We start from the raw sequence: 113,550 nt of genomic DNA, 5'->3' as shown, positions 1-113,550 counted from the left end.
TCCGGCAAGTCGGAAGAGGTGGTCGCGCTCGCCGAGCGTCAGATGCAGCCCCTGTGCGATCGCGGCGAGCATCTGCTCCGACGGGCGGGGCCCGTTGCCGCGCTCGAGACGGGCGTAGTAGTCCGTCGACATGTTGCAGAGGGCGGCGACCTCCTCGCGGCGCAGCCCCGGAGTCCGGCGGCGCTCGCCCCGCTGCAGCCCGACATCCGAGGGCTGCAGCGCCTCTCGCCGCATCCTCAGGAATGCGGCGAGCGTGTCTCGATCGATCATGTGTCCTTCGCCTTCCCGGTCACGCGGTGCGGCCTCTGTTCTACCGGTCGGGGGGCCTCGCAGCCAGGACCTGCTGCTCCACCCCTCGCCGCCCGTCGGCGGTGCTGCGTACGCCTTCGCTCAGGTGGTGCTCGCCGTCACCGACTGATCGCGGATCTCCTCCTCGGGAATGACATCCGCTGGCGCGGCTACATCGCAGTGGCGATGTGCCGAGGCTGAGAGATCGAGACGATCGGTGGGTGCCACGGTCGAGAAACATGACAGCAGCAGGTCCGGAGCGGAAGAGCCGCCGTCGTCGGCGGCGTCTGGTCGGCGCGACCGTCGCGGTGGGTGCGCTCGCGGCGGTGACAGTCGTCGGCGTCTTCGCACTCGACGTCTACGGCCCCCGGTTCGGCGTCTACCTGGTTCCTCCGTCGGTGCAGAAGTACGCGGAGATCGCCGTCGAGCGGCTCGACCGCGGCTATCACACCGACAGCGCCGAGTGGCCGCCGGTTCGCGCCGCGCTCCTCGAGGCCGCGGCGCATGCTTCAACGTACGCCGAGCTGTATCCCGCTCTCGGGGAGGCGGTCGCGGTCGCCGGCGGGCCGCACTCGCGCTTCATCCCCTCGGGCGAGGAGCGATCCGCCGAGGCGACCGCGTCCGTGCCGGCGCCGACGGTGAGTTCCGAGGGCGGCATCACCACGGTCGTGCTGCCGGAGATGCTCTCCACGGATGCGGACGACCAGGACGCGTACGCGATCACCGTCGCAGACGGGATCGACCGGGCTGCGGCGGGCACGTGCGGTTGGCTCGTGGACCTTCGCGGCAACGTCGGCGGCAACATGTATCCGATGCTCTCGGGGGTGACGGCGCTGCTTCCTGACGGGCCGGCGCTGTCGTTCCGCGACCGGCACGGCAGTGACGCCGTCGTGACGGTGCGGCCGAACGGGGTGGCACTGGGCGAGAACGTCTTCGTGGACGTCGGCGACCGAGCGAAGGCGACCGGAGTGCCCGTCGCGGTGCTGCAGGACGACAGAACGGCATCGAGCGGCGAGTCCGTGCTCGCATCCTTCCGCGGAGTCGACGGTGTCCGCACGTTCGGCACGCCCAGCGCAGGCTACACGTCGGCGAATGCGAGCACGACGCTCTACGACGGGGCCACGCTCGTGCTCACGGAGAGTGCTTACGTCGACCGGACCGGTCGCAACCACGACGAGCAGAGCATCGACCCGGACCAGCCGGCGACGGCATCCGCGTCAGAAGACGAAGCGCGCGCGTGGCTTCGCGAGCAAGGATGCGGTGGATGATCCGCGCCTTTCGCTGACGCTTACTGGCGCTGGCGCTGGCTCACCGGAAGCCACAGCATCGTCTGCTCGTGGATGATGAACCCGCCGGGAGGAGTGTCCGGCTCGTCAGCCTCCATCGCTCCGCCGCGTGAGCGGAGTTCGTCGATCGCGGCGCTGCGCCGCCTGACCAACTCGGCCACATCCGTGCGCCCGTCGAGATCGCGCATCAGCTCGGCCGTCATCCGATCGCGCTCGACGGCGATCTCGGCTGCCACGTCCAAGTGCGCCAACTCGACCCCGTTGTCGATGTCTGTGGTCATCGAGCCACCGCGTGCCCTCATGAGCCGGACGACGATCGCTGCGATCGCTGCGATCACAGCGCCCAGAAGATAGAGCATCCGGATGCCCCCGTCGGTTACCACCCAGGCCACGGCCGCGGCGGCGATCACGAGGACTGCGAGCAACGTGCTCTGCAGAGCGACCGGTCGCCCGAGCGGTCGGCCACCGGCAGCCGCCACGGCCGCCAGAGCCCCGATCCCCACGACGACGCTGACGATCCCGCCGGGAACCACCGTGTTCTCGATTCCGAGGCGGATGCCGTTGAGCATGCCGATCGGCAGCACCGAGAGCAGCAGCAAGACGAACACGACGCGCAGGATCACTCCGCTGTGCGGGTCACGTGCGCCGAAGCGCTCACGAAGATGTGCTGTGACGCTGCGCCGTGCGGCGTTGCTGGCCGCGGCACCCTCGTGCCAGAGCCGGTCGACCAGGTCGCCCAGGCCCGCCGAGCGCAGAACCGCGGCGTCGACGTCCGCCCGAGTGAGGCGCTGGTGGGGCCGTGCGCCGAAGTCCAGGCCGGCCAGGCCGTTGGGAGACGAATCGGGACGAGATTCAGGCATCTGCCACCTCGATGCTCGCGAGCAGCTCTTCGGCCAATGGCATCGCGAGAGCCGATGCAGCAGGCGGGAGGGGCGACATCTGCGCGACGGCGAGCCTCCCGCCGAGCGCGAAGATGTACATCGCCCGGACGGTCTGGATGACGCGTGGTGCGCCCTCGTTGGGTCCATCGTCGATGACAATCGTCAACCGCCAGGCAGGCATCCCATGGAGCTCGAAGGGAACCGCCACGGGCTCCCACGCCGAGGGGGTGGCGGCCAGAGCGATTCGAACCGCGTCGGACTCGTGCGTGACGGCGGGCAGTCCCGGGACCAGCAGGGTGAGCGCGGCGTAGAGGCCGGCATCGGGTTCGCACAGCAGCAGGACGGAGCCGGACTGGGCAGCCTCGCGAGTGAGGACGGCCAGCTCGGCCGCCGTGAGGATGTCGCGGATGACCGACTCGTCGCGCCCCTCGCACAGATCGTTGAGCCATGGCAGAGCATGCTCGCGATCAGGTACAGCCGACCAGATCCTGCTGTCGGCCGACAGCGACAGCTCAGGCACGTCGTTCCCAACGCACGGTCGAGACGATCGCATGACTCAAGGCCGTCATAGCGGAGATCCCCTCCTCGTCGACTGCAGCTGAATCTGCCGCCGCCAGCATCTCCGCACGCAGGAGCAGACCGTGCGCCGGCTGGTCGGGGACGGGTAGCAGGTAATTCAGGGCGGTCGTGGATATCTGACCGTTCGTCACCGTCACGTTCTCGTTACTACGCCAATGCAGGATTCCGGCGATGTCTCCGAGCGGGGCGGCCCCGCGAGCTGCGATCAGCTGTGCGCCGACCTCCATGATGGACCGGCCGAGCGGCGCGTCCATCCGTGACGCGGTGATCGATAGCGGCAGATAGTCATCGGGAGTGACGTCGACCTGCGCGAACACGCGGATGACGTTCCCCTTGGCCGCAGACGACGTCATGGTCTCGAACAGCTCCTCGAGCTGCGGCGCCAGCACGGCTCGCTGCGCCCCCGGGAGGGCCCGCAGTGAGCGCGTGGCCCGCTCGCGCAGCTCTTCCCCACTGGGCGCGAATGAGCCCCACCCGCCCGGGAGCACCAATGCGAAGCCCGGAACCTGTGGCGACGCGCCGACAAGTTCGGCTCGGAGCGACATCTATGACCTTTCTGGCGGAGGTACGCGGTCGAGCCTATCGAGCCTGCGGGGCCGGGCCCGCCAGCACCGACTTGGCATTCTGTCCGAGGCCAGCGAATTGCTGGATAGCCTGCATCGAGCCCCAGAAGCCCTCGGCAAGGGTCGACGGCATCGTCCCCGGCGCGAAACCCCCGAGATTGCGGAGGCTGTTACCCCAGTTGCCGGTCCACTCGATGGTCTGCCACGCCGCCTTCGGACCGAGAAACAGCCGGAACATGTTGCGGGTGTTCATGCCGTGGTTTGCGAATGCATCCGGCAAACGGGTGCGAAACAGGAGGTCGTCGATCTGTGCGAAGCCGGCGCGGGCATCGATGAACTCCGAGAACGTGAGGCGCATCGTCCGGGTGAACCGAGAGACGTCTCCGGCCGCATCGAACAGGGTCGTCACTTTCGCGAGCTTCCCGAACGGGAGGACCCCGAAGATCGCGAGCCCCACTTCACCCCACGAGCCGCGCCCGGTGTGCAGCCGCGCAAGCTCGCCGAGGAGCGAGATCACGCCGATGATGGCCGCCGCTGCTGCCGCGATCGCCGCCAACGGTCCCGTGACGACCAGTGCGACGACGAAGAGGATGACGCCGACGATCGCCAGGACGAACAGCATCCCCTCGATGAATGGCATGGCGTTGTCCCAGAACCCGTCGGAGACGCCGTCCTCGTTCACGCGCTCCAGACGATCGACGGCGCGGTCATACGCCGCTTCCCACGACTCGACGGGTGCGTCGTAACGCGACCAGTAGCTCTCGAAAGTATCGAGCGCGTTGTCGAAGGCAGCCTGCTCGCCTGCCGTGGACGGGCGCGGACCGAGTTGCTCGACGTCGTTGCGCTCGTCGCGTTCGTAGTCGCGAACCTCGCCTTCGGCGCTCTCCAGCGACCGCGAGGCGGCGTTGACCTCCGCCCATGCCGCGGCGGCGTTGTCGACCAGCGTGTCGGTGCTGGACTGCACCTCCTCGAGGGCGCCGGCGTACCAGACCAGCGCTTGCCCGCTGGGACGGTAGCGGGACGCCGCCGTGGAGAGATCTGCGTGCACCTCTTTCGCCTGATCGCGGATCGAGGTGAACGAGTCGCCGCGGCCAACCGTGCCGTCTGCGAACAGCTCGAGCGTGCGAGCGGCCGACGCCATCTTGTCGCCGAGCTCCTGGATCGCTTCGCCGCGTGTCTTGATGCTTCCCGGGGCGCCTGCGATTTTCTCGAGTCGGCGGCCTCCGGGAGTCGCCGGCATCGATTCGGACTGGTAGCGGTAGTCGTCGTGGCTCATCATTCGCTCGATTCCAGGGACGCCGCGAGCTCGAGGTCGACCTCAGCCCATGCCTCGCGGCTGTCGTCGATTCGCTTCTTCATCTCTTCCAGGTGACGACGCTGCGTCTCCCGCTTGTCGTTCCATTCGGACTCGAAGGCGCTGGCCGCCGCGGCGAGCGTGCCGTCCCCCCGCGGCCGGTCGATCGCCTGTTCGAGAAGGTTCGTCTCGGACCCGGCGTCCGCGTACTCGGCGATGATCAGCGCGAGTGCCGTGCTGAGCTCTTCCATCGATGCAAGCGGAATCTCTACCCCGTCGCCTGCCATGTCGTCCCCCTGTTGTCCGTGAACATCGTCCTGCGCGCCGCCTAGCGTATGCGTGGTCGTGGCTTCGGTGCCATGGGGAGTTCTCCCCATGACTCCGGCGATGCCGCGCGGGGAGGAGACTGATGGCATGGTCCGTCAGCTCAGCGCGCGTCGTCTCGCCGTCGCGGTCGCTCTCGCCTCGCTCGCGGGGTACCTCGACGGCTGCGGCTTCATCCTGCTGGGCGGCTACTTCGTCTCGTTCATGACCGGCAACACCACCCGCCTGGCGGTCGACCTCGCGCACGTCGATTGGTCGGCCGCGGGCCTCGCGGCTGCGCTCATCACAGCGTTCGTCATGGGCGTCATGGCGGGCACCGCGCTCACCTCGCCGGCATCCGACCGCACCGTGCACATCCTCGGCGTCATCACCGCCTCCGCGGCGCTCGCGGCCGCGCTGGCTCCCACGACCGCGCCCGCCGCCGCCGGGTCGCTGCTGGCGTTCGGGATGGGGGCGGCCAACACCGTGCTGGCGCAACGACAGGATGTCGCGTTCGGGGTCACCTACATGACTGGAGCGCTGGTCAAGGTCGGCCAGGGCGTCGTGCGGGCGCTGCGCGGCGGGGACCGCTGGGGCTGGTCCCGTCACCTGCTCATGTGGGCGGCCGTCGCCGCGGGGGCGGTGGCGGGAGGCCTCGCCTCGTCGCTTCTCGCGTCGAGCGCGTTGTGGATCGCCACGGGTGCTGCCGGCGTGCTCACGGCGGCTGCGGCCGTGTTCCGGATGCGGCGCGGTCGGGCGCGGACCCCATAATGCTTCGCCCGCTCGGGCACCAGCCCTTTCCGCCGGATCCGCGCCGCCCCTAGCGTTGAGGCATGGCGCGCGACGACGAACAGCCGGAGGACCTCTACACCGCCCCGATCACCCTCCCGGGTGCGGCAGGCGCCGACGGCGAAGACACTGATCTCGAAGTTCCCGAGATCAGCTACGACGAACAGCGCTACCCGGCACGCCCGCGACGACTGCGGCCGCGCGACCAGTTCCGCGGCGGCAGCGTCCGCCGCAACATGACCGACCCGCGGACCGCGAACGGAAGCAACCCCTCGTACGTCGAGTGGCTCGTGCGGCAGTCGATGCTCAAGGATGCCGACGTGCTGGCGCGTCAGCTGTCGGGGCAGCCCGCCATGTGGCGGAATCCGTACGCCCGCCCCGACGCACGGCGCGCGATCTCGACGACGGACGTGTGGTTCACCGCCTATCCGATCTCGCTCATCACCCGCCCGGGGCAGTCGTTCCTCGCCGCCCTCGGCGACGACGCGCTGTGGTCGGTGTTCGAGCGCATCGGCATCACCGCGATCCACACGGGCCCGGTGAAGCGGGCCGGCGGTATCACCGACTGGCGAGAGACGCCCAGCGTCGACGGTCACTTCGACCGCATCAGCACGTCGATCGATCCCACATTCGGCACCGAGGAGGAGTTCCGGACCCTCTGCGACGTCGCCGACGCGCACGGCGGCAGCGTGATCGACGACATCGTGCCGGGTCACACCGGCAAGGGTGCGGACTTCCGCCTAGCCGAGATGGGCTTCAAGGACTACCCCGGGATCTACCACATGGTCGAGATCCCGCCGGAGGACTGGCACCTGCTGCCCGACGTCCCCGAGGGATACGACAGCGTCAACCTCGACCCCGCGAACGAGCACGAGCTCGCCGAACGCGGTTACATCATCGGAGCGATGCAGCGGGTCATCTTCTACACCCCGGGGGTGAAGGAGACGAACTGGAGCGCCACGGCGCCCGTCATCGGCCCCGACGGCGCGACCCGGCGCTGGGTCTACCTGCACTACTTCAAGCAGGGTCAGCCGTCGATCAACTGGCTCGACCCGACCTTCGCCGGCATGCGGCTGGTCATCGGCGACGCGCTCCACTCGCTCGGAGAGCTCGGCACCAGCGCGCTGCGCCTCGACGCCAACGGCTTCCTCGGTGTCGAGAAGAGCGCGGAGGGCCTTCCCGCCTGGTCGGAGGGGCACCCCCTCTCGCACGCGGCGAACCACATCATCGCGGGCATGGTCCGCAAGGTCGGCGGCTTCACCTTCCAGGAGCTGAACCTGACGATCGAGGACATCCGCGACACCGGAGCGGTGGGCGCCGATCTCTCGTACGACTTCATCGGACGCCCGGGCTACCACCACGCCCTGGCGACCGGTCAGACGGAGTTCCTCCGTCTCGCGCTGACCTCGTCGCTCGAGCTCGGCGTCGCGCCGGTGCAGCTCGTGCACGGCATGCAGAACCACGACGAGCTCACCTACGAGCTCGTGCACTGGGCGACGCGGCACGGCGACGACGAGTACCGCTTCCGCGGACGCGACATCACGGGCGGCGAGCTCGCGGAGGAGATCCGCGCAGACCTCACCGAGCACCTCACGGGCACGGCCGACTACAACCGCGTGTTCACGCAGAACGGCATCGCGTGCACGACGACGTCGCTCATCGCGGCATCCCGCGGCATCGCGCGCCTCGACGACATCACCGACGCCGACGTTCCCGGCATCCGCGACGCCCACCTGCTGCTGTGCGCGTACAACGCCTGGCAGCCCGGGGTCTTCGCCCTGTCGGGCTGGGATCTCGTCGGCATGCTGACGGTGCCCGCCGACGAGGTCGCCGACCTGCTGGGCGCGGGGGACACCCGCTGGATCGAACGGGGCGCGCACGACCTGCTCGACGCCGACCCGACCGCCACGCGCTCGGCATCGGGGATGCCGCGCGGCCGCGCCCTCTACGGAGCGCTGCCCGCGCAGCTCGACGATCCGGACTCGTTCGCGTCGCGGCTGTCGGGCATCCTCGACCTGCGCCGCGAGCACGGCATCGCGACCGCGTCACAGGTCGACATCCCCGAGGTCGCCCATGCCGGGATGCTCGTGCTCGTGCACCGGCTCGACGAGGGCGATCCTTACGCGGACGCCGCGATGCAGGTGACGGTGCTGAACTTCTCGCCCGAGCCGACGGAGGGCACCGTGCGCTCCGAGCAGCTTGTACCCCGCAGCGAGGTCTACGACGCCGCGTCGGGCGAGACCATCGGGCGCGTCGACGACCTGCAGAGCTTCAGCGTCTCGCTGCCCGGCTACGGCGCGAAGTTCCTGGTGCTCCGCGCTCCCGAGCCCGTCGAGGACTGAGTCCGCGATACATCCGTCGGATCGGTGGTGCTGGTGTCGCCCCGGCGGGCCGTTCGGTAGACACGGGCACCGTCGGACCGACGAACGTATCGGCGCATCCGCCGGGGGCGGCGCCGCAGCCCGGCTCAGGCCAGGGCGGCGTCGATCCCGGCCAGCGGCACGGGCAGCCAGTCCGGTCGGTTCCGCGCCTCGTATATGGACTCGTACACGGCCTTGTCGAGCACGAGAGCGCGCAGCAGCACCGGGTCGAGGTCGATCGCGCCGGGTGCGGCGCCATAGGCCTCGATGAAGGCTGCGCGGCAGGCCGACGCCCATCCGATCGGGTCGGGGCCGTCGCCGACCGCGCCGGCGTAGTCGAACGACCGCAGCATCCCGGCGACATCTCGCGGCGGCAGATCAGGGATGGCGCGCTCGGCCATGGGCCGCAGCGGCTCGCCCTCGAAATCGACGATGCGCCAGCCCCCGGCCGGAACTGCCAGCACCTGCCCGAGGTGGAGGTCGCCGTGGATGCGCTGGAGCCGCGGCCACGGGCGTGCGAGAGCCGCGTCGTACACGGCTCCGATCGCGTCCACGCGATCGGCCACGGCCGGAACCTCGTTGGCGGCGATCGACAGCCGTCGGCGCCATGCGGCTCCGGTCGCCGTAACCTGCTCCGCCGCGGCCTCCGTCGAATCGAGGGCTGCGCCGAGCGCGCCGTGCACGCCGGCGACCGCGATGCCGAGATCACGGGCCGCGTCGGTGAAATCGCGATCCTCGCGGGCGGCCTCGAGAGCTACGGCCCAGCCGTCGCGGACGCCGCGGAGGAACTCCTGGGCGAACCCGAGCGTGCCGCGAGCTGCGCCCGAGTCGCGCCCGATGTCGGGCCATTCGGCGTCGAGGCTCCCGAAGAAACGCGGGACGAAGGGCGAGCCGGCGTCGCTCAGCACACGCTGCACGGTCACGTCGGGGTTCTCGCCGTGGTGGAGGGTCCGGAAGAGCTTGAGGATGATCGTCGGCTCGCCGTCGACGTCGTAGACGATCGAGGTGTTCGACTGCTCGCCCGTCAGCACGCGGGAGTCGGTCACGCGCGAGACGTCCACGCCCATCTCGGCCAGCGTCCCGATGGTGAACCCGGTGTGCTTCGCGGCGTCGACGAGGTAGTCGTCGCCGTCACGGGCGACCACGTCGTCGCCGTCCGCCGGAGCCGACACGCGGGCGAGCGGCACGTTGTAGAGCGTCGGCAGTGCGCCGGCGTCGTCCATGAGGAGGTAGCGCGTCGCCCCGCCGGGGGCGGGTTGCGCGTCGAGGATGCGGAATCGCGGTTCGTGACTCTTGCCGGCATACCACCGCTGTCGCGCCGCCCAGGCGCCGAGCTCGTCTGTCAATCGCACGGTCCCACACTGTCGGTTCGGAATCTCCGGGCAAAAGGGCTGGACGCGCGCGGGGGAGAGGCGTAATGCTCTGTTCCAACGCCGGCCCGCACATTCGCAGCGACGCGACCGATAGTGACCGGTGGAGCGGGGCACCCGAGAACCCCGCCCGCGGAGAGAGTATGTCCCTGCATGGCACGGTGAGCACGCGGATGCGGCGCGCCCGCCGCATCCGCGTCATGGTCGGTCTCGGGTTGATCGCCGTGATCGCGACCCTCGTCTTCGTTCAGGTGGCCACGGGGTGGCATCTGCGGCAGTTGCGGGTTCTCGCCTTCGCCGGGATCGTGGTGGTCGTCCTGCTCGCCGCGTTCGTCGCCGTGACGTTCGCGAACGGACGCCGCACGTCCGCACGCGCGGACGACGCCGACGGGATGCCGCACCCGCGTCTCGACGTCTAGGGGCGCGCCCCGGTCCCGAGGCCGGCCGGATCATCGATGAGGGGCGCGGGGCGGTTCGTCGCCGCATCGACGATGGGCGCGCGCATCACGGTGGCCGCGGCAATGGCCATGAGCACGGCGCCGAGAGCGTAGGGCGCCGCGTGTGCGACGACGGCGTAGAGCACGCCCGCGAGGATCGGGGCGATCGTGCCCATCGCCGCGGTGAGCGACTGGGTGACTCCGCCGAGCCAGCCCTGCTCGTGCGGACCGACCGCGTTCGACATGACACCGTCGAGCGCGGCCTGCGATGCCCCTTGCCCGGCGGCGAGCGCGAGGGCGCCGAGGACGAAGAGCCAGGGCTGCGCGATGAGTGAGGCGACGACGGCGAGGGCGACGAGCCCGGCTGCCTGGGCGGCGATGCCGGCGACGATGACGCCGCGTTCACCCATCCGGGGCAGCAGGAAGCCGAGAAGGACGCCCTGGACGACGATGTCGATCACACCGACGACGGCGATCAAGAGCCCGATGGCCGTCGGACCCCATCTGATCGAGTCGAGCGCGAGCACGCTGAAATTGTTGACGAAGAAGCCGAAGGGGAGGGCGAGGAGCGCGAACGCGATGAGCAGTCCGCGGAGCTCCGGGCGGACGAAGGCGCGGCGGAACACCGCGAACGGGTTGAGGTCCGATGCCGCGATCGCGGGGATGCGATTTCTGCGTTCGAGGCTCTCGGGCAGGAGGAAGACGCTGAGGGTCGCGATGAGGAACGAGATCCCGGCGGTCACGAAGACGGGCAGGGCGAGGTCGACCGCAGCGAGAAGACCGCCCAGGGCGGGGCCGACCATGGTGCCGATCCCGGAGAGGGCGCCCAGGAGGCCGAATCGCTGCGCGCGCTTCTCGGGTGGGGTGATGTCGGCGAGGTAGGCGAACAGCGCGGGCAGGTCTCCGGCCGTCGCCCCCTGGATGACGCGCGCGAGCAGCAGAACCCAGATCGCGCCGCCGATGCCGAAGAGAAGCATGCTCACCGCGGCCCCGAACGACGCGACGATGATCACCGGGCGGCGACCGAACCGATCGGACAGGCGACCGAGGAAGGGGGCCGCGATGAAGGCGCACAGCCCGTTGACGGCTTCGAGCGCGCCCACCCAGAGCGCGAGGTCTCCCTCGCCGGAGACGTAGCGCAGCACGACGAACGGGAGCACGGGGAGGACGACGGTCATGCCTGCCGTCGTGAGCGTCGTGAGCAGGATGAGCATCACCCATCGGCGGTCGGCGCCGGCGGGCTGCGGGCGCGAGAAAACTGAAGTCATACCGAAACTGTATCGATACCAGGTTTGGTGTCAATACAGTTTTTCGTGCTCGCCGCCTAGGATCGACCTCATGAACGACACTGCGCCGCCGGGACGCCGCGAGCGCAAGAAGGCGGCCACGCGCAAACGGATCTCGGACGTCGCGACGATGATGTTCCTCGAGCGGGGTTTCGACGACGTCAGCATCCGTGAGATCGCCGACGCGGCCGATGTCTCTCCGACGACCGTCTTCGCGCACTTCAGTCAGAAGGAGGCGCTGGTCTTCGACGAAGACGACGAACAGCGCGAGCGCCTCGTCGCGGCCGTCCGGGACCGCCCCCCGGGAACGTCGATCTCCCGATCGATCCGTGACTACTACGCCCGTGAGATCCGCGCCGGGGCCGCCGAGCACGGCGATGACGTGGCGCGCGTGTTCATGGACTTCCTCAACGCCACGCCCGCGCTGCGCGATTACGCCGCGCGCATGTGGCTGCGCCACGAGGAGGCGCTCGCCGAGGCGGTCGCCGCAGAGCTCGGCGAGGCGCAGCCCGACCCCTACATCCGTGCGTTCGCGCGGTTCGTGCTCCAGATCCAGACGATGGTGAACGAGAGCGACGATCCCGAGGCGACGCTCGATGCCGGGTTCGCTGTGCTCGAGAACGGCTGGGCGGGTTTCGAACGGCGAGGTGAGGGGCGGTGAGCCGTCGCAAGTCGCTCGTGAACACCGTCGCCGACGATCTGCTCGACCGGATCATCGGGGGACGCTTCGCCCCGGGCGATGCCCTGCCGACCGAGGCGGAGATCGGCGACGAGTTCGACGTCAGCCGCGTGACCGTGCGCGAAGCGCTCCGCACCCTGTCGGCGCGGGGCATCGTGCGGGTGGTGTCGGGGGTGGGGTCCCGCGTGGCTCCGGTCGAAGAGTGGAGCTCGGTGTCCGACGCTCTCCGGTTTCGGGCCGCACACGGTGATGACGCCCTGGTGGCGGAACAGCTCATCTCGACGCGCCGGATCATCGAATGCGAGGCAGCGGCTCTCGCTGCGCCGCTCATCGACGGCGCCGCCCTGGCGGAGTGCGCGGCGTGCATCGACGAGATGGTCGCGGGAGCGACCGCGGCCGATGTCGATCGCTTCGTGGACGCCGATCTGCGCTTCCACGCCGTGATCCTCCGCGCCTCGGGCAACCTGTTCCTCGCCGTGCTGCTCGCGCCCCTGACCGAAGTGCTCGCCGAGCGCCGGACGCAGACGTCGCGGGTGCCGGAGATCCAGCAGCACGCGATCGCTGAGCATCGCGGAGTCCTCGAGGCGTTGCGGACGGGCGACCCGGATGCCGCGAGGGCGGCGATGGGCCAGCACCTGCAGCAGACGCTCGACGACTTCCGCCGCTACGTCGCAGGGTGAGCGCGCCTCACTCCGATTCCGGTTCGTCGTCGTCCACCGGCACCTCGTGACGCTGCTCCCACACGTCGGCCGCGTCGGCCTCCGTGCTCGGGGCGGGAATCTCGGGGGCCGCGCTGTCGTCGGCCGTGGCCGGCAGCTGCTGTTCCTCGGCGTCGGCGACAGGAACCTCGGTGCCGTGCTTTCGCTCGATGTCGGGCATGTCTGACTCCTCGCGTTCGTGGTACCGGGTGACCAGTGATGCCAGCGTGCGATCCGCGAGGGGGTTGGCGCAAGCCCCGGGGCGATCTCGTCTCCGATGTTGACGGCGATGCCCGGCTGCTGCATGCTGTCATACAGCTGACAGCAGCCGTCATCGGCTGACCTCACTCGACGACGAGGAGAACACGTGGCCCCCACGGTGCCCCTGCCCGATCTGCCGGCCGTCTCGCGCCCCGACCTCGATCTCCTGGCGGAGCGCATGGCCGACGGTCGTCGTGTGTTCGTCGTCCTCGACGACGATCCGACCGGGACGCAGTCAGTCGCCGACCTGCCGGTGCTCGGCGCGTGGGACGTGGCCGATTTCGCGTGGGCGTTCTCGTCCGGCGCTCCCGCGGTGTACGTCCTGACCAACTCGCGCAGCCTCGCGCCGGCGGAGGCCGAGCGCATCAACCGTGAGGTCGTGCGGGCGGCACTCGCGGCCGCGGAGACAGCGCGCGTGCGCGTCGACTTCGTCAGCCGCAGCGATTCGACGCTCCGCGGGCATTTCCCGCTCGAGCCCGACACCATCGCCGACGAGATCGGTCGCTCCGGGGCGCTCGCTCCGACGAACGTCGTCGTCGTGCCCGCCTTCCCGGATGCTGGTCGCGTGACGGTCCGCGGCGTCCACGGCATCCTGTCGGACGAGGGCTTCACTCCCATCGGCGAGACGGAGTTCGCCCGCGACTCGACCTTCGGCTTCCGTGCATCGCGGCTGGCGGACTGGGTGGCGGAGAAGACGGGCGGCGCCATCCCGGCTGCGGACGTCGTCGAGGTCACGGTCGATGACCTCCGCGCGGGGACGGCAGCCGTGGCGGCGGTGCTGCGCGCCGCCCCGGCGGGGGCTCCCATCGTGGCCGATGCGGTCGTGGAGGAGGACCTCGTCGAGCTGGCGCTCGGTCTCGAGGCGGTGGAGGCCGAAGGCCGATCGTTCGTCTACCGGGTGGGACCGCCCTTCGTCCGAGCCCGCATCGGCCAGCGCCGCCAGCCGCCCGTCGACGCCGCCGAGCTGAGCGTCGACCATGCGACCCGCGGGGGACTGGTCGTCGTCGGCTCGCACGTCGGTCTCACCAGCCGCCAGCTCGCCGACCTCGTGCGTCGCCGCCCGCTCGAGGCGGTCGTGGAGCTCGACGTCCCGCGACTGCTCGATCCCTCCGAACGGCGAGCCGAACTCGACCGCGCCTGCGCGACCATCGCCACCGCGCTGCTGCGCGGCGATGTCGTGCTGCACACCAGCCGCACGCTCGTCCGCACCGACGACCCCGACGAGAGCCTCGACATCTCCCGTCAGGTCTCGGGAGCCGTCGTCGAGGTCGTCCGAACGGTCGTCGCACGGGTCACGCCCCGTTTCGTGATCGCGAAGGGCGGCATCACCTCGAGCGACGTCGCCACGCGCGGGCTCGAGATCCGGCGCGCGCGGGTCCGCGGTTCGCTCTTCCCCGGCATCGTGTCCGTCTGGGAAGCAGCCGACGGGCCAGCATCCGGAATCCCCTACATCGTGTTTGCCGGCAACGTCGGCGACGACGGGTCGCTCACCGCCGCTGTCGAGCGGCTCTCGCTGACGCTCGCACATTCCGCCTGAGACGAAGGAGCACGGTCGAAATGAACGACAACACCACGGTTGCGGTACTGGGGCTCGGCGCTATGGGCCTGCCGATGGCCGCCCGCCTGGCGGAGACTTTCCGTGTCCGCGGCTTCGACATCGCCCCCACCCGGCTCGCACTGGCCGCTGAAGCGAACGTGACCCCGGCTGCTTCCGCCGCGGAGGCTGCGGCGGGTGCGCAGGTCGTCCTGGTGGCGGTGCGCGACTCCGCTCAGCTCGCGGATGTCCTGTTCGGGGATGCCGGCATCGTCGACGCCCTCGCCGAGGGAGCGGTCGTCGTTCTCACGAGCACCGTCGGAACCGACGGGGTCGCCGACGTCGCGGCCTCGCTCGCGCAGCGGGGCATCGGCCTCGTCGACGCCCCGCTGAGCGGTGGCCCGGTCCGGGCGCGAGAGGGCGATCTGCTGATCGTCGTCGGGGCCGACCCCCGAGCCCTCGCGGTCGCGAGGCCCGTCCTGGAGGCGCTCGCGTCGACGCTCACCATCGTGGGCGAGCGCGCCGGCGACGGTCAGGCGCTGAAGACCGTCAACCAGCTGCTGTGCGGTGTGCACATCGCTGCAGCCGCCGAGGCGCTCGCGCTCGCCGACCGCCTGGGGCTCGACCTCGAACGCACACTCGAGGCGCTGCAGGTCGGGGCCGCCGCGTCGTTCATGCTCGGAAACCGCGGCCCGCGCATGCTGCAGGCCTGGGACGACGAGGGCGCCGAGGTGCTCAGTCGCCTCGACATCTTCGTCAAGGACATGGGCATCGTCGGCGCCGCCGCGCGGCGGGCGGGACTCCCGGCGCCGCTCGCCGCTGCGGCCGAGCAGAGCTACCTCCTCGCACAGGCTCAGGGCCTCGGTGAGGCGGACGATTCCGCCGTGATCCGGCTCTCCGCCCCTGCGCGCCGCGGCTGAGGCCGATCTTGCGGATTTCTTGCGGTTGCTCGGTGTGCGCGTTGCGTATTCCTTGCGGTCGATCGCCGAACATCGAAGAACACCCGGTCACGGGGACGTTGCCCGAACGACGTCCCCGGGCCGGGTTCTCTCGTTGAGTGCTTTTCGCGGAACGCGCAAGTGCCTCGGCTTCTGGGGCCCGTCGGCCTAGCGTCGAGGAATGAGCGATCAGAGCATCCCCACACCCGACGAGCCGACCTTCCCCGCCCCCGCCGAGCCGACCGTTCCCGTTCCCGCCGAGCCGACGGCGCCGGCGCCCGTCGAGCCGTCGGCCCCGACTCCGCCGGCGTCGCCGGAGCCCGCGGCCGAGACGCCGGGTGCGACCGACACGCTGGGCGGCACCGAGGGCGGCGGCGAGGGCTCGCCGGTCAAGGATCCCGACACGTGGGTCACCGGCGATGAGCCCATGACGGGCCCGCAGCGGAGTTACCTCGACACGCTGGCGCGCGAGGCGGGCGAAGAGTTGCCGGGCACCCTCACCAAGGCCGAGGCATCCGAGCAGATCGACCGCCTGCAGGACGCCACGGGGCGCGGCGCGTAACTACGACCCGGCGTCCGCGTTCCCCTGCGGACGAGCCGACCGCACACGGAACCACAGGCTCAGCTCCCGGGCGGCGCGCAGCGTCGCGCTCGGGTCGTCCGAGCCCTCGAGGTCGTCGAAGGTGTCGCGGAACCCCGTCGGGGCGTCGCCCGTCGTCTCGGCGATCGGCTGATAGCCCATCGTCCACTCGCGGAACTCGCGGTGGGCGATGGGCTGCTCGATGAGGACCCGCATGTCGGAGTGGCGGGAGTCCTGCCGGATGGTCGCGAGCAGATCGCGGACGGCGGGCTCGGGTCCCTCGAGCACCTGCACGAACCGGCCGCCGCGGTACAGCAGCATCCCGGTCAGGTCTCGCGCCGCGTTGGACGCCCGGCTCTGCGCGAGGAGCGCCGCCAGGTCGTCGTCGCCGAAGGGCGCGCGGGCGTTGCTCGTGTAGAGGATCGAGAGCAGGCCCTCGGAGGTCGAGGTCATCGGATCTCCCGGAGTTCGATGGGCGGTTCTTCGGCCGCGATGCCGGGCGTCGCTCGCAACGCGAGCGTGCGCATCGCCGCGGTCAGGTCGGAGAACGATCCGGCGCAGGCCGACCGTGAGTCGTAGGCGAGGTACCGGCCGTCGGGCTGCCGGTCGATGTAACCCACGAACTCGCCGGTGCGGCTTCCGACGTGGAACCCGTCCTCGACGCGAGCCCAGACGATCCCGGTTCCGGTCACCGGGCGGCCTCGGGCCGGGGCACCCACACGAGGGCTCCCGCTGCAATGAAGGTCGCCGCGCCGGCGACGTGCGCGGCCAGCCAGACCGGCTGGTCGAGCGAGAAGGGGTACACCGGGTTCCACAGCACCGCGATAGCCGCCATCGGCAGCGCCCACCACCACTGCCGCGCCTGGATCGCGAACCACGCGATGATGAGCGCGAGGATCGCGACGACGAACGTGATGACCATCGCGAACTCGCCACCGATGAGCGGGATTCCGGCCACGAGCGCAGCGGCCCCGAGGATGCCGGGGGCGAGCGCGTTGCGCTGGCGCAGCGGCGGGTCGGCGGGGCGGGCGGATCTCGAAGCCATGCGGACGTTTCTCTCGGGACGGATAACGCGAGGTCGCGCGTCTTCTCGATCGTACGAGTTCAGCGCGCGGGCCGACCGGCGCTTGACGCCACGCCGGAATCCGTCATGGCGGCGTCGGCGCCGGTCATGACGGGGACCGGATCCGACAGCAGCGCGGCGAACGCGGTCTCGGCGGCGCCGACGAGCAGGCGGTCGTCTCCCAGCTCGGCGGTGCGCACGAGCGGCGCCGAGCCGGAGATCGTCTGACGGGCGACCGCGTCGGCGAAGCCGTCGACGTCGGTCTCGACGAGCGGCGCGAGGAAGCCGCCGAGGACGACGACAGCGGGATCGAGGACGTTGACCGCGCTTGCCACGGCGGACGCGAGGATGCGGCGCTGCCGATGCACCTCGGCGCGCGCCGCCGGATTCGCGGCGCCGTGGACCGCTGCCCGCAGCTCGGCGTCGTCCGCGCCGGGCAGCCCGAGCGAGGCGATCAGGCGGTGCCGGCTCACTTCGTCTTCGAGGGCGGCGCGTTCACCGGATCGCCGGTCCGCGGCATCCTCGAAGATCGCCGGATTGTGCCCGAACTCCCCCGCGAGGCCTCGCGCGCCGCCGACGAGTCCGCCGCCGACGACGAGCCCGCCGCCGATGCCGCTCGCTCCGCCGTTGAGGTAGATCACGTCGGCGACGCCGCGCGCGGCGCCGAAGAGGTACTCGGCGTGCGCGCCGTACGAGGCATCGTTGCCCACGGTCGTCGGGGTGCCCGTCGCGGCGCTGACGAGATCGGCGAGCGGGGCGTCCGTCCACCGCAGGTGCGGCGCGTGCACGACCAGGCCGGCAGCCGGGTCGACGAGCCCGGGGACGGCGATACCGACCCCGATGACCCTGGTCGTGGCGAGCGGCCCGCTGCGCCATTCCTCGATCGTCGCGGCGATCAGCGACGCCAGCGCGTGCGGCGTGATGAGGGTCGTCGTGAGCGCGCGGCGGCGCGCGTGGATCCGGCGGTCGAGGCCGACGGCGGCGAGTGTCACCGCATCGACCTCGGGGTTCACGGCGACGGCGACCACATCGGGGCGGGCCGTGATGACGGGGGACGGGCGCCCGATGCGACCCTCGGCAGCGCCGGCGGTCTCGGTGACGAGGCCCAGGCGCGCGAGCTCGGCGGTCAGCGCTCCGATGGTCGAGCGGTTGAGGCCGAGGTCCGCGGTGAGCGCGGCCCGCGAGATCGGACCGTCGCGGTGCACGGTGACGAGCATCCGGGCGAGGTTCACTCGCCGGACGAGTTCGGCGGTTCCGGGCGCGACACTCACGGCATCAGCCTACGAGAACACAGTTTGTTGACGTAATAGACAAACCGACCTACGCTGAGGTCGCAGCAATCGAAGCGAAGGAGCACGCATGCGCACCCCGACCCCGGCCGACAAGTTCACGTTCGGCCTCTGGACCATCGGCTACAACGGAACCGACCCGTTCGGCGGACCGACCCGGCCGCCCCTCGACGTCGTCCACGCCGTCGAGAAGCTCGCCGAGCTCGGGGCCGCGGGGCTGACGTTCCACGACGACGACCTGTTCGCCTTCGGGTCGAGCGAGAGCGAGCGGCAGACGCAGATCGATCGCCTCAAGGGCGCGCTCGCCGACACCGGCCTGACCGTGCCCATGGTGACCACCAACCTCTTCAGCGCCCCGGTCTTCAAGGACGGCGGCTTCACCTCGAACGACCGCGCGGTGCGGCGCTTCGCGATCCGCAAGGTGCTGCGTCAGATCGACCTCGGCGCCGAACTCGGCGCCGAGACCTTCGTCATGTGGGGCGGCCGCGAGGGTGCCGAGTACGACTCGGCGAAGGATGTCCGACAGGCGCTGGAGCGCTACCGCGAGGCCGTGAACTTCCTCGGCGATTACGTCGTCGAGAAGGGCTACAACCTGCGTTTCGCGATCGAGCCCAAGCCGAACGAGCCGCGCGGCGACATCCTGCTTCCGACCGTGGGTCACGCCCTCGCCTTCATCGAGTCGCTCGAGCGTCCCGAGCTCGTCGGCCTGAACCCCGAGGTTGGACACGAGCAGATGGCGGGCCTGAACTTCGCGGCCGGCATCGCGCAGGCGCTGTACCACGGCAAGCTCTTCCACATCGACCTCAACGGTCAGCGCGGCATCAAGTACGACCAGGACCTCGTCTTCGGTCACGGCGACCTGCACAATGCGTTCGCGCTCGTCGACCTGCTCGAGAACGGCGGCCCGAACGGCGGCCCCGCGTACGACGGACCCCGCCACTTCGACTACAAGCCGAGCCGCACCGAGGACGAGACCGGCGTCTGGGACTCCGCCGCCGCGAACATGCGCACCTACCTGCTGCTCAAGGAGCGGGCTGCGGCGTTCCGCGCCGACCCGGAGGTGCAGGAGGCGCTCGAAGCGGCGCGCGTTCCGGAGCTCGCCCAGCCGACCTTCGGCGAGGGTGAGACCTACGACGACTTCGTCGGTGACCGCTCGGCCTACGAGGACTTCGACGCCGACGCGTACCTCGGCGGCAAGGGCTTCGGCTTCGTCCGCCTGCAGCAGCTCGCGACCGAGCACCTGCTCGGCGCACGCTGACGCCGGCGCCGCGAGAGTCCCCTAACCCGAGAGAAGAGGATGCCGGCATGACGCTGGTCATGGGTGTCGACTCGTCGACCCAATCGTGCAAGGTCGTGATCGTCGACGCCGAGACCGGTCGGGTCGTCCGGGAGGGGCGTGCGCCCCACCCGGACGGCACGAGCGTCGACCCCGAGTCGTGGTGGACCGCCCTGCAGGAGGCGATCGAGCTCGCGGGCGGGATGGCGGACGTTCAGGCCTGGTCGATCGGCGGCCAGCAGCACGGCCTCGTCGCGCTCGACCAGCGGGGCGCCGTCGTGCGCGACGCGCTGCTGTGGAACGACACCCGTTCGGCGCAGGCGGCATCCGATCTCGTGGCCGAATACGGCGCCGACCGGCTCGCCGAGCGCACCGGACTCGTTCCGGTCGCCTCGTTCACCATCAGCAAGCTGCGGTGGTTGCGCGAGCACGAGCCGGAGAACGCCGCGCGGACCGCGGCGGTGGCCCTTCCGCACGACTGGCTGACCTGGCGCCTGCGCGGCTTCGGCCCGGTTTCCGACGGCACGGGCGGGGCCGCCGCGCTGGCCGAGCTCGTCACGGATCGTTCCGACGCCTCGGGAACCGGCTACTGGAGTGCGGTCACGGGCGAGTACGACCGGGAGCTGCTCGTAGCCGCTCTCGGGCACGACGCCGTGGTTCCGCGGGTCCTCGCCGCGGACGAGTGGGTCGAGGATCAGGGCGGACGCCGGGTCGCCGCGGGCGCCGGCGACAACGCGGCATCCGCTCTCGGTGTCGGCGCGGGCGTCGGCGACGTCGTCGTCTCGATAGGCACGTCCGGCACGGTCTTCGCCGTGAGCGAGACGCCCGCGGTCGATGCCACCGGGACCGTCGCGGGCTTCGCCTCGGCGGACGGGCACCACCTGCCGCTCGTATGCACGCTCAACGCCGCTCGCGTGCTCGACGTCGTCGCCGCCCTGCTGGGGGTCGACCACGACGGCCTGTCGCGCCTCGCGCTGTCGGCCGAGCCCGGGGCGGGAGGGCTGACGCTCGTGCCGTACTTCGAGGGCGAGCGCACGCCGAATCTGCCGGATGCGACGGCCTCGCTGACCGGGATGACGCTCGCCTCGACCACGCGGGAGAACCTCGCCCGTGCAGCGGTCGAGGGGATGCTGGCAGGCCTCGGCGCCGGACTGGACGCGCTGCGCGACCAGGGCGTGCCGCTGCGGCGCGTGCTGCTGGTCGGCGGGGGAGCGCGGTCGGCAGCCGTGCAGCAGATCGCCCCCGCGGTCTTCGGACTCGACGTCGAGGTGCCCGCGCCAGGCGAGTACGTCGCGCTCGGCGCGGCCGAGCAGGCCCGCCGCGTCGCCGCGGCGGGTGCCCGTTAGATCGCCTCAGACATGGTCGCGCCAGGAGTGCTTCGGCTCGTAGCCCAGAAGCCGCCGGGCTTTCTCGGTCGAGAAGAGCGACTCGTTCGTTCCGAGGTCGCCGCGGATCTCGACGCCGGGGAACACCTCGGCCACGAGCTCCGCGTTCGGGCGTGACATGACGGTGTCGGCGGCGGCGATGAGGAACCGATCGAAGCCGGCCGGTGCGTTCTCGAGCGCGCGCAGCACGGCCTGGGCGCCGTCGCGCGCGTCGATGTAGCTCCACACGTTCCACTTGCGACGCATCGGGTCGGCGTCGAACGACGGGAACTCGGCGTAGTCCTCGGGCACCATGACGTTCGAGAAGCGCAGTGCGGTGATCGAGAGGCCCGGGTGCCAGCGCACGAGCTCGATCGCGAGCTGCTCCTCGAGGTGCTTCACGAGCGAGTACACCGACTCGGGGCGCGCGGGATACTCCTCGTCGACGGGGATGTACGGCGGCGGCACGTCGAACGGCAGCCCCTGCACCGTCTCGCTCGAGGCGTAGACGACGCGGTCGATGCCGAGTCGCGTCGCGGCGTGGAAGACGTTGAAGGTCGCCGCCATGTTGTTGTGGAACGTCGCGATGTCGGGACGGATCCCGGGAGCGGGCACCGCGCCGAGATGCACGATCGCGTCGACGCCGTCGTGGCGATCGCCGACCGAGCCGAAAGCGTCGACGACCTGGCCGTAGTCGGTCAGATCGATCTGCACGAACGCGGGCCCGCGTGTGCCGATCACGTCGAAGCCGATGACCTCGTGCCCCGCCGCCGTGAGTTCACGAGCGACGACCGTGCCGAGTTTTCCCGATGATCCCGTCAGTGCGATCCGCATGGGAACAGCGTCGCACACGGATGCCCACCCCGGGGCGGCTAGGCTCGATCCTCATGGCTGCCGGGGCGACGATCCACACGTTCGATGCGACGCTCGCCGACGTCGACCGAGGCGTGTACGAGTCGTTCGCGCTGCGCGTCGCGCGGCATCCTTCCGAGACCGACGCCTTCATGCTGACCCGGTTGCTGGCGTACTGCCTCGAGTACGAGGAGGGCATCGACTTCACCGAGGGGATCGCCGCGAAGGACGAACCCGCCGTGCTCGTGCGCGACCTGACCGGATCGATCGTCGCTTGGATCGAGGTGGGGGCGCCGGATGCCTCGCGGCTGCACCTCGGGAGCAAGCAGGCCGACCGCGTCGCGGTCTACACCCAGCGCAACCCCGGCCCCATCGTGGCCGCGTGGGCGGGGAAGAAGATCCACCGCGTCTCGGAGATCGCCCTTCACAGCTTCGAGCCGGGCTTCATCGACACGCTCGTCTCGGCGCTCGACCGCCGCAACACCGTGACGGTCTCGGTCACCGAGCGCCACCTCTACGTCGAACTCAACGGCGTCACCGCCGAGTCCGACGTCATCACTCAGCCCGCGGGCTGAATGCCTGCCTCACCGGGAGCCTCCGGCGCAGCGGAGGAGGTTGGGGCCTCGGACACGAAGACGTCGACTCCGGCATCGGTGAGGACGAACTGCAGCGCCGTGCCGACGGGATAGCGCTCGAGGAGCTCCTCGGGCTGATCGTCCCAGACGATGAAGGAGACGGCCGCGGGGAACGCGCCGGCCGAGCAGCCCTGATACGACGATCCGCTGACGGAGCCGTCGCCCTGGTCGTCGTCGATGCGCGCGACCGACAGGCAGATGTTGTCCCCTCCCCGCCAGATGTCCGTGGTGCGGAATACCGACAGGCCGAGAAACTTCTCGAACGACCCCGCATCGACCCCGTCGCCATACGGGCGCATGAAATCGGGGATCTCCTCGCCCGTCGGCAGCAGCGTCGTGACGTGCGAGACTCCCGCGTCCGGCGGCAGCGCGGTCGCGGTCGAGGCGCTGCGGGCCGTGGCGAACGCGGTGATCCCGACCGAGACGACCGCCACCGCGACGAGCGAACCGGCCCAGATGAGCAGCGGGCGCAGCCGTCGCGCGCGGGGAGCCGTCGGCCCCGCGTCGTCATCCCGGGACTCGTCGGTCTGCGACTCGTCAGCCCGCGGATCGTCGGATCGGGGCGTAGCCAGGTCGGGGATCCCGTCGATGATCGGCGGACGCACGGGCTCCGGATCGGGTTCAGGCGCGTGCGCGTGCGGCAGCCGGTCTTCGCGTTCGCGCGCCTCCAGCTCCGCCAGCCGAGCCAGGGCGGCGGGATCGTCGGCGATGTCGCCGCCCGGCGCGTAGGCGCGGACGCGGAGGGCCCGGAGCTCCGCGGCAACTCCCTCGTCCATCCCTGCATCGTGACATATTCCGCGGGTCGTGGGGGCGGCGAACCTCACCGGTTTCGTCGACTGACGCGCCGCGCTCCGTTAGCATTCCAGCCATGGCACCCCTGCGCGCCCCGGTGCGCCTGGATCGCCCACGTCTCCTCTCGGCGCTCGCATCGCCGGCGCCCCTGGTTGCCCTGCTCGGGCCGGACGGGGCGGGGGCGAGCACTCTGCTCCGGCAGTTCGCGGAGGGGCGTCGCGACGTCACGTGGGCCGGAGACGGGCGGATACCGGACGAGGTCTCACGCACGCTCATCATCGATGACGGCGACTCCCTCTCTCCCGGCGCATGGGAACGACTGCGACAGCTGCGAGCTACCAGGCCCGACCTGATCGTGCGTCTCGCCGTGAGGAGCGCCCGCGCTGTGCCCCTGGCCTGGGACGTGGAGTGGGTGCGCGATCTCGCGTTCACCCTCGACGAGACGATCGCCTACGTCGCCGCGCGCGGCTCCCACCTGGATCCTCGCGCGGTGCAGGCGGCGACGGGTGGGCTGCCGGCGGCCGTCGTCGCGGTCGTCGAGGCGAACGTCACCGACCCCGCGGCGGTCCAGCTCGTGCTGGCGCGGCTGGCGCCGCATCCGCTTCCTGCCACGTCGGCGGCGCTGGCCGTGCCCGAGTTCCTCACCCCCCGGCTGGCTGCACAGCTCGGCGGAGGCGACGACGTCATCGAACGGGCCGAACGGACGGGGCACGGCGAATGGCGCACCGACGACGGGACGCTGATCTTCGCCCTCACGGCGCCGATACGAGCCGCCACGCTCGCCGCCGCGCCCATCGCAGCGGAGGACCAGCGCGCCATCCGTCATCGGGCCGCCCGTGCGCTCCTTCAGGAGGGGGCGGGGCTGGGGGCGGTCGTCGAAGGCGCGGCGGCCGACGCGCTCGACATCGTCGATGCTGCGCTGCGCCGCGACGGGCTCAAGCTGCTCTGGGGAAACGGCGCGCGCATCGCAGCAGCCCTCCGTCCGATCCCGTTGCTGCAGCTGCGTCGCTGGCCCGTCATCGCCCTCGCCCAGGCACTCATCCTCAACGCCCGCCGGGAGCACCGGGTACGCGCGGCCGAGCTGCTCGGCGTCGCGCTGCTCGGTGTGCAGACGGGGCAGAGCGAACCGGCCGACCGTGCGCTGCTGCGGATCATCGAGTCGGTCGCCCGCCGCCTCACCGGGGTCGGAGACCGTGGTGTTCGAGCCGCACGTCTGGCCGCGCAGACCCTCGACGAACTGCCTCCCGACGACCTCGAGCAGCTGCGCGGACTGCGGGGCGACCTCCACGCGCACGCGGCGATCAGCCTGCTGTACGGGGGGGACGACCGAGCCGCGGGCGATCAGTTCGAGCAGGCGCTCGCCACGGCGACCCGGCCCAGCGTCGAACTCCTCGCTTACGGCGGGTTGGCCCTCATCCAGGCGAGCGCCGGTGAGCTCCCGGCCGCGCAGAGCTGGGTCGAGCAAACGCTCGCGCGCCCCTGGCCTGACGACATCCTCGACGAGTATCAGGGCAGTCTGCTGCGGATCGCCGAGAGCCGGCTGGCGCTCGAACGCGGCGATGCCGCCGCAGCAGAGGCCGCCGTCGCGACCATCTGGCCGATCATCGACACCATCGAGCACTGGCCGGCGCTCGGCGCCGCGCGCGCATGGGCCGACATCTCGGCGGGGCGCCCCGTCGAAGGCCTCGAGCGGCTGCGGTCGCTGCGGTCGCGACGTGGCAGGAGGATGTCGGCGAGCTCGCCGGCCGCACGCATGCTCGACGCCACCGAGAGCATGCTCGCTCTCGCCGCGGCGGATCTCGCGTCAGCGCGACGCCTCGCGTCACGCCCGTCGGACCGCGCCGAGGTCGTGCTCGCCGCGGCGCGGGTCGCGGTCTTCGATCGGCAGCACGAGCGCGCTCTCAAGCTTCTCAACGCTGTCATGACGCGCACACCTCGGCAGCGGACCGAGGCAGCCGCGCTGGAGGCGATCCTGCTCCACCGTCTCGGTCGCGTCGACGAGGCTCGAGCGCTCGCCGGCCGCGCGGGAGCCCTCGCCCGCACCTACGGGTTGCGCACCCCGTTCCTCATCCTTCCCGCCGCCGAGCACGACCTGTTCCAGGGTGACGTCGACGACCTGCCCGCTCCGGTCACGATCGCGGGCGTCGCCCCGCAGCTCACGACGCGAGAGAGCATCGTCGCTCGTCACCTCGTCGACACGGCGAACATGGAAGAGATCGCCGCGCGCCTTCACGTCTCCATCAACACCGTGAAGTCGCAGCGACGCTCCCTCTATCGCAAGCTCGGCGCCTCGTCGCGTGAGGAGGCCATCGCCGCCGCCCTCGCTTACGGCCTTCTGGCGGGGGCCGATCCGACCCGGGCGATGATCGCGGTCGATGACAGCGCGGCCAGCGCCGCGAGGACGAAGAGGACACCGTAGGAGCCCGAGCCGAGGATCAGCACGAGCCCGGCCAGGGCGGGGGCGAGCGTCTGCGGCACGATGGTCGCCAGACCCAGCAGACCGAGGTCTCGTCCCGAATCGTCCCGTGACGGCAGGACGTCGATCATCAGGGCCAGGTCAGCGGCCAGATACACGCCGCGTGCCGCACCGCCCACCACGGCGAACGCCACGAGCCCTGCGACGTTCGGGGCGGCGACGGGGATCAGCAGGGATGCCGCAAGGACGGCGCTCGCCGCCACGACCCAGGGGACCCGGCGCCGGATCCAGAGTGCCCCGGCGAGCGAGCCGCAGATCAGGCTGACGATGTGGAGACCGATGACGAGGCTCGCGGTCCGGCCGGCTTCCTCGACCGACGCGCCCGTGAAGTCCATCACGATATAGAGCAGATACCCCATCACCAGCTGGTGACCCAGCACCAGGGCGAATCGGGCTGAGAAGACGAGCCGGAGGTCGCGCGACGCCCAGGCCTCACGGGCCGGGACGCGTGTCGTGGTCCCTGCGCTGGACCGGTCGGGGTTGGCCACCACGAACCCGACCGACGCGACGAGCAGTCCGGCCGCCAGGGCCAGGTACACCGCGTGCGGCGCCGCGACTCCCAGCCCGGCACCCGCCGCGCCGGCAGCGAGTCCGCCGGCGGCCCCCATCCCGAAGAACGCCGCCGCTCGGGGCCGCCGCGAAGGCTCCACCCGATCCGCGAGCACAGCATCGAGCGGAGCCTCCACGACGTTGAGCAGCGGTTGCAGCACGAGCCACCCGAGCACCACGGCCCCTGCCGACTCGGCGTATCCCAGCGCCACCATGACGGCGGCGCTGCCCGCTGCCCCCGCGACGATCCACGGCGCTCGTCGGCCCCGCCATGAGCGTGTGCGGTCGGAGGCCGCTCCCGCCAGCGGATGGACGACGAGCGTGAGCAGCGACGACGCGGTGAGCGCGACGGCGAGGATGGCGTCCTTGTTCGCGGCATCCGCTCTCGCGATCTGGGCCGGGACGAGCACGCCCGCCACAGCTCCGTAGACGGCGTTCAGCGCGAGCGCGGCCAGGAGCAGCGACCAGAGGAGCCGGGTGTGCACCAGAGCATTCTGGTGCGCGACGGCGGGTCACGGCGAAGCGGGGATGAAATCCGAGGTGAAGTTCGCCGTCATCGCGCGTCGCCAGCGCGCCGGGGCCGCCAGGGTCGAGCGCGATGCGCGTTCGCTGCGCTCGCACAGTCGCTGCCCGAGCAGCTGTGCCCCCGACCCGAAGGATGACCGTGAAAGACCTGCGTCCAGATTCACCGCCGCCGCGACGACGTCGCGCCCGTCACGCTGCGAGAGGCCTGCTCGCCGCGGCCCTGTCGTCGGCCCTCGCTCTCGGCGGATCCGTCGCCGCTCAGGCCGTCGAGTCGGACGTGCCGCCGTCGACGAATCCGCCGCTGAGCGAACGCTGCGACATGAGCATCGCGATCAGCGTCGACCTGTCCAACTCCGTGATGGACGCGCAGCTCGCGCAGACCCGCTCCGAGCTCGCCGGGCTGGCGCAGGCCCTGGAGGGGTACCCGCTCGCGCTCGCCGTTCACAACTTCGCCTCGAACGCGCCGGCGACCACGGGCGCCGCGAACGCGCCGCTGCCCCTGACCTCGCTCGCCGATGAGGCCGGAGTCGCCGCCGTCAGCACGTACGTCAACGGCATCCAGCGTCCGGCCAGCGCTCAGGGCGGCACGAACTGGGACCGCGGATTCGCCGCCGTCACCGCGTCGCCGGAAGACTATGACGCGCTCATCTTCCTCACGGACGGCAACCCGACTCAGTACGGCAGCCCGGCGCGCGGACCCGGCAACAGCACCGACCGCGCCGTCATGGACGCCTCGGTCCGCAGCGCGAACGACCTGAAGGCGACGGGCACCCGGATCGTGCCGATCGGTGTGAGCGACAACCTCTCCGGCCAGGCGCTCGCCGACTTCCGCGAGCACATCCGCCAGGTCTCCGGGCCGGCGGAGGGCTCCGATTACTACATCGCCGGCTTCTCCGCGCTGCAGCGCACGCTGATCGACATCGTCAACGAGAACTGCGTCTCGATCGCGCTGGAGAAGACCGGTGTGCTCGCAGACGGCGATCGCGGAGTCGCCGGAGACACGGTCGACTACGCCTTCACAATCACGAACGACGGCGGCGTGACGCTGACCGATGTGACGCTCACCGACCCCAAGCCGGGCTTGTCGTCGATCCGCTTCGGCGCATGGCCGGGCGCCCCCGGCGTGCTCGACCCCGGCCAGTCGGTGCCGGCGACCGCGACGTACACGGTGACGGATGCCGATGTCGCCGCGGGCAGCATCGAGAACGTCGCGACCGCGACCGGGACGCCACCCGCCGGTGCCCCCGTGTCGGATGAGGCGCCCGCGCTGGTCGCACTGCCCGACCCGGTTCCCGCGATCTCGCTCGAGAAGACCGGTGCCCTGGTCGGCGACGCGATCGCATACACCTTCACCGCGACCAACACCGGCGACGTGACGCTGACGGACGTGTCGATCACCGACGCCCTGCCGGGCCTGTCCGGCATCTCGTACGGTGCGTGGCCGGGGGCCTCGGGCGTGCTTGCTCCGGGTCAGTCGGTCATCGCGACCGCGACGTACGCGCTGACGCAGGCCGACCGTGACGCGGGTCTCGTCGAGAACACGGCTACCGTGGTCGGCACGCCGCCGACGGGCGATGCCGTGACCGACGAGGACGAGTTCGACCTGCCTCTCCCGCCGAACGCCGGCATCTCGCTGGTGAAGACGGGAGTCCTCGACGGCGACGCGATTTCGTACGAGTTCCGTGCCACGAACACCGGCGACGTGACGCTCTCCGGTGTGTCGATCACCGACGCCCTGCCGGGCCTGTCCGGCATCTCGTACGGTGCGTGGCCGGGGGCCTCGGGCGTGCTGGCCCCGGGCCAGTCGGTCATCGCGACCGCGACGTACGCGCTGACGCAGGCCGACCGTGACGCGGGCATCGTCGAGAACACGGCCACCGTGGTCGGCACGCCGCCGACGGGCGGCCCCGTCACCGACGAGGACGAGTTCGATGCGCCCGTGCCGCAGGCACCCGGCATCCTGCTCGAGAAGACCGGCGCGCTCGAGGGCGACATCGCGACCTACACCTTCGTCGTCCGAAACGCCGGCGATGTCACCCTCCGCGACGTGTCCGTCACCGATGCCCTCCCGGGTCTGTCAGCCGTCGCCTACGGTTCCTGGCCGGACACCGCGGGCGTGCTGGCCCCGGGCCAGTCGGTCACCGCGACGGCGACGTACACGCTGACGCAGGCCGACCGTGACGCGGGGCTCGTCGACAACACCGCCACCGCGACGGGCACCCCGCCGACCGGTGACCCGGTCACCCACGAGGACGAGTTCGAGTTGCCGGTTCCGCAGGCTCCCGGCATCGCCCTCGTCAAGACGGGTGTCCTGGAGGGAGGCGAGCTGACCTACTCGTTCACCGCGACCAACACCGGCGACGTGACGCTGACGGACGTCGCGATCGTCGACGAGCTGCCGGGTCTCTCCGAGCTCTCGTACGGTGACTGGCCTGCTTCGGCCGGTGTGCTCGCCCCGGGCGAGTCGGTGACGGCGACAGCGACCTACACGCCGACGCAGGCCGACCGCGATGCCGGCCTCGTCGAGAACACCGCATCCGTCACCGGCACGCCGCCGGCCGGCGATCCGGTGACCGACGAGGACGAGTTCGACCAGCCGCTCCCGCAGGGGCCCGCCATCGAGCTGACGAAGAGCGGGGAGCTCGACGGCGACCGCATCCGCTACACCTTCACGGTGACGAACACCGGTGACGTGACGCTGCGCGACGTCGCGATCCAGGACGGGCTCCGCGGCCTGTCGGAGATCGCGTTCGGCGCCTGGCCCGGAGCGCAGTACGTGCTCGCGCCCGGAGAGTCGGTGACGGCGACCGCCGTGTACACGGTGACCGCGAGCGATCGCGTGGCCGGTGAAGTGATCAACACCGCCACCGTCACGGCGACCCCGCCGGCCGGCGACCCGGTGACCGATGACGACACCGTGCGCACCGCGGTGGGCGCGCTCGCCGCGACCGGTGCCGGGAGCGAGCAGCTGATGCGGCTCGCCCTCTTCGGCGGTCTGACGATCGCTCTCGGCGCGGCAGCCGTGATGCTGCGACGCCGGACGCGGGCCTGACAGCCGCCGAGGCCCCCGCGACGCACCCGACGTCGTGGGGGCCTCGGCCTGTGTCAAGCGTTCAGCGCATCCCGAGCGGATGCCGCTATTTTTATGCGATGACGCATCGAGCCTCGAAGGCCTCCGATTCCGACAGTCCCGGCGCCCGGGTGACCCCGGGCGCGCCACGTCCCGCGAGCGAGGCCCGCCGGTGAACGGCGACCTGCTCCTCAACATCGTCCTCGTCGTCGTCTTCGTGCTCATCGGTGGCGTGTTCGCCGCCACCGAGATGGCGCTCGTCACGCTGCGCGAGAGCCAGGTCAACGCGCTCGCCCTGCGCGGCAAGCGGGGTGAGAAGGTCGCCGCGCTGGCGCGGAACCCCAACACCTTCCTGTCGGCCGTCCAGATCGGTGTGACGGTCGCGGGCTTCGCTTCGGCGGCGTACGGCGCCTCGTCGATCGCGCCCTCGCTCGCTCCGCTGCTGGTCTCGTGGGGGCTGTCCGAGGCGGCTGCGATGACGGTGGCGACCATCGTCCTGACGCTGATCATCGCCTACCTCTCGCTCGTGCTGGGCGAGCTGGTGCCCAAGCGCCTCGCCATCCAGCGCAACGCCGCCTTCGCCTACGGCGTCGCGCCGGTGCTCAACGGATTCGCGAAGCTCATGCGCCCGGTGATCTGGCTGCTCTCGCTCTCGACCAACCTTCTCGTGCGGCTGTTGGGCGGTGACCCGAACAAGACCGGCGAGGAGCTGAGCGACGAGGAGCTCCGCGACATCGTGTCGAGCCACGAGGGGCTCCCCGAGGACGAGCGGCGCATCCTCGACGACGTGCTGTCGCTGCGCGACCGTCAGCTGAGCGAGGTGATGCGTCCGCGCCCTGAGGTGGTGTCATTGCCGGGCGGCGAGACCGTGGGTGCCGCGGCCGCGCTCGTGCGCGATCTGCCCTACTCGCGCTACCCGATCATCGATCAGACGATCGACGATGTTGCCGGGTTCGTGCACGTGCGCGACGTGCTGGATGCCGCGGGCACTGACGACGCGCAGCCGCTCCAGTCCATCGTGCGGCCGATCCGGTACTTCCCCTCGACCGCACGCCTCCTGCCGACACTCACCTCGATGCGGGCGGAGGGCAGCCAGATCGCGGTCGTCGTCGACGAGTACGGCGGCACCGACGGCATCGTGACGCTCGAGGATCTCGTCGAGGAGGTCGTCGGCGAGATCGTCGACGAGTACGACACCGAGGTCATGCCGCATCCGCTTTCGGGCGACGGCGGACCCGTCGACGGGCGGCTGAACCTGCAGGACTTCGAGGAGGCCACCGGCATCTCGATCCCGCGCGGGACGTCCGACACCGTCGCCGGGTTCGTGATCGAGCAGCTCGGGCGCCTCGCGAGGGTCGGCGACCGCATCGAGGTCGACGGCGCGACGATCGAGGTGACGCGGTTGGACCGTCGTCGCATCGCCGAGCTCCATGTTGCGCGCGCGTCGACGGAGGGTCCCGCGGTCGAACCTGCCGAAGGGTAAACTGGGGGTCGGTGCGTCGGGAAGTCTGGTCGACATGTCCGTCGGCGACTGCCGACGGAGGATCGAAAGGCTCCTCGCATGTACGACGCTCTTCCCCGCCGAGCCCGGCTGCGCCGCTGGCTGTCCCGTGAAACGACGGGCGGAGCACTTCTGCTCGGTGCTGCAGCGCTCGCCCTGATCTGGGCCAATTCGCCGCTCGCTGCCTCGTATGCGGCGCTGTCGGAGTTCACGATCGGGCCCGAGGTTCTGCACCTGAACCTCTCGCTGTCGACCTGGGCCGCGGACGGTCTGCTCGCGCTGTTCTTCTTCGTCGTCGGTGTCGAGCTGAAGCACGAGTTCGTCGCGGGCAGTCTGCGCCGCCCGCGCGAGGCCGCGGTGCCGGTGCTCGCGGCCGTCGGGGGGATGCTGCTCCCCGCGATCCTCTTCACCGTCGTGATCCTCGTCTCGGGCGACACCGACGCGCTGCGCGGGTGGGCGATCCCGACCGCGACCGACATCGCCTTCGCGCTGGCGGTGCTGGCGATCTTCGGCCGGGGGCTCCCGCCGGGGCTGCGCACGTTCCTGGTGACGCTCGCCGTCGTCGATGATCTGCTCGCGATCCTGATCATCGCGATCTTCTACACCGCGACGATCCACATCGTGGCACTCGTGGTGGCGCTCGCGACCGCGGCGGTGTTCGCCGTCGTCGTCCGGCAGCGGTGGGCCCGGTGGTGGGTACTGCTGCCGCTCGGACTCGTCGTGTGGGGCTTCCTCCACGCGTCCGGGGTCCACGCAACGATGGCCGGGGTGCTGCTCGGGTTCGCCGTCCCGGCCCGCCCGGTGCACGGCGAGAGCGTGGCGCGCACCGACACGTACGACGACCTGGTGCGCCCCTTCTCCTCGGGTATCGCGCTCCCGGTCTTCGCGTTCTTCGCCGCCGGGGTGAGCGTGGTCGGAACCAGCGACCCCCTGGCGGTCGTCGCGCAGCCCGTCGTCCTCGCCATCGTCGTCGGTCTGGTCTTTGGCAAGGCTGCGGGGGTGCTCGGGACGACCGCGCTCGTCACGCGCGTCACGCCGCTGCGCCTGCCCGGCGGTGTCGGGATGCGTGACCTCCTGCCCATCGGTCTGCTGTGCGGCATCGGGTTCACGGTGTCGCTGCTCATCACCGGCCTGTCGTTCGCCGACGGCGTCCACACCGACGGCGCTCGCCTCGGCGTGCTCCTCGGAACGCTGCTGTCGGCCGCGGGGGCCGCCGTGCTGCTCAGCAGGAGCGCTCGTCGGGCCCGGGCAGAGGCCGGCGCGCCCGCCGCGCACACGATCGACGGCGAAGGCCCCGCGCTCGGCTACGACCGGGACGAGTGAGCGGTGGCGGCCAGTGACCGGCCGCGTCGTGCGTGTTTCGGATCATCCCGTCTCACGGATGGGCCATCGAGTCAATCCCTGCGCGCGCCACGTGCACACACCCCTGAGCACGTTTTAGGATGCCGAAGTGCCCGAAGTCCCGACGCCCACGCATTACTGGTATCCGTCGGACTCTGATGATCCCGGCACTCCCCGCGAGCGCGGCATCGCCGTTCTGCAGGCTTTCCGCCTCTACCGCGCCGCCGAAGCCGCCATGCGGCGGCGGACCCGCGACTCGATGTCGATGGGTGAGAACGAGCTGCTCGTCCTCCGCTACCTCATCAAGGCGCAGGGCGAGGGCCGTCTCGTCGGGCCGACCGAACTCGCCCGCTACCTCGGTATCTCGACCGCTTCGACGACGGCCCTGATCGATCGGCTGCAGAAGTCGGGCCACGTCGTCCGCCAGGCGCATCCGAGCGATCGGCGCAGTGTCCACGTCGTGGCCACCGAGAAGTCGGACGACGAGGTGCGGGCGACGCTCGGGAGGATGCACGAGCGCATGATCGCCGCTGTCGACGGAATGACCGTCGACGAGGCGCGAGCCGTGATCGCGTGCCTCGGACGCCTCCAGCAGGCCGTCGACGAGGTCGACGCTCACGCCCATGACCCACGGGCAGAGCAGGCGCGCAGCGACCGCTCCTGACAGGTAGCTAGTCAGCGGAGAAAGCCCGCGAATTGACATTCGTCAGGCGGGGAACCGCATGACACGATGGGAACATGTGTTCCCTCCCGGTGACCCCGATCGAGGAGCGTTTCACCATCGAAGGGCAGGTGGTGACGTCGTTCTCGGGCGTCGTCTCGCGCCTGGCCGCCGCGCACCCGTCGCTCGCCGTCGTGGACGTCGAGCGCGTGGTCCTGCGGGAGTGGGAGGCCTTCAGCGCCAGCCGCCCCGTGGTCGTCCCCATCGGCGTCGAAGAGGGTGCGGCCGAGATGCTCGCGGTCGAGACCTCGGCTCAGATCGACGGTTAGCGGATCACGCGCCCGCGGTCCGTCGTTTATCGGACCGTCCGTTGCGCGTTAGGCTCACTGCGTGGGCCGATTCATCTACGACACGCTGGGGAACTCCGTCGAGATCGACGACCGTACTCTGGCACACCTGCGCATCGTCATCATGAACAAGCTGCGCCGTTCCGAGCCGTTCATGTTCGACATCGATCTGCCCCGCGGGGGTGAGCGTCGCAGCTACTGGATCCACCCGTCCGTGCCGCTGCAGTTCCATTTCTCGGGCAGCAGGCAGCCGCGGATCAACCGGCATTGGGTCGAGGAGCTCATGCAGGTGGCGAGCGGCCCGGCGGGACTCTCCATCGTTCCCGAGCCCGTGGACGACGGCGCACCCGAAGTCGGCTGACGTCGCCTGAGGCAGACCGCTCAGGCAGACCGCCGGCGGCACACAGCCCGTCAGGCAGTCGTGTCGCTTCCGGACGGTGCGACCGTGTCGGGGTCGTCCAGATGCTCGGCGACGATCATGATGCCGCCGGACGAGTTGGCCGAGTTCGCCATCTCCTCGACCCACTCGCGGCTGAGCGTCGTCGGCTCGGGGTCGTCGAAAGCGAATCGGAGCGGGATCGAGGGGTGCAGCCAGATCGTGCTTCGCCCGGTGGGCTCGCCGTCGGGGTGTCGCCACGAGAGCGTGAAGCTCTCTCCGCGCCGCAGCTTCGTGGCGATGACCACCTTGAGGTGCGCCAGCGTGCGGTCTTCGATGTGGATCGGCGATGCGCCGTCTCCGTAGTAGATGGTGCCCACGACACCACATTAAACCGCCGCGAGACGAACCCCAATCTTGTTGTCAAGGCCTCGACGCTCCGTGGATAGCGGAGAAAAGTTGAAGTCGATGACGATCGATCCCCGCCCCGATGACGAGCTCGAGCCGAGAGGTGCCGGCCCGCTCGACGACGATGTGTTCGCGGATCTCCCGGCCTTCGATGTCGTCGACGGCGAGCTGATGCCGCGCGCTCCGAAGCGCCGTCAGTGACAATGGCGGGATGACGGCGAACGGCGCGCGGACCGGCGGCAGCGGGGATGACGGGTTCGACGCGGTGGCCGCGGAGCTGCTCGTCGTGCCGCCGGGAGACTTCGTCGCGGCCCGTAACGCTCGTGCGGCCGAGGCTTCCGGGGCGCTCGGCTCCCGCATCCGGGGTCTGCGCAAGCCGACGGTGGCAGCGTGGGCGGTCAATCTGCTGGCCCACGACCCCTCGTTCCGTGAGGCGCTCGAACTGTCCACCGCGTTGCGCGAAGCTCAGGACGACCTCGACGCGGCGGAACTCGCCCGGCTCGGCAAACAACGGCGTGCCCTCGTCGCGGCGCTCGCGCGGCGGTCCGCCGACCTGGCTGACGACGCCGGGGTCTCGCTGTCAGCGGCGGCCCGTGACGAGGTGGAGCGGACCGTCAACTCGGCGATCGTCGATGCTGCGGCGGGGGCCGTGGTGGCGGCCGGCCGGCTGGTGCGTACGCTCGAACCGGGCGCGCTCGACTCGGACGCGCTGACGGACCGCGTCGCCGGTTCGATACCCGGCGTTCCCGACGCGCCCGACAGGCCGCGTGACGACCTCGCCGAGCGCCGCGCTCGACGCGAGGCCGAGAAGCGGAGGCGTGAGGCGCAGCGCGAGGCGAGCGAGGCCGGTCGCGTGCTGGCACGAGCGGAGGAGCGTCGCTCGAGCGCCCGGGAACGGGCTGACAGGCTGCACGAGCGGGCCGACGAGCTCCGGCGAGACCTCGCGCGGGTGTCCGAGGATGCCGAGCGGGCCGACGCCGCCGTCGACGAGCTCGACGACGTGGTCGCGTCGGCGCGGGAGGCGCTGGCGGCGGCGGAGCGCAAGGTGCGCGCGGCCGACGACGACGGTCAATAGCATCGAAGGATGCCGGATGCTGCGACCGAACTGATCTCCGACGCCCGCCGTCGGCTGGTCGGTGTTCCCCGCGAGCGTCTCGGCGTCCGGAGTGAGGGGCGCCGCCTGCTCGGTTTCGGCCGCGCCGCCCGCATCCTGCCGGTCGGGGATGCGTGGCATCTCGGTGTTCTGCTCATCACCGACGACGAGGTGTTCGCGACCGGCGAGCTGCTGCGAGCCCGGGCCGAGGCGATCCGCGGGTACACCGCCGAGGCGCAGCGTGCCCGCTCCGAGCGCGCAGCGGCGGCGTTCCGCGGTGGCTTCGCCGAAGGCGAGCCGGTGCATCTGGACTGGTCGCCGATCGATCTCGACGTCGTCGATGCGGGCGGGGCTTCGGGTCCGCTCGCGCGCAGCGACGACGGTGTCGTGACCGTCGCGTTCGCGGCGGGCGCCCGGATGCCGCTGGCCGCCTACCTCGACGACCGGATCGCGCTGCTGCCCTGAGGCGTTCTCGGGGCCCCCGGGCAGCAGCGCGGCACAGCCTCAGTCGTCCGACTTGCCTCCCGTCGCGCGCAGGCGCCGCGCTTCCGCGCGCTCCTCGGCCTCTTGCTTCGCGGTCTTCTCGATCCGGGTGGTGTCGCGCGGCGGCAGCTGAATCGTCTCCTCCGCCGGCATCCCGGCCTGCAGTTCGCGTCCGCGCTCGAGCTCGGCGTCGAACTCGGCGCCGAACAGCAGTGCGAGGTTCGTGATCCACAGCCACAGCAGGAAGATGATCACGCCCGCGAACGACCCGTAGGTGCGCTCGTAGTTGGAGAAGTTCGCGACGTAGATGCCGAAGCCCGCGGTCGCGATGGCGAGCACGACGATGGCGATGACGGCGCCCGCGCTGATCCAGCGGAAACGCGGCTGCTTGGCGTTGGGCCCGAAGTAGTAGAGCACGGCGACGAGCAGGATGACGATGAAGGCGAGCACGGGCCATTTGGCGATCTGCCAGATGAGCACGGCGGTGCTGCCCAGGCCGATCGCGTCGCCGATGGCCTCGGCCACGGGGCCGGAGACGACGAGAAGGACGAGCGCGACGACGACGAGCGCGACCGCGAGAAGCGTCACGCCGAGCTGCTGCGGCTTGAGCTTGAGGAACGGTCGGCCCTCGTCGATCTCCCAGATGCGGTTCATGGCGCGGCTGAACGCCCCGACGTAACCCGAGGCCGACCACAGCGCCAGAACGATGCCGGAGACGAGGGCGAAGCCCGCTGCAGGGGAGCCCGCGATCTCCTCGATCGGCCCGCGCAGAGTCTCGGCGGCGCCTCCGGGCGCGATCTGTCCGACGATGTCGAGCACCGCATCGGCGGCCTGCTGTCCCTGTCCGATGACGCCGAGGAGCGAGAACACGGCGAGGAGTGCGGGGAACGCCGAAAGCACGGCGTAGTAGGTCAGGCCGGCCGCGAGGTCGGGGCACTGGTCACGGCTGAACTCGCGGATAGTCCGCTTGAGCACGTGTTTCCACGAGGGCTTCTCGACATCGGTGATGGAGTCCGGCTTCGCGGGGTGCTCGGGGTCGGGTCCGTCGGTTCTCTGATTGCTCATGTCTCTCCTGGGGGATCGTGCACGCGGGGGTGATCGGCGCCGCGGGGGGAACGCGACCGTGCACCGGGCCGACGACGACGGCCGCCCCGGTGCACGGTTCGTGCAGCGCTCGCGCTGCGGGGGATGTCAGCTGCCGCTGACGTTGTCGCGAGCCTCCTGGGCGCGATCGGTGACGGTGCCGACCCCGTCCTGGGCGTCGCTCTTGACGTGGGAGACCGCCTCGGAAGCCGTCTCCTTCACCGCTGCCGCGGCATCCCGCACCGGCTCCTTCAGGTCGGAGCCGACCTGCTGGGCGACGCTCTTGGCTTCCTCGACGAGGGGCTGCGCCTGCTCCTTGACGTCGGCCGCGATGCCCTTCTCCTTGCTGGATGCGGGGATGAGCGAGGCGACGAGCAGACCGCCGGCGAAGGCCATCAGCCCGACGGCGAGAGGGTTGCCCTCCGCCTTCGCGCCTACCTTGTGGGCAGCTCCGGACACGCCACCGGCGACGGAGGACCCGGCGTCGTGCAGCGACGAGCCGGCGTCATCGGCCGCGCCCATCACCCGGTCACGGACGGATCCGAGAGCGCCTTTGATTTTGTCGGTCTGACGATGGGCGATCTTCGAGGGCGTCACCTTGTCGACGAGGGCGTCGGTGTCTTGGCTCAGCTCGCGACGCTTGCGCTCGATGTCGGCGCGGATCGCTTCCGGTGAATCGGTCATCGGTTCTCCTCATTTCTCTTCAATGCGTCGGGGATCTTGCCCAGGGTCTCGGCTGTCTGCGGGGCGCCCTGGACCTGCGCGAGCTGCTTGCGCCCGAGGGCGTAGAGCACGGCCGCGATGACGCCCCAGATGACGGCGACGATGACGGCCGACCAGCCGAGCCCGACCAGGTGGCCGAGGGCCCACCAGAGCGCGATCGACAGGAAGAAGATCGCCATGAGCGCCGCGTATCCCGCGCCGCCCAGCATTCCGGCGCCCTTGCCCGCGCGCGTTCCCGACTGCTTCAGCTCGGCTTTGGCCAGGTTGATCTCCTGGCGCATCAGCTCCGACAGGTCGCGCGTGACCTCGCCCAGCAGGTCGCCGAGCGACGTGTTCGCCGCCTGCTGCTCGGAGGGCGTGGGGTTATCGGTCATCTCGGCGCTCCCCGATGCCCTCGGTGTACGGCTCGTCGGCGGTCCGGCCGACGGAGCTGTCGTACAGCGGGGTGGGCTCGACAGCGTCCGGAGCGATCGGCTCGTCGAGCGGAGCTCCGACGGGAGCGTTCGACGGGGCCGACGGCGCTGCGGGGATGTCGGTGGCTGCGAATCCCGGCGTGCCGATCGGCGCGTCGAGCGGAGCGTTCACCGGCGCGGGGGACGGTGCCGACGGCGCCGAGGGCACTCCGCCGACAGTCGTTCCGGTCGCCCCGGAGGCGGGGGCGGAGTCATGCTCCTCCTTCGCGCTCTCGGTGAGGGCGCGGGTGAGGCGACCAGCGACGACGCCCGCGATCAACGCTCCCGCGATGAACACGCCAGGCTTGCGTCGGGCGAAGCTCTTCACTTCGCTCACTAGCGAGCCCGGGTCGCGCTGCGACAGCCAGTCCGACGCGCCGCTCACGCGGGTCGACACCTGGCGCACCAGGTCGGTGGCGATGCCGGGGTTCTCGGAGTTCTGCGCCAGAGAATCCAGTTCGTCGCCGATGGACCGCAGCCCGTCGGCGACACGCTGCTGCTGAGACGCCGCCTGCTCGGTGAGCTGCTGCTTCGTCTGCGCATAGACCTGCTTCGCCTGAGACTTCGCCTCCGACGCGACACCCGCTGCTTCCTGCTTGGCCGTCTCGACGACGTGCCCGGCCTCGGCCTTTGCGGCGCCCGCGACCTCTCCGGCTTCGTGCTTCGCCGTCTCCGCCGTTCCCGACCCTGATCCTGCCTGCGAGCCGGACGTCGGCTCACCATAGTTCTGCGACATCGGTTCTCCTCTCGGTACCGCTTGCGTTCGTGGGGTGCCGATGTAACGCCTCTTCCCCTCGTCTTGCCCCGGGGCTTGACGACGGCGAAGCGCTGTGGGATGGTCGCGCCTTCTGTACCGGCGCTGCGCGAAACGGATCCGAATCCGGGCCCCGGGGCAGGCTCGGGCGCACCTTCTGGCGCGCGGGCGCGCGTTTCGGCGCGCGCTGGATCAGAACGGTGGGCGCCCCGGATCGGGTGGGTCTGTGATCGTGGTGGCGACGGTGAAGGCGACGAGTGGTGGTGGTGCGTCTTCGCGGTAGATCCGTCCGGTCGGTGAGGTCCAGATCAGCCTTCCGCCGGGGAGTTGTCGTACTCGCCATCGGGTGTGGTGTTTGACGTCGTGGTGTCTCTTGCAGAGGTTGGCGAGGTTGCACACGTGCGTGGCGCCGCCGTCGGATGCGGCGATGGTGTGGTCGAGTTCGCAGCGGATGGCGGGTTGGCGGCATCCGGGGAACCGGCAGTGCCGATCGCGGGCTCGCAGCAGCCGCACCATCCCTGCGGTGGGCCGGTAGGTGTCGCACTCGAGGACGGTTCCGGTGACGGGGTGGGTGAGCAGCCGATCCCACGAGGTCGCGTTGCCGGCGAGTTCGCGTGCGGTGGCGGCGTCGATGGGCGAGCGTCCGGCCAGGTCAGCCGGCCCCTCGTCCTGACCCATCAGCGTGAGGGCCGATACGGCGACCTGCACGTGAGCGCGGATCGCTCCCAGAGTCCCGTTGCCGTCACCGGTGCCGGTGGGATCGAGGGCGGGCGTCCCCGCCAGCAAGAGGTCGGAGAACACATCGGCACGGACCTGATCGATCGTGCGGGCATCGTCGACGAACGACGACCCGTCGCCCTCCGCGCTCTCAGCTTCGCTATCCACCTCGGAGCCCGCCGCACTCTCGCCAGCCGCGTCAGCCTGGGCCCGGGCGTTGATAATCTCCCGGGCCTGCCGGGTCAGCCGGTCCACGATCCCGTCGGCGATCACGGTGGGCAGTGTCGCGATGAGATCCGACATTCCGTCTGGCCCGGCCTGCACCCACACGCACCGCCCCGCGGCGGCGTCTTCGTGCCGCTCGGTGAACGTCCGCGGGTGCATCCGCTCGGCGATCATCCGCAGCGCCTCGCGCACCCGGTTGGGCGTCTCGCCCTCGCACCGCTCGACCGCAACCCGCTCGAACTCCGCCCGCTCCGCCACGGGCACGATGCACCCGACCTCCTGAATGGCCCGCACATGCCCGCGCACGATGCGCCCCGCCTCCCACGCGGCCATCGTCACCGGGTAGTTCTCGACCAGATCGCGCGCCTCGTCGATGCGCCGCTGCAGGGTCCGGTCGGTCGCGACGAACACTCCGGCAAGTTCCGCGGCGATGCCCCGCAACGCCATCTCGCGCGCCTTGACCTTCTCCGATGCCCCAGCAGCCTGCTTCTCCGCGAGCACGCCAGCTGCCGCGAGCACCCGAACCTCACGGATCTGCGCCGCCCGCGCAGCATCCGCCGCCCCCTCCGCATCCGCGACGAGCTGAGCGAGGGTGTCGACATCGCCGTCGCTGCCCATCCCGCCGCCAAGCCCGTCATTCGAATACATGTTCTAATGTTGCCACGGACCCCCGACATCGGCCCGCGACTTTCCACAGGCGCCGCAACGCCGCAAGCGGCGCCTCCGCCACAAGACGCTGATGTGCGATCGGAGCAGGGTGGGGAGTTCTCCCCATCGACCTGGCGTGATCGGTGCCGATAGGTTTTGGGTGTCGGCTCCGGAGGGGGGTCGGGACATCTACTTTCAGGAGGGCCGTCATGGCTGATTTCGGTGCGTCTTATGGCGAGATGGAGCAGGTTGCGAGCTCGCTGGCGCAGGCTCGTGATGACATTCAGGGTCAGCTGGACACCCTGAAGACGCAGGTCGACACGCTTCTGGGCGATGACTTCAAGACGCAGCACGCGTCGGGCAAGTTCGGTGAGGGCTACTCGGAGCTGACGACGGGTCTGAAGAACGCGGTCGATGGCATCAACGACATGTCCGAGTCGCTGCTGGGCATGATGCGCGCGATCCAGGACCTCGACCAGCAGCTCGCCGGCAGCTGATCGGTTCGCGACATCGATTCGGTGCGGACCGGGCTGCATCCTGGTCCGCACCGAACTGAGGCGGTGTTGCGTTCGATGATCGTCGACGATGTGATCGAGCGGCGACGGGCACCAGGCTTCATCCCCGCAGACCTGATCACGGCGAACGCGAAGGAGCAACCCGGGTGGCGCGAGTGACGGCGGAGACGCCGCAGGAACTGGCGCAGCACGCGACCGGCTGGGATCGAGTGTCGTGGTGGAAGCTCGAGGCCACCGCGTTCCGCGCGCACCCCGAGGTGCAGTTGGCGCTGGCCCGGTTGGCGCCGCGTGAGGCCTGGAGCTCGCTCATGCCCGATCGTCCCGCTTTCGTGCAGCCGCTGCTCGCTTTCGCGCAGATCGCCTCCCTCGTGATCCCCGCCGTCGCCGCTTTCGCCTCGTTGCGAGCGGTGCTCATCGAGGGCGATCAACTGGATCTCGCGGTGGCGGGCACGGCGATGGGCGTCGCCGCCCTCATCGCGTTGTTCGGGGTGCTGTCGCAGCGAGGCCGCCCTGAGAGCGTGCACCCGCGCACCATGCGCACGATCGGCATCGTCCATCTGATCTCCGCGTTGGCGGTGGCGGTCGTCGCGGTGCAGGCACTCCTCGATGATCGACTCCTCGGTGCCTGGGGCATCGCCGGCGTGCTGGTCGACCTCGCGCTCGGCGCCTTTCTGACGATCCGCCACCGCCGGATGCCGACGGATGAGAACCGCGACAACATCGAGCGTGCCGGTGCAGGCTTGAACCGTCGGATCGACGCGCTGCCACCCGCAGCGGCGGCGGCGACCCTCACGACGATCGGGGAGGCCGTCGACATCCTCGCCTCGCGTGGGCTGATCAGTGCTACCGATGCTGCGCGCGCGCGCCGCGCACCGTTGGGTCTGCTCGCGGCCACGATGACCGCCGTGGCGGGCATCGTCCTGACGGGATGTGGAGCGACGGTGGCGCAACCGACGGGAGACGAGCTGTACCAGGAGGCGGAGAGCCTGTACCTCGACTTCCGCGAGACGACGAATGGCGTGCTGGCCGTCATCAACGAGGGGCCGTGGGAGGTGCGGACGTACGGGATGACCCCATCCGGTGTCGGGTGCGACGACGGCTGGAAGTTCGACCTGACACGCACGACCACGATCGATCCGGCAGAGGTGGCTGGCAGGCGCGACGCTGTCGCGCAGCACCTGGTGTCTGAAGGCTTCGATGTCGACGGCATGGATCTTGCGTCGGGCGAGGTCGCGTCTAGCGACGTGATCGTCCGTGAGCAGGGCGTCTACTCCCTGCTCACGGTGACGCTGGTCGACAACGGGAACGTCGTCGTCACCGCCACGTCGCCGTGCAAGCCCGGCGACAAGTTCGAGCTCAGCCGGATGCTGTTCGGCAAGGGCCCCCTGCCTGAGGGGTATCTCCCCGACCGGGAATCTCCCTCCGACCCCGTGTTCTTCGGCACCGACCGCGGCGAGCGCTGACTCTCATCGCGACGAGCCGACGAGATGTCGACGGTTCGTCGACGGCTGTCGAGTGCACCGGGTCGTACGGATCAGTCTGAGTGATGTGAAACTCACGAACAGGGGAGATCATGTCGAGCATGGCCGCCATCGGCAAGGGTCGTTCGGAGCAGGCGACATGACGTCGGGGCCCGCCGCGCGTTTCGCGGCATCGCGCCGCACGTGGGAGCCCATCGACTGGTGGCGTCTCGAAGCGCGTGCCTGGCAGGAAGCGCCCGAGGTGCGTCGGGTCATGGCCTTCTCAGCGCCCACCTCGGTGTTCCGGGAGTTGGCTGCCCACTCGGGTCGGCACCCCGTGATGACGATCCTGCTTCTGATCTGGAATCTCGTCGGGATGGCGGCGCCGGTGGTTGGTGCTGCGCTGCTTCTCGGGTGGGTGTTCGGCCGAGCGGATATCGCCGCGGTCGGCGCTGCTGGTGTCGTCTTCGCCGCGGGTGCCGTGGTCGCCGGTGCCGGGCTGCTCACGAGCGGGAGTGATGGGGGCCGCGTCGACGCGGGATCCGCTCACGCCGTCGGCTGGATACACGCTCCGGCAGCGGCCGTCGCGCTGGTCGTATCAATACTCGCAGCGACCCAGGATCAGGCCGAGGGCATGTGGGGCATCGCGCCGATCGCGGCAGATCTCATCGTGGGCGCGTTGTACTTCGTGGTCTTCCGGCGCAAGCCGACGGACGGCTCCGCACGCTGGAAGGGGACGGTGGATCGGCTCGCCGCGGCCATCGCCGCTCTCGATGAGGACACACGCGCCCGCATCCTGGCGGATGTCGGCGACGCCATCGATGAGCTCGAGACCGCGGGCCGCATCACGGAGTCCATCGCGACGGACGCGCGGCAGACGCCGCCCGGTATGCTCGGCGCGCGCTTCGCGCCCCGCCGCGCTCGACCGGGCGCTGACGCCCGCCCGAGCGACGAGCCTCATTGAGAACGGACTCCCGCCGCGCGCTTGTCAAGGGCACCGGGTCGCGTGATTCGGCCTGAGTAGTGTGAGCCTCACGAACAGGGGAGATCACATGCAGGCATGGCCGGGTTCCGCGTATCCGCTCGGAGCGACCTACGACGGCAACGGGACGAACTTCGCCCTCTTCAGCGAAGGCGCCGAGAAAGTCGAGCTCTGCCTCTTCGATGAGGACGGCACCGAGACGTGCGTCGAGTTGCGCGACGTCGACGCCTTCGTCTGGCACGCCTACCTGCCGAACGTGCAGCCGGGGCAGCGTTACGGCTACCGCGTGCACGGTCCGAACGACCCGGCCGACGGCAAGCGGTTCAACCCGAGCAAGCTGCTGCTCGACCCGTACGCCAAGGCCGTCGAGGGTCAGATCGACTGGGGACAGCCGGTGTTCGGCTACAACTTCGGCGAGCCGGACTCGTTCAACGACGAGGACTCGGCCGCTCACATGATGAAGGGTGTCGTCGTCAACCCGTTCTTCGACTGGGCGGGCGACCGTCAGCCGAAGATCCCGTACGCCGAGAGCGTCATCTACGAGGCTCACGTGAAGGGCCTGACGCAGCTGCACCCCGACATCCCCGAGGACATCCGCGGGACCTACGCCGGGCTCGCGCATCCCGCCGTGATCGACCACCTCAAGAAGATCGGCATCACGGCGATCGAGCTGATGCCGGTGCACCAGTTCGTCAACGACTCCACGCTGCAGGAGAAGGGCCTGTCGAACTACTGGGGCTACAACACGATCGCGTTCTTCGCGCCCCAGAACACCTACTCGGCCACGGGCGACCACGGCCAGCAGGTGCAGGAGTTCAAGGCGATGGTCAAGGCGCTGCACGCCGCCGGCATCGAGGTCATCCTCGACGTCGTCTATAACCACACCGCCGAGGGCAACCACATGGGCCCGACCCTCTCGATGCGCGGCATCGACAATGAGGCCTATTACCGGCTCGAGGACGACGACAAGCGCTACTACACCGACTACACCGGCACCGGGAACAGCCTCAACGTCGGCAACCCGCACGCACTGCAGCTGATCATGGACTCGCTGCGCTACTGGGTGACCGAGATGCACGTCGACGGCTTCCGCTTCGACCTCGCGGCGACGCTGGCGCGCGAGTTCTACGACGTCGACCGGCTGTCGGCGTTCTTCGAGCTCGTGCAGCAGGACCCGATCGTCTCGCAGGTCAAGCTCATCGCCGAGCCGTGGGACATCGGCCCCGGCGGTTACCAGGTCGGCAACTTCCCGCCGCAGTGGACCGAGTGGAACGGCAAGTACCGCGACACCGTCCGTGACTTCTGGCGCGGCGAGGCTTCGACGCTCGGCGAGTTCGCCTCTCGGCTCACCGGCTCGGCCGACCTCTACGAGCACGACGGCCGGTGGCCGGTGGCATCCATCAACTTCGTCACCGCGCACGACGGCTTCACGCTGCGCGACCTCGTGTCGTACAACGAGAAGCACAACGACGCCAACGGCGAGGACGGCAACGACGGCGAGTCGCACAACCGCTCATACAACATGGGCGTCGAGGGACCCACCGACGACCCGCACGTGCTGACCATGCGCGCCCGCCAGCAGCGGAACTTCCTCGCGACGCTGCTCCTCAGCCAGGGCGTGCCGATGATCTGCCACGGCGACGAGCTCGGCCGCACGCAGCAGGGCAACAACAACGGCTACGCGCAGGACAACGAGCTGACCTGGATCCACTGGGACCAGGTCGACCAGCCGCTCATCGAGTTCACCGCGGCCCTCGCGCGCCTGCGCCGCCTGCACCCGACGTTCCGGCGCAGCCGGTTCTTCGACGGGCGCCCGGTGCGTCGCGAAGAGGGCGCCCCGGTGCCCGACATCATGTGGCTGCGCCCTGACGGCACCGCTATGCAGCCCGAGGACTGGGACTCCGGGTTCGGGCGGGCGGTCGGCGTCTTCCTCAACGGCGACGGCATCCGCGAGCGCGACCGTCGCGGCGAGGACATCTCCGACGACCACTTCTTCGTGCTGTTCAACGCCGGTGACGACGAGGTGGAGTTCACCGTGCCCTCCGACCAGTACGCGGACCGATGGGAGGTGCTGATCGACACGAGCGGCGAGCTCGTCGGCACCGACCCGCTCGAGGGCGGCAACGCGCTGCAGGTCCGTGCCAAGTCGCTCGTCGTCCTGGGGGAGTACACCGAGCCCGAGCCCGAGACCGACCACTCGGTGGCGGCCTCGCTTGCGGGGTACACGACGCCCATCGACATCGTTCCCGCCGAGGCGCCGACCCCCGAGGTCACGGGCCGATGACGGCTCCGATCTCGACCTACCGGCTGCAGATCCGACCGGCGTTCGACCTCACGGCGGCCGCCGAGGTCACGGACTACCTCCGTGACCTCGGCGTGGACTGGGCCTACCTCTCTCCGCTGCTCGCGGCGGCGGAGGGGTCGGACCACGGCTACGACGTCGTCGACCCGACGATCGTCGACCCGCGCCGCGGCGGCGCCGAGGGGCTCGCGCGCTTCTCGGCCGCCGCCCGCGGTGCCGGACTCGGTGTGCTCGTCGACATCGTGCCCAACCATCAGGGCGTCGCGGTTCCGGCCGAGAACCCCTGGTGGTGGGACGTCCTCCGACACGGTCGCGCATCAGTCCACGCCGAGGCGTTCGACATCGACTGGGAGTACGGCGGGGGCAAGGTCGGCCTGCCGATCCTCGGCTCCACGCTCCGCGAAGCCGTCGCCGCCGGTGAGATCGAGGTCGCGCCGGTGACAGCCGACGAGGCGAACGGCGCCGAGGGTGTCGCCCGCTACTACGACCACGTGCTGCCGCTCGCCGACGGAACCGCACCCGCGGCGGCGACCACCGACCCCGCCACCGTGGATGCCGTGCTCGCCGCGCAGCACTGGCGTGCCGCGTTCTGGCGCGACGACGCGACCGAGCTGAACTACCGGCGCTTCTTCGCCGTGAACACGCTCGCGGGTGTGCGCGTCGACGTGCCGGCGGTCTTCGAGGCGAGCCATGTCGAGATCCTCCGCTGGCTGCGCGAGGGCTTGGCCGACGGCCTCCGCATCGACCACCCCGACGGCCTCGCCGACCCCGGCGGATATCTCGAGCAGCTCGCCGAGGCGACCGGCGGCGCGTATGTCGTGGTCGAGAAGATCCTCGAGCACGCCGCCACGGATCACGCCGAGCAGCTGCCGTCCTGGTGGCCGACCGCCGGTACGACCGGGTACGACGCGATGGCCGAGATCGACCGCGTGCTCATCGATCCCGCCGGCAAGGGTCGACTCGACGAGCTCGACGCCGCGCTCCGCTCGGCCGATGCCCCCGCGTCGTACGACGAGATCGTGCGCGAGGCCAAGCGTGCGGTCGCCGACACGCTGCAGGCCGCAGAGGTGGGGCGTCTCGTGCGCTGCCTGCCCGATGAGGTGCGCGAAGCGCTGGGAGCGGATGTCGCGCGCGACGCGTTCGCCGAACTCCTGACGAGCTTCTCTGTGTACCGCGTCTATCCGCCGGTGGGTGACGAGCTCGTCGCCGAGGCGGTGGCCGCGGCATCCGCATCCCGCCCCGATCTCGCCGACGCGATCGCGACCCTCGCCCCGCTGGTCACGGCGGGCGACACCGAGCTGAGTCGCCGCTTCGGTCAGACGACCGGGCCGGTCATGGCCAAGGGTGTCGAGGACAGCGCGTTCTACCGTTATCCGCGTCTCGGCACGCTCACCGAGGTGGGCGGCGACCCGGGCGTCTTCGCCCTCGACGTCGCGGGCTTCCACCTCGCGCAGGCGAACCGCCAGGCGATGTGGCCGCAGGCCCTCACGGCGCTGAGCACCCACGACACCAAGCGCAGCGAAGACGTCCGCGCCCGGCTGTCCGTCATCGCCGAGCTGCCCGGCCGCTGGTCCGACGCCCTCGGGCGCCTCCGGGCGATCGCCTCGACCGGCGACGGACGCCTCGACGACCTGCTCTGGCAGGCGATCGTCGGAGCGTGGCCCGCGTCGCCCGAGCGGCTGCGCGACTACGCCGAGAAGGCCTCGCGCGAGGGCGGGATCGTCACCTCGTGGACGGACCCCGACGAGGATGCCGAGGCTCGCATCGTCGCACTGGTGGATGCCGCGACCTCGGGTGACGCCCGTGCGGTGGTCGAGGAGGTCGTCGGTGAGCTGACGGCTCCCGGGCGCTCGAACTCCCTCGCCGCCAAGCTGCTGCAGCTGACCGCGCCCGGGGTGCCCGATGTCTATCAGGGCTCCGAGCTGTGGGACCTCTCGCTGGTCGACCCCGACAATCGTCGCGACGTCGACTTCGCCGAGCGCCGCGAGCTGCTCACGAAGCTCGACGGCGGATGGCATCCCGAGATCGACGACTCCGGTGCGGCGAAGCTCCTCGTCGTCTCGCGGGCGCTCCGCCTGCGTCGCGATCGTCCCGAACTGTTCACGCGCTACGCCCCGCTGCCGGTCGTCGGCTCCGCCGCCGACCACGCGATCGCCTTCGACCGCGGCGGCGCCGTCACCGTCGCGACGCGCCTGCCCGTCGGCCTCGCCGCGCGCGGCGGATGGGGCGGCACAGTCGTGATGGTTCCGCCGGGGCGCCACGTCGACCAGCTGACCGGCCATGCCTGGAACGGCGGCGCGGTGCGCTTGGCCGACCTGCTCGACACGTACCCGGTGGCGCTGCTCGCCGCCGAACGTCCGACCGCCGAAGGGAAGAACGCATGATCGAGGTATGGGCGCCGCGCCCCGAGCGGGTGCGGCTGCGACGGCCGGATGCCGCGGACGTCGAGCTCTCGCGCTCGGCGGACGGCTGGTGGTCGGCCGACGTCGACCTCGGCCCGGGCGATCGGTACGGCTTCGTCCTCGGCGACGGCGACGACGCGCGCCCCGACCCGCGCTCGCGGCGGCAGCCTGACGGCGTCCACGGTCTGTCGGCGATCGACGACCCGTCGTCGTTCGCGTGGACCGATCAGGCCTGGACGGGAAGGTCGCTCGCCGGCGGCATCATCTACGAGCTGCACATCGGCACCTTCACGAGCGCCGGCACGCTCGACGCCGCCATCGGGCGCCTCGACCATCTCGTCGAGCTCGGCGTGACCCACATCGAGCTCCTTCCGGTCAATGCCTTCAACGGCACCCACAACTGGGGCTACGACGGGGTGCTCTGGTACGCCGTCCAGGAGAGCTACGGCGGGCCGGACGCGTACCGCCGATTCGTCGATGCCGCGCACGGGGCCGGTCTCGCCGTCATCCAGGACGTCGTCTACAACCACCTCGGGCCTTCGGGAAACTACCTGCCCGAGTACGGTCCGTATCTTCGCGACGGTCGCCGCAACACGTGGGGCGACAGCGTGAATCTCGACGAGGATGCCGTTCGCGAGTACATCATCGGCAACGCCGAGATGTGGTTGCGCGACTTCCACGTCGACGGGCTGCGGCTGGACGCCGTGCACGCGCTGCACGACGACGACAGCCCCGTTCACATCCTCGGCGAGATCGCCGACCGCGTCGACGCGCTCGGCACGCACCTCGGGCGCCCGCTGACGCTCATCGCCGAGAGCGACATGAACGACCCCGTCATGATCCTGCCGCGCGAGGCGGGCGGGCACGGGATGACGGCGCAGTGGTCGGACGACTGGCACCACTCCGTGCACGTCGCGCTCACGGGCGAGACGGGCGGCTACTACGCCGACTTCGACGCGCTCGACGCCGTGCCGAAGACCTGGAACTCGGGCTTCTTCCACGACGGCACCTACTCGTCGTTCCGGGGCCGCGAGCACGGCCGTCCGATTCCGGCCGAGTCGCCGTCGTGGCGGCTGGTGACCTTCGCGCAGGACCACGACCAGATCGGCAACCGCGCGGCGGGCGATCGGCTGTCGGCGACGCTCGACGCCGACCGGCTCGCCGTCGCGGCCGTCCTGACGCTGACCGCGCCGGGAACCCCGATGCTGTTCATGGGCGAGGAGTGGGGCGCGTCCACGCCGTGGCAGTTCTTCACGTCGCACCCCGAGCCCGAGCTCGCCGAGGCGACCGCTGCCGGACGGAAGCAGGAGTTCGCCGAGATGGGCTGGGATGAGGACCTCGTTCCGGACCCCAACGATCCGGCGACCTTCCTGCGGTCGAAGCTCGACTGGACGGAGGTCGGCGAAGGCGACCACGCTCGCCTGCTCGCGCTGTACCGCGAGCTCGGACGGCTGCGCCGTTCGGTGCCCGACCTGACCGACCCGCGATTCACCGCGCGCGGTGCCGGTGCGGCGGAAGGTGAGGGCGGCCGGCTCTACGACCTCCAGCGAGGTCGTGCACGCGTGCTCGTGAACCTCTCCGAGGCGCCGTGGCGGGTCGAGCCGAACGGCGACGTGGTGTGGCTCGAGACGCTGCCGAGCCGGATCGTCGACGATCTGCTCGTCGTCGAGCCGAACTCGGCCGTCATCGTGGGGCCGGATCTGTCAAGCGGATGACCGGCCGCGGGGTCGGATCTACCGTGAAGGGATGAGCACCACAGCGCACCACGCCGCCCGCCCTCCGCAGAAGTCGTCGGACCTCGTCCGGCAGATCGCGGTCATCTCGGCCGTCGTCTTCATGATCATCGCCGCGATGGTCGGGACCGGGCTCTTCGGCGGGACGAACGTGCGCGATCTGCAGGGCGGCGCGCTCGACGCCGACTCGACGGTGCTCGCGCCGGGAACTCAGGCGTTCAGCATCTGGTCGGTCATCTACCTCTTCATGATCGGCTACACGATCTGGCAGGCGCTGCCCGCGCAGCGCTCCCGCGACCGGCAGCGGCTCGTGGGATGGTGGATCGCGCTGACCGCCGTGCTCAACGGGGGATGGCTGCTCGCGGCGCAGTTCACGACCTTGCCGCTGACGGTCGTCGCGATCGTGGCGCTCCTCGCCGCGCTCGGCTGGACGTTCCACCTGCTGGTGCGCTCGCGGCCGCAGTCGGTCGGCGACCGGCTGCTCATGGACGCCACGGTGGGCCTGCACCTCGGATGGGTCTCGCTGGCGACGGTCGCGAACGTCACGGCGTGGCTCAGCCGCACCGTCCCCCAGTCGTGGGGCATGCAGGCCGACGTGTGGGGTGTGGCCGTGCTCGTGCTCGTGGCCGCCGTCGGCGTGGGCATCGCAGCCTTCTCGCGCGGGCGCCCCTCGCCGATCATCGCGCTGTCGTGGGGCCTGGCGTGGGTGGCCATCGCCCGCACGACCGATCAGCCCCACTCGACGCCGGTGGCCATCGCCGCCATCGCCGTCATCGTCGTGGTCGTCGCCGCCGCAGCCGTGACGGCCTGGCGCTCGAACGGCCGCGAGCACCGCGGCATCCTGCGCCGCACCCGCACAGCCTGACCGGTCGCCTGACCGGCCGCGCCGATACATTCGTCGGACCCATGGTGCTGGTGTCGCCTCGAACGTCGTCGGAGGCGACATCCGCACCACCGATCCGACGGTTGTATCGCGCCCGGCGTCAGAACGTCGCGGCGAACGCGGCGAGGAAGCGGCTCGGCTCGGTCACGGGGGCCGCGAGCACGCGGGCCGCGACGCGGTCGTAGTCCGCCGCGTCGAAGTAGCCGTCGTTGCGGTAGATCGTCATGCGCTCGGTGAAGTCCTGCGGCGTCGGCTCGGGGTGGAACTGCGTCGCGTACAGGCGATCTCCCACGCGGTAGGCCTGCACGGGACAGGCGCTGTTCGTGGCGAGGAGCACCGCCCCGGCGGGAAGCGTCTGCGTCCCCTCCTTATGCGCGGTGAGCGCGGCGAAGGTCGGGGAGAGCGAGCCCAGCAGCGGGTCGACCCGGCCGGCCTCCGTCAGGGTCACGTCGGTCGGGCCGGTGTCCTCGGGGTAGTCGCGAGAGATCGTGCCGCCGAGGTAGGTCGTGGCCACGCCGATGCCGAAGCAGGTGAACAGCGCCGCCGTCCGAGCGGATGCCGCCGCCTCGACGATGCGCGCGAGGTCGGCCTCCAGGCGCAGCTGGCCTTCCGGCTTCGCGCCGGGATCGTCAGTGGCGTTGAAGGGGCTGCCGCCGACGACGAAGCCGCGCCAGCGCGTGAACGCGTCCGCGGGCAGGGCGTCGCGCGTCAGATCGATGCGCTCGAGCTGGGACTCGTCGAGGCCCATGGCGGTGCGGAAAGATGCGTACTCCGCGTCCGCGGCCGCCTGCTGCGGGCGCACGCAGACGTACACGAGCGGGGCCATGCCGAAAGTCTATGGTTCCCGCCGAGCCGACCCGGTGGGGATGACCTTCCGTGACGAGCGGAGGACAATGGCCGGATGACCGCCCGCGTGATCATCTCAGACCCCAGCGAGCTCATCGCGGTGCTCGACCGGCTCGACGTCGCCGCCGCGCGCCGGGGCTGGCGGGTGCGCCGCCCCGTCGACGCGGCCGGCATCGAGTCGCGGGCGCGGGACGCTCGCACGGCGATCCGGTTGCCCGCTCCCGTCGTGGTCGAGCTCGAGGCGGATCCGGATGCCGCCGCGCCGGACGACCCGATCGACGCCGCCGCCCTGCTGAGCCGCACTCCGGTTGCGGGTGCGATCCCCGACGGGGCGCGGCGGCTGCACGGGGCGTGATTCGGGCGACCGGCGCTGGCGGTGCGCGTCAGCGCGAGGAGTTCGCGGTACGGCCGCGCACGATCCCGATGAACGTCTCTACCAGCGGCGTGGTCGCCTCCGTCGGCCAGGCGAGCGCGACCGTCGACGTCGGAGCGTCGACCACGGGCCGGTACGTGGTGTCTTTGCGGTGATGCAGTCGCGCGAGCGACATCGGCACGAGCACGATGCCGACGCCGGTGGCCGCCGTCGCGACCGCGTCACCCGTCGTGGCAATGGCGGAAAAGGCGGGGGCGATGGCGCCGGGGACCTCGATACCCAGAGCGTCATCACCGGTCACCATGACGACCTCCCCGGCGAGGTCGGCGAGGGTCAGCTCATCGGCGACGGTGAGGGACGAGTCGGCGCTGCACACGGCGACCGTGATCTCGTCGTAGAGCGGGATGATGCTCAACCCAGCGCGTTCGATCGGAAGCCGCACGAGGGCGGCGTCGACCTCACCGCTCGCGAGGGCGGCGGCTTGGTCGACGAACTCGAGGGAGACGAGATCGACCGGGTTCGCCGGCATCCGCTGCTTCCACACGTCGATCCACTTGCCGGGCGTGGCACCGGGAGCGGCGCCGAGACGGAAGGCGCCGAGCGCGCTGAGATCCGGCGCAGCGGCATCCGACTCGCGACGGGTTCCCGAGTCGCGCTCCGTCCTCCGGGCTCCGGGCCGCTGTCCGGATGCCGCGGCGCCACGGCGCCCGGGGGCACCGCCGCCTCGGCCGCCGCTACGCGCGGGACGGCCCGAGGAACGTCCGGGTGTCATGCCTGAAGCGTATCCCGGGGCAGACGCGATCGGCGGGCCCGCGCAGTGCGGACCCGCCGATCGTCGACGGTGCGGCGGCCACCGCTGGTCGGTCAGGCGGCCAGCCGCAGTCCGCGCTGATCGGTCGCCACGTGCTCGCCGTCGGCGATGTTCTCGTCGTCGCCGATGAGAGAGCCGCCCGCCACGTGCGCGTGCGCTCCGATGAACGCGCGGATGCCGATCTTCGCCCGCGGACCGATGGCGGCGCCGGAGCCGACGTGCGCGTGCGGTGCGATCTCGACGTTCGGGCCGATGACGGCTTCGCGCTCGATCCACACGCCACGGCCGATGTGAACGCCCGCGGCGACCTGGACTCCGGGTTCGACGTAGGCGCCTGCTTCGACCAGTGCGGTCGGGTGCACCTTGGCCCCGTTCGCGATCAAGCCCCGACCGTTCGCGTGCTTGCGGTAACGCAGCGTCTCTCCGCGGTCGTTCTCGATGTCGATGTAGTTCTTGCCCACGATCCCCTCCGACAGTTCCGGGTCCGGTACTGAGTACTGGAAACAACCCCGCGACCCGCGTTTTCATTCCCACGAATCATTCGGAGCGGCAGGTCGACCGGTTTGCTGGAACAAGCGTGCGATGCGCAGCCGCCGAGGTCGAAGGGGTGTGCGAGCTGACCTTCGCGCGATAACATGCCGCCGCCGCGGGGCTTGCTTCCACTCGCGCCCCGGTTTGCGAGGATGGGCGGGTGGAGCCTTCTCGCGCACCGTCGACCGGACCTTCCCTCGTGTTCGAGGCGGCGCTCACGCGCCACACCCGCGCGGAGGATCTGCTCGGCATCGTGACCGGCACATTCGTGGCATCCCTCGGCCTCTACCTGTTGCAGTCGTCGGGCTCGGTGACCGGCGGCACCGCGGGCCTCGCGCTGCTTCTCGGTTACGCGACCGGATGGTCGTTCCCGGTGCTGTTCGCAGTCGTGAACGCGCCGTTCGCGGCGCTGGCCCTGTGGAAGAAGGGGGTGTCGTTCACGATCCGCACCTTCGTCTCGATCGGCCTGGTCTCGGCGTTCACCTTCGTGCACCAGCACCTGCTGCAGTTCGCGAGCATCGAACCCATCTACGGCACGCTGGGCGGCAACCTGCTCGCCGGCGTCGGGCTGCTGATTCTGTTCCGCCACCGTTCGAGCCTCGGCGGGGTCAACATCATCGCCCTGGTGCTGCAGGAGCGCATGGGCTTCAGTGCGGGATGGACCCAGATGATCTTCGATGTCGTGATCATCGCGTCCGCGCTGCTGGTGCTGCCGTGGCCGGCGGTGCTGCTCAGTGCTGCCGGAGCGGTCGTGCTGAGCGTCGTGCTCGTCCTGAACCACCGCCCCGGTCGGTACATCGGCCGCTGAGTGCAAGCGTCGGATCGCTCCAGGCCCGGCGGGGTTCAGCTCTGGCAGCGCGGGCACCAGAAGATGTTCCGCTCGCTCGTCGGCAGCGCTCCGATCTCGCCGGCGCGGATCAGCGTCCCGCACCGGCGGCAGGGCTTGTTCTCGCGGCCGTAAACCCACATCCGCTGCCCGGGCCGGTCGTTGCCGGTGAAGGTGCGCGCCGCGCGATCGCGATTGGCGTGGATCATCCGGTACCCGGTCTCGAGCACGGCGGCCGCGTCGATCTCGGTGGCGGGGGTCATGGGCAGGATGCCGCGCACGAAGAGCAGCTCGTTCGCGTAGACATTTCCGAAGCCGGCGACGTTCCGCTGGTCGAGCAGGGCGACGTGTGCGGCTCGGGAGTCGGCGCTCACGCGACGCACCGCTTCGGCCAGATCCCAATCGGGGCCGAGCAGGTCGGGCCCGAGGTGGCCGACGAGGCGATCCTCGTCGGCGGTGGGAAGGACCTCGACCATCGCGAGCTCGAAGCCGACGGCATCCCGATCGCGCGTTCCGACGATCGCGCGGGCCTGGAACGCGGGTGCCCGCCAGCGCTCGCCGTGGCGGTAGACGTGCCAGCGACCCTCCATCTTCAGGTGCGAGTGCAGGCTGAATGCGCCCATGCGCAGCAGCAGGTGCTTGCCGCGGGCGATCGACGACGAGACGGTCTCACCGCGCAGGTCGGCTGTCGCGCTGCCGGGAACACGGATGTCGAAGCGGGTGACCTCCTGTCCGACGAGCGCCTCACCCAGCTTCCGCGCGGCTCGGAAGACGGTGTCGCCCTCAGGCACGCTCGCTGCTTCCGGACATCGCCGCCCGTGAGCCCGCGGTCAGCCGGCGCAGCGTGAGGCCGCGCGACGACTCGACGAAACCGCCTGCGCGCAGCGCCCGCCCGGTCGGGGTGTTGTAGACGAACTCGCCGTTGACCTGCTCGACGGTGAGCGTGTCGAGACGGCGTGCCTGCGCCGTCCTCACGAGATCGGCTGCGGCCGCGGTCAGCACCTCCTCGTCGTCGGTGAAGGCGAGCGCCGAACGCCCGCCGCGCTCGAGGTAGAGCACGAGTGCGCCGTCGACGAGCACCACGACGCCGCCAGCCTTCCGGCCCGGTCGATGCGAGACGCCCTCGAGCGCCGGCCAGCCGAGGGCTGCACCGTAGGGATTCGCCGGGTCGGTCGCGGCCAGCGTGACCGCACGCCGCGGCGGCGGGTCGGGGAGCGCCGCGAACTCGCGCAGGCGGTCGACGGTGACGGATGCCGCGAACTGCGCGGCGCCGAGGGTCTCGATGACATAGCCGCGGCGGCAGTGGCCCGCCTCTTCGAAGCCCGCGAGAACGCGGTAGACCTGCGCGAAACCGCCGGGAACCCCCTCGGACTGGACGCTGCCCCGGGTGACGACGCCGTAGCGGTCGAGCAGGAGCCCCGCCGATGCCGTGACGCGGAGCGAGGGATCGGGCTCGACGGCCGGCAGGAGCGACCACCGGCCGCCGAGCGTCGACGGGCGCGGCGCCGCCGGCGTCGTGGGGCGCGCGAGCGGTGTGCCGCGATACAGGCGGGACCGCGGTGTGCGGCGGGCGCTGCGGTGTGCCTGCGAACCGCCCGAGAGGAGGGATCGGACCGGCGTGAACGTGTCGTTCGTCAGGCGGCCCGCCCACGCGAGACGCCAGAGTGCGTCGAGCACGCTCTGCTCGTTGGGGGCGCCGATCGCGGCGACGAGCTGCCCCGCGAACCAGCCGCCGCCGACGGCGAGAGCTTCGAGGATGCGCACGTCGAGGTCGCCCGACGTCGACGACTCGTCGGCCTCGGAGTCGGCGTCGGCCAGCGCCAGGGTGAGCGGCGCCATGTCGGCGGGATGGAGCGCGATCCAGCCGTCGCGCCCGGGCAGGGTGCCGTGCCCCGACCAGACCACCTCGCCCGTCGCGGTCAGCTCGTCGAGCATCCCGGGTGCGTAGTCGCGCACGCGCGAGGGCAGGACGAGCGACTCCCAGGCGCTCGCAGGAATCGGCACACCGGCGAGCTGCTCGATCACGGCGGCGACGCCGTCGACGCCCTCGAGCGGCCGGGTGACGTGCTGCCACACGGGCAGGAACCGCGCGAACGCCTCGGGCGATACCGGCTCGACGCTGCCCCGGATAGCCGCGAGCGACCGCATCCGCAGCCGGCGCAGCACCTCGGAATCGCACCACTCGAGGTCGTCGGCCTCGCTGCCGGAGGTCTCAGGCAGGAAGTAACCGCTCGCGATGCGCCCCTGCGACTCGAGCCGCTGCAGTGTCTGACGCGCGACGGCGGTGCCGATGCCGAGACGCGTCGCGACGTCCGCGGTGCGGAACGGCCCATGGGTGCGCGCGTGCCGTGCGACGAGGTCGGCGAGCGGGTCGACGACCGGCTCGAGGAACGCGGTGGGGATCCCGACGGGGAGCGCCGCGCCCAGCGCGTCGCGCAGGCGTCCGGCATCCTCGATCGCCGCCGTCCGCTGCGTGCCTGCGATCGTGACCGGGATCGCACGGCGGGCGGTCACGAGCTGTTGCAGCAGGTCGGCGGCCTCGGCGACCCGGTGCTCGGGAGGAGATTCGCCGTCCGGAGGAGCGGGCGCGGCGCTCGCGTCCTCCGCTGTGCCGATTTCCTTCGCTGTGCCGGTGCCGGTGCCGGTGGCGGCGGACTCTTCGAGGCGTGCTGCGACCTCGTCGGCGGCGAGCGGGCCCAGGATGCGGAGCAGATCGGCGACGCCCTCGACCCCGCGCGCGCGTCGGTCGGGGGCGAGACGCTGCGCCTCGCGCTCGAACTGCGCGATGACCTCGGGATCGAGCAGCTCGCGCATCTCGACCTTGCCGAGCAGCTCCGACAGCAGCGCGGGGTCGACGGACAGGGCCGCGGCGCGGCGTTCGGCGAGCGGGGAATCACCCTCGTACATGAAGGCGCCGACGTAGCCGAAGAGCAGATCGCGGGCATACGGCGACGGCTGCGATGTCGTCGTCTCGACGAGGCGGATGCGGCGGTCGGCGATGCTGCGGGTGATGCGCAGGAGTGCGGGAAGGTCGTAGACGTCCTGCAGCACCTCGCGAAGCGTCTCGAGGATGATCGGGAACGACGGATGCCGCCGCGCGACCTCGAGCAGCTGCGCCGAGCGCTGCCGCTGCTGCCAGAGCGGCGCGCGTTTGTTGGGGTTGAGCCTCGGCAGCAGCAGGGCCCGCGCCGCGCACTCGCGGAAGCGCGAGGCGAACAGGGCGGAGCCGCCGACCTCGTCCGTGACGATCTGTTCGAGCTCGTCGGCGTCGAAGACGAAGAGGTCGGCGCCGGGCGGCTCGGCAGCCGCGTCGGGGACCCGCGCGATGATGCCGTCGTCGCTCGCGACGGCTGCGCCTTCGACCCCGAGACGTTCGCGGATGCGTGCGTTGACGGCCAGCGCCCACGGAGCGTGCACGTGCATGCCGTACGGGGAATGCAGGATGACGCGCCAGTCGCCGACCTCGTCGCGGGAGCGCTCGACGGTCAGCGTCCGGTCGGTGGGTAGGCTGCCGGTCGCCTCGCGCTGCTCGGCGAGATGCGCCAGGAGGTTCTCGATCGCGTAGTCGTCGAGCCCCGATTCGCGCAACCGCTCGGACGCCTTCTCGGGACCGGCCGCCGACACCTCGCGGCTGAACTTCCCCAGCGCCTCGCCGAGCTCGGCGGGACGCCCCAGTCCGTCGCCGTGCCAGAACGGGAGCTTGCCCGGCTGGCCGAACGCGGGCACGACGTTGACCCGGTCATGAGTGATCTCGACGATGCGCCAGCTGGTCGTGCCGAGCGTGAAGACATCGTTGACGCGCGACTCGTAGACCATCTCCTCGTCGAGCTCGCCGACGCGCGCGTTACGGCTCTCGCCGGCGACGAAGACGCCGAACAGACCGCGGTCGGGGATCGTGCCACCGCTCGTGACCGCGATGCGCTGCGCTCCCGGGCGCCCCGTGAGCGTGCCCTGATCGCGGTCCCAGACCAGGCGTGGACGCAGCTCGGCGAACTCGTCGGAGGGGAAGCGGCCCGCGAGCAGATCGAGCGTCGCTTCGTACGCCGAGCGGGGGAGCGTGCGGAAGGGCGCGCTGCGCCGCACCGTCTCGAACCAGGCCTCGACCTCGATCGTGCCGGTCGCGCACGCGGCGATCGTCTGCTGGGCGAGGATGTCGAGGGGATTCTGCGGAACCGCGATCGCCTCGATCTTGCCCGCCAGCATCCGCTCGGTCACGACCGCGGTGTGCAGCACGTCGCCGCGGTGCTTGGGGAACAGTGCTGCCCGGCTGACCTCGCCGACCTGATGGCCGGCGCGTCCGACGCGCTGGAGTCCGGATGCCGCCGACGGCGGTGCTTCGACCTGGATGACGAGGTCGACGGCCCCCATGTCGATGCCGAGCTCGAGGCTCGAGGTCGCCACGACGCAGCGGAGCACACCCGACTTCAGCTCGTCTTCGACCTGGGCGCGCTGCTCCTTCGACACCGAGCCGTGATGCGCCTTCGCGAGTACCGGCTCGGCGCCGGCGGAGGCCCCGGCCTGCGCCATCATGCCCGCGGGGACCGCGGGCTCGGGAAGGTCGCCCCCGAGACGCTCGGTGTAGATCTCATTGAGTCGTCCGGTCAGGCGTTCGGCGAGCCTGCGCGAGTTCGAGAACACGATCGTCGAGCGGTGCTTCAGGATGCGGTCGACGATCGCCTCCTCGACGTGGGGCCAGACCGACCCCGTGACCTCCGTCGCCTGCGGGGCGCGGTACCAGGCGCCGTCGCCATCGTCGTCGTCCCCCTCGTCGTCTCCGTCATCGCGACCGCCCGGAGCGCCGGGGGCACCCGCATCCTCGGCGCCGGGTGGGGCCGGGGGATGCAGCATGTCGGGGATCGGCACGACGACGTTCAGGTCGAACGCCTTCGACGCCTTCGGTGCGACGATCTCGACGGGGGCCGCGCCGCCGAGGAAGCGCGCCACCTCGTCGATGGGACGGACCGTGGCCGAGAGACCGATGCGCTGAGCCGGCTTCTCGAGGATCGCGTCGAGGCGTTCGAGGCTCACGGCCAGGTGCGCACCGCGCTTCGTGGCCGCCACGGCGTGCACCTCGTCGACGATGACGGTGTGGACGCCGCGCAGTGTCTCGGATGCCTGCGAGGTGAGCATGAGGTAGAGCGACTCGGGCGTCGTGATGAGGATGTCGGGCGGTCGGGCGACCAGGGCGCGCCGGTCGGCTGAGGAGGTGTCGCCCGATCGCACTCCGACCGTCACGTCGGGGACGGGCTGACCGAGGCGGCGCGCCGACTGTCCGATGCCGACGAGGGGCGACCGCAGGTTTCGCTCGACGTCGACGCCCAGCGCCTTCAGCGGTGAGACGTACAGGACACGGGTGTCGGCCGGCGCGGCATCCGCCTTTCTGCGCTTCGCCGGTTTGTCGTCGACGGGGCCGGCCGCCACCTTGTCGCGGAAGATGCGGTCGATCGCCCAGAGGAACGCGGACAGAGTCTTGCCCGACCCGGTCGGCGCGACCACGAGGGCGTGCTTGCCGGCGGAGATCGCGTCCCACGCACCGGCCTGCGCCGACGTGGGCTTCGAGAACGCGCCGCGGAACCAGTCCGCGGTGGGCGCGGAGAATCGGGCGAGCACATCGGCCATGCCTTCATCTTCGCGCGGACCTCCGACATCGGCGCGGCCTTGCGCCCGCGGCATCCGCCGTGCCAGGTCCCGCCGTGCCCCGCTGCCCGCGCGCTACCCCGCGAGGTCCCACTTGAGCCGGGAATCGGGCGCAGATCCCCGGCCCAACTGGGACCTCGACGGTGACACCGGCCCAACGGGGACCTCGGTTCACGGGCCAGCCGGCGGGACCTCGCTCAGCCGGCCGTCGCGCAGCTCGAGCATCAGGGTGGGCGCGAGGCGGGCGAGGAAGCCATCGTCGTGGCTGACCACCAGCACGGCACCGCGGTAGGCGGCGAGAGCCTGCACGAGCTGCTCGACCGTGTCGAGGTCGAGGTTGTTCGTCGGCTCGTCGAGCACGAGCAGCTGCGGCGGGGGATCGGCCAGCAGCTCGCAGGCCAGGGCCAGCCGGAACCGCTCCCCGCCCGACAGTGCCGCGACCGGGCGCAGCACGGTGTCGCCGCGCAGCACGAATCGCGCGAGCCGGTTCCGCAGCTCGACGTCGGTGGCGGCGGGCGCGGCCGCGCGCACGCTGTCGAGCACCGTCGCCTCGTCCCGCAGCCCGTCGACCCGCTGCGACAGGTAGCCGACGCGGTCGGTATGCGCGACCGCCGTGCCATAACTCCTCAGATCGGGCGCGCCGGGGCCGCCCGAGCGACGATCGGATGCCGCAGCACCTGATTCTGAGGAGTTAGCGTCCGCCGACCGCACCAGCACCTCGAGCAGCGTCGTCTTCCCCGCGCCGTTCGGCCCGACGAGCGCGACACGCTCGGGCCCTTGCACGACCCACGAGCGTTCGCCGTCGCCGATCGTCGCGAGGCGCCGGCTCGCCGCGACGCCGGGATCGGGCAGGTCGATCCGCACGGCGTCGTCGTCGCGGACCCGCCGCCCTGCCGCATCGAGGGCCGCCCGAGCCGAGGCTTCCCGATCGGATGCCTCGCCGCGCGCGCGACCCGCCGACACCTGCGCGGCCGACGCGCGGTTGCCGGCGACGATCCCGGGCACGCGTTTCTCGCGCTGCGCCTTCGCTCCCATCGCGGCACGCCGCGCGAGCTTCGTCTCGGTCTCGGCCCGGTCGCGCCGCTCGCGCCGGAGGGCCGCCGCCGCGGCGGTCTCCGCGGCGCGCGCCGCCGCCTGCTCGTCGTCGCGCCAGGCTCGCCACTCGGAGTACGGCCCGCCGAACGTATCGAGCGCCCCGCCGTAGAGCTCGGCGGTGTCGTCCATCAGCTCGAGCAGCGCGGTGTCGTGGCTGACGACGATGAGCGCACCCCGCCACGCTCGCACGAGCTCGCCGACCCGCTCGCGCGCGTCGCGGTCGAGGTTGTTGGTCGGCTCGTCGAGCAGCGCGATCTCGGCTCCGCGCAGTCTCACGCCGACGAGTGCCGCGAGAACCGCCTCACCGCCGGAGAGCTCTCCGACGCGGCGGTCGAGCGCTCCCGGCGGCAGACCGGCCGCGGTCAGCGCGGCGACCGCTCGTGCCTCGGCATCCCAGTCGTCGCCGATCGTCTCGAAGTGGCGCGGGTGGACGTCTCCCGACTCGACGGCGCGCACGGCGTCGACGACGGGAGCGACGCCGAGCAGGTCGGCGACGCGCCGCCCGACGTCGAGGGTCAAGCGCTGCGGCAGCAGCTCGACCCGTCCGGACGTGGTGACCGAGCCGGAGGTCGGCGCGAGCTCGCCCGCGATCAGCCGCAGCAGCGTGGTCTTGCCCGAGCCGTTGCGGCCGACGAGGCCGGTTCGCCCGGTGTCGAAGGTTCCGGAGGTGTTCCGCACGGCGGGAGTGCCGTCGGGGTGGATGAGGGTGATGCGGTCGAGGACGACCGCGGGAGCGGGATGGGGCATGACTGCCTCCTCGGATGTCGTCGGGCGCGGGCACGACCGACACCGAGGACACCCCGACCGGGGGTGGAACGGTCCGGCGGCCAGCGCGGAAATCGGAGAATGCGCTGGCCAGGTCGGACGCCCGAAGGGTCGACGGATCAGCGCGGGATCACAGCGCGGTCGCGTCGAAACCGATCAACGGTCGTTCCTCACACTCGGGACAGGGGCCCGGGAAGTCTACGCCGACGGGAGCTGCTTGTGCAGGAACGTCGCGACGTCGCGCAGTTCCTCCGCCGAGACGGCGTGTCCGAGATCGGGGTAGACGCGGCCGCTCAGGTCGACCCGGCCGGGCAGCCACTGCGCCGTGTGTGCGACGAGTGCGGGCGGGATGACGTCGTCGAGCGCCCCGCGGCCCCAGAACACGGGCGGGCGGCGTTCGGCGAGCTCGGCGTCGGTGTCGAGATCGCCAGGATTGGCGTAGCCCGACAGGGTGACGGCGAACGCGTAGTCGTCCGGGCGCAGGCGAAGCGCCTCGATCGCTATGACCCCGCCCTGCGAGAAGCCGAGCAGCCCGACGGATGCCGCATCGCCCCGCTCCGCGTCGATCCACGCCGTCAGCGCGCGGGCGGATGCCGTCGCCGCGTGCGGATCGCGACCGTTCAGGCCCTCGATCGGGTACCACGACCACCCCGGCGTGGGGAAGCGCGGGGTGAGCGGGGCGCGGACCGCAGCCACGACGTACTCGGCCGGCAGGTGCGGCGCGAGGGCGAACAGATCGTTCTCATCCGAGCCGTAGCCGTGCACCATCACCAGTAACGGGCGGCGACCGCGGTCGGCGGGAGCGGCCGACCAGCGCACGGCCGCAGGATCGAGGACCGGATCGGGCGACATGCGACCATCCTGCCAGCCTCATCCGACACCGCCGGGGGTCATTGGTATACATGAGGCATGGCCGTGCGCACCCCCGATCCCGATCCCGACGAGCGCGGCGAGTCGTCGCTCCCGGCCGACCCGCTGCGCGGAGCCCCGGGCGGCGGAGCCACGAACCCGGCCTGGCTCAGCGATGTGGAGCTCACCGAAGCGCGCCGCCGGCTGCCGATGCTCTACGTCGAGGCGGTGCCGGTGCGCACCGACGGGCTCGGGGCCGTCACCCAGGTCGGCATCCTGCTCCGTGCCACGCCGGTCGGGGAGATGACGCGCACGATCGTCTCGGGCCGCGTGCGCTACGGCGAGACGATCCGCGACGCACTGTTCCGGCACGTCGAGAACGACCTCGGGCCCATGGCCTTCCCGCTCCTGCCCGCGTCGCCCACGCCCTTCACGGTCGCCGAGTACTTCCCGATCCCCGGGGTCAGCCCCTTCCACGACGACCGCCAGCACGCCGTGTCGCTCGCCTTCGTCGTGCCGGTCACGGGCACGTGCGAGCCCCGTCAGGATGCTCTCGAGGTCACATGGCTCGACCCCGTGGAAGCGGCATCCGACGCCCTCGCCGCCGAGATGGAGGGTGGCCGCGGCACGCTCATCCGCCTCGCGCTCGCCTCGGTGGGTGCTCTTCGCTGAGGCCCGCTCCTGCGTAGGCTCGGGTCATGACCGATCCGAAGCCCCTCGCCTTCCCCGCCGACACCGCCGGATGGCTCGCGTTCGCCGCCGAGCGCCCGGACGCCCGCATCGCCCGCGTCCGCGAGGTCGACTCGCAGCTGATCGCGGGGCGTGAGCTGTCGCCCCTGGCCCGTCTGCAGCTGTGGAACGAGGCGTCGATCGCGATCGCCGAGGCGGCGTCCGAGGCATCCCTGCTGAGCGAGTCGCACCCCGATGCCGACGTCCGCGTTGCCGCCGAGGCCCGGGTGCAGGCCATCGACGCCCTGCTTTCCGAGCGGGCGCTCGACCCCGCTCTCTTCGCCGTCTTCGACGGCCTCGCGACCGACGGGCTGGATGCCGCCGCCCGCCGCCTGCTCGCTCACATCCAGCGCGACTTCCGCCGCGGCGGCGTCGACCGCGACGAGGCGACACGCGAACGGCTGCGGGCGCTGGCCGAGCGTGACACCGAGCTCTCGCTGACCTTCTCGCGCAACATCCGCGACGGCCGGCGCGAGCTGAAGCTCCCCGCCGACGCGCTGGAGGGGCTGCCGCAGGACTTCATCGACGCTCACCCGGTCGACGACGAGGGCCTCATCACCCTCACGACCGAGTACACCGACCTCATGCCGGTGCGCGAGTTCGCGGTGCGCCGGTCGACGCGCACGGCACTGCTGTCGGTCTACAACGACCTCGCCTGGCCCGACAACGACCCCGTGCTCGCCGAACTGCTCGCCGTGCGCGCCGAGCGCGCGGAGCTGCTGGGCTACGGCGACTGGGCCGACTACGAGACCGAAACGCGCATGATCGGCTCGAGCGCGGCGATCCGGTCGTTCCTCGACGACATCGACGCGGCGACGCGCGAGGCCGCCGCCGCTGAGTACGACCGGCTGCTCGCGCGGCTGCGCGTCGACGAGCCGGATGCCGAGGCGGTCACCGCGGCCGACCTCTGGTACCTCCTCAGCGCGCTGAAGCGCGAGGACTACGCCGTCGACGCGCAGGCAGTGCGCGCCTACTTCGCGTTCGACAACGTCCTGGCGGGCGTGCTCGATGTCACGGCGCGACTGCTCGACGTCGCCTACGTCCCCGTCGACGCGGGTGCCTGGCACGACGACGTCCGCAGCTACGACGTCGTCCGCGGCGAGCGCCGGCTCGGTCGGATCCACCTCGATCTTCACCCGCGCGAGGGAAAGTACAACCACGCCGCGTGCTTCAACCTCGCGCCCGGCATCGCGGGCCGCTCGCTTCCCGAGGGCGTACTGCTCTGCAACTTCTCGCGGGGACTCCTCGAGCACGACCAGGTCGTGACGTTCTTCCACGAGTTCGGGCACCTCGTCCACGGCATCCTCGGCGGCGCCGACGCCGTCTGGGCCGACTTCAGCGGCATCGAGACGGAGTGGGACTTCGTCGAGGCGCCGAGCCAGCTGCTCGAGGAGTGGGCGTGGGATGCCGGCGTGCTGGCGACGTTCGCGCGCAACGCCGACGGCGAGCCGATCCCGGCCGACCTCGTCGAGCGGATGCGGGTGGCCGACGCTTTCGGTCGCGCCCTCGAGGTGACCCGCCAGCTCGGGCACGCCAACGTCTCGTACGGCCTGCACGTCGAGCGGCCGAGCGACCTGCAGGCGGCCGTCGAGGGCTGGTACCGCGCGTCGTCGCCGGTGCACCCGCTGCCGAACGGGCACACGTACGCGGGCTTCGGCCACCTCACCGGATACGGCGCCTGCTACTACACGTATCAGTGGAGCCTCGTCATCGCCCGCGACCTGCTCTCGGCGTTCGGCGACGAGCTCATGGACCCGGCCGTTGCGACCCGCTACCGCGAGCGCATCCTCGAGCCGGGTGGCAGCCGCGACGCGGCCGACCTCGTCGCCGACTTCCTCGGCCGCCCGTATTCGTTCGACGCCTACCGGGCCTGGCTCGCTGGCGCCTGAGCGGCGGCCTCCCCGGTGATCCGTCAGGTGGTGACAGCGCGGGCGTAGCGCGCGGCGAGGAACGCGAACGCGTCGGCGAGCTCGGGCGGACCGACGACCTCGAGCTCGGCGTCGAACCGCCCGAACGAGGCCGCGAGCGCGGTCCATGACCACGACCCGGCTTCGAGCCGACAGTGCCCGTCGTCGAGCGCGGTGACCGTGCCATCGCCCGCGAACGGCGCGACCGCGGATGCCGGCAGGTGCAGCACGACGGAGCCGCGGCAGGGCCATGCGGCCGAGTCCGACCCGCGGAAGCGTGCCGACACGAACGCGTCGACGTCGCCGCCGGGCACGCCGCGGCGCGTGAACGGGGCGCCGGCCGGAAGCCGCGGACGGACCCGGTCCGCCCGGTACAGGCGCCAGTCGTCGCGGTCGAGGTCCCACGCGACGAGATACCAGCGGCCGCCCGACGCCACGAGATGATGCGGCTCCGCGCGTCGGGTCGGCGCGGACCCCACGGCATCCGCATCGCCCGCCTCGCCGTAGTCGAACCGCACCGTGACACCGTCGCGGATCGCGTTCGCCAGCGTCGACAGAACCTCGAGCGAGACGTCCGCGGCGGCGGCATCCCCCGGGCGGCCCACGACGGTCGGAGCCAGGGCGTCGAGGCGATGCCGGAGTCGCGAGGGCATGACCTGCCGGATCGTGGCGAGCGCGCGTGCCGCGGCCTCTCCGATGCCCGCGCCCAGGGCGGGAGCGGTTCGCAGGGCGAGGGTCACCGCGACGGTCTGGTCCTCGTCGAACAGGAGGGGCGGCAGCTCGCTGCCGGCCTCGAGCCGGTACCCGCCGTCGAGGCCGGTCGTCGCCTGGATGCGGTATCCCATCTCGCGCAGTCGCTCGACGTCACGTCGCACCGTGCGATCGCTCACCCCCAGCCGCGAGGCGAGCACTCCGCCCGGCCAGTCGCGGCGGGCCTGCAGGAGCGACAGCAGGGTCAGCAACCGGGAGGTCGTCGTCATCGCCCCACCGTATCCGCCCTTGCGGACAGAAACTGACCGGAAGGGCTGTCAGGGTGAGGGCGTCGAGCCGATCGGGCCGGCCCTTTCCTCAGGAGCAGCGATGACCATCCACACCACCCCTCACCTCAACTTCCGCGGCGACGCCCGTCGGGCACTCGAGTTCTACGGCGCCGCCTTCGACGGACACGTCTCGATCACGACGTACGCCGAGGTCGGCATGCCCGCAGACCTCCCCGGCGCGGATGCCGTCGTCTTCGGACTCGTCGCCGGGAGCACCGGCTTCCGTGTGATGGCGTACGACATCCCGGGAAGCACAGAGGGATCGATCGCCGGCGGCGGTGCGACGCGCCGTCAGGACAACGCCACCATCACCGATCAGGCGTTCTTCGTCTCGGTCGGTTCCGAAAGCCTCGACGAGCTCCGCGGCCCGTGGGACGCGCTCGCCGCCGATGCCGTCATCGTCGAGCCCCTCGCCGCGTCGGCGTGGAGCGCGGGCTTCGGCATGCTCACCGACCGGTTCGGCGTCACGTGGAGCTTCAGCGTCACCGCCGCCTGAGCGCACGAGAGCCGCGGCCGGTTCGACCCCGCCGCGGCTCTTGTCGTGCGTCGCGTGGATGCCCGCCGACGCGGGAGGTGGTCAGTCGGTCGTCAGGCGCGCGAGCTCGGCGACGAACGCGTCGACGTCGGATGCCGAGGTGTCGAACGAGCACATCCACCGCACCTCGCGGCGTGCCTCATCCTCCCCACCGACACTCGAAGCATCGCTGGCGCGATCCTCCGAGCCTCCGTCGGCGGGGCCCCAATCGTAGAAACGGAACGACTCGCGCAGCCGGTCGGCGACGCCCTCGGGCAGCACCGCGAAGACACCGTTGGCCTGCGTCGGCTGCGTGAACTCCACGCCCCGCACCGAGCCGTCGGCGATGCCCGCCTCGACCGCCGAGCGCAGGCGCTGCGCCATCCCGTTCGCGTGCTCGGCGTTGCGGCGCCACAGGTCGTTCTCGAGCAGCGCGACGAGCTGGGCCGAGACGAAGCGCATCTTCGACGACAGCTGCATGTTGAGCTTGCGCAGGTAGGTGAGCCCATCGGATGCCGCGGGGTCGAGCACGACGATCGCCTCGCCGAGCATCGCGCCGTTCTTCGTGCCGCCGAAGCTCAGCACGTCGACACCGACATCGCGCGTGATGGCGCGCAGCGGCAGGCCGAGGGCAGCGGCGGCGTTGGCGATGCGCGCGCCGTCCATGTGCAGCCGCATCCCGCGCTCGTGCACGTGGTCGGCGATCGTGCGCAGCTCGTCGGGCGTGTAGAGCGTGCCGAGCTCGGTCGACTGGGTGATCGACACGACGAGCGGCTGCGCGCGGTGCTCGTCGCCCCAGCCCCAGGCCTCGCGGTCGATGAGCTCGGGGGTGAGCTTGCCGTCATCGGTGGGGACGTTGAGGATCTTGATGCCGCCGACTCGCTCGGGGGCACCGCCCTCGTCGACGTTGATGTGCGCGGTCGACGCGGCGATCACCGCGCCCCAGCGCGGCAGCATCGACTGCAGCGCCGTGACGTTGGCGCCCGTGCCGTTGAAGACCGGAAAGGCCTCGGCGCCCGCGCCGAAGTGCTCGCCGACGAGGTCCTGCAGCCGGGCGGTGTACACATCCGAGCCGTAGGCGGTCTGGTGGCCGTCGTTGGCGGCGGTGATCGCCGCGAGGACCTCCGGGTGGATGCCGGAGTAGTTGTCGGACGCGAAGCCGCGCACCGAGGTGTCGTGCAGGGAGGTCATGACCTCATCCTTTCAGCCTCGGGCGCGGCCTCGGGCCCGTGTGCGGGTCAGCCGCGGATGCCGCGCGTGGACGCGATCACGTCGCGCATCTTCTTCTCGAGCGCCTCGTAGAACATCGACAGCGGGAACTCGTCGTCCAGCACCGCATCGGTGTAGCCCTTCGGCGGACCCGCGAGGACGTCGTCGGGGAGGCCGCGCGCCCACACCGACGCCGGGTGCGGTTCGAGCACCGAGCGCACGAGGTCGTATGCCGCCAGCCAGTGCGCGGTCTTCGGGCGGTCGATCGATTCCCAGTACAGGCGGTCGATCGCGTCGCCGAGGGCGACCACGGCATCCGGCACCTCGCCCCATTCGAAGGCGAGCGCGGTGTCGGTCCAGTGCAGCACGCCCCGGCGGTGCAGCCACGCGAACAGCAGCTGGCCGCCGAGTCCGTCGTAGTTGCGCACGCGCGTGCCGGTGATCGCGAACCGGAAGATCCGGTCGAAGATCACGGCGTACTGCACGAGCCGCGAAAGACGCAGCAGCTCGGCATCGACCGGGTCGAGATCCGCCTCGGTGCTCAGCCGCCGGTCGAGCGCGACGCACTCGCGGAACGCCGTCAGATCGCACCGCAGCTCTTCGAGGGAGTACAGGAAGAACGGCATCCGCTGCTTGATCATGAACGGATCGAACGGCAGATCGCCGCGCATGTGCGTGCGGTCGTGGATGAGGTCCCACATCACGAACGCCCGCTCGGTGAGCGCCTGGTCGTCGAGCATCTCGGCCGCCTCGGCGGGCAGGTCGAGCTTCGTGATCTCCGATGCGGCGCGCACGACCCGGCGGTAGCGGGCTGCCTCGCGGTCCTGGAAGATCGCCCCCCACGTGAACGGCGGAATCTCGCGCATCGCGACGGTCTCGGGGAACAGCACCGCCGAGTCGGTGTCGTAGCCGGCCGTGAAGTCGAGCAGTCGCAGCGAGACGAAGAGCCGGTTCGGATACATCGTCTCGAGGCGCGCGATCTCCTCCGGCCAGATCGCCTCGACGAGCAGCGCCTCGACGTGCCGGTCGCGCGAGCCGTTCTGCGTGTACATCGGGAACACGACGAGGTGGCGGATGCCGTCGACGCGGTGGAGCTGCGGCTGGAACGCCACAAGCGAGTCGAGGAAATCGGGCACGCCGAATGCCCCCTCCGTCGAAGCGGCGCCGTCCGGTTGATCGGAGGCGGCCCATCTGTTGAAGTCCCGGATCGACGCGGTGAGATAGTCCGCGTCGTGCGGGAACCGCGGCGCGAGGCGGCCGATCGCGGCGGTGATCGCCGCGACGTGGCGCCGCGCCGTCTCATGGTCCCCGGGGTCGGGCACCGAGCCGTCGGCGGCCTGCAGCTGCTGCAGTGCCGTCGCAGCGTCGCGCAGCGAGATCCAGGCGGGGTCGTGCTCGACGCCGTCGGCGAGCGCGATGCTCAGGGCGTCGACCGCGCCGCCGTCCTCGACGACCTCGGGCTCGCCGATGATCGTCTTCGTGGCACCGGGGGTGGGGTGCGTCTGAGCGATGGACATGGGGAACCTCCGATCTACGAGGTACGGCTCCCGCGCGGGAGCGGTGGTCAGGTTGGCGTCAGCCTAACCGGGCGCCGGGTTTTCGGCGACGGTAGTGGCGGTGCACCGTGCCGATACACCCGTCGGGCGGGTGGGGCTGGTGTCGTCTCGGCGGCGCCGCGACGCGACAGCAGCCCCAGCCGTCCGACGAATGCATCGGTCACCGCGAGCTTGACCTCAACTGAGCTTGAGGTTTTACCGTTCGAACCATGACCATGACTGAACCCAACTCCTTCACCGAACGGCTGCCGACCGCTCTGCTCGACCGCCTCGCGCGGGTGACCGGCGACGAGAAGCACAGTGCCGCCGCGCATTCGACCCTCGATGCGCTGTGGGTGCTGCACGACCGCGTACTCCGCCCCGAGGGCGGTGACCGCTTTCTGCTGTCGAAGGGGCACGGCCCAGCCTCGTACTACGCCGTGCTGGCCACGCGCGGCCTGATGCCCGACGGCTGGCTCGACGATCTCGCGGGCGTCGATTCGCCCCTCGGTCACCACCCCGACCGTCTGCTCATCCCCGCCGTCGAGATCTCGTCCGGGTCGCTCGGGCACGGACTGCCGATCGCCGTGGGCCTCGCCCGCGGCCTCGACATCACCGGCACTCCCGGCCGCGTGTTCGTCCTGATCGGCGACGCCGAGCTCGACGAGGGCAGCAACCACGAGGCGATCGCCGTCGCAGGCCGCCTCGCCCTCGCCCGGCTGCACGCCATCGTCATCGACAACTCCTCCGCGTCGCTCGGATGGCCCGGCGGGATCGCACGCCGGTTCGCGCTGGAGGGATGGGATGCCGCCGAGGCCGACTCGCACGATCACGCTGCGCTCGCCGCAGCTCTCGAGACGCGCGGCGCGGCGCCCCGTGTCACCGTCGTCCGTACCGCTGCGAAGGGATCCTGATGCGCGCCCGCTTCTCCACCGTCATGTCAGATCTGTTGGCCACCGACGACCGCGCGACACTCGTGCTCGCCGACATCGGCCCGCTCGATCTGGCCGCGGGAACCCCGGCCGCCGACCGTGTCGTCAACGTCGGGATCCGCGAGCAGGCGATGATCGGGGTCGCCGCCGGTCTCGCGCTCGCCGGACTGCGTCCTTTCGTCCACACTTACGCGCCGTTCCTCGTCGAGCGGCCCTTCGAGCAGATCAAGCTCGACCTGTCGCACCAGGATCTCGGGGCGGTGCTCGTATCGATCGGCGCGAGCTATGACGCGGCCGCCGCGGGGCGCACGCACCAGTGCCCCGGCGACATCGCCCTGTTGAGCACCCTGCCCGGATGGCGGCTGCACGCGCCGGGGCACCCGGATGAGGTCGAGGCGCTCGTCCGGGATGCGGCGACGACCGACGACCGCCAGTACATCCGGCTCTCGACGCAGGCGAACCGGGCGGCATTCCCGACGGACGGACGCATCCACCTCGTGCGCGAGGGCGCGGGCACGCTGGTCCTGGCCATCGGCCCGCTCCTCGACACGGCGCTCGAGGCGACGGCGGGCGACGGGTTCGCGGTCGCATACACCGCGACGCCCGTGCCGCTCGATCGCGACGGTTTGCGCGCGCTGAGCTCCACCTTCGACCGGGTGGCCGTGCTCGAACCCTTCCTCGAGGGGACGACCGCCGCCGCGGTCGGTGCGGCGCTCGGCGGCAGCGGCATCCTCGTCGAGCACATCGGGGTCGGCGTCGGTGAACAGCGCCGATACGGCACCCCGGCCGACCATGCGCGGCTGCACGGCCTCGACGCGCCGGGGATCAGGCGACGCCTCGACCTGCTCTCATGACGGAGCGGCTGCGTCGTCGTCGAGCGCGTGCCGGAGCGCGGGCGCGACGCGGCGCGGTCCGCTGCCCTCGGCGCCGAGCGCGTCGCCGGGGTTGAGCAGGTCGCACGACCGCATCGAGAGGCAGCCGCAGCCGATGCATCCCACGAGTTCGCGCTCGAGCGATTCGATCGCCGCGCGCCGTTCCTCGAGACGCACCTTCCACGCCCGCGAGACCCGCTTCCAGTCCTCGCTGCTGGGCTCGGCCTCTGCGGGCAGCGACGCGAAAGCCTCGGCGACCTCGGCGAGCGGGATGCCGAGTCGCTTGGCCACGAGGATGAGCGAGATGCGGCGCAGCATGTGGCGACTGAACCGCCGCTGATTACCCGCAGAACGGGTCGACGTGATGAGTCCGTGCCGCTCGTAGAAGTGCAGCGCGGAGACGGACACACCGGTGCGCGCGCTCACCTCACCGATGGTCAGGAGATCGTTGGACCGCATCACGCCTGCGACTCTACGACGCACCGATACATCCGTCGGGTCGGTGGGGCTGCTGTGGCCTCGGGCCGTCTCGCACGCCTCATCAGCACCGCGGGTCCGACGGTTGTATCGCGGTCAGCCCTGACCGTCGGGGTCGGGCGGGACTGTCAAGCCGTCGCCGTCGCTGCCTCCGCGGCGTTAGCGTCACTCCATGCCCACTGATCGCCACGCCGAATCCGAATCCGCAGCCGGCGCGCCCGCAGCAGACGCCTCCACCTCCGACGGGCGCGGCGTGCTGGTGATCACGAACTCCCGAGCGGGCACGTCGGTGGTCCGGCCCGATCCGCTGCCCGAGATCCGGCGGCGGCTGTCCGAGGCGCGGATCGAGAGCCTGGGCGAGTCGTCGATGGACGACATCGTCGCGTCGGCCATGTCGGCCGCCGATGCGCCGACGGTGCTCGCGGTGCTCGGTGGTGACGGCTCGGTCTCGCGTGCCGCGCACCTCGCGCGTCGTCACGACCTGACGCTGCTCGTGCTGCCGGGCGGCACCTTCAACCACTTCGCGCGGGCCGCCGGCGTGGACACCGTCGAGGCGGCGCTCGATGCGTACGACGCGGGCTCGGTGCGCAGCGTCGTCGTCGCCGAGGCGGTCATCGACGACGGCGATCCCGTGACCGTGCTCAATGCCGTGTCGCTCGGCGCCTATCCCGAGATGCTCGCCGAGCGCGAGAAGCGCACGAGCCTCGGCAAATGGTGGGGTGGCGCGATCGCGGCGTGGCGCGAGATGCACGGAGCCCACCGCATCACGATCGTGCGCGACGGCCGCCGGGCCGTCGTCTGGTCGGTATTCGCGGGTATCGGACGGGGAGACCCCCGCCGCATCGCGATGATGCGTCGAGCGAGCCTCGACGAGCCTGAGCTCGACGTCCGTCTCCACCATGCCCGCGGCACGCGGCTGCGGGCGGTGACCTCCTTGGCCTTCGGCCGGCGCACGCTCGCGGTGATGCGCGCGCTGCGGCTCATGCCGCCGGCATCCGACCTCGAGCGAGCCGTCGTCTCCGAGATCGAGCTGACCGTCCGGCCCGGCGAGGCGACGCCGGTGCTCGCGCACGACGGCGAGCTGGCCGAGACTCCCACCGGCGACTACCGGCTGCGGCTCCGCGCGATCCCGGACGGCCTGCGCGTCTACGCGCGCTGAGCTCGTCGCGCTCGCCGCCGGATACATCGCGAGAGGGATGCCGCGCCTGTGGCGCTCGCGTACCGTCATAGCGTGCTCCGTCCGCTCCGCCGCTACCAGCTGTACGTCGACGTCGCCGTAGCGGTCGCCTTCGCGGCGATCATGCTGCTCGTGACCTGGGTCGCCGTCGTCGGCACGGGCATCCCCGACGATCCGCTCTCCTCGCTCGTCGCGATGCTCCTGGTCGTCCCGTTCGGTGCCGCGGTCGCGCTGCGCCGGCTCTCGCCGCCGATCGCGCTCGCGCTGGCCTGGGTGGGCGCGGTCCTCCAGATGCTGGCGCAGCTGCCACCGCTGCCGGTCGACATCGCCATCTTCGCGGTGCTCTACACGTGTGCGGCGTACGGCACGAACCGGGTCTTCTGGCTCGGGTTCGCCTCCTCGATCGGGGGCGCCCTGGCCATCACCGTGTACCTGCTCATCCCCTCGGCGAGATACTCCATCGCCGTGTCGGGGGGCGAGTTGATGTACTTCCTCGTCATGGGCACGATGCTGTTCGTCGCGGCGGTGTTCGGCTTGCTCCTGGCGTGGACCGTGGGCGCTCTGGTCCGCGTCGGTCTGCGCGCGCGCGACAACGCCGAGGCGCAGCGGAAGGCCGAGGAGCGGGCGACGGCCGAGTTCGAACGCAATCGCATCGCGCGAGACATGCACGACGTCGTCGCCCATTCGCTCGCGGTCGTCATCGCTCAGGCGGACGGCGCACGCTACGCCGCCGCGGCCGACCCCACGGCCGCGGCGGAATCGCTGAAGACGATCTCGTCGACGGCGCGCTCCGCCCTCGCCGACGTGCGGATGCTGCTCACCCAGCTCCGCCACAGCGAGGGCGAGGGGCCGCAGCCGACCGTCGCGGACCTCGAGGTGCTGTACGCGCAGGTGCGCGCCGCCGGTCTCGACCTGCGCGTCGACGTCGACCCCGCCCCTCCGGGCGAGCCGCCCGCGGCCGTGCAGATCGCGGTGTACCGCATCCTGCAGGAGGCCCTGACGAACGCGATGCGCCACGGCGCGGGCGGTACCGTGGACGTGTCCCTGTCCTGGCTGCCCGATCGCGTGGAGGTGCGTGTGAGCAATCCGCTCTCGCCGGTGAACGAGTCCACCGGCCCGGTGCGCACGGGCGGACACGGTCTCATCGGCATGCGCGAGCGCGCCCAGCTGATCGGCGGCAGCATCGAGGTGGGCCCGACGGGCGGCGCGTTCGTCGTCGCGGCGAGTCTGCCCATCGGCGGCCCCGCGTGAGCGCCATCCGGGTCGTCCTCGTCGACGACCAGGCGCTCTTCCGCGCCGGCATCCGCATGGTCGTCGCCTCGCAGCCCGACCTCGAGGTCGTCGGCGAGGCGTCCGACGGCGCCGAGGCCATCGGCGTCGTGCGGGCGACGCGCCCCGACGTCGTCCTGATGGACATCCGGATGCCGGTCATGGACGGGCTCACCGCCACGGCGCAGCTGCTCGACGACCCGGTCTTCGACGGCGCTCCGCCGCGCATCGTGATGCTGACGACCTTCGACCTCGACGAGGCAGCGGCGCGGGCGATCCGGCAGGGAGCGAGCGGCTTCCTGCTGAAGGATGCCGACCCCGAGTTCCTCCTCGCCGCGATCCGCACGGTGCACTCCGGCTCGTCGGTCATCGCGGCTTCCGCGACGCGCGAGCTGTTCGCGACGTTCGCGGCCCCCGAGCAGAAGCCCGTGCCGCCTGCGTTCGCGGAGCTGACCGATCGCGAGCGCGAGATCTTCGGTCTGGCCGCGCGCGGCCTCTCGAACGCCGAGATCGCCCAGCGGGAGTTCCTCTCGGAAGCCACGGTGAAGACCCACATCAGCCGCATCCTCGCCAAGCTCGCCCTGCGGGATCGCGTGCAGCTTGTCGTCTTCGCCTTCGAGCACGGGCTCGCCTGACGTCGCGCTGCGGATGAGGGATCATCCGCGAGATGTACAGGCCCGCGACGAGGGACCGATGCCGGGTGCCCGGCCCGGTTCGTAGCGTCGGAGACATGCAGATCTCGACCACCGACCTCGGCCTCGCCGCCCGGGTCCAGAACCTCTCCAAGACCTACGGAGCCGGCGAATCGGGCGTACGCGCCCTCGACGGCGTCTCGGTCGGCATCCGTCGTGGCGAGTTCACCGCCATCATGGGCCCCTCGGGCTCGGGGAAGTCGACCCTCATGCACATCATGGCCGGGCTCGACGCGCCGACCTCGGGTCGCGCGTGGATCGGCGACACCGAGATCTCGGGTCTGTCGGACCTCGACCTCACGATCCTGCGGCGCCGCCGCGTCGGCTTCGTCTTCCAGTCGTTCAACCTCGTTCCCACCCTCGATGTCATCGGCAACATCACCCTCCCGTTCGAGCTCGACGGGCGGTCGCCCTCGGCGCTCGAACGTTCGCGCATCGACGGACTGGTCGACTCGCTCGGCCTCGGGGCGCGGCTGCGGCACCGTCCGCACGAGCTGTCGGGCGGCCAGCAGCAGCGCGTCGCGATCGCCCGCGCTCTCGCGACGGCGCCCGACCTCGTCTTCGCCGACGAGCCGACGGGGAACCTCGATTCGCGATCGGGGCGCGAGGTGCTCGCCCTCCTCGCCACCGCGAGCCGCGAGCACGGTCAGTCCATTGCGATGGTCACCCACGACCCCGTGGCCGCCTCGCACGCCGACCGGGTGATCTTCCTCGGCGACGGCCGCATCGTCGCCGACAAGCCCCGCCAGAGCGCCGAGCAGATCTCGGCCCACATGCTCGCCGCAGAGGTGTCGGCATGACCGCCGTGACGGCGCCGTCCGCGGCATCCTCATCGGCGCGCACACGACCCGGGTCGGGCCCGTCCGCCGCGGCGTCCGGGCGCTGGGCGTGGTTGCGCGAGCGGGGGATGGGCGCCTCAGTGCTCGTCGCGGCGATCTCGGGCGGGTTCGGCGTGCTGCTGGTCGCGGTGACGGGACTGATCGGCGCGTGGCTCATGGCCGATCCCTTCCTCTCGGGCGGTGAGACCGTCGTGATCGTCGTCGCGATCCTCAGCGTGCTGCTGGTCGCCGTCGCGATGTACGTCGCCGCGATCGTGACGGCCAACACCTTCGCCACGATCGTGGCGGGGCGCACCCGCCAGATCGCCTTGATGCGCCTCATCGGCGCGTCGGCGCGATCGCAGCGGTCGCACATCGCGCGGCAGGGCCTCGTCGTCGGCGCGATCGGCGCCGTGATCGGGCTCGTCGGCGGAACCGCGGGCGCTCTGGGCCTCCAGGAGATCGCCGCGCGAGCGTGGGGCCTGAACGTCGACTACAACGTCGTGCAGCCCGTGCTGCTGGCGCCGGCTCTCATCGTGGCGCTGACGACGTGGATCGCCGCGTGGTCGGGGTCGCGTCGCGTGCTCGAGGTCACGCCGCTCGCCGCGCTGGCAGGATCCGCGCCGCGCACGGCCGAGGAGGCTGCCGGGCGCACGCGTCGTCGCGTCACCGCGGTGTCGCTGTTCGGCGTCGGGGCGGTGCTGCTCGCGCTCGGCATCCTCGCCGGCTTCGTCACCCCCCTCGGCGTGGTCGTCGCGTTCTTCGGCGGGCTCGCCTCGTTCACCGGGCTGAGCCTCGGCGCCACGCTCGTCATGCCGCCGCTGCTCCGCCTGACGGGCCGGCTCTTCGGCCGCTCGGCCTCGGCCCGGCTCGCGGCCGAGAACGCGCTGCGCTATCCCGAGCGGTCGAGCCGCATGGCGATCGGCGTCGTCATGGGCGTCACGCTCGTCACGATGTTCGCCGTCGCCAGCGAGTCGGTCAAGGGCGTCATGGCGGCGTCGGGCGGCGGCGAGGTGTCGGGCGACATGGCCCGTCTGCTCGACACGTTCAGCGCGGTCATGATGGCGCTCGTCGGGGTCTCTGCCGTGATCGCGGCCGTCGGCCTCGTCAACCTGCTCACGATCGGCGTCGTGCAGCGCACCCGCGAGCTCGGGTTGCTGCGCGCGCTCGGCCTGACCGGACGTCAGATCCGCTCGATGGTCCTGTTCGAGGCGGCGCACATCACGATCACCTCGGTCGTGTTCGGCCTGCTCCTCGGCATCGCCTACGGCTGGGCGGCCGCGCAGTCACTGCTGGGCTCGGTGCGGGTTCCGCCGCTGTGGCTCGCCCCGACCTTCGTGCTGCCGGGCATCCCGTGGCTCACCGTCGCCGGGGTCGTCGTCGCCACCGCCGTGCTGACGCTCGTCGCCGCCGTCGTCCCGACCCGCCTCGCGACCCGGGTCTCGCCGGTGGAGGCGCTCGCCGAGTGACGCGGCTGCGTCGTCGGCCGGTCCGGCTCGTCCCTCATTCGCGGACGAGCCGGACCTCGCTGATGCTCTCGCCCCAGCTGGTGTCGTCCTTCTCGGCGCCGTCGGGGCGGAACCCGTTCCGGGCGTAGAACGCGCGGGCGCGCGGGTTGTCGGCGAGGACCCACAGCGACGCGGACTCGTCGCCGAGCGCGGCGTCCAGCAGCGCCTGCCCCGCGCCGGTGCCGTGATGGGCGGCGAGCACGTAGATCGCGTACAGCTCGACAGGCGCGACTGGAGGGTCGTCGCGGGACGACCCGCTGACCGCGAAGCCCACGATCGACCCGCCCGTCACCGCGACCCACGTCCGGCCGAGGTCGTGCGTGCGCTCGGTGTGGTTCGGCCTCGCGGCACCCGACGACTCCCGCTCGTCGAGACGCTGCTCGTGCCCGAGCAGCTCGCGCCGCACGCGCGTGAGACGGTCGAGATCGAGCCGGTCGAGGATGCTCTGCGGCATCCGTCCGGTGTAGGCCTCATGCCAGCCGCGGACGTGCACGCGCGCGATCGCCGCGGCGTCTGCGGGCACCGCCCGCCGCACGGCGACCGCGGTCACGACGCGGTCACGATGCGGGCGCGGAATCGTCTTCAGGGTCGTAGGCCCAGGTCGGCGCAACCTGCCGCAGGCGCGTCGACCGCCACTGCCACGTCGCCCAGAGCATCGGCCACAGCGCCGGCGCGGCGAGGCCTCCGATGACCAGGCGCTCGCGCCAGAGCGTGCGGGTGGGGTCGCCGGGTGCGGGCGACACCGCCATCTGGTGGTCCCAGACGTCGAGCACCGAGAGGGGCCCGGTCAGCGGGATGCCGCTGTCGCGCAGGATCCGCACCGTCGACGCGTCCGTCGCGCCGGGCCGCCGCTCTTCGACCGCGCGGTCCGACACATGGATCAGCTGCCGGCCGACCGGCACGCCGAGAGCCGACAGCTGCACCGGTACGTCGGCGCCCGGCTCGAGCGAGGTCGGCATGCCCTCGGCGGCGAGAGGCGCGAGCCCCATGAGCGGTGCGTAGAGCTCCGCGAGTGCGCGGGGGGAGTGCAGGGCACGCCAGGCGGCGTCGGCGTCGCAGTCGAGCACGAGCTTCTGGAGGATGCGCATGAGCCCAGTCTGCCCCGTCGTAGGCTGATCGGATGCCGTCGCCCGCCGCATCCTCGCCGTTCGACCAGTCCCGGTATCAGGTTCGTTTCGACTGGGGGGTCGCCGGCCTTCGCCGGGTGGCGCCCGCCGATGTCGTCGTCGTGGTCGATGTGCTGCGCTTCTCGTCGACCGTCTCCGCCCGGGTGGCCGCGGGGGATACCGTCGCGCTGGATGAGGCCGCGCTTGCGGTCTCGCGCAACGGTGCGGCCATCGCCGGCGCGGCATCCGACTCGGTGGTTCTGCTCGGCTGCCTGCGCAACGCCGACGCCGTGGCCGCCGCCGTGCTCGCGGAGCAGCAGCGGCGCGGAGCCCGTACGAGCATCGCGGTGATCGCGGCCGGTGAGCTCGCCGGCCCGGAGGGCGAGACGGAGCTCCGGTTCGCGGTGGAGGATCTGCTCGGCGCGGGTGCCGTCGTCGACGCGCTCTCGCGGCTCGGGATCGACCACACCTCACCCGAGGCGGCTGCGGCGTGCGAGTCGTTCCGCGGGTTGGGCGGCGCGGTGCGTCACCTGCTGACGGCGAGCGGCTCGGGGCAAGAGCTGCTCGAGCGCGGGCTGCGCGACGACGCGCTCGCCGCCGCGCAGATCGGCGTCGACGAGGTCGCCCCGCTCCTCCGCGGCGGCGTCTTCACCGCCGCCTGACGCCAACTCCTCAGAATCCGCGAGGTTCGAGCCCGCAGCGGCCGGATCCGACGGCTCGGCGGCCGAGATTGAGGAGTTGGTGCAGCGGGTCAGCGCGGGGTCGCGGCGGCGCGACGGTCGGCCGAGGAGATCTCGCGGCGCACCCACCGGAAGAGGAAGCGCTCGTCGTACGACGACGCGCACATCCGGCACGACGCGGCGCGGGTCGGGCGCCGGTGACGGTAGGCCACGTGGCCGGCAGGGCAGTGGCCGACCCAGGGCGCCAGCTCGACGGCCGTCTCGCCGCGATGGGTCGTGCCGCCGACGTACCCGAGCTCGCGGGCCGTGCGCAGCCAGTCGCGACCGTGGCCGGCGGCCGGTCCGGCGATCGCATGGGCGACTTCGTGCAACAGGGTCTGGTGGTTCTCGTCGTCGTCGAACCGCGCCGCGAGGTATCGCGAGACGCTGATGCACCGGCGCGTGTAGTCGCACTGGCCCGCGCGGCGCTTGGCGTTGTCGAACCGGAACGTCCACGAGTCGTCGAGGTGCGCTGAGATCAGCGCCTCGGCCCAGACCCGGACCCGATCGAGATCACTCATACGGTCGACGCTACGCGCGGGGTGAGACAGCGGGACGCAGCGCTCAGCTGGCGACGATCGAACGCGAACGGCGCCGCTCGGCGGCATCGACGGCGAGCAGGGTCGACTCGAGCTGATCCTCGGGAGCGCCGCCCTCCTGGCGGAGGAAGAGCGCACGCTTGAAATCGGTGCGGGCGTCGGAGTACTCCTCGGCGTCGTACGACACCTTGCCGCGGTGCTGGTACGCGAACGCGGCGAGCAGCGGCCAGTTCTGGCCCTCCGCCTCTTCCGCGCACGTCGTCAGCTCCTGGATCGCCGCGGCGAAGGCACCGCGGTTCTGCAGGATCGTCGCGTGCAGCACCCGGGCGCGCAGCAGATCCTTGCGGGTTCCGGCCATGCGGGCCACCCGCACTGCCTGCTCCGCGACGACGAGTGCCTCATCGAGCCGGTCGAGCACCTTCAGCAGCCAGACGCGCTCCAGAAGCGCGGGCAGGCTGCGCTGCTCGCCGATCTCGGCGAGGCGCTCTGCGCACTGATCCGGGTCGACGATCTCCCGCAGCGTGTCCGGGTCGTACCCGAGGATGTAGCCCACCGTCATCCACCTCCGCGATTCGAGAACGGTGGATCCCAGTCTCGTCCAAAGCGGTGCAAGCACCCGCCCGCCGCGCCGGTCAGCGTTCGAACACGGATGCCGACGGCTTCGGCGACGGGGTCGCGTCGGCATCGGTCGCGACCCGCGCCCCGCGGGCGAACTCGTCGATCTCGGCGCCCTGCGCGACCTTGGCCGGGAACGGTCCGGCGGCCATCAGGCGCGGCAGCCACTCCGACGGCAGGGGCGAGGCCGATGCCGCGATCACGATGTTCCCGAATCGCCGTCCCTTCAGCAGCTGCACCTCGGCGAGCAGCAGCACCTCAGGGAGCACCTCGCGGACGGTGGCGACCTGTCGGCGGGCGAACGCGAGGCCGGCGCCGTCGGCGACGTTGACCAGGAGCACGCCTGTCGGGGCGAGCAGCCGCGCGAGCGAGCGGTAGTACTCCACCGTCGTCAGGTGAGCGGGCGTCTGCGCGCCCGCGAACACGTCGGAGACGACGAGGTCGGCGGCGCCGGTGAGGCCCGGGGGGAGCTTCTCGGCGACGGCGCGGGCATCGCCGATGCGTACGCGCACCTGCGCGCCCCGGGGGAGGGGAAGCGCCTCGCGCACGAGGTCGACGAGGGGCTGCTCGAGTTCGATCACCTGCTGACGCGATCCCGGCCGCGTGTGGGCGATGTACCGGGGGAGGGTCAGCGCGCCGGCGCCCAGATGGACGGCGGTGAGCGGCTGTCCCGGCATCCGCAGGCGGTCGATGACGGCCGCCATCCGGGCGATGTACTCGAAGTGCAGGTGCGTCGGATCGTCGAGGTCGACGTGCGACTGGGGGGTCCCGTCGACGTCGAGCTCGAAGCCGGACGTGAATGATGACGTCACGATGCGCGCGATCGTGCCGTCGGACAAGCGTGCCTGCGGACCGGACTCCTCGACGCGCGCTCGTGCCATTCCTCAACGCTATCGGCACGGGTCGGCATGCGCGCGAGCCGGTCTGCGCAGTCGAAACACGATCGAGACATCGATGTAATGACTTCGACCCTCCTGCCCGTATAGGTTCGGACCCAATTACCTCGGAGTGCGCCGCGGTGGGCCCGCTCCGGACCTCAGAAAGGGACACCCCCATGCTCTCCACTCCTCGCAAGCGCGCGCTCGCGGGACTGGCGGCGGTCGCCATCGGCGCCCTCGCCCTCTCGGCGTGCACCAGCCAGCGCGGAGGTGGCGGCGAGACGGATGCCGCGACCGACGTCGACGGCACCTTCGTCTTCGCCGCCTCCGCCGACCCCGCCAGCCTCGACCCGGCGTTCGCGCAGGACGGCGAGACCTTCCGCGTCTCCCGCCAGATCTTCGAAGGCCTCGTCGGCACCGAGCCCGGCACGGCCGACCCCGCGCCGCTGCTGGCCGAGAGCTGGGAGTCGTCCGACGACGGGCTGACGCACACCTTCCAGCTGAAGGAGGGCGTGACCTTCCACGACGGCACGCCCTTCAACGCCGAAGCGGTGTGCGCCAACTTCGACCGCTGGTACAACTGGACGGGCCTGGCGGCGAGCGAGGCGCTCTCGTACTACTACGGCAAGCTCTTCCGCGGCTACGTCGAGACCCCCGACACCGCCGTCTTCGAGTCGTGCAGCGCCGATTCCGACCTCGAGGCCACCATCCAGCTGAAGCAGCCCTTCGCCGGTTTCATCCCGGCGCTGTCGCTGCCCGCCTTCGCCATGCAGAGCCCCACGGCGCTCGAGGAGTACGGCGCCGACGAGATCGGCGGCACCGAAGAGGCCCCCTCGCTCTCGGAGTACGGCGCCGGGCACCCGACGGGCACCGGTCCGTACAAGTTCGACGAGTGGTCGCCGGGCGAGGAGCTCACGCTCTCGGCCTACGACGACTACTGGGGTGAGTCGGGCCAGGTGAACAAGATCATCTTCCGTGTCATCGACGACCCCACCGCCCGCCGCCAGGCCCTCGAGGCCGGATCGATCGACGGCTACGACCTCGTCGGCCCCGCCGACACCGCCGCGCTCGAAGAGGCCGGCTTCACGATGGTCTCGCGCCCGCCGTTCACGATCCTCTACCTCGCCTTCAACCAGGCGCAGCCCGAGCTGCAGGACGTGCGCGTCCGTGAGGCCCTGTCGCACGCGATCGACAAGGAGGCCCTGATCTCGCAGGTGCTCCCCGAGGGCACCGAGGTCGCGACGCAGTTCATGCCCGACACCGTCAACGGCTACAACCCCGACGTCACCACCTACGACTACGACCCCGAGAAGGCCAAGTCGCTCCTCGCCGAGGCCGGTTACACCGAGGCCAACCCGCTGACGCTGACCTTCAACTACCCGGTCAACGTCTCGCGCCCCTACATGCCGGACCCCGAGCAGATCGCGACGGTCATCTCGACGCAGCTGACCGACGTCGGCGTGCAGCTGACGCCGCAGACGGATGCCTGGAGCCCCGACTACCTCGACAAGATCACCGGCACCCCCGACCACGGCATCCACCTGCTGGGCTGGACGGGCGACTACAACGACACCGACAACTTCGTCGGCGTGTTCTTCGGTGCGCCCTCGGCCGAGTGGGGCTTCGACAACCCCGAGCTGTTCGCAGCGCTCAACTCCGCACGCGGCGTGCCGAACCTCGAGGAGCAGACCGCGCTCTACGAGCAGATCAACGAGCAGGTCGCCCAGTTCATCCCGGGCGTCCCGCTGGCCCACCCCGCCCCGACGCTCGCGTTCGATCCGCGCGTCGAGAGCTACCCGGCCAGCCCGGTCAACGACGAGGTGTTCACGGACATCGTCCTGACCGAGTGACGACGACCCGCTGATCCTCGCGGGGCGGGCCACCGCCTCGGGCGCGAGCCCGCCCCGCACTCCTCGACCGAAAGATTCCGCGTTGCTGCGAACCATCGGCCAACGGCTGCTTCTGCTGATCCCCACGCTCCTCGGGCTCAGCATCCTCCTCTTCCTCTGGGTCCGCGCCCTGCCCGGCGGCCCCGCCGTCGCCCTCCTCGGCGAGAAGGCGACCCCCGAGGCGATCGCCCGGATCAACGAGCTGTACGGCTTCAACCGGCCGATCCTCGAGCAGTACGCCACCTATATGGGGCGGCTGCTCACCGGCGACTTCGGGTCGTCGATCGAGACCGGGCGCCCCGTCGTCGAGGAGTTCCTCCGGCGCTTCCCGGCGACCGTCGAGCTCTCGATCGCCGCCCTGATCTTCGCCGTCGGAATCGGCATCCCGCTCGGGTACCTCGCCGCCCGCCACCACGGGAAGGTCAGCGATCACGTCGCTGTCGTGCTGAGCCTCGTCGGCGTCACGATCCCGGTGTTCTTCCTGGCGTTCATCCTCAAGTACGTCTTCGCCGTCCAGCTCGGCTGGCTGCCCTCGGACGGCCGCCAGGACCCGCGCATCGACGCGACCCACTACACGAACTTCTACGTGCTCGACGGTCTGCTCACCGGAGAGTTCGACGCCGCCTGGGATGCCGTCCTGCACCTCATCCTGCCGGCGCTCGCCCTCGGCACGATCCCGCTCGCGATCATCGTGCGCATCACCCGCGCCTCGGTGCTCGAGGTGCAGAACTCCGACTACGTGCGCACCGGCCGGGCCAAGGGCATCGCCCGCCGCACGCTCCGCGGCCGCTTCATCCTGCGCAACGCCATGCTGCCGGTCGCCACGACCGTCGGCCTGCAGGTCGGGCTGCTGCTGGCCGGGGCGATCCTGACCGAGACGGTGTTCGCGTTCCCCGGAATCGGCTCGTTCCTGGCCCGGGCCATCAGCGCCCGCGACTTCCCGGTGCTGCAGGGCTTCATCCTCTTCATCGCCGTCATCTACGCGCTCATCAACCTCATCGTCGATGTCTCGTACAGCCTGATCGATCCGAGAGTGAGGGTCTCATGAGCACCAACGCGCTCCCGCCCGCCCCCGGCGACGGACCCGCCACCGCCGTCGCCGAGCACGAGGTGCTCGAGGCCCGCACCGGCGGCGGGTTCTGGCACGACGTCTTCGCGCGCCTGCGCCGCAACCCGGTGGCCTGGATCGGCGCCGGCATCGTGCTGGTCTTCCTCCTCGTGGCGATCCTCGCACCCTGGCTCGCGCCCTACCCCGAGACGGCCCTCCCCGGCGCGCGCGAGGTCACCCCGACCCACATCCCCGGTCCCGGCGAGATCGCCGGCTTCCCGCTCGGCCTCGACCGCTTCGGCGGCGACGTGCTGTCGAAGCTCATCTGGGGTGCGCGGGCCTCGCTGCTCATCGGCGTCATCTCGACCGCGTTCGGTCTCGCCGGCGGCATGCTCCTGGGCCTGATCGCCGGCATGTTCGGGGGCTGGGTCGACACCGTCGTCATGCGGTTCGTCGACATCCTCCTGTCGGTCCCCAACCTGCTGCTCGCCGTCTCGATCGCGGCGATCCTCGGTCAGTCGCAGCTCGCGATCATGATCGCCATCGGAGCCTCGCAGGTGCCCATCTTCGCGCGCCTCCTGCGGGCGTCGATGCTGCAGCAGCGCAGTGCCGACTACATCCTGTCGGCGCAGACCCTCGGGCTCGGCCGCGGCAAGATCACGATGAGCCACGTGCTGCCCAACAGCCTCGGGCCCGTCATCGTCCAGGGGACGCTCACTCTCGCGACCGCCGTCATCGACGCCGCGGCGCTGTCGTTCCTCGGCCTCGGCGGCGGCGGAGCGGCGACCGCCGAGTGGGGCCGCATGCTCACCTACGCGCAGAACGAGCTCGCGATCGCCCCGTGGCTCGCGTTCCTCCCGGGCCTGTGCATCATGATCACCGCGCTCGGCTTCACGCTGCTCGGCGAATCGCTGCGCGAGGCCATGGACCCGCGCACCCGCGCCCGCTGACCCGGCCCGGGGTCGCGGCTCTGCGATACACCTGCAGGACCGGTGGGGCTGCTGTCGCCTCACCGGTCTTCGCTGGCTGCACCAGCCCCAGCGGTCCTACGGCTGTATCGCCGCCGGGCGCGACGGGGAGCCCTCGGGGTGGCAGGAGGCGCCGGGTCAGGAGGCGATGTCGAGCTCGTTGCCCGGGATAGAGGAGAGCAGCCGCCGCGTGTACGGGTCGCGCGGGTTGGTGAAGATCTCCTCGCTCGACGCCGCCTCGACGAGCGCTCCGTCCTTCATGACGCAGACGTAGTCCGAGATCAGGCGCACCACGGCCAGGTCGTGGGAGATGAAGAGGTAGCTCAGTCCGTACTCGCCCTGCAGGTCGCGCAGCAGCGTGAGGATCTGATCCTGCACGAGCACGTCGAGCGCCGACACCGGCTCGTCGCAGACGATCAGCTCGGGGTTCAGCGCGAGGGCACGCGCGATCGCGACGCGCTGACGCTGGCCGCCCGAGAGCTCGGACGGGTAACGGCGCAGCATCGTCTGCGGCAGGGCGACGTCGTCGAGCAGCTTCCGCACGCGACCGGCGCGGTCCTTCGCGGTGCCGCGCTTGTAGAACTCCAGTGGCTCGGCGATGATCCGCTCGATCGTGAACATCGGGTTCAGCGACGAGTACGGGTCCTGGAAGATGGGCTGCACCCTCTGCCGGAACTCGCGCAGCTGCGCACCCTTCAGCCCGGCGACATCCTGCCCCTCGAAGCGGATCGTCCCCGACGTCGGCTCGATCACCTTCAGCAGCATCCGGGCCGTCGTCGTCTTGCCCGATCCGGATTCGCCGACGATCGCGACCGTCTCGCCGCGCGGGATGGCGAGGGAGACGTCGCTCACGGCGGCGAAGTCGTCTTTGCGCCCGCGGATCTTGTACAGCTTCGTGAGGTTCTCGATCTCGACGATGTTGTCGCGCCGTGCCGCCGTCTCCGCAGGCGCGGCGGAGGCGGATGCCGCGCGGTCGGCCACCGCAGCCGGGGGCGGCGTCGCCCGGTAGGCCTCCGGGCGCAGGCGCACCGCCGCGACCGAGGGGGCCGCCTTGACCAGGGCCTGCGTGTAGGGCTGCTGCGGGTCCTCGAGGATCTGGCGGGCCGGACCTTGCTCGACGATCCGGCCGCGGTGCATGACGACGACGCGGGCGGCCCGCTCGGCGGCGAGGCCGAGGTCGTGGGTGATGAGCAGCACCGACGTGCCCAGCTCACCCGTCATCCGGCCGAGCTGATCGAGGATCGTCTTCTGCACCGTCACGTCGAGGGCGCTCGTGGGCTCGTCGGCGATGAGCAGCCGCGGGTTGCACGCCAGCCCGATCGCGATGAGCGCGCGCTGCCGCATCCCGCCCGAGAACTCGTGCGGGTACTGCTTGGCGCGCTCGGCGGCATCCGGGAGGCCCGCGGCGGCGAGGGTCTCGACGACCTTGGCGTCGACGTCCTTCGAGGTGGCGAGGCCGTGCGCGAGCAGGGTCTCGGCGACCTGGGTGCCGATCTTCGACACGGGGTTGAGGTTCGACATGGGGTCCTGCGGCACGAGTCCGATCGACCCGCCGCGGATGCGGCGCAGCGTGCTCTCCGGTGCGCCTACGAGTTCTTCGCCGTCGAGGCGGATGCTGCCGCGCACGACGCGCCCGTTGCCGGGGAGGAGCCCGATCACGGCCATCGCCGTCGTCGACTTGCCCGAGCCCGATTCGCCGACGATCGCGACCGTCTCGCCCGCTGAGATCTCGAGGTCGACGCCTTCGACCGCGTGCACCGGGCCCTCGAGCGTGCGGAAGTCGACGGCCATGTCGCTCACCCGCAGCAGGGGAGTGGAGGAGTCTGCCATTGGCCCATCCTGCCTGCCAGCGGCGCCGAGCGCACCGTGTCGGGCCCACCCGTTACATCGACGTAACGCCGGCCCGTCGTGTCGCGTCGTATCTCGGACCGGGTGTGCTCGCGCCGTGGACAGGCTGAGCCGCCCCGGGGTGCCGTTCGCGGGGCTGGTGAAGGTGTTCAGCCTGTCGACGGCACAGCCGGGTACGGCGGCGCGGGCTAGCGTTGGTCCATGGACCTCAACGCAGACCTGGGCGAGACGGTCGAGGGTGTCGCAACGGCGGACGACGCCGCGATGTTCGCCCTCGTGTCGAGCGCGTCGATCGCCTGCGGCGGGCATGCCGGCGACGCGGCGTCGATGCGGACAGCCGTGGCCGGAGCGGCTGCCGCCCGCGTCGCGGTCGGGGCCCACCCCTCCTATCTCGACCGGGCCGGGTTCGGGCGGGTGCGGGTCGCCGTCGAGCCTGACGTGCTGCGGCCGCAGGTCGTCGCGCAACTGCGTGCGCTCGCCGCGGCGGGCGGCGACATCCGCTACGTCAAGCCGCACGGGGCGCTGTATCACGCCGCGACCGAGGATGCCGCGACCGCGCGAGCCGTCGCCGCTGCGGTGGCAGACCTGTCGGCCGAGCTCGGCCGGCCGGTCCCGGTGCTGGGTCTCGGTGGTGCGATCGCGTCGGCCGCGTCGGATGCCGGCCTGCCGTTCCACCGCGAGGCCTTCCTCGACCGCGGCTATCGCGCCGACGGCTCGCTGGTCCCGCGCGGGGCTCCCGGCGCCCTGCTCGACGACCCGGGCCTCGTCGCCGAGCGTGCCCTGCGCCTCGCGTCCGAGGGGGTCGTGGTCGCGGTCTCGGGCGAGACGGTGCACACCGACGCGACATCGCTCTGCGTGCACGGCGATTCCCCCGGTGCCGTCGCGATGGCTCGCGCGGTGCGGTCGGCGCTCGATGCCGCGGGGATCGAGGTGCGCTCGCCGTGGTGACCGTCGGGCCCGCTTCGCCGGCAGGATCGCGCAGACGGGGTCGCCGTGGGCGTGCCGAACCCGGGACGCCGGCATGAGGATGCTGCCGATGGGGCCCGACGCGGTGCTCGTCGAGGTCTCGGACCTGGCGGAGGTGATGGCGCTGCACGCGCGACTGACCGCTGCGCCGCCGGCGGGCGTCATCGACGTCGTGCCCGCGGCGGCGACGGTCCTCGTCCGCGTCGATCCCGTCGTGCTGTCCCTCGCCGCGGCCCGCACCTGGGTCTCGACCGCTGCGTCTTCAGCGGCGCCGCCGGCATCCGCCCCCGCGCCCGTGACGCTGCCGATCCGGTACGACGGCGACGACCTCGGCGACCTCGCTGCGGCGCTCGGCGTCAGTCCCGAGGCGCTCGCGGCCCGCCATGCCGCGACGGACTGGACGGTCGCCTTCACGGGCTTCGCCCCCGGGTTCGGTTATCTCGTCGGTGCGGGCTGGGATCTCGACATCCCGCGCCGGACCTCGCCGCGGACGAGGGTGCCGGCGGGGTCTGTCGGTCTGGCCGGGGCCTTCTCGGGCGCGTACCCCCGCGAGACCCCGGGAGGGTGGCAGCTCATCGGCACGACGGACGCGCCGCTGTTCGATCCGGATGCCGCCCAGCCCGCGCTCCTCGTTCCCGGTGGCGCGGTGCGATTCGATCCCGCGCGCGCCCGCGCCGTCGGGTCAGATGGCGCCCTGCCCGGTCGCACCGCGTCGCCGACTGCGGGGGAGCCGGGCGCCCGCTCGGAGCCTGTCACCGCTCCCGGCGGCATCCGCGTCATCTCGCCGGGCCCGCAGGCGACGATTCAGGATGCCGGCCGCTCGGGTCGTGCCGCCGAGGGCGTTGGCGCGGCGGGCGCGGCCGACCCCGCCGCCTGGGCGCTCGCCAACCGTCTCGTCGGCAATCGTGACGGGGCGGCCGCGATCGAGATCGCCGTCGGCGGTTTCCGGGCCGTGGCGGAACGCGATCTGACGGTGGTCGTGACGGGCGCGTGGGCGCGGGTCGAGATCGACGGCCGGACCGGTGACCCGTACGTCGTGCATGCGTGGCCCGCCGGGACCGAGCTGCGCCTCGACGGATTCCTCGCGGGCACCCGCGCCTACCTGGCGGTGCGCGGCGGATGGGACATCGCCCCCGTTCTGGGCTCGCGGTCGACCGACACGCTCTCGGGGCTCGGCCCGCCGCCGCTTCGGCCGGGTGACGTCGTCGCCGCCGGACGCGAGACCGCCGGGCCGGTCCCCGCGCTGCCGCTGCATCCGTGGGGTCTGCCGCCGACGGGCACGGATGCCGTTCCCCTCGACATCCCGTTCACGACCGGCCCGCGCTCGGACTGGCTCACCTCTTCGTCCCGCCGCCTGCTCGCCGAGGCGACCTGGGTCGTGTCGGCGGCGGCCGACCGGGTCGGCATCCGCCTGGAAGGGCCACGCCTCGAACGCGCGCGCGGCGAGGAGCTGGCGAGCGAGGGGATGGTGCCGGGGGCGATCCAGGTTCCGCCGGCCGGCCAGCCCGTCGTGTTCGGAGTCGACGCGCCCGTGACGGGCGGGTACCCGGTCGTGGGTGTCGTGACATCGACGGGCCGGAGCCGGCTCGCGCAGGCCCGATCCGGCGATCGCGTGCGGTTGCGTCCGACGGTTCGAGGTGCGGGTACCGCTCAGCGAGGCTGATTCGTCAAGGGGGAGAACTCCCCGTGTCAAGACCCCGTGCGGATGCGGCGGGTCCCCTAGCGTCGAAGCCATGACTCGCACCAAGACCACCAACTCCGCCGCGCTGCTCGTCTCCGCGGCTCTTCTCCTCGCCGGATGCGGCGGGCAGTCGGGCGACACTGCGGCGTCGGGGGACGCCGGCGCGTCGTCCGCCCCGTCGTCGTCCTCCTCGTCCGCGCCGGCCGCGAGCGCGCCCGATGTCGCGCCGGCTTCCGGCGAGATGATCACGGGGACCGGCTACAGCTTCTCGGTTCCCGAGGGCTGGGCGATCCCCGAGCAGCAGCTCCCCGGCATGGAGAAGGTCGACGTCTTCGTCGCCGATCTCTCCGACCCCTCGGCGACGTTCGCCGACAACGTCAACGTCGTGCTCTCACCCGCGCCGCAGGCGATCTCCGCCGACGACGTCGAGAAGTACGGCGTCGAGGAGCTCGAGGGGCAGGCGGGCGCGACCGACGTCGCCGTCCAGGAGCGCACCTCGATCGCCGGCGGCGAGTCGGCCCACATCTCGGCATCCGTCACGCAGCAGGACGTCACCTACAACGTCGACCAGTTCTACCCGTCGCACGACGACCAGACCTACGTCGTGACCTTCTCGTTCAGCCCCGACGTCTCGGAGGCGGACCGCGCGGCGGTCTACGACGCCGTGCTCGCCTCGTGGGCGTGGGCCTGATCCGCACGTCCGCAACGCGCCGTCCGCTCTCGCAGCGGGCGGCGCGTTCTCGTGTCAAGGGGAGTCCCGGCGCGGCGGATTCGCCTAGCGTGTGATGCATGACGCGCTCCCGGATCGTTCCGATCGCCGCCGCGCTCATCTCGGCGGCGCTGCTGCTCGCGGCGTGCGACGCACGGCCGGGCGGGACCGGCGGATCCTCCGCCCCCGGCTCGGCATCGGCGACTCCGACGCCCACCGCGACCTCGTCGAGCGACGCCGCCCCCGGCGAGACCGTGCGAGGGACCGGATACAGCTTCGCCGTGCCGGCCGGCTGGGCGGTGCCCGCCGAGGACCCGACGGACGGGCAGGTCGACGTCTTCGTCTCGGAGTCCGCCGACCCCGACGGCCGCTACATCAGCGTCGTCGTCTCTCCCGGCGTCATCACGCCGGCCGATGTCGAGGCCGACGGGGCTGCGAGCCTCGAAGCGGTCGGGGCCACCAACGTGTCGCTGGAGGATCGTGTCGACATCGCGGGCAGCGAGTCGGCCCACCTCGTGGCGACCCTCGCGCAGGACGGCGCGGAGACGCTGATCGACCAGTACTACGCGACGCAGGACGAGCAGACCTTCGTCATCACCATCGCGTCTCCGGCCGACACGACCGACGACGATCGACGTCGCCTCGCGGACACGGTGCTCTCGAGCTGGGCCTGGGGGTGACCCACGACCTCGGGTGGCGCGCATTTATACCGCAGCATCCGGGGGTCGTCAAGGATTGCGCTGGACATGGCGCGTCGCGACGCCTATAGTTGGTAGTTGCGCTCCCGTCCCCCTTGCCCTCATATGGTGGTCGGCTTGTGCTCTGCGCGATTCCGCCCCGTCCGACGGCGTGAGACGCGAGAGCTCGGACCGGGAGCACTCCACCTGACGACAAGGAACCGGCCCCACCCGGGCCACGGAGGTAATCCCCTTGGCTGCTGCGAGCAACGCATCCACCACCACCCCCAAGAACGGTCGCGGCGCTTCCCGCCTCTCGTTCGCGAAGATCTCCGACAAGCTGACGGTCCCCGACCTGCTGGCGCTGCAGACGGAGTCTTTCGACTGGCTCGTCGGCAACGACGCCTGGAAGGCCCGCCTCGCCGAGGCGCAGGCCGCCGGCCGCACCGACGTCGCCCTCCAGAGCGGCCTCGAGGAGATCTTCGAGGAGATCTCGCCCATCGAGGACCTCGGCGAGACGATGCAGCTCTCGTTCACCAACCCGTACCTCGAGCCCGAGAAGTACTCCATCGAGGAGTGCAAGGAGCGCGGCAAGACCTACGCGGCCCCGCTCTACGTCGAGGCCGAGTTCATGAACCACCTCACCGGTGAGATCAAGACCCAGACGGTCTTCATGGGCGACTTCCCGCTCCAGACCGGCAAGGGCACCTTCATCATCAACGGCACCGAGCGCGTCGTCGTGTCGCAGCTCGTCCGTTCGCCCGGTGTCTACTTCGACAAGACGCCCGACAAGACCTCCGACAAGGACATCGTCTCGGCGCGCGTCATCCCCTCGCGCGGCGCATGGCTCGAGTTCGAGATCGACAAGCGCGATCAGGTCGGCGTCCGCATCGACCGCAAGCGCAAGCAGTCGGTCACCGTCTTCCTCAAGGCCCTGGGCCTGACCAGCGAAGACATCATGGCGGAGTTCGCCGGGTACGACTCGATCGAGGAGACCCTCGCGAAGGACACGATCCTCACCAAGGAGGACGCGCTCCGCGACATCTACCGCAAGCTGCGCCCGGGCGAGCAGGTCGCCGCCGAGGCAGCGCGCGCGCTCCTCGACAACTTCTACTTCAACGCCAAGCGCTACGACCTCGCCAAGGTCGGCCGTTACAAGATCAACCAGAAGCTGGGTCTCGACACCCCGATCGAGGAGTCGGTGCTCACCGTCGCCGACATCGTCGCGACCATCAAGTACCTGGTCCGTCTGCACCGCGGCGATGCCACGTTCGACGGCATCCGCGACGGCAAGCCCGCCGAGATCCGCCTCGACACCGACGACATCGACAACTTCGGCAACCGTCGTATCCGCGCCGTCGGCGAGCTCATCCAGAACCAGGTCCGCACCGGTCTCTCGCGCATGGAGCGCGTCGTCCGCGAGCGCATGACCACGCAGGACATCGAGGCCATCACGCCGCAGACCCTGATCAACGTGCGCCCCGTCGTCGCCGCGATCAAGGAGTTCTTCGGAACCTCGCAGCTGTCGCAGTTCATGGACCAGAACAACCCGCTCGCGGGTCTGACCCACAAGCGCCGCCTGTCGGCGCTGGGCCCTGGTGGTCTGTCGCGTGAGCGCGCCGGCGTCGAGGTCCGCGACGTCCACCCCTCGCACTACGGCCGCATGTGCCCGATCGAGACGCCGGAAGGCCCGAACATCGGTCTGATCGGCTCGCTCGCCTCGTTCGCGCGCATCAACGCGTTCGGCTTCATCGAGACCCCGTACCGTCGTGTCGTCGACGGCAGGGTCACCGACGAGATCGACTACCTCACCGCCAGCGAGGAGAACGACTACGTCGTCGCGCAGGCCGGTGTCGAGCTCAACAAGGACGGCTCGTTCGTGGCCGACCGCGTCCTCGCCCGCCGCGGTAAGGGCGGCGAGGTCGACCTCTTCCCGAACGAGGAGATCGGCTACATGGACGTCTCGCCGCGCCAGATGGTGTCGGTGGCGACCTCGCTCATCCCCTTCCTCGAGCACGACGACGCGAACCGCGCCCTCATGGGTGCGAACATGCAGCGTCAGGCCGTGCCGCTGCTGCGCAGCGACTCGCCGCTGGTCGGAACCGGTATGGAGGGCTACGCCGCGATCGACGCCGGTGACGTCATCACCGCGCAGAAGGCGGGTGTCGTCTCCGAGGTCTCGGCCGACGTCGTCACCGTGCAGCTCGACGAGGGCGGCACGCAGGACTACTTCCTTCGCAAGTTCGACCGCTCGAACCAGGGCACGTCGTACAACCAGCGCGTCGTGGTCTCGGCCGGTGAGCGCGTCGAGGTCGGCGAGGTCATCGCCGACGGCCCCGCGACCGAGAACGGCGAGCTCGCGCTCGGCAAGAACCTCCTCGTCGCGTTCATGACGTGGGAGGGCCACAACTTCGAGGACGCGATCATCCTCAGCCAGGAGCTCGTGAAGAACGACACGCTCTCCTCGATCCACATCGAGGAGTACGAGGTCGACGCCCGCGACACCAAGCTCGGCAAGGAGGAGATCACCCGTGACCTCCCCAACGTCGCGCCCGACCTGCTGAAGGACCTCGACGAGCGCGGCATCATCCGCATCGGCGCCGAGGTGCGCCCCGGCGACATCCTCGTCGGCAAGGTCACGCCCAAGGGTGAGACCGAGCTGTCGGCCGAGGAGCGTCTGCTCCGCGCGATCTTCAACGAGAAGAGCCGCGAGGTCCGCGACACGTCGCTGAAGGTCCCCCACGGTGAGCAGGGCACCATCATCGCCGTCAAGGAGTTCAACGCCGAGGACGGCGACGACGAGCTCGGCTCGGGCGTCAACCGCCGCGTCGTGGTCTACATCGCCCAGAAGCGCAAGATCACCGAGGGCGACAAGCTCGCCGGCCGCCACGGCAACAAGGGTGTCATCGCGAAGATCCTCCCCGTCGAGGACATGCCCTTCCTCGCCGACGGCACGCCGGTCGACGTCGTGCTCAACCCGCTCGGCATCCCGGGTCGAATGAACTTCGGCCAGGTCCTCGAGCTGCACCTCGGCTGGATCGCCGCGCAGGGCTGGAAGGTCGAGGGCAACCCCGAGTGGGCCGAGCGCCTGCCCGAGATCGCTCGCGAGGCCGCTCCCGGCACGAAGGTCGCCACCCCGGTGTTCGACGGCGCATTCGAGTCCGAGATCGCAGGGCTCCTCGACTCGACGAACCTCACCCGCGACGGTGAGCGTCTCATCGACTCCTCGGGCAAGACGAAGCTGTTCGACGGCCGCTCCGGCGAGCCGTTCCCGGCTCCGATCTCGGTCGGCTACATGTACATCCTGAAGCTCCACCACCTCGTCGACGACAAGATCCACGCGCGTTCGACGGGCCCGTACTCGATGATCACCCAGCAGCCGCTCGGTGGTAAGGCGCAGTTCGGTGGCCAGCGCTTCGGTGAGATGGAGGTGTGGGCCCTCGAGGCCTACGGCGCCGCGTACGCCCTCCAGGAGCTCCTGACGATCAAGTCCGACGACATCGTCGGTCGCGTGAAGGTCTACGAGGCCATCGTCAAGGGCGAGAACATCCAGGAGCCCGGCATCCCCGAGTCGTTCAAGGTGCTCATGAAGGAGATGCAGTCGCTCTGCCTGAACGTCGAGGTCCTCTCGGCCGACGGCACCGAGGTCAACCTCCGCGACACCGATGACGAAGCCTTCCGCGCAGCGGAGGAGCTCGGCATCAACATCTCCAGCCGCTTCGAGTCCTCGTCGATCGACGAGATCTGATCCGGCCAGGCAACGAACAGAATTCCGACACAGGAGAATCAGTGCTCGAGTCACACACCTTCGATCAGCTTCGCATCGGCCTGGCCACTGCTGACGACATCCGTCGTTGGTCCTTCGGCGAGGTCAAGAAGCCCGAAACCATCAACTACCGCACGCTCAAGCCCGAGAAGGACGGCCTCTTCGGCGAGCAGATCTTCGGCCCCTCCCGCGACTGGGAGTGCGCCTGCGGAAAGTACAAGCGCGTCCGCTTCAAGGGCATCGTCTGCGAGCGCTGCGGCGTCGAGGTCACCAAGTCCTCGGTCCGTCGTGAGCGCATGGGCCACATCGAGCTCGCCGCTCCCGTGACCCACATCTGGTACTTCAAGGGCGTGCCCTCGCGCCTCGGGTACCTGCTCGACATGGCGCCGAAGGACCTCGAGAAGGTCATCTACTTCGCCGCGTACATGGTCATCTCGGTCGATGAGGATGCGCGTCACCGCGACCTCCCGACGCACGAGAACAACCTCCGCCTCGAGATCAAGAACCTCGGTGACCGCCGTGACGCCCGCGTGGCGACGCGTCTGGCCAAGCTGGAGGAGGAGCTCGCGACCCTCGAGGCCGACGGCGCCAAGGCCGACCAGAAGAAGAAGGCCAAGGACTCCGCCGAGAAGGACATGGCGACGGTCCGCAAGAACTTCGACGAGCAGATCTCGCGCCTCGAGCGGGTGTGGGAGGAGTTCCGCTCCCTCGAGGTCGGCCAGCTCAAGCAGGAGGACGACGTCTTCCACGAGCTGCAGGACCGCTTCGGCCAGTACTTCGAGGCCTACATGGGCGCCGAGGGCATCCAGCGTCGCCTCGCGGCGTTCGACCTGGCCGCCGAGGCCGACTCGCTGCACCTGCAGATCTCCGAGGGCAAGGGCCAGCGCAAGATCCGTGCGATCAAGCGCCTCAAGGTCGTCAACTCGTTCCTGCAGACCGGCATGTCGCCGGCCTCGATGGTGCTCGACGTCGTCCCGGTGATCCCGCCGGAGCTGCGTCCGATGGTCCAGCTCGACGGTGGCCGCTTCGCGACCTCCGACCTCAACGACCTGTACCGCCGCGTGATCAACCGCAACAACCGTCTGCGTCGTCTGATCGACCTCGGGGCTCCCGAGATCATCGTCAACAACGAGAAGCGGATGCTGCAGGAGGCCGTCGACGCGCTGTTCGACAACGGCCGCCGTGGTCGCCCCGTCACCGGTACCGGCAACCGTGCGCTGAAGTCGCTGTCGGACATGCTCAAGGGCAAGCAGGGACGTTTCCGTCAGAACCTGCTCGGAAAGCGCGTCGACTACTCGGGTCGTTCGGTCATCATCGTCGGACCCCAGCTGAAGCTGCACCAGTGCGGTCTGCCCAAGCAGATGGCCCTCGAGCTCTTCAAGCCGTTCGTCATCAAGCGCCTGATCGACCTCGGTCACTCGCAGAACATCAAGGCGGCCAAGCGTGCCGTCGAGCGCACGCGTCCCGAGGTCTGGGACGTGCTCGAGGAGATCATCCGCGAGCGTCCCGTGCTGCTCAACCGTGCACCCACCCTGCACCGCCTGGGCATCCAGGCCTTCGAGCCCCAGCTCGTCGAGGGCAAGGCGATCCAGCTGCACCCGCTCGTCTGCGCCGCGTTCAACGCGGACTTCGACGGTGACCAGATGGCCGTCCACCTGCCGCTCTCGGTCGAGGCGCAGGCCGAGGCCCGCATCCTGATGCTCGCGTCGAACAACATCCTCAAGCCCTCGGACGGCCGTCCGGTCACCCTGCCCTCGCAGGACATGATCATCGGTCTGCACCACCTGACCACGGTCATCGAGGGTGCCAAGGGCGAGGGCCGCGTGTTCGGCTCGGTCGGCGAGGCGATCCTGGCGAAGGACGAGGGCACCCTCGACCTGCAGGCCAAGGTCCGCATCCGCATCCCGGGTCTCGCGTTCCTCGAGGGCGACGCCCCCGAGGGCTACGAGCGCCACGGTCTGGTCGACGCGTCGCTCGGACAGGCGATCTTCAACGACACCCTGCCCAAGGGCTACCCGTTCGTCCGCGAGCAGGCCGACAAGGGCAAGCTGTCGCAGATCGTCAACAAGCTGGCCGAGGAGTACCCCAAGACCGAGGTCGCGGCATCCCTCGACCGGATCAAGGACGCCGGCTTCCACTGGGCGACCCGCTCGGGCGTCACGGTGGCGCTCAGCGACGTCCTGACGCCGCCGAACAAGGCCGAGATCATCTCGAAGTACGAGAAGCTCGCCTCGAAGGTCCAGGGCCAGTTCGAGAAGGGTCTCGTGACCGACGCCGAGCGTCGTCAGGAGCAGATCAAGATCTGGACCGAGGCGACCGACGAGGTCCAGGCCGCCATGAAGGCGAACTTCCCCGCCGAGAACACCATCAACCGCATGGTCTCGTCGGGCGCCCGTGGTAACTGGCTGCAGATCCGTAACATCGCCGGTATCCGAGGCCTGGTCAACAACACCAAGGGTGAGATCATGCCGCGTCCGATCATCTCCTCGTACCGCGAGGGGCTGTCGGTGGCGGAGTACTTCACCGCGACGCACGGTGCCCGTAAGGGTCTGGCCGACACCGCTCTGCGTACCGCCGACTCGGGTTACCTGACCCGTCGTCTGGTGGACGTCTCGCAGGACGTCATCATCCGCGAGGACGACTGCGGCACGTCGAAGGGCCTCGAGCTCCCGATCGCCGCACCCGGTGCCGACGGCGCCCTCATCAAGGACGCCAACGTCGAGAACTCGGTGTTCGCCCGTACCCTCGCCGCAGACGCCGTCTCGCCCTCGGGCGAGGTGCTGGCCGCGGCCGGTGACGACGTGGGCGACGTGCTGATCAACAAGCTCGTCGAGGGCGGGGTGACCTCCATCAAGGTGCGCTCGGTCCTGACCTGCGACTCGGCCGTGGGTGTCTGCGCGAAGTGCTACGGCCGTTCGCTGGCCACCGGCAAGATCGTCGACATCGGCGAGGCGGTCGGCATCATCGCCGCCCAGTCGATCGGTGAGCCCGGTACCCAGCTGACGATGCGTACCTTCCACACCGGTGGTTCGGCCTCGGCCGACGACATCACGCAGGGTCTGCCCCGCGTGCAGGAGCTCTTCGAGGCCCGTACCCCCAAGGGTGCGTCGCCGATCGCGGAGGCCAGCGGCCGCATCACGATCGACGAGACCGAGAAGGCCAAGAAGGTCATCATCACGCCCGACAACGGCGACGAGCCCTTCGTCTACCCGGTGCTGAAGCGTGCGACGCTCCTCGTCGAGGACGGGCAGCACGTCGAGGTCGGCGACCCGCTGCAGGTGGGCACGCTCGACCCGAAGGACATCATGCGCGTGCAGGGTGCCCGCGAGGTGCAGAAGTACCTCGTCGGCGGCGTGCAGGGCGTCTACCGCTCGCAGGGTGTGCCGATCCACGACAAGCACATCGAGGTCATCGTCCGTCAGATGCTGCGGAAGGTCACCGTGGTCGACCACGCCGACACGACGCTGCTCCCGGGTGAGCTGGTGGACTTCAAGAAGTACCAGCAGATCAACCGCGAGGCCGTGGCCGAGGGCAAGCGTCCCGCGTCGGGCCGCCCCGAGCTGATGGGTATCACGAAGGCGTCGCTCGCGACCGAATCGTGGCTGTCGGCCGCGTCGTTCCAGGAGACCACCCGCGTCCTCACGCAGGCGGCCATGGAGGGCAAGAGCGACCCGCTCGTCGGCCTCAAGGAGAACGTCATCATCGGAAAGCTCATCCCCGCCGGAACGGGCCTTGCGAAGTACCGCAATGTGGCCGTCGAGGCGACGGAGGAGGCGAAGAGCGAGCGGTACCCCAACCGCATCTTCGCGTCGGACGGTGCGTACAGCGACGCCGACCTGAGCTACGTCGACTTCGACAGCTTCTCCACCGACGGCGACTTCACCAGCTACAACTGATCGATCGCTGATCTCGCGAAGGGCCCCGGGCATGTCCCGGGGCCCTTCGTCGTGTCGGTGGGCGAGAGCGCTGCCCGCCGGATTAGCGTGGAGACGTGGCACGGATCGGTGGTCGGAATGTCGTCTTCGCGTGGATCGTCGGGGTCCTCTGCGCGGGCGTCATTGGGGTGCTGGCAGTGCTGACCGTGCCGCTCGTGTCGACGGGCATGGGACTGCTCGGCGGCAGCGGAGCGGGCGCCGGCGGTGAGGCCGCTGCGGCGGACGGCCCGCAGGAGTGTCGGGATCTGTACCCCGAGGCGCTCTGGGTGACCCTCCAGTACGCCCCCGGCGCGAAGCTCGAGCAGTCGCAGGACGCCCCCGTGTCGACCGCCGTGGCCCTCGTCGAGGCGCTCGCGCCCGAGGTGCGCTTCACCTGCAGCTGGACCTCCGACGCGGGGTCGATCTCGACCACGGTCGGAGCGGTGGGGACGGATGCCGGTTCGATCGCGGCATCCGCGCTGCCCGCTCAGGGCTTCACGTGCGATGAGCGCGGCGCGCGCACGCTCTGCTCGCGCACCGCCGGCGACCTCGTCGAGACGATCGAGGCAGGGGGAGGGCGCTGGGTGTCGACGTCGCAGTCGGCGTGGCATCCCGAGCAGTACGCCAGCCGGGTCGGAAACGCGGTCTTCACGTCGGGCGATTGACCTCGTTGCGCGCCCGGTCGCCCCGGGTCGTGCGACCCCTCAGGGAGCGGGTGTGGCCGCCCCCGCCGGCCACACCGAGGCGATGATGCCGGTCGTGTACCCCTCGGGGGCGAGGTGCGAGAACTGGGTGTCGATGAGCACGCCGTCGCGGAAGAAGAGCGTCCGTCCGTCGGTGACGGGGTAGCGCGCGTTCTGCCAGGTCTTCTCGCAGCGCACGCCGCCCGCCGGCTCGTAGCAGGTGAACCCGATCTCGGTGAGCTCGTTGAAGAAGTCGATCACCGGGTTGCGCTCGGCGTAGGCGATCGTGGTCTCGATCTTCGCGGTGTCGGCGGCCGGGTCGGCCCAGACGCAGCGCAGCGACCCGTCCGGAAGCGACCCGCTCTCACCGAAGGCCGCGTCGTTCAGCGGCACCGACGCGAGCGCGGCGCGTGCGGGGGCGCCCAGGATGCCGGCGCAGTCGCGGGGGAGGACCGTCGTCGAGACGACAGAGCCGGATGCCGTCGGCGGCGGGCCGCCCGCTTCGGCGGAGACCGTCATGGCCGGGGTCGGGCTGGGGGCATCTGCGGACGCGCTCGTATCGGGTGCCGGCCCGGCGGCGGTCCCCGGTTCCGGGGCGCATCCCGCGAGCAGTGCGGCCGCGATGAGGAGAGCGGCCGGCGCGAGGCGGGGAAGGGCGCGCGAGGTCATGGCACGACGATACGTCCGCCCGCACGCACGGGTGCGCAGACACGTCGGCACGCCTGCGCGGCACGCCCGCATCGCCGGGATATCCTCGCCTCTGCGGCGGCACCGGCCACCGCGTGAGGAGCACATCGCATGAGCGACCCCAAGTACGGCGAGCCGGTCGAAGAGCCGAAGCCGGTGGACGACGTCGTGGGCAGCGCCCGGGCCGGGCTCGCCGACGCCGAGGCGTCGCGCGATGCGGTCTCGGCCGACGACTGGGATGCCGCCTACGCCGGTTCCGGAACTCTCCCCGAGCGGTCCGCGAGCGCCGACGCCTCGACCGACCGACCCGTCGCCGACGGAGCGACCTCCGACGCGGATGCCGCTCGGATCGATGCCGCCGCAGCGCGCGACGAGCGCACCGACACCGTCGGCTCGTCGTCGGACGATGCGTGGAACTCGCCGAGCGAGTGGGACACCCCGCGCGACGCCGAGGCGGATGCTGCGGCGACGACTGACCGGGATGCCGCCGCCGGCGGGGCAGCAGGCGCCGCCGCCGCTACGACCGCCGCGGGCGGAGCAGCCGCGAGCGACACCGCCACGCGCGCCTACCGTGCCGATGACACCGACGCCGGCGCCACGCGCACCGTGAGCGCGAGCGAGCCCGTCGCCGAGACGCCGGCGGCTGCGGCCCCGAGCCCGCAGCCGATCTTCGTCCAGGCCCCCGAGGCGCCGACTCCGCGGGGCAACCGTGGAGCGGCCGGCGCCATCGGCCTCCTGGCGGCCATCGCCTTCGCGCTGATCTACCTCGGCGCGGCCCTGGGCATCGACGCCGTACGCGGCGAGGTGACGACGGCCAACATCGGCGATCAGGCCCTCGCAGCCGCCACCTCGTGGTGGTTCTGGGTTCCCGTCGTGGTGTTCTTCCTCGCCTTCTGGATCCTGGGCGCGTTCATCAACCGCGGCCGCTGGGGCCTGTGGGTCCTCCTCGGACTCCTCGTGGGCCTCGCGTCATACGCGGGGCACATCGCCGGACAGCTCTTCCAGGCGCCGTTCTGGACGATCGCCCCGAGCCAGGCCCTGACCATCGTCGGAGAGCAGGCGTTCGCGCCGCTCGCACTCGTCGCTCTGGTCGCGGGTCGCGAGCTGACGATCTGGTTCGGCGCGTGGGTCGCCGCCCGCGGACGCCGAGTCACCGAGCTCAACGCCGAGGCGCAGCGCGAGTACGAGCGCACCCTCGAGGCGGGGCCTCAGCTGCACCGCTACTGATGTCCACCCCCTCCGGCGGGATGCGCCCCGGGCTCGCCACCGCATTCGCGGTCGTGGGCTTCGGGGCGCTCGCCATCTGCGGCCTCGGCATCCTGAGCCTGGTGACCGGCCAGGACGTCGTCGCCGTCCGCGGTCTCGGGCCGATCCCGGGCGCCGTCGGCTTCGGCGCCGCGGTCATCGCGATCGCTGCCACGCTGGCCACCGTGCTGCGGGTGCCGCGCCCCTCGTACGCGATCTCGGTTCCGGTGGGCATCGTCGCGCTGCTGTCGTACCTCGCCGGCCTGGTCGTGGCCGCGCTGCTCGTCGGGGTCGACGCGGCGCGAGCCCTGGCCGCGGCCGGCGGTTTCGCGGTCTCCTGGTTCGGCGTGCTCCTCGTCGCCGCGGCGGCGATCTCGGGCTGGACGGCCGTCGCGCTGGTCCGCACGCGCGCGACGCCGCCACGGTGGGCCTGGGAACGCGACGAGGACGAATGACGCGAAATCCCGGACCGACCGGCTCGGATCGGTCACAATAGGCCCGTGGAGCGGTCGCTCGAGACCCAGGTCAGCCAGGCGGTGGATGCCTGGCTGCGATGGCTGCCGCGCTGGCAGCCCGCGACGCACCGAGGGCGCATCGCTCCCTGCCGTCGCTGCATCGGTTCGCCGGTGCTCTCGGCGGTGGGTCTCGGGTCGGACGTCCCGCACGGCGTGCAGCACGGACTCTCCACACGCATGAAGGCGATCGTGGATGCCGCCGTCGCCGAGTACACCTCGCGCAACCTGCCGATGCTGCAGGCCGAGCTCGACCAGCAGGCCGCACGCAACCGCGCGCGTACGTACCGGCCCTCCGAAGGGCTCGAGCCCGAGTTCGACGGCCTGCCGCTCGATCCGGAACCGGTGGCCGGGGCGCCGTTCCTCTTCACCATCTCCGGCCTCGCGCAGGAGTCCGACGACGCCGTGCCCGAACTGCCGCCCCTCAGCAGCGAGGCGAAAGCCGCCCTGCGGCAGGAGGTCGGTCTCGCCGACGACTACGCCAACATGATCGGGCGCGAGGTCTGCGCGGTGCTGCTGCACCACCGGCTGCGCGTGCAGGCCGCCGTCGCCCAGCATGTCGAGCCCCAGATCGAGGCGATGCTCGCCGAGCTCACGCGGTCGCTCGATGCGCCCTTCGAGCCCGGCGCGGAGCGGGGTGGTGAACCGTGACGGCGGTGACGCGGCGTCGCGGGCCCTATCGTGGGATGCGATGACCACCTCCGGCAACGAATCGCTCCTCATCCTGCTCGTCGTCCTCTCGACGGTGCTGGGTGCGGTCCTCTATGTCTGGACGGCGCTGGCGCTGGCCGGGCTCTTCCGCAAGACCGACGAGGAGCCGTGGCAGGGGTGGGTGCCGCTGCTGAACATCGCGGTGGTGCTGCGCATCGGCGGCTTCAGCCCGTGGCTCGTCCTCATCGGCCTCGTCCCGGTGCTCGGGCCGCTCGCGGTGTACGTGCTGCTGGTGATGGCGGCGCACCGCATCGGCCGCGGCTTCGGCGCCGGTCCCGGCATGACGGTGCTCGCCGCACTGCTCTTCGTCGTGTGGGCCAGCATCCTCGGTCTCGGTCCCGCCCGCTGGCGGGGCGAGCAGGCCGCCGAGGTCACGGCGCCGCCGTGGGTCTTCACCCCGCCGCTGTCCGAGTCGGATCCGGAGCGCGACGCGCAGTTCCGCCCGGCCCGCTCTCCCGAGCCGGCGGCGCCGCCGACGCTGGCGAGCCCGACCCTGTCGGCACGTCACTTCAGCCCCGAGCCGCATGCCGCCAGCGGTGAGGCCGATGCGGCCGCCGTGCCCGAGCGCGAAGAGGCGCCGACCGACCTGCAGCCGTCGCCGTGGGCGCCGCCGTCGCCGTTCGCCCCCGCCGCGACCACCCCCGCCGCGTCCACCCCCGACGTTTCCGCGCCGGCACCCGATCGCAGCCGGTCGGCGACCGAGCCCGCCGCCGAGCCGGCCGCTCCGGACGTTCACCCGGTCGAGCCGGAACCCGCGGCCGAGCCCGCCGCGGCATCCTCTCCTGAGCAGCAGCCCGACGACGCCCCGGCGCAGCCCGAGGCCCGGCCCGCGTTCTCGGAGCCGGCCCCGAGGGAGGCGCGCGAGCCGATCCTGCGCGAACCCGCCCCGCAGGTCGAGACGCGGCCCGATGAGGATGCCGCCATCCGCGACGCGGACGCCGACGAAGACGGATCCGACGACGCGCGCTGGCCGTCCGAGATCGACGACGTCTCGGCGATCTCGCCGTCGCCGTTCCCGTCGCGGGCGGCATCCGATCGTCCCGGTGTGGTCCCGTCGTTCGCCGACCCCGACTCCGCGTCCGGCTTCGGGGCGGGTCGCCGCACCTGGGATGCCGTCTCGGCGACGCCGATCGCCCGCCGCGCCTTCGCGCGCACGCCCGACGAGTTCCCGGAGCTGTCCGACGAGGTCTCCGCGGTCGCGAGCGCTCCGGCGGCGGGGGCTCCGCGGACGGCCGAAGCGGCGGTCCCCGCCCAGCTGCGCCGCGCCGAGGTCTCCGACGACGGCGACATCGACCACACCGTCGTCGTCGCTCGGCGCCGGGTGTACTGGCAGTTGGTGCTGCCCGACGGGGAGATCGCACCGCTCACCGGTGACGTCGCCATCGTCGGGCGTCAGCCCGCGCCCGACCCCGCCTACCCGCGCGCCCAGCTCGTGGCCATCGAGGACCGCACGCGCACCGTCTCCAAGACGCACGCCCGTCTCGAACTGCGCTCGGGGCTGTGGCACATCACCGACCTGCACTCGACGAACGGCGTCGTGCTGACGAACTTCCTCGGCACCGAGATCGAGCTCGAGCCCGGGTCGGACGCGCCGGCGGGCGAGCGCTTCCTCCTCGGCGACGCCGAACTGCGCATCGAGCGGCCCGGAGCCTGACGCCGATACCACCGGCTCGCATCGGCGTTTGCCCGCCTCGCCGGAGAGGCGTATCATTGATCGGGTGTGCGCTCGTGCGCGCCCTGCGTCGTGCCTCGGTCCGATGATCAGGTCGAAGCGGAGCACGCGAATCGGGATCGTTCTGCGAACAGGACGCCCCCACGGCATATCCACCCTTCGAAAACGCAGCATTCGTGACGCGCCGGTGGATCTGTGGTGAAACCACGACGCTGTCACCGTGCAGCACTACAAGGAGAGAACGTGCCAACCATTCAGCAGTTGGTTCGCAAGGGTCGCTCGCCGAAGGTCACCAAGACCAAGGCGCCCGCTCTGAAGGCGAACCCCCAGCAGGCGGGTGTCTGCACCCGCGTGTACACGACCACGCCCAAGAAGCCGAACTCGGCCATGCGCAAGGTCGCCCGTGTCAAGCTCCGCAACGGCACCGAGGTCACCGCCTACATCCCCGGCGAGGGCCACAACCTGCAGGAGCACTCGCTCGTGCTCGTCCGCGGCGGTCGTGTGAAGGACCTCCCCGGTGTCCGCTACAAGATCGTCCGCGGTGCGCTCGACACCCAGGCCGTCAAGAACCGTAAGCAGGCTCGCAGCCGCTACGGCGCGAAGAAGGGTTGAGTTAGATGCCTCGTAAGGGACCCGCACCCCGCCGCGTCGTCGTCAACGACCCGGTCTACGGTGCTCCGATCGTCACGCAGCTCGTCAACAAGATCCTCGTCGACGGCAAGAAGTCGATCGCCGAGTCGATCGTCTACACCGCCCTCAAGGGTGTTGAGGCCAAGAACGGCCAGGACGCCGTCGCGACGCTGAAGAAGGCGCTCGACAACGTCCGTCCGACCCTCGAGGTCAAGAGCCGCCGCGTCGGTGGCTCGACCTACCAGGTGCCCGTCGAGGTCAAGCCGCACCGCGCGAACACGCTCGCGCTGCGCTGGCTCGTCTCGTACGCCAAGGGCCGTCGTGAGAAGACGATGACCGAGCGCCTGCAGAACGAGATCCTCGACGCCTCGAACGGCCTCGGTGCCGCGGTCAAGCGCCGCGAAGACACCCACAAGATGGCCGAGTCGAACCGCGCCTTCGCGCACTACCGCTGGTAAACAGCTTCTCGGCGCCGGCCGGGGAAACCTCCCCGGCCGGCGCTCCCGACCAAACGTAAGGAACAGCCCGTGGCACAAGAAGTGCTCACCGACCTCAACAAGGTCCGCAATATCGGCATCATGGCGCACATCGATGCCGGCAAGACGACGACGACCGAGCGCATCCTGTTCTACACGGGCGTCAACCACAAGCTCGGCGAGACGCACGACGGCGCCTCGACCACCGACTGGATGGAGCAGGAGAAGGAGCGCGGCATCACGATCACGTCCGCCGCCGTGACCTGCTTCTGGAACAAGAACCAGATCAACATCATCGACACCCCCGGCCACGTCGACTTCACGGTCGAGGTCGAGCGTTCGCTGCGCGTCCTCGACGGCGCGGTGGCGGTCTTCGACGGCAAGGAGGGCGTCGAGCCCCAGTCTGAGACCGTCTGGCGTCAGGCCGACAAGTACGACGTCCCGCGCATCTGCTTCGTCAACAAGATGGACAAGCTGGGCGCCGACTTCTACTTCACCGTCGACACCATCGTCAGCCGCCTGGGCGCCAAGCCGCTCGTGCTGCAGCTCCCGATCGGCGCCGAGAACGACTTCGTGGGTGTCATCGACCTCGTCGAGATGCGCGCGCTGGTCTGGCCCGGCGACGCCAAGGGTGACGTGACCATGGGCGCGAAGTACGAGATCCAGGAGATCCCGGCCGACCTCGCCGACAAGGCCGCCGAGTACCGTCAGCGCCTCCTCGAGACCGTCGCCGAGTCCGACGACGCGCTGCTGGAGAAGTTCTTCGGTGGCGAGGAGCTCAGCGTCGCCGAGATCAAGGGCGCCATCCGCAAGCTCACCGTCGCCGGCGAGCTGTACCCGGTGCTCTGCGGCTCCGCGTTCAAGAACCGCGGTGTGCAGCCCATGCTCGACGCGGTCGTCGACTTCCTCCCGTCGCCCCTCGACGTGCCCGCCATCGAGGCGCACGACCCGAAGGACGAAGAGAAGATCATCGAGCGTCACCCCGACGCCAACGACCCGTTCGCCGCGCTGGCCTTCAAGGTCGCGGTGCACCCGTTCTTCGGTCGCCTCACCTACGTCCGCGTCTACTCGGGTCACCTCGACTCGGGTGCGCAGGTCATCAACTCGACCAAGGGCAAGAAGGAGCGCATCGGAAAGATCTTCCAGATGCACGCCAACAAGGAGAACCCGGTCGACTCGCTCACCGCGGGCAACATCTACGCCGTCATCGGCCTGAAGGACACCACCACCGGTGACACCCTCGCCGACCCGGCCGAGCCCGTCGTCCTCGAGTCGATGACGTTCCCCGAGCCCGTCATCGAGGTCGCGATCGAGCCGAAGACCAAGGCCGACCAGGAGAAGCTGGGTGTCGCCATCCAGAAGCTCGCCGAAGAGGACCCGACGTTCCGCACCGAGCTCAACCCCGAGACGGGTCAGACCGTCATCAAGGGCATGGGCGAGCTGCACCTCGACATCCTCGTCGACCGCATGAAGCGCGAGTTCCGCGTCGAGGCGAACGTCGGCAAGCCGCAGGTCGCGTACCGCGAGACGATCAAGAAGGCCGTCGAGCGTCACGACTACACCCACAAGAAGCAGACCGGTGGTTCGGGTCAGTTCGCGAAGATCCAGTTCGCGATCGAGCCGCTCGAGGTCACGGCCGACAAGACGTACGAGTTCGAGAACAAGGTCACCGGTGGCCGCATCCCGCGCGAGTACATCGAGCCGACCAACCAGGGCTTCCAGGACGCGATGAACGTCGGCGTGCTCGCCGGCTACCCCATCGTGGGTGTCAAGGCGATCCTCATCGACGGCGCGTCGCACGACGTCGACTCGTCCGAGATGGCGTTCAAGATCGCCGGCTCGATGGGCTTCAAGGAGGCGCTGCGCAAGGCCAACCCGGTCATCCTCGAGCCCCTGATGGCTGTCGAGGTGCGTACGCCCGAGGAGTACATGGGCGACGTCATCGGCGACCTGAACTCGCGTCGTGGCCAGATCCAGTCGATGGAGGACGGCTCGGGCATCAAGATCGTCCGCGCTCTCGTCCCCCTGTCGGAGATGTTCGGCTACATCGGCGACCTGCGCTCGAAGACTTCGGGCCGCGCGGTCTACTCGATGGAGTTCGACAGCTACTCCGAGGTCCCGCGCGCGGTGGCCGACGAGATCGTCCAGAAGAACAAGGGCGAGTAAGCCCTCGGGATGCCGGGGGCGCTGGCTCCCGGCATCCACTCAAACTGAATATCGACCTCTCTACTAGAGTGAAAACATCCCCGTAGAGAACCGGTCGCAATCCAGCGCCCGGAGATCTACAACGACAGTCCTGAGGAGGACCCAGTGGCTAAGGCCAAGTTCGAGCGGACCAAGCCGCACGTCAACATCGGAACCATCGGTCACGTCGACCACGGCAAGACGACGCTCACCGCGGCGATCTCGAAGGTGCTCGCCGACAAGTACCCGTCGGCCACCAACGTGCAGCGTGACTTCGCGTCCATCGACTCGGCGCCCGAAGAGCGTCAGCGTGGTATCACGATCAACATCTCGCACGTCGAGTACGAGACCCCCAAGCGTCACTACGCTCACGTCGACGCCCCGGGTCACGCTGACTACATCAAGAACATGATCACCGGTGCCGCTCAGATGGACGGCGCGATCCTCGTGGTCGCCGCCACCGACGGCCCGATGGCTCAGACCCGCGAGCACGTCCTGCTCGCCAAGCAGGTCGGCGTTCCCTACCTGCTGGTCGCGCTCAACAAGTCGGACATGGTCGACGACGAGGAGATCCTGGAGCTCGTCGAGCTCGAGGTTCGCGAGCTCCTGTCGTCGCAGGACTTCGACGGCGACAACGCTCCTGTCGTCCGCGTCTCGGGCCTGAAGGCTCTCGAGGGCGACGAGAAGTGGGTCAACGCGATCGTCGAGCTCATGGACGCCGTCGACGAGTCGATCCCCGACCCGGTGCGTGACAAGGACAAGCCGTTCCTCATGCCCGTCGAGGACGTCTTCACGATCACCGGTCGTGGAACCGTCGTCACGGGCCGCGCCGAGCGCGGCACCCTCGCCATCAACTCCGAGGTCGAGATCGTCGGCATCCGCCCGACGCAGAAGACCACGGTCACCGGTATCGAGATGTTCCACAAGCAGCTCGACGAGGCCTGGGCCGGCGAGAACTGTGGTCTGCTCCTCCGCGGCACCAAGCGTGACGACGTCGAGCGTGGCCAGGTCGTCGTGAAGCCGGGTTCGGTTACCCCGCACACCAACTTCGAGGGCACTGCCTACATCCTCTCGAAGGAGGAGGGTGGCCGTCACAACCCCTTCTACACGAACTACCGCCCGCAGTTCTACTTCCGCACCACGGACGTCACCGGCGTCATCTCGCTGCCCGAGGGCACCGAGATGGTCATGCCCGGTGACACCACCGACATGTCGGTCGAGCTCATCCAGCCGATCGCCATGGAAGAGGGCCTCGGCTTCGCGATCCGTGAGGGTGGCCGCACCGTCGGCGCCGGCACGGTGACCAAGATCATCAAGTAAGTCTCGCGACTTCCTTCGCGGAACCCCTCGGACCTTCGGGTCCGGGGGGTTTCGTCGTTTCCGCAAGCTGTTGACGTGGCGTGGCGCCACGCGCTCTCATAGCGGGATACGACCCGACGAAAGGACGATCATGGGCGTCGACGACATCATCAACAAGGGCAAGCAGATGTTCGAACAGAACCGCGACAAGATCGAGGAAGCACTCAAGAGCGAGAAGGCCGAGGAGGTCAGCGACAAGTTCCTCAAGGGTGCGGCGGATGCCGTGAAGAAGGTCGTCCCGGAGCAGCACCATGGCAAGGTCGACGAGGTCCGCGAGAACGTCGACAAGAACATCGGCAACCAGTAGGCCGAGCGCCGAGAACGCACCGCCTCCGCGAGAGCGCACCGTGAACGGTGCGTGGTCGCGGGGTCGGTGCGTTCTCGCGTTCGGGGCGGTGGTTCCTCCCCAGGACGGGCGGGGGCGGGAGCGTGCACGGGGAGCAGGGGGCGCGGATGCGGGGGCGGCGCGGGCGGCATCGTGGGGGAGTGACCGAATGCGATGACCTCATCCTCCGGCGCGATGCGCGCCGTCGCGGCGAGACGTCCACGCTCGAACGGGCCGTCGGTGACGGAGAGCTCGTGCGCGTCCGGCGGGGCGTCTACGTCGCGGCGGCGCGCTGGGCGGCCGCGCGACCGGAGGCGCGGATGCGGCTGCGCGCGCACGCCCTCGCCGCTGTCGCGACCCGCGAGCCGGTCTTCTCGCACACGACGGCCGCCGCGCTGCACGGACTGCCGGTCCACCGAGGCGACGACTCCCGGGTGCATACGCTCGAGCTCGGTCCGGCGCCCGCGCCGAGTCGCAGCGACGTCGTGCGCCACCGGCACGAGGTCGCGGACGCCGACGTCTCGCGCATCGGTGCGTTGCAGGCGACGAACCTCGCCCGCACGGTGTTCGACGTGCTCTGCGCCGAGAAGGCCGAGACCGCGACGGCAGCGATGGACGCGGCGCTGCGAGCGGCGGCGTGGCGCGGCAACGGCGCCTACGACCCCGCCGCCGCCGCAGCGCTCGTCGCCGATGTGACTGCTCGCATCGAGCAGGCGCCCGGTGCCCGCGGCATCCGCAGTGCGCGATTCGTCGCCTCGATCGCCGACGGGCGGGCACAGCTGCCGGGCGAGAGCATCAGCCGGCTGTGGATGCTGCAGCTGGGCGCTGCGGAACCGGTGCTCCAGCATCCCGTCGCGATCGGCGATGGGCAGTGGGCGTTCCTCGACTTCGCGTGGCCTCGGCTGCGGAGGTTCGGCGAGTTCGACGGCGACGGCAAGTACCTCGACCCGGCGTTGACGGGCGGACGCTCGCCCCGCGACGTGTTGCGCGCCCAGCGCGAGCGCGAGAGTCGCGTCGTCGCGGCGACCGGCTGGACCCCGGTGCGCTGGGGCTGGGAGCGCCTGGCATCCCGCCCGACGTTCGCCGCGTTCCTCCGCGCCCACGGTCTCCTGCGTTGAGCGCGATCCGTCGCTCCGAGGACGCACCGTCGCCGCGAGGGTGCACCATAGAAGGTGCGTGTTCGCGGGGAGAGTGCGTGCCCGGCGGCCCGCCGCCACGGTGCGGGACGCGACGCGGATATCGCGACACGCCCGGGTTTGCGACACGCCCGGGCGGCACGTAGACTATTCAGGTTCCACATTCCGACGGGTGCCCAGCATCCCGGATCACTGTCACGACAGTGCATAGGCGGCGCGAAGCGCAGAGTCCTAGGCCGCGGGCAGATGAACATCGAACCCCACACCGACCTGGAGACAGGATGCGCGCGTGCGCGCACGGTGCGGAACCGCAGGGAGACCCGCGGGTTTGACATCAGAACAGTGGTGCAGCATCACCGCCCCGGCGGTGAGAAGTGCCCGGCGCAGACCGCGCCACCGGGCGTCCAATGCGCTCGCGACCAGCGAGACGTAAGACGCGATAAAGAGAGTGAGCAGACAAATGGCGGGACAGAAGATCCGCATTCGCCTGAAGTCGTACGACCACGAGGTCATCGACACCTCGGCACGCAAGATCGTCGACACCGTGACCCGTGCGGGCGCGACTGTCGTCGGACCCGTGCCGCTGCCGACCGAGAAGAACGTCGTGTGCGTCATCCGGTCGCCCCACAAGTACAAGGACAGCCGCGAGCACTTCGAGATGCGCACCCACAAGCGTCTGATCGACATCGTCGACCCGACGCCCAAGGCTGTCGACTCGCTCATGCGACTCGACCTCCCGGCCGACGTCAACATCGAGATCAAGCTCTGAGGTTCGACATGGCTGACATCAACTCCAAGGTTTCCAAGGGCCTCCTCGGCACCAAGCTCGGCATGACCCAGGTCTGGAACGAGCAGGGCAAGCTCGTCCCCGTCACGGTCATCGAGATCGCGCCGAACGTGGTCACCCAGGTCCGTACGCCCGAGAAGGACGGCTACTCGGCCGTCCAGATCGCTGCCGGCCAGATCGACCCCCGCAAGGTCAACAAGCCCCTCACGGCCCACTTCGAGGCCGCCGGCGTGACCCCCCGTCGCCACCTCACCGAGGTGCGCACGGCGGATGCCGCTGACTACTCACTCGGTCAGGAGCTCACCGCCGGTGACACGTTCGAGGCCGGCCAGCTGGTCGACGTCGTCGGCACCAGCAAGGGCAAGGGCACCGCGGGTGTCATGAAGCGCCACAACTTCAAGGGCGTCTCGGCCTCGCACGGTGCGCACCGCAACCACCGCAAGCCCGGTTCCATCGGTGCCTCGTCGACGCCCAGCCGCGTCTTCAAGGGCATGCGCATGGCCGGCCGCATGGGTGGCGAGCGCGTGACCGTCCTCAACCTCACGGTGCACGCCGTCGACGCCGAGAAGGGTCTGCTGCTCGTCAAGGGCGCCGTCCCCGGTGCACGCGGCCGCATCGTCTACGTCCGCAACGCTGTGAAGGGTGCCTGATCATGGCTGACTCGACTCTCGCGCTCGACGTCCGGAGCGCCTCCGGCAAGAAGGCCGGCTCCGTGGAGCTGCCCGCCGCGCTCTTCGACGTCAAGACCAACGTTCCCCTCATCCACCAGGTCGTCGTCGCGCAGCTCGCGGCGGCTCGCCAGGGCACCCACTCGACCAAGCGTCGCGGTGAGGTCTCGGGCGCCGGCCGCAAGCCCTTCAAGCAGAAGGGCACGGGTAACGCCCGTCAGGGCTCGATCCGCGCGCCGCACATGACCGGTGGTGGCATCGTGCACGGCCCCAAGCCGCGCAACTACTCGCAGCGCACCCCCAAGAAGATGGTCGCCGCCGCGCTCCTCGGAGCGCTCAGCGACCGTGCTCGCGGCCAGCGTCTGCACATCGTCGACTCGTTCGGTGTCGAGGGCACGCCCTCGACCAAGGCTGCTGCGGCGGTTCTGACCGGCCTCGGCGCCACGAAGAACGTCCTCGTGGTCATCGAGCGCGGTGACGAGATCACCGTCAAGAGCGTGCGCAACCTCGCGTACGTCCACGTGCTGACGTTCGACCAGCTCAACGCCTACGACGTGCTCGTCTCGGACGACCTCGTCTTCACCAAGGCCGCCTACGACGCGTTCGTCGCGTCCAAGGCCGGCGCCACCGAGGAGGTCTCGGCATGACCGCCGTCAACAAGGACCCGCGCGACATCATCCTGAAGCCGGTCGTCTCCGAGAAGAGCTACGGGCTCATCGACGAGGGCAAGTACACGTTCCTCGTGGACCCCCGTGCGTCGAAGACCGAGATCAAGCTCGCGATCGAGAAGATCTTCGGCGTCAAGGTCGCAGCGGTCAACACGCTCAACCGCGCGGGCAAGTCCCGTCGCACCCGCTTCGGCACCGGCAAGCGCAAGGACACCAAGCGCGCCATCGTCACCCTGAAGTCGGGCACCATCGACATCTTCACGGCAGTCGGCTGACGGTCGGGATAGAGGACAACGAACATGGCTATTCGCAAGTACAAGCCCACGACCCCGGGTCGCCGCGGTTCGTCGGTGGCCGACTTCGCCGAGATCACCCGATCGACGCCCGAGAAGTCGCTCCTCCGCCCGATCGCCAAGACCGGTGGCCGTAACAACCAGGGCCGCATCACGACGCGTCACATCGGTGGTGGCCACAAGCGCCAGTACCGCGTGATCGACTTCCGTCGCAACGACAAGGACGGCGTCAACGCCAAGGTCGCTCACATCGAGTACGACCCCAACCGCACCGCGCGCATTGCGCTGCTGCACTACTTCGACGGCGAGAAGCGCTACATCATCGCCCCGAACAAGCTCCAGCAGGGCGACATCGTCGAGTCGGGTGCCGGCGCCGACATCAAGCCCGGCAACAATCTGCCGCTGCGCAACATCCCGACCGGTACGGTCATCCACGCCATCGAGCTCCGTCCCGGCGGCGGCGCGAAGATGGCTCGCTCGGCCGGCGCCAGCGTGCGTCTGGTCGCGAAGGACGGCCCCTACGCCCAGCTGCGTCTGCCCTCGGGCGAGATCCGCAACGTCGATGCGCGCTGCCGCGCGACCATCGGCGAGGTCGGCAACGCCGAGCAGTCGAACATCAACTGGGGCAAGGCCGGCCGTAAGCGCTGGAAGGGCGTTCGCCCGACGGTTCGTG

Annotated in this window: 107 protein-coding genes (2 of these 107 running past the window's edge); 67 read left to right on the top strand and 40 right to left on the bottom strand. The window is 70.8% G+C overall.

Features of this window, described 5'->3' with window-relative positions:
- Positions 1–270 carry the 5' portion of a helix-turn-helix transcriptional regulator gene (locus P6897_RS14745; protein WP_282501619.1) on the bottom strand. 573 nt of this gene lie to the left of the window's left edge, so 270 of the gene's 843 nt are visible here — the first part of the coding sequence; its start codon is at positions 268–270; its stop codon lies off the left edge, out of view.
- Positions 271–527: 257 nt separating this feature from the next.
- Between P6897_RS14745 and P6897_RS14740 the strand changes: the two genes are divergently transcribed.
- Positions 528–1,556 (top strand): S41 family peptidase, encoded by a 1,029-nt coding sequence (locus P6897_RS14740; protein ID WP_282501617.1) that lies wholly within the window; start codon positions 528–530, stop codon positions 1,554–1,556.
- A gap of 20 nt (positions 1,557–1,576) precedes the next feature.
- Here P6897_RS14740 and P6897_RS14735 read toward each other — a convergent pair whose 3' ends face one another.
- The 5 genes from P6897_RS14735 to P6897_RS14715 are packed head-to-tail and all read right to left on the bottom strand — an operon-like array spanning position 1,577 to position 5,178.
- On the bottom strand, positions 1,577–2,434 hold the full coding sequence (locus P6897_RS14735; RefSeq protein ID WP_282501616.1) for a hypothetical protein: 858 nt from the start codon (positions 2,432–2,434) through the stop codon (positions 1,577–1,579).
- Positions 2,427–2,975, bottom strand: a complete 549-nt coding sequence (locus P6897_RS14730; RefSeq protein WP_274179294.1) for a hypothetical protein — start codon at positions 2,973–2,975, stop codon at positions 2,427–2,429. Before P6897_RS14730 ends, P6897_RS14735 begins: the two co-directional genes overlap by 8 nt.
- The gene (locus tag P6897_RS14725) at positions 2,968–3,579 is read right to left on the bottom strand and encodes a hypothetical protein (protein ID WP_274179293.1); all 612 of its coding nucleotides are present in this window, start codon (positions 3,577–3,579) and stop codon (positions 2,968–2,970) included. Before P6897_RS14725 ends, P6897_RS14730 begins: the two co-directional genes overlap by 8 nt.
- 34 nt (positions 3,580–3,613) lie before the next feature.
- Positions 3,614–4,876, bottom strand: a complete 1,263-nt coding sequence (locus P6897_RS14720; protein ID WP_282501615.1) for a hypothetical protein — start codon at positions 4,874–4,876, stop codon at positions 3,614–3,616.
- Positions 4,873–5,178, bottom strand: coding sequence for a hypothetical protein (locus P6897_RS14715; RefSeq protein WP_274179291.1), 306 nt, complete (start codon positions 5,176–5,178; stop codon positions 4,873–4,875). The genes P6897_RS14720 and P6897_RS14715 overlap by 4 nt, the downstream gene beginning before the upstream one ends.
- A 127-nt stretch (positions 5,179–5,305) precedes the next feature.
- Here P6897_RS14715 and P6897_RS14710 point away from each other — a divergent pair, with 127 nt between their 5' ends.
- A complete protein-coding gene (locus P6897_RS14710) occupies positions 5,306–5,965 on the top strand; it encodes a DUF1275 family protein (protein WP_274179290.1) in 660 nt (219 codons plus the stop codon).
- A 62-nt stretch (positions 5,966–6,027) separates the two neighbouring features.
- A complete protein-coding gene (treS, locus tag P6897_RS14705) occupies positions 6,028–8,325 on the top strand; it encodes a maltose alpha-D-glucosyltransferase (RefSeq protein WP_274179289.1) in 2,298 nt (765 codons plus the stop codon).
- Positions 8,326–8,450: 125 nt separating this feature from the next.
- Here treS and P6897_RS14700 read toward each other — a convergent pair whose 3' ends face one another.
- The gene (locus P6897_RS14700; RefSeq protein ID WP_282501613.1) at positions 8,451–9,695 is read right to left on the bottom strand and encodes a phosphotransferase; all 1,245 of its coding nucleotides are present in this window, start codon (positions 9,693–9,695) and stop codon (positions 8,451–8,453) included.
- A 161-nt stretch (positions 9,696–9,856) separates the two neighbouring features.
- Here P6897_RS14700 and P6897_RS14695 point away from each other — a divergent pair, with 161 nt between their 5' ends.
- Entirely contained in the window at positions 9,857–10,132 is a 276-nt protein-coding gene (locus tag P6897_RS14695; protein ID WP_282501612.1) for a hypothetical protein, read from the top strand.
- On the opposite strand, the gene P6897_RS14690 is transcribed toward P6897_RS14695, so the two are convergent.
- On the bottom strand, positions 10,129–11,418 hold the full coding sequence (locus P6897_RS14690) for an MFS transporter (protein WP_282501610.1): 1,290 nt from the start codon (positions 11,416–11,418) through the stop codon (positions 10,129–10,131). The genes P6897_RS14695 and P6897_RS14690 overlap by 4 nt on opposite strands.
- 70 nt (positions 11,419–11,488) lie before the next feature.
- Here P6897_RS14690 and P6897_RS14685 point away from each other — a divergent pair, with 70 nt between their 5' ends.
- Together P6897_RS14685 and P6897_RS14680 are read left to right on the top strand one after the other, a co-directional pair.
- Positions 11,489–12,097 (top strand): TetR/AcrR family transcriptional regulator, encoded by a 609-nt coding sequence (locus P6897_RS14685; RefSeq protein ID WP_282501608.1) that lies wholly within the window; start codon positions 11,489–11,491, stop codon positions 12,095–12,097.
- Complete coding sequence (locus P6897_RS14680) at positions 12,094–12,795, top strand: FadR/GntR family transcriptional regulator (RefSeq protein WP_282501606.1); 702 nt, start codon at positions 12,094–12,096, stop codon at positions 12,793–12,795. Before P6897_RS14685 ends, P6897_RS14680 begins: the two co-directional genes overlap by 4 nt.
- Before the next feature lie 7 nt (positions 12,796–12,802).
- Here P6897_RS14680 and P6897_RS14675 read toward each other — a convergent pair whose 3' ends face one another.
- The gene (locus P6897_RS14675) at positions 12,803–12,994 is read right to left on the bottom strand and encodes a hypothetical protein (RefSeq protein WP_274179284.1); all 192 of its coding nucleotides are present in this window, start codon (positions 12,992–12,994) and stop codon (positions 12,803–12,805) included.
- A gap of 186 nt (positions 12,995–13,180) precedes the next feature.
- On the opposite strand from P6897_RS14675, the gene P6897_RS14670 reads away from it, so the two are divergent.
- The 3 genes from P6897_RS14670 (at position 13,181) to P6897_RS14660 (ending at position 16,108) form a co-directional block, all read left to right on the top strand.
- On the top strand, positions 13,181–14,611 hold the full coding sequence (locus P6897_RS14670) for a four-carbon acid sugar kinase family protein (RefSeq protein ID WP_282501605.1): 1,431 nt from the start codon (positions 13,181–13,183) through the stop codon (positions 14,609–14,611).
- Positions 14,612–14,631: 20 nt separating this feature from the next.
- Positions 14,632–15,528 carry an NAD(P)-dependent oxidoreductase gene (locus P6897_RS14665; protein ID WP_282501604.1) on the top strand — a complete coding sequence of 299 codons (897 nt, stop codon included), beginning with the start codon at positions 14,632–14,634 and terminating at the stop codon, positions 15,526–15,528.
- A 370-nt stretch (positions 15,529–15,898) separates the two neighbouring features.
- Positions 15,899–16,108, top strand: coding sequence for a DUF3072 domain-containing protein (locus P6897_RS14660; RefSeq protein ID WP_274179344.1), 210 nt, complete (start codon positions 15,899–15,901; stop codon positions 16,106–16,108).
- Here the strand turns inward: P6897_RS14660 and P6897_RS14655 are convergent, their stop codons facing one another.
- The 4 genes from P6897_RS14655 to P6897_RS14640 are packed head-to-tail and all read right to left on the bottom strand — an operon-like array spanning position 16,109 to position 18,460.
- On the bottom strand, positions 16,109–16,579 hold the full coding sequence (locus P6897_RS14655; RefSeq protein WP_282501603.1) for a BLUF domain-containing protein: 471 nt from the start codon (positions 16,577–16,579) through the stop codon (positions 16,109–16,111). It abuts the gene before it with no gap.
- Complete coding sequence (locus tag P6897_RS14650; RefSeq protein ID WP_274179280.1) at positions 16,576–16,818, bottom strand: hypothetical protein; 243 nt, start codon at positions 16,816–16,818, stop codon at positions 16,576–16,578. The genes P6897_RS14655 and P6897_RS14650 overlap by 4 nt, the downstream gene beginning before the upstream one ends.
- Complete coding sequence (locus P6897_RS14645) at positions 16,815–17,171, bottom strand: DUF6804 family protein (protein WP_274179279.1); 357 nt, start codon at positions 17,169–17,171, stop codon at positions 16,815–16,817. Before P6897_RS14645 ends, P6897_RS14650 begins: the two co-directional genes overlap by 4 nt.
- Before the next feature lie 59 nt (positions 17,172–17,230).
- Positions 17,231–18,460 carry an ROK family protein gene (locus P6897_RS14640; protein ID WP_282501601.1) on the bottom strand — a complete coding sequence of 410 codons (1,230 nt, stop codon included), beginning with the start codon at positions 18,458–18,460 and terminating at the stop codon, positions 17,231–17,233.
- Positions 18,461–18,548: 88 nt separating this feature from the next.
- On the opposite strand from P6897_RS14640, the gene xylA reads away from it, so the two are divergent.
- Positions 18,549–19,736 (top strand): xylose isomerase, encoded by a 1,188-nt coding sequence (gene xylA / locus P6897_RS14635; RefSeq protein ID WP_114588790.1) that lies wholly within the window; start codon positions 18,549–18,551, stop codon positions 19,734–19,736.
- Between the two features lie 47 nt (positions 19,737–19,783).
- Positions 19,784–21,100 (top strand): xylulokinase, encoded by a 1,317-nt coding sequence (xylB, locus tag P6897_RS14630; protein WP_282501599.1) that lies wholly within the window; start codon positions 19,784–19,786, stop codon positions 21,098–21,100.
- A gap of 6 nt (positions 21,101–21,106) precedes the next feature.
- Here the strand turns inward: xylB and P6897_RS14625 are convergent, their stop codons facing one another.
- Positions 21,107–21,952 (bottom strand): NAD(P)-dependent oxidoreductase, encoded by an 846-nt coding sequence (locus P6897_RS14625; RefSeq protein ID WP_274179276.1) that lies wholly within the window; start codon positions 21,950–21,952, stop codon positions 21,107–21,109.
- A 53-nt stretch (positions 21,953–22,005) separates the two neighbouring features.
- On the opposite strand from P6897_RS14625, the gene P6897_RS14620 reads away from it, so the two are divergent.
- A complete protein-coding gene (locus P6897_RS14620) occupies positions 22,006–22,545 on the top strand; it encodes a YaeQ family protein (RefSeq protein WP_269268216.1) in 540 nt (179 codons plus the stop codon).
- On the opposite strand, the gene P6897_RS14615 is transcribed toward P6897_RS14620, so the two are convergent.
- The gene (locus P6897_RS14615; protein ID WP_282501598.1) at positions 22,530–23,381 is read right to left on the bottom strand and encodes a hypothetical protein; all 852 of its coding nucleotides are present in this window, start codon (positions 23,379–23,381) and stop codon (positions 22,530–22,532) included. The genes P6897_RS14620 and P6897_RS14615 overlap by 16 nt on opposite strands.
- Positions 23,382–23,473: 92 nt before the next feature.
- On the opposite strand from P6897_RS14615, the gene P6897_RS14610 reads away from it, so the two are divergent.
- On the top strand, positions 23,474–25,816 hold the full coding sequence (locus P6897_RS14610) for a helix-turn-helix transcriptional regulator (RefSeq protein ID WP_282501597.1): 2,343 nt from the start codon (positions 23,474–23,476) through the stop codon (positions 25,814–25,816).
- Here P6897_RS14610 and P6897_RS14605 read toward each other — a convergent pair.
- Positions 25,723–26,907, bottom strand: a complete 1,185-nt coding sequence (locus tag P6897_RS14605) for an MFS transporter (RefSeq protein WP_274179273.1) — start codon at positions 26,905–26,907, stop codon at positions 25,723–25,725. The genes P6897_RS14610 and P6897_RS14605 overlap by 94 nt on opposite strands.
- A 179-nt stretch (positions 26,908–27,086) precedes the next feature.
- Between P6897_RS14605 and P6897_RS14600 the strand changes: the two genes are divergently transcribed.
- From P6897_RS14600 to P6897_RS14575, 6 genes are all read left to right on the top strand, one after another.
- Positions 27,087–29,999: a hypothetical protein gene (locus P6897_RS14600; RefSeq protein ID WP_282501595.1), complete on the top strand. Its 2,913-nt coding sequence runs from the start codon at positions 27,087–27,089 to the stop codon at positions 29,997–29,999.
- A 190-nt stretch (positions 30,000–30,189) separates the two neighbouring features.
- Complete coding sequence (locus P6897_RS14595; RefSeq protein WP_274179271.1) at positions 30,190–31,500, top strand: hemolysin family protein; 1,311 nt, start codon at positions 30,190–30,192, stop codon at positions 31,498–31,500.
- Positions 31,501–31,578: 78 nt separating this feature from the next.
- Positions 31,579–32,841 carry a Na+/H+ antiporter NhaA gene (gene nhaA / locus P6897_RS14590; RefSeq protein WP_282501594.1) on the top strand — a complete coding sequence of 421 codons (1,263 nt, stop codon included), beginning with the start codon at positions 31,579–31,581 and terminating at the stop codon, positions 32,839–32,841.
- A 127-nt stretch (positions 32,842–32,968) separates the two neighbouring features.
- A complete protein-coding gene (locus P6897_RS14585) occupies positions 32,969–33,523 on the top strand; it encodes a MarR family transcriptional regulator (RefSeq protein ID WP_240309765.1) in 555 nt (184 codons plus the stop codon).
- Between the two features lie 74 nt (positions 33,524–33,597).
- A complete protein-coding gene (locus P6897_RS14580) occupies positions 33,598–33,849 on the top strand; it encodes a hypothetical protein (protein ID WP_269268212.1) in 252 nt (83 codons plus the stop codon).
- A gap of 61 nt (positions 33,850–33,910) precedes the next feature.
- Complete coding sequence (locus P6897_RS14575) at positions 33,911–34,228, top strand: ATP-dependent DNA ligase (RefSeq protein WP_112617734.1); 318 nt, start codon at positions 33,911–33,913, stop codon at positions 34,226–34,228.
- 50 nt (positions 34,229–34,278) lie between these two features.
- Here P6897_RS14575 and P6897_RS14570 read toward each other — a convergent pair whose 3' ends face one another.
- On the bottom strand, positions 34,279–34,623 hold the full coding sequence (locus P6897_RS14570; protein ID WP_112617735.1) for a hypothetical protein: 345 nt from the start codon (positions 34,621–34,623) through the stop codon (positions 34,279–34,281).
- Between the two features lie 88 nt (positions 34,624–34,711).
- Here P6897_RS14570 and P6897_RS14565 point away from each other — a divergent pair, with 88 nt between their 5' ends.
- The 3 genes from P6897_RS14565 to P6897_RS14555 are packed head-to-tail and all read left to right on the top strand — an operon-like array spanning position 34,712 to position 36,209.
- Positions 34,712–34,852 carry a hypothetical protein gene (locus P6897_RS14565; protein ID WP_162815491.1) on the top strand — a complete coding sequence of 47 codons (141 nt, stop codon included), beginning with the start codon at positions 34,712–34,714 and terminating at the stop codon, positions 34,850–34,852.
- Positions 34,853–34,862: 10 nt separating this feature from the next.
- The gene (locus tag P6897_RS14560; protein ID WP_282501593.1) at positions 34,863–35,726 is read left to right on the top strand and encodes a transposase; all 864 of its coding nucleotides are present in this window, start codon (positions 34,863–34,865) and stop codon (positions 35,724–35,726) included.
- A 9-nt stretch (positions 35,727–35,735) separates the two neighbouring features.
- The gene (locus P6897_RS14555; protein ID WP_282501591.1) at positions 35,736–36,209 is read left to right on the top strand and encodes a glutaminase; all 474 of its coding nucleotides are present in this window, start codon (positions 35,736–35,738) and stop codon (positions 36,207–36,209) included.
- 39 nt (positions 36,210–36,248) lie between these two features.
- Here the strand turns inward: P6897_RS14555 and P6897_RS14550 are convergent, their stop codons facing one another.
- The 5 genes from P6897_RS14550 to P6897_RS14530 all read right to left on the bottom strand — a co-directional run bounded on the left by P6897_RS14550 (position 36,249) and on the right by P6897_RS14530 (position 40,829).
- A complete protein-coding gene (locus P6897_RS14550) occupies positions 36,249–37,292 on the bottom strand; it encodes a YihY/virulence factor BrkB family protein (protein ID WP_282501590.1) in 1,044 nt (347 codons plus the stop codon).
- A gap of 126 nt (positions 37,293–37,418) precedes the next feature.
- Positions 37,419–37,994: a DUF3618 domain-containing protein gene (locus P6897_RS14545; protein WP_282501588.1), complete on the bottom strand. Its 576-nt coding sequence runs from the start codon at positions 37,992–37,994 to the stop codon at positions 37,419–37,421.
- Positions 37,991–38,407: a phage holin family protein gene (locus P6897_RS14540; RefSeq protein WP_112617740.1), complete on the bottom strand. Its 417-nt coding sequence runs from the start codon at positions 38,405–38,407 to the stop codon at positions 37,991–37,993. The genes P6897_RS14545 and P6897_RS14540 overlap by 4 nt, the downstream gene beginning before the upstream one ends.
- Entirely contained in the window at positions 38,397–39,221 is an 825-nt protein-coding gene (locus tag P6897_RS14535) for a hypothetical protein (protein ID WP_282501587.1), read from the bottom strand. The genes P6897_RS14540 and P6897_RS14535 overlap by 11 nt, the downstream gene beginning before the upstream one ends.
- 210 nt (positions 39,222–39,431) lie before the next feature.
- Positions 39,432–40,829: an HNH endonuclease signature motif containing protein gene (locus P6897_RS14530; RefSeq protein ID WP_282501586.1), complete on the bottom strand. Its 1,398-nt coding sequence runs from the start codon at positions 40,827–40,829 to the stop codon at positions 39,432–39,434.
- A 209-nt stretch (positions 40,830–41,038) separates the two neighbouring features.
- On the opposite strand from P6897_RS14530, the gene P6897_RS14525 reads away from it, so the two are divergent.
- From P6897_RS14525 to P6897_RS14495, 7 genes are all read left to right on the top strand, one after another.
- Complete coding sequence (locus P6897_RS14525; protein ID WP_282501585.1) at positions 41,039–41,326, top strand: WXG100 family type VII secretion target; 288 nt, start codon at positions 41,039–41,041, stop codon at positions 41,324–41,326.
- Positions 41,327–41,490: 164 nt separating this feature from the next.
- On the top strand, positions 41,491–42,807 hold the full coding sequence (locus P6897_RS14520; protein ID WP_282501584.1) for a hypothetical protein: 1,317 nt from the start codon (positions 41,491–41,493) through the stop codon (positions 42,805–42,807).
- A gap of 157 nt (positions 42,808–42,964) precedes the next feature.
- Positions 42,965–43,768 (top strand): hypothetical protein, encoded by an 804-nt coding sequence (locus P6897_RS14515; RefSeq protein WP_282501583.1) that lies wholly within the window; start codon positions 42,965–42,967, stop codon positions 43,766–43,768.
- Between the two features lie 88 nt (positions 43,769–43,856).
- The gene (gene glgX, locus P6897_RS14510; RefSeq protein ID WP_114588808.1) at positions 43,857–46,070 is read left to right on the top strand and encodes a glycogen debranching protein GlgX; all 2,214 of its coding nucleotides are present in this window, start codon (positions 43,857–43,859) and stop codon (positions 46,068–46,070) included.
- Positions 46,067–48,472 (top strand): malto-oligosyltrehalose synthase, encoded by a 2,406-nt coding sequence (treY, locus tag P6897_RS14505; RefSeq protein ID WP_282501582.1) that lies wholly within the window; start codon positions 46,067–46,069, stop codon positions 48,470–48,472. Before glgX ends, treY begins: the two co-directional genes overlap by 4 nt.
- The gene (gene treZ / locus P6897_RS14500) at positions 48,469–50,205 is read left to right on the top strand and encodes a malto-oligosyltrehalose trehalohydrolase (protein ID WP_282501581.1); all 1,737 of its coding nucleotides are present in this window, start codon (positions 48,469–48,471) and stop codon (positions 50,203–50,205) included. The genes treY and treZ overlap by 4 nt, the downstream gene beginning before the upstream one ends.
- A 31-nt stretch (positions 50,206–50,236) precedes the next feature.
- The gene (locus tag P6897_RS14495) at positions 50,237–51,088 is read left to right on the top strand and encodes a tryptophan-rich sensory protein (protein WP_282501580.1); all 852 of its coding nucleotides are present in this window, start codon (positions 50,237–50,239) and stop codon (positions 51,086–51,088) included.
- Positions 51,089–51,206: 118 nt separating this feature from the next.
- Here P6897_RS14495 and P6897_RS14490 read toward each other — a convergent pair whose 3' ends face one another.
- The gene (locus tag P6897_RS14490; protein WP_282501579.1) at positions 51,207–51,932 is read right to left on the bottom strand and encodes a GMP synthase; all 726 of its coding nucleotides are present in this window, start codon (positions 51,930–51,932) and stop codon (positions 51,207–51,209) included.
- A 75-nt stretch (positions 51,933–52,007) separates the two neighbouring features.
- Between P6897_RS14490 and P6897_RS14485 the strand changes: the two genes are divergently transcribed.
- Positions 52,008–52,307: a hypothetical protein gene (locus P6897_RS14485; protein WP_112617750.1), complete on the top strand. Its 300-nt coding sequence runs from the start codon at positions 52,008–52,010 to the stop codon at positions 52,305–52,307.
- Positions 52,308–52,335: 28 nt separating this feature from the next.
- On the opposite strand, the gene P6897_RS14480 is transcribed toward P6897_RS14485, so the two are convergent.
- Positions 52,336–53,097 carry a LysR substrate-binding domain-containing protein gene (locus P6897_RS14480; protein ID WP_282501578.1) on the bottom strand — a complete coding sequence of 254 codons (762 nt, stop codon included), beginning with the start codon at positions 53,095–53,097 and terminating at the stop codon, positions 52,336–52,338.
- A gap of 92 nt (positions 53,098–53,189) precedes the next feature.
- Entirely contained in the window at positions 53,190–53,597 is a 408-nt protein-coding gene (locus tag P6897_RS14475) for a UDP-3-O-(3-hydroxymyristoyl)glucosamine N-acyltransferase (RefSeq protein WP_023953942.1), read from the bottom strand.
- 230 nt (positions 53,598–53,827) lie between these two features.
- Between P6897_RS14475 and P6897_RS14470 the strand changes: the two genes are divergently transcribed.
- Positions 53,828–54,475: a YitT family protein gene (locus P6897_RS14470; protein ID WP_112617752.1), complete on the top strand. Its 648-nt coding sequence runs from the start codon at positions 53,828–53,830 to the stop codon at positions 54,473–54,475.
- A gap of 35 nt (positions 54,476–54,510) precedes the next feature.
- Here the strand turns inward: P6897_RS14470 and P6897_RS14465 are convergent, their stop codons facing one another.
- The 4 genes from P6897_RS14465 to P6897_RS14450 all read right to left on the bottom strand — a co-directional run bounded on the left by P6897_RS14465 (position 54,511) and on the right by P6897_RS14450 (position 62,842).
- Positions 54,511–55,284: a DNA-formamidopyrimidine glycosylase family protein gene (locus P6897_RS14465; RefSeq protein ID WP_114588815.1), complete on the bottom strand. Its 774-nt coding sequence runs from the start codon at positions 55,282–55,284 to the stop codon at positions 54,511–54,513.
- Complete coding sequence (locus P6897_RS14460; RefSeq protein ID WP_282501576.1) at positions 55,277–60,112, bottom strand: DEAD/DEAH box helicase; 4,836 nt, start codon at positions 60,110–60,112, stop codon at positions 55,277–55,279. Before P6897_RS14460 ends, P6897_RS14465 begins: the two co-directional genes overlap by 8 nt.
- Before the next feature lie 189 nt (positions 60,113–60,301).
- Positions 60,302–61,972, bottom strand: coding sequence for an ATP-binding cassette domain-containing protein (locus P6897_RS14455; RefSeq protein ID WP_282501575.1), 1,671 nt, complete (start codon positions 61,970–61,972; stop codon positions 60,302–60,304).
- 216 nt (positions 61,973–62,188) lie between these two features.
- Positions 62,189–62,842, bottom strand: coding sequence for an alpha/beta hydrolase-fold protein (locus P6897_RS14450; protein ID WP_282501574.1), 654 nt, complete (start codon positions 62,840–62,842; stop codon positions 62,189–62,191).
- A 57-nt stretch (positions 62,843–62,899) separates the two neighbouring features.
- Between P6897_RS14450 and P6897_RS14445 the strand changes: the two genes are divergently transcribed.
- Complete coding sequence (locus tag P6897_RS14445; RefSeq protein ID WP_269268189.1) at positions 62,900–63,511, top strand: NUDIX hydrolase family protein; 612 nt, start codon at positions 62,900–62,902, stop codon at positions 63,509–63,511.
- Between the two features lie 26 nt (positions 63,512–63,537).
- Positions 63,538–65,457, top strand: coding sequence for a M3 family metallopeptidase (locus P6897_RS14440; protein ID WP_282501573.1), 1,920 nt, complete (start codon positions 63,538–63,540; stop codon positions 65,455–65,457).
- A gap of 23 nt (positions 65,458–65,480) precedes the next feature.
- Here P6897_RS14440 and P6897_RS14435 read toward each other — a convergent pair whose 3' ends face one another.
- Positions 65,481–66,455, bottom strand: coding sequence for a WYL domain-containing protein (locus P6897_RS14435; protein ID WP_282501572.1), 975 nt, complete (start codon positions 66,453–66,455; stop codon positions 65,481–65,483).
- Positions 66,456–66,555: 100 nt separating this feature from the next.
- Between P6897_RS14435 and P6897_RS14430 the strand changes: the two genes are divergently transcribed.
- The gene (locus P6897_RS14430; protein ID WP_282501571.1) at positions 66,556–67,011 is read left to right on the top strand and encodes a VOC family protein; all 456 of its coding nucleotides are present in this window, start codon (positions 66,556–66,558) and stop codon (positions 67,009–67,011) included.
- 81 nt (positions 67,012–67,092) lie between these two features.
- On the opposite strand, the gene P6897_RS14425 is transcribed toward P6897_RS14430, so the two are convergent.
- A complete protein-coding gene (locus tag P6897_RS14425) occupies positions 67,093–68,220 on the bottom strand; it encodes a low specificity L-threonine aldolase (RefSeq protein ID WP_282501570.1) in 1,128 nt (375 codons plus the stop codon).
- A 47-nt stretch (positions 68,221–68,267) separates the two neighbouring features.
- Complete coding sequence (locus P6897_RS14420) at positions 68,268–69,755, bottom strand: DUF6421 family protein (protein ID WP_282501569.1); 1,488 nt, start codon at positions 69,753–69,755, stop codon at positions 68,268–68,270.
- A gap of 248 nt (positions 69,756–70,003) precedes the next feature.
- Here P6897_RS14420 and P6897_RS14415 point away from each other — a divergent pair, with 248 nt between their 5' ends.
- Positions 70,004–70,687 (top strand): transketolase, encoded by a 684-nt coding sequence (locus tag P6897_RS14415; RefSeq protein WP_274179241.1) that lies wholly within the window; start codon positions 70,004–70,006, stop codon positions 70,685–70,687.
- Positions 70,687–71,559: a transketolase gene (locus P6897_RS14410; protein WP_282501568.1), complete on the top strand. Its 873-nt coding sequence runs from the start codon at positions 70,687–70,689 to the stop codon at positions 71,557–71,559. Before P6897_RS14415 ends, P6897_RS14410 begins: the two co-directional genes overlap by 1 nt.
- Here the strand turns inward: P6897_RS14410 and soxR are convergent.
- Positions 71,554–72,036, bottom strand: a complete 483-nt coding sequence (soxR, locus tag P6897_RS14405; RefSeq protein WP_114588822.1) for a redox-sensitive transcriptional activator SoxR — start codon at positions 72,034–72,036, stop codon at positions 71,554–71,556. The genes P6897_RS14410 and soxR overlap by 6 nt on opposite strands.
- A 190-nt stretch (positions 72,037–72,226) precedes the next feature.
- On the opposite strand from soxR, the gene P6897_RS14400 reads away from it, so the two are divergent.
- The 5 genes from P6897_RS14400 to P6897_RS14380 all read left to right on the top strand — a co-directional run bounded on the left by P6897_RS14400 (position 72,227) and on the right by P6897_RS14380 (position 77,479).
- Positions 72,227–73,213: a diacylglycerol kinase family protein gene (locus tag P6897_RS14400; protein ID WP_274179239.1), complete on the top strand. Its 987-nt coding sequence runs from the start codon at positions 72,227–72,229 to the stop codon at positions 73,211–73,213.
- Positions 73,214–73,285: 72 nt separating this feature from the next.
- The gene (locus tag P6897_RS14395; RefSeq protein ID WP_274179238.1) at positions 73,286–74,482 is read left to right on the top strand and encodes a histidine kinase; all 1,197 of its coding nucleotides are present in this window, start codon (positions 73,286–73,288) and stop codon (positions 74,480–74,482) included.
- A complete protein-coding gene (locus tag P6897_RS14390) occupies positions 74,479–75,135 on the top strand; it encodes a response regulator transcription factor (RefSeq protein WP_112617765.1) in 657 nt (218 codons plus the stop codon). The genes P6897_RS14395 and P6897_RS14390 overlap by 4 nt, the downstream gene beginning before the upstream one ends.
- Before the next feature lie 95 nt (positions 75,136–75,230).
- On the top strand, positions 75,231–75,992 hold the full coding sequence (locus P6897_RS14385; protein WP_114588824.1) for an ABC transporter ATP-binding protein: 762 nt from the start codon (positions 75,231–75,233) through the stop codon (positions 75,990–75,992).
- Positions 75,989–77,479, top strand: coding sequence for an FtsX-like permease family protein (locus P6897_RS14380; RefSeq protein WP_112617767.1), 1,491 nt, complete (start codon positions 75,989–75,991; stop codon positions 77,477–77,479). The genes P6897_RS14385 and P6897_RS14380 overlap by 4 nt, the downstream gene beginning before the upstream one ends.
- Positions 77,480–77,513: 34 nt before the next feature.
- On the opposite strand, the gene P6897_RS14375 is transcribed toward P6897_RS14380, so the two are convergent.
- Positions 77,514–78,068, bottom strand: a complete 555-nt coding sequence (locus P6897_RS14375; RefSeq protein ID WP_282501567.1) for a GNAT family N-acetyltransferase — start codon at positions 78,066–78,068, stop codon at positions 77,514–77,516.
- A 7-nt stretch (positions 78,069–78,075) separates the two neighbouring features.
- Positions 78,076–78,606: a hypothetical protein gene (locus P6897_RS14370; protein ID WP_112617768.1), complete on the bottom strand. Its 531-nt coding sequence runs from the start codon at positions 78,604–78,606 to the stop codon at positions 78,076–78,078.
- 32 nt (positions 78,607–78,638) lie between these two features.
- Here P6897_RS14370 and P6897_RS14365 point away from each other — a divergent pair, with 32 nt between their 5' ends.
- Positions 78,639–79,286 (top strand): 2-phosphosulfolactate phosphatase, encoded by a 648-nt coding sequence (locus tag P6897_RS14365; protein WP_282501566.1) that lies wholly within the window; start codon positions 78,639–78,641, stop codon positions 79,284–79,286.
- An 89-nt stretch (positions 79,287–79,375) separates the two neighbouring features.
- Here the strand turns inward: P6897_RS14365 and P6897_RS14360 are convergent, their stop codons facing one another.
- The 3 genes from P6897_RS14360 to P6897_RS14350 all read right to left on the bottom strand — a co-directional run bounded on the left by P6897_RS14360 (position 79,376) and on the right by P6897_RS14350 (position 81,378).
- A complete protein-coding gene (locus tag P6897_RS14360) occupies positions 79,376–79,864 on the bottom strand; it encodes a SprT-like domain-containing protein (RefSeq protein WP_112617770.1) in 489 nt (162 codons plus the stop codon).
- A gap of 43 nt (positions 79,865–79,907) precedes the next feature.
- Positions 79,908–80,435 (bottom strand): hypothetical protein, encoded by a 528-nt coding sequence (locus tag P6897_RS14355; RefSeq protein WP_112617925.1) that lies wholly within the window; start codon positions 80,433–80,435, stop codon positions 79,908–79,910.
- 79 nt (positions 80,436–80,514) lie between these two features.
- Entirely contained in the window at positions 80,515–81,378 is an 864-nt protein-coding gene (locus tag P6897_RS14350) for a fused MFS/spermidine synthase (protein ID WP_114588825.1), read from the bottom strand.
- A 173-nt stretch (positions 81,379–81,551) separates the two neighbouring features.
- Here P6897_RS14350 and P6897_RS14345 point away from each other — a divergent pair, with 173 nt between their 5' ends.
- The 3 genes from P6897_RS14345 (at position 81,552) to P6897_RS14335 (ending at position 85,262) form a co-directional block, all read left to right on the top strand.
- Positions 81,552–83,225: an ABC transporter substrate-binding protein gene (locus tag P6897_RS14345; protein WP_112617772.1), complete on the top strand. Its 1,674-nt coding sequence runs from the start codon at positions 81,552–81,554 to the stop codon at positions 83,223–83,225.
- An 82-nt stretch (positions 83,226–83,307) separates the two neighbouring features.
- Complete coding sequence (locus tag P6897_RS14340; protein ID WP_112617773.1) at positions 83,308–84,312, top strand: ABC transporter permease; 1,005 nt, start codon at positions 83,308–83,310, stop codon at positions 84,310–84,312.
- Entirely contained in the window at positions 84,309–85,262 is a 954-nt protein-coding gene (locus tag P6897_RS14335) for an ABC transporter permease (RefSeq protein ID WP_112617774.1), read from the top strand. Before P6897_RS14340 ends, P6897_RS14335 begins: the two co-directional genes overlap by 4 nt.
- Positions 85,263–85,418: 156 nt before the next feature.
- On the opposite strand, the gene P6897_RS14330 is transcribed toward P6897_RS14335, so the two are convergent.
- Complete coding sequence (locus P6897_RS14330) at positions 85,419–87,110, bottom strand: ABC transporter ATP-binding protein (RefSeq protein ID WP_282501564.1); 1,692 nt, start codon at positions 87,108–87,110, stop codon at positions 85,419–85,421.
- 219 nt (positions 87,111–87,329) lie between these two features.
- Between P6897_RS14330 and P6897_RS14325 the strand changes: the two genes are divergently transcribed.
- The 7 genes from P6897_RS14325 (at position 87,330) to P6897_RS14295 (ending at position 99,506) form a co-directional block, all read left to right on the top strand.
- Entirely contained in the window at positions 87,330–88,076 is a 747-nt protein-coding gene (locus P6897_RS14325; protein ID WP_282501563.1) for a 5-oxoprolinase subunit PxpA, read from the top strand.
- A gap of 88 nt (positions 88,077–88,164) precedes the next feature.
- The gene (locus P6897_RS14320; RefSeq protein ID WP_282501562.1) at positions 88,165–89,757 is read left to right on the top strand and encodes an urea amidolyase family protein; all 1,593 of its coding nucleotides are present in this window, start codon (positions 88,165–88,167) and stop codon (positions 89,755–89,757) included.
- A gap of 70 nt (positions 89,758–89,827) precedes the next feature.
- Positions 89,828–90,466: a hypothetical protein gene (locus P6897_RS14315; protein ID WP_282501561.1), complete on the top strand. Its 639-nt coding sequence runs from the start codon at positions 89,828–89,830 to the stop codon at positions 90,464–90,466.
- A gap of 98 nt (positions 90,467–90,564) precedes the next feature.
- Positions 90,565–91,164 (top strand): hypothetical protein, encoded by a 600-nt coding sequence (locus P6897_RS14310; protein ID WP_282501560.1) that lies wholly within the window; start codon positions 90,565–90,567, stop codon positions 91,162–91,164.
- Between the two features lie 250 nt (positions 91,165–91,414).
- The gene (locus P6897_RS14305) at positions 91,415–94,909 is read left to right on the top strand and encodes a DNA-directed RNA polymerase subunit beta (RefSeq protein ID WP_282501559.1); all 3,495 of its coding nucleotides are present in this window, start codon (positions 91,415–91,417) and stop codon (positions 94,907–94,909) included.
- 41 nt (positions 94,910–94,950) lie between these two features.
- Positions 94,951–98,823: a DNA-directed RNA polymerase subunit beta' gene (locus P6897_RS14300; protein ID WP_112617781.1), complete on the top strand. Its 3,873-nt coding sequence runs from the start codon at positions 94,951–94,953 to the stop codon at positions 98,821–98,823.
- Between the two features lie 95 nt (positions 98,824–98,918).
- Positions 98,919–99,506 carry a hypothetical protein gene (locus P6897_RS14295; protein WP_112617782.1) on the top strand — a complete coding sequence of 196 codons (588 nt, stop codon included), beginning with the start codon at positions 98,919–98,921 and terminating at the stop codon, positions 99,504–99,506.
- Positions 99,507–99,545: 39 nt separating this feature from the next.
- Here the strand turns inward: P6897_RS14295 and P6897_RS14290 are convergent, their stop codons facing one another.
- Complete coding sequence (locus P6897_RS14290; RefSeq protein ID WP_112617783.1) at positions 99,546–100,193, bottom strand: hypothetical protein; 648 nt, start codon at positions 100,191–100,193, stop codon at positions 99,546–99,548.
- A gap of 129 nt (positions 100,194–100,322) precedes the next feature.
- Between P6897_RS14290 and P6897_RS14285 the strand changes: the two genes are divergently transcribed.
- The 15 genes from P6897_RS14285 to rplB form a co-directional block, all read left to right on the top strand.
- Positions 100,323–101,438 (top strand): ABC transporter, encoded by a 1,116-nt coding sequence (locus P6897_RS14285; protein ID WP_282501558.1) that lies wholly within the window; start codon positions 100,323–100,325, stop codon positions 101,436–101,438.
- On the top strand, positions 101,438–101,911 hold the full coding sequence (locus tag P6897_RS14280; RefSeq protein WP_112617785.1) for a hypothetical protein: 474 nt from the start codon (positions 101,438–101,440) through the stop codon (positions 101,909–101,911). Before P6897_RS14285 ends, P6897_RS14280 begins: the two co-directional genes overlap by 1 nt.
- A gap of 45 nt (positions 101,912–101,956) precedes the next feature.
- Entirely contained in the window at positions 101,957–102,619 is a 663-nt protein-coding gene (locus P6897_RS14275) for a spermidine/putrescine ABC transporter substrate-binding protein (RefSeq protein WP_112617786.1), read from the top strand.
- Between the two features lie 40 nt (positions 102,620–102,659).
- Positions 102,660–104,333: a DUF5684 domain-containing protein gene (locus tag P6897_RS14270; protein WP_282501557.1), complete on the top strand. Its 1,674-nt coding sequence runs from the start codon at positions 102,660–102,662 to the stop codon at positions 104,331–104,333.
- Between the two features lie 261 nt (positions 104,334–104,594).
- Positions 104,595–104,963, top strand: coding sequence for a 30S ribosomal protein S12 (rpsL, locus tag P6897_RS14265; protein WP_018187369.1), 369 nt, complete (start codon positions 104,595–104,597; stop codon positions 104,961–104,963).
- 5 nt (positions 104,964–104,968) lie between these two features.
- Entirely contained in the window at positions 104,969–105,439 is a 471-nt protein-coding gene (gene rpsG / locus P6897_RS14260) for a 30S ribosomal protein S7 (RefSeq protein WP_023954027.1), read from the top strand.
- A 69-nt stretch (positions 105,440–105,508) separates the two neighbouring features.
- Entirely contained in the window at positions 105,509–107,623 is a 2,115-nt protein-coding gene (gene fusA, locus P6897_RS14255) for an elongation factor G (RefSeq protein ID WP_112617787.1), read from the top strand.
- 144 nt (positions 107,624–107,767) lie between these two features.
- Positions 107,768–108,961, top strand: a complete 1,194-nt coding sequence (gene tuf, locus P6897_RS14250) for an elongation factor Tu (protein WP_023954029.1) — start codon at positions 107,768–107,770, stop codon at positions 108,959–108,961.
- A gap of 130 nt (positions 108,962–109,091) precedes the next feature.
- The gene (locus P6897_RS14245; protein WP_282501556.1) at positions 109,092–109,307 is read left to right on the top strand and encodes an Rv0909 family putative TA system antitoxin; all 216 of its coding nucleotides are present in this window, start codon (positions 109,092–109,094) and stop codon (positions 109,305–109,307) included.
- 179 nt (positions 109,308–109,486) lie between these two features.
- On the top strand, positions 109,487–110,443 hold the full coding sequence (locus P6897_RS14240; RefSeq protein ID WP_282501555.1) for a hypothetical protein: 957 nt from the start codon (positions 109,487–109,489) through the stop codon (positions 110,441–110,443).
- 478 nt (positions 110,444–110,921) lie between these two features.
- Complete coding sequence (rpsJ, locus tag P6897_RS14235) at positions 110,922–111,230, top strand: 30S ribosomal protein S10 (RefSeq protein ID WP_017201594.1); 309 nt, start codon at positions 110,922–110,924, stop codon at positions 111,228–111,230.
- A gap of 8 nt (positions 111,231–111,238) precedes the next feature.
- The gene (gene rplC / locus P6897_RS14230) at positions 111,239–111,898 is read left to right on the top strand and encodes a 50S ribosomal protein L3 (RefSeq protein WP_023954036.1); all 660 of its coding nucleotides are present in this window, start codon (positions 111,239–111,241) and stop codon (positions 111,896–111,898) included.
- Between the two features lie 2 nt (positions 111,899–111,900).
- The gene (rplD, locus tag P6897_RS14225; RefSeq protein ID WP_023954038.1) at positions 111,901–112,563 is read left to right on the top strand and encodes a 50S ribosomal protein L4; all 663 of its coding nucleotides are present in this window, start codon (positions 111,901–111,903) and stop codon (positions 112,561–112,563) included.
- Positions 112,560–112,859, top strand: a complete 300-nt coding sequence (rplW, locus tag P6897_RS14220) for a 50S ribosomal protein L23 (RefSeq protein WP_023954040.1) — start codon at positions 112,560–112,562, stop codon at positions 112,857–112,859. The genes rplD and rplW overlap by 4 nt, the downstream gene beginning before the upstream one ends.
- Positions 112,860–112,883: 24 nt before the next feature.
- Positions 112,884–113,550: the 5' portion of a 50S ribosomal protein L2 gene (rplB, locus tag P6897_RS14215; protein WP_023954042.1), read on the top strand. 173 nt of this gene lie beyond the right edge of the window; the window shows 667 of its 840 coding nt (coding positions 1–667); its start codon is at positions 112,884–112,886; the stop codon falls past the right edge of the window.

The sequence above is a fragment of the Microbacterium sp. BDGP8 genome, assembly GCF_029991045.1.
Classification (GTDB): domain Bacteria; phylum Actinomycetota; class Actinomycetes; order Actinomycetales; family Microbacteriaceae; genus Microbacterium; species Microbacterium plantarum.
Note: the sequence above shows the minus strand (reverse complement) of the source record. Positions and strands in the feature narration are given on the sequence as shown.

Coding starts and splice junctions, on each gene's coding strand:
- P6897_RS14740 (WP_282501617.1), top strand. CDS start 528: ATGACAGCAGCAGGTCCGGAGCGGAAGAGCCGCCGTCGTCGGCGGCGT.
- P6897_RS14735 (WP_282501616.1), bottom strand. CDS start 2,434: ATGCCTGAATCTCGTCCCGATTCGTCTCCCAACGGCCTGGCCGGCCTG.
- P6897_RS14725 (WP_274179293.1), bottom strand. CDS start 3,579: ATGTCGCTCCGAGCCGAACTTGTCGGCGCGTCGCCACAGGTTCCGGGC.
- P6897_RS14720 (WP_282501615.1), bottom strand. CDS start 4,876: ATGATGAGCCACGACGACTACCGCTACCAGTCCGAATCGATGCCGGCG.
- P6897_RS14715 (WP_274179291.1), bottom strand. CDS start 5,178: ATGGCAGGCGACGGGGTAGAGATTCCGCTTGCATCGATGGAAGAGCTC.
- P6897_RS14710 (WP_274179290.1), top strand. CDS start 5,306: ATGGTCCGTCAGCTCAGCGCGCGTCGTCTCGCCGTCGCGGTCGCTCTC.
- treS (WP_274179289.1), top strand. CDS start 6,028: ATGGCGCGCGACGACGAACAGCCGGAGGACCTCTACACCGCCCCGATC.
- P6897_RS14695 (WP_282501612.1), top strand. CDS start 9,857: ATGTCCCTGCATGGCACGGTGAGCACGCGGATGCGGCGCGCCCGCCGC.
- P6897_RS14690 (WP_282501610.1), bottom strand. CDS start 11,418: ATGACTTCAGTTTTCTCGCGCCCGCAGCCCGCCGGCGCCGACCGCCGA.
- P6897_RS14685 (WP_282501608.1), top strand. CDS start 11,489: ATGAACGACACTGCGCCGCCGGGACGCCGCGAGCGCAAGAAGGCGGCC.
- P6897_RS14675 (WP_274179284.1), bottom strand. CDS start 12,994: ATGCCCGACATCGAGCGAAAGCACGGCACCGAGGTTCCTGTCGCCGAC.
- P6897_RS14665 (WP_282501604.1), top strand. CDS start 14,632: ATGAACGACAACACCACGGTTGCGGTACTGGGGCTCGGCGCTATGGGC.
- P6897_RS14655 (WP_282501603.1), bottom strand. CDS start 16,579: ATGACCTCGACCTCCGAGGGCCTGCTCTCGATCCTCTACACGAGCAAC.
- P6897_RS14645 (WP_274179279.1), bottom strand. CDS start 17,171: ATGGCTTCGAGATCCGCCCGCCCCGCCGACCCGCCGCTGCGCCAGCGC.
- xylA (WP_114588790.1), top strand. CDS start 18,549: ATGCGCACCCCGACCCCGGCCGACAAGTTCACGTTCGGCCTCTGGACC.
- xylB (WP_282501599.1), top strand. CDS start 19,784: ATGACGCTGGTCATGGGTGTCGACTCGTCGACCCAATCGTGCAAGGTC.
- P6897_RS14625 (WP_274179276.1), bottom strand. CDS start 21,952: ATGCGGATCGCACTGACGGGATCATCGGGAAAACTCGGCACGGTCGTC.
- P6897_RS14620 (WP_269268216.1), top strand. CDS start 22,006: ATGGCTGCCGGGGCGACGATCCACACGTTCGATGCGACGCTCGCCGAC.
- P6897_RS14615 (WP_282501598.1), bottom strand. CDS start 23,381: ATGGACGAGGGAGTTGCCGCGGAGCTCCGGGCCCTCCGCGTCCGCGCC.
- P6897_RS14610 (WP_282501597.1), top strand. CDS start 23,474: ATGGCACCCCTGCGCGCCCCGGTGCGCCTGGATCGCCCACGTCTCCTC.
- nhaA (WP_282501594.1), top strand. CDS start 31,579: ATGTACGACGCTCTTCCCCGCCGAGCCCGGCTGCGCCGCTGGCTGTCC.
- P6897_RS14580 (WP_269268212.1), top strand. CDS start 33,598: ATGTGTTCCCTCCCGGTGACCCCGATCGAGGAGCGTTTCACCATCGAA.
- P6897_RS14565 (WP_162815491.1), top strand. CDS start 34,712: ATGACGATCGATCCCCGCCCCGATGACGAGCTCGAGCCGAGAGGTGCC.
- P6897_RS14560 (WP_282501593.1), top strand. CDS start 34,863: ATGACGGCGAACGGCGCGCGGACCGGCGGCAGCGGGGATGACGGGTTC.
- P6897_RS14555 (WP_282501591.1), top strand. CDS start 35,736: ATGCCGGATGCTGCGACCGAACTGATCTCCGACGCCCGCCGTCGGCTG.
- P6897_RS14550 (WP_282501590.1), bottom strand. CDS start 37,292: ATGAGCAATCAGAGAACCGACGGACCCGACCCCGAGCACCCCGCGAAG.
- P6897_RS14545 (WP_282501588.1), bottom strand. CDS start 37,994: ATGACCGATTCACCGGAAGCGATCCGCGCCGACATCGAGCGCAAGCGT.
- P6897_RS14540 (WP_112617740.1), bottom strand. CDS start 38,407: ATGACCGATAACCCCACGCCCTCCGAGCAGCAGGCGGCGAACACGTCG.
- P6897_RS14535 (WP_282501587.1), bottom strand. CDS start 39,221: ATGTCGCAGAACTATGGTGAGCCGACGTCCGGCTCGCAGGCAGGATCA.
- P6897_RS14530 (WP_282501586.1), bottom strand. CDS start 40,829: ATGTATTCGAATGACGGGCTTGGCGGCGGGATGGGCAGCGACGGCGAT.
- P6897_RS14525 (WP_282501585.1), top strand. CDS start 41,039: ATGGCTGATTTCGGTGCGTCTTATGGCGAGATGGAGCAGGTTGCGAGC.
- P6897_RS14515 (WP_282501583.1), top strand. CDS start 42,965: ATGACGTCGGGGCCCGCCGCGCGTTTCGCGGCATCGCGCCGCACGTGG.
- glgX (WP_114588808.1), top strand. CDS start 43,857: ATGCAGGCATGGCCGGGTTCCGCGTATCCGCTCGGAGCGACCTACGAC.
- treY (WP_282501582.1), top strand. CDS start 46,067: ATGACGGCTCCGATCTCGACCTACCGGCTGCAGATCCGACCGGCGTTC.
- treZ (WP_282501581.1), top strand. CDS start 48,469: ATGATCGAGGTATGGGCGCCGCGCCCCGAGCGGGTGCGGCTGCGACGG.
- P6897_RS14495 (WP_282501580.1), top strand. CDS start 50,237: ATGAGCACCACAGCGCACCACGCCGCCCGCCCTCCGCAGAAGTCGTCG.
- P6897_RS14490 (WP_282501579.1), bottom strand. CDS start 51,932: ATGGCCCCGCTCGTGTACGTCTGCGTGCGCCCGCAGCAGGCGGCCGCG.
- P6897_RS14485 (WP_112617750.1), top strand. CDS start 52,008: ATGACCGCCCGCGTGATCATCTCAGACCCCAGCGAGCTCATCGCGGTG.
- P6897_RS14480 (WP_282501578.1), bottom strand. CDS start 53,097: ATGACACCCGGACGTTCCTCGGGCCGTCCCGCGCGTAGCGGCGGCCGA.
- P6897_RS14460 (WP_282501576.1), bottom strand. CDS start 60,112: ATGGCCGATGTGCTCGCCCGATTCTCCGCGCCCACCGCGGACTGGTTC.
- P6897_RS14455 (WP_282501575.1), bottom strand. CDS start 61,972: ATGCCCCATCCCGCTCCCGCGGTCGTCCTCGACCGCATCACCCTCATC.
- P6897_RS14450 (WP_282501574.1), bottom strand. CDS start 62,842: ATGTCGCCCGATCCGGTCCTCGATCCTGCGGCCGTGCGCTGGTCGGCC.
- P6897_RS14445 (WP_269268189.1), top strand. CDS start 62,900: ATGGCCGTGCGCACCCCCGATCCCGATCCCGACGAGCGCGGCGAGTCG.
- P6897_RS14440 (WP_282501573.1), top strand. CDS start 63,538: ATGACCGATCCGAAGCCCCTCGCCTTCCCCGCCGACACCGCCGGATGG.
- P6897_RS14435 (WP_282501572.1), bottom strand. CDS start 66,455: ATGACGACGACCTCCCGGTTGCTGACCCTGCTGTCGCTCCTGCAGGCC.
- P6897_RS14430 (WP_282501571.1), top strand. CDS start 66,556: ATGACCATCCACACCACCCCTCACCTCAACTTCCGCGGCGACGCCCGT.
- P6897_RS14425 (WP_282501570.1), bottom strand. CDS start 68,220: ATGACCTCCCTGCACGACACCTCGGTGCGCGGCTTCGCGTCCGACAAC.
- P6897_RS14420 (WP_282501569.1), bottom strand. CDS start 69,755: ATGTCCATCGCTCAGACGCACCCCACCCCCGGTGCCACGAAGACGATC.
- P6897_RS14415 (WP_274179241.1), top strand. CDS start 70,004: ATGACCATGACTGAACCCAACTCCTTCACCGAACGGCTGCCGACCGCT.
- P6897_RS14410 (WP_282501568.1), top strand. CDS start 70,687: ATGCGCGCCCGCTTCTCCACCGTCATGTCAGATCTGTTGGCCACCGAC.
- soxR (WP_114588822.1), bottom strand. CDS start 72,036: ATGCGGTCCAACGATCTCCTGACCATCGGTGAGGTGAGCGCGCGCACC.
- P6897_RS14400 (WP_274179239.1), top strand. CDS start 72,227: ATGCCCACTGATCGCCACGCCGAATCCGAATCCGCAGCCGGCGCGCCC.
- P6897_RS14385 (WP_114588824.1), top strand. CDS start 75,231: ATGCAGATCTCGACCACCGACCTCGGCCTCGCCGCCCGGGTCCAGAAC.
- P6897_RS14380 (WP_112617767.1), top strand. CDS start 75,989: ATGACCGCCGTGACGGCGCCGTCCGCGGCATCCTCATCGGCGCGCACA.
- P6897_RS14370 (WP_112617768.1), bottom strand. CDS start 78,606: ATGCGCATCCTCCAGAAGCTCGTGCTCGACTGCGACGCCGACGCCGCC.
- P6897_RS14365 (WP_282501566.1), top strand. CDS start 78,639: ATGCCGTCGCCCGCCGCATCCTCGCCGTTCGACCAGTCCCGGTATCAG.
- P6897_RS14360 (WP_112617770.1), bottom strand. CDS start 79,864: ATGAGTGATCTCGATCGGGTCCGGGTCTGGGCCGAGGCGCTGATCTCA.
- P6897_RS14350 (WP_114588825.1), bottom strand. CDS start 81,378: ATGGCACGAGCGCGCGTCGAGGAGTCCGGTCCGCAGGCACGCTTGTCC.
- P6897_RS14345 (WP_112617772.1), top strand. CDS start 81,552: ATGCTCTCCACTCCTCGCAAGCGCGCGCTCGCGGGACTGGCGGCGGTC.
- P6897_RS14335 (WP_112617774.1), top strand. CDS start 84,309: ATGAGCACCAACGCGCTCCCGCCCGCCCCCGGCGACGGACCCGCCACC.
- P6897_RS14330 (WP_282501564.1), bottom strand. CDS start 87,110: ATGGCAGACTCCTCCACTCCCCTGCTGCGGGTGAGCGACATGGCCGTC.
- P6897_RS14325 (WP_282501563.1), top strand. CDS start 87,330: ATGGACCTCAACGCAGACCTGGGCGAGACGGTCGAGGGTGTCGCAACG.
- P6897_RS14320 (WP_282501562.1), top strand. CDS start 88,165: ATGGGGCCCGACGCGGTGCTCGTCGAGGTCTCGGACCTGGCGGAGGTG.
- P6897_RS14315 (WP_282501561.1), top strand. CDS start 89,828: ATGACTCGCACCAAGACCACCAACTCCGCCGCGCTGCTCGTCTCCGCG.
- P6897_RS14310 (WP_282501560.1), top strand. CDS start 90,565: ATGACGCGCTCCCGGATCGTTCCGATCGCCGCCGCGCTCATCTCGGCG.
- P6897_RS14290 (WP_112617783.1), bottom strand. CDS start 100,193: ATGACCTCGCGCGCCCTTCCCCGCCTCGCGCCGGCCGCTCTCCTCATC.
- P6897_RS14285 (WP_282501558.1), top strand. CDS start 100,323: ATGAGCGACCCCAAGTACGGCGAGCCGGTCGAAGAGCCGAAGCCGGTG.
- P6897_RS14280 (WP_112617785.1), top strand. CDS start 101,438: ATGTCCACCCCCTCCGGCGGGATGCGCCCCGGGCTCGCCACCGCATTC.
- P6897_RS14270 (WP_282501557.1), top strand. CDS start 102,660: ATGACCACCTCCGGCAACGAATCGCTCCTCATCCTGCTCGTCGTCCTC.
- rpsG (WP_023954027.1), top strand. CDS start 104,969: ATGCCTCGTAAGGGACCCGCACCCCGCCGCGTCGTCGTCAACGACCCG.
- P6897_RS14245 (WP_282501556.1), top strand. CDS start 109,092: ATGGGCGTCGACGACATCATCAACAAGGGCAAGCAGATGTTCGAACAG.
- rpsJ (WP_017201594.1), top strand. CDS start 110,922: ATGGCGGGACAGAAGATCCGCATTCGCCTGAAGTCGTACGACCACGAG.
- rplC (WP_023954036.1), top strand. CDS start 111,239: ATGGCTGACATCAACTCCAAGGTTTCCAAGGGCCTCCTCGGCACCAAG.
- rplD (WP_023954038.1), top strand. CDS start 111,901: ATGGCTGACTCGACTCTCGCGCTCGACGTCCGGAGCGCCTCCGGCAAG.
- rplW (WP_023954040.1), top strand. CDS start 112,560: ATGACCGCCGTCAACAAGGACCCGCGCGACATCATCCTGAAGCCGGTC.